Origin of the sequence: Streptomyces sp. NPDC005496, from assembly GCF_042872045.1 — a bacterium.
Classification (GTDB): Bacteria; Actinomycetota; Actinomycetes; order Streptomycetales; family Streptomycetaceae; genus Streptomyces.
The window spans coordinates 447662-559966 of record NZ_JBIAJQ010000004.1 but is presented as its reverse complement, the minus strand read 5'-3'; the positions used below and the strand labels follow the sequence as shown (position 1 = coordinate 559966).

The window sequence follows — 112305 nt, the reverse complement described above, 5'->3', positions numbered from 1 at the left end:
CGGACTCGGCCATGTGCCGGGCCGCCGCCCGCAGGATCTCCGCCGCCACCGGATCGGCGCCCGCGGCCGACGCCACCTCGGGAGCGAAGGAGGCCAGCACCGCGGGCCGGTCGGTTCGCGAGTACAGCCTGCCCGGCAGCTCCGGCACCGGCCCGAACCGTTCCTCGACGCGTGCCAGCAGCGTCGCCGAACCTCCGCGCCGACCGTCGAAGGCTCGCAGCGCGGCCTCCAGTCCGGCCCGCCCGATCCAGGCTCCGCCCCCGCAGTCGCCCAGCAGATGACCCCAGCCGTCCGCCCGGCGCCAGCTCTTCAGGTCCGTCCCGACGGCGATCATGCCCGTGCCGGCGGCGATCACCGCGCCCGGCCGTCGGCCGAGCGCTCCCGTGTACGCGGTGACGGCGTCGGCCGCCAACACCACGCGCCGCACGCCCAGTTCACGTTCCAGGGCGGACGGCAGCCGGGCCCGCAGATCGTCCCCCAGGGTGGCGAACCCCGCCGCGCCGAGGGCGACCGCCCCCAGCTCCGCGACGCCGGAGTCCGCCATCAGCCGCCGCGCCATCGGCAGCAGTTGCTCCAGCAGGTGATCCGCGTCGATGCCTCGCGGGCCGGTGCGCACCGGTTCCGCGGACGTCAGCGGTCCCGGCAAGCCGGTGCCGGCGTCGGCCGGGGCACCGAGCACGGCCCGCATCCCGGAGCCGCCCGAATCCACGGCCAGCACTCCGGACACGGGGCCGGGGCGGCTCACGGCAGTCGCCAGTCCACGGGCTGCGCGCCCTGCCGGCTCAGGAGGTCGTTGGCGCGGCTGAAGGGGCGCGAGCCGAAGAAGCCGCGGTCCGCGGACATGGGGGAGGGATGCGCGGACTCGATCGAGGGGAGGTCCCCTAGGAGCGGACGCAGATTGCGGGCGTCCCGGCCCCACAGGATCGACACCAGCGGCCGTCCACGGGCCGTCAGCGCGCGTATCGCCTGTTCGGTGACCTCCTCCCAGCCCTTGCCCCGGTGGGCCGCGGGACTCCGGGGCGCCGTGGTGAGCGCCCTGTTGAGGAGCAGGACTCCCTGCTGCGTCCAGGGCGTGAGGTCGCCGTTCGACGGCTGCGGGACCCCGAGGTCGGTGGTGAGTTCACGGAAGATGTTGATCAGACTGCCGGGCAGCGGCCGTACCTCCGGCGCGACCGAGAAGGACAGCCCCACCGCGTGTCCCGGAGTGGGATAGGGGTCCTGCCCGACGATGAGGACGCGGACCTCGCCGAAGGGCTGCTGGAAGGCGCGCAGGACGTTCGGTCCCGCCGGGAGGTAGGTGCGTCCCGAGGCGATCTCCGCGCGCAGGAAGTCACCCATCTCGGCGATCCGCCCGGCGACGGGTTCCAGGGCCTTCGCCCAGCCCGCTTCGACGATTTCATGCAACGGTCGTGGTGCCACGGGCGTCACCCTACTGCCGTACAGGCGGCGGCGATCAACCGGTCACCGTGGGACGGCCGCAGGACGACCGGAGACGACCGAAGCCGACCGCCGGACGGCGAGACGGGTCGCGAGACCGCACGACGAGCGCGCGGAACCGGTCCGCCCACCCGCCTCTTCATGACCCCGCCCGCATCCCGGCCGCCCCGCCGCGCCCCCCGCCCACATCCCGGCCTTCCCCCGTCTCTCCGTGCCCCCTGCCCAGGTCCTGACCGTCCCGCCTTCCGTGACCGCCGCCCACGTCCCGGCCCGCACATCCCTCCGCGACCCCGTCCACGTCCCGCCCCTCCCGTCTCCCCGCGCCCACGCCCACGTCCCCCCCGCCTCTCCGCGCCCGCGTGCCGACCATCCCGGCGCACCGGTACACCGCCGGACGGGATGCACAGCCGCGGGCACCGTCCGGGAGGGCGGGCCGGCGGCAGCTCAGTCCACCACCGCCGCCCGGACACACAGCACGTCCGGCAGATGCGCCGCCAACTGCTGCCAGCTGTCGCCGTCGTCGGAGGAGGCGAACACCTCGCCGTTGCGATTGCCGAAGTACACACCCGCCGGGTCCGCGTCGTCGGTGCACAGGGCGTCGCGCAGTACCGTGCCGTAGTGGTCCCCGTCGGGGAGGCCGGCCACCAGGGGCTCCCAGTTCTTGCCCGCGTCCGCCGTGCGGAAGACCCGGCAACGCCGGTCCGCAGGGACCCGGTCCGCGTCGGCGTTGATCGGGAAGACGTACGCCGTGTCCCCACGGTGCGGATGGGCGGCCACCGCGAACCCGAACGTCGACGGCAGCCCCGCGCCGATGTCCGCCCAGTGCGATCCCGCGTCGTCGCTTCTGTAAACACCCCAGTGGTTCTGCAGGTACAACCGGTCGGGATTCGCCGCGTCCCGCGCCACCTTGTGCACGCACTGGCCGAACTCCGGGTTCGGATCCGGCAGGAACACCGCCGAGACACCGGAGTTGGACGGCTCCCAGCTCGCGCGGCCGTCGGTCGTGCGGAACACCCCCGCCGTGGAGACGGCGACCGTCACGGCCTGCGGGTCGCGCGCGTCCGTGAGGATGGTGTGCAGTCCTTCACCGCCGCCTCCCGGCACCCACTTCGATCGGGTCGGGTGCTCCCACAGCGGACGTACGAGCTCGAAGGTCTCCCCCCGGTCCTCGGAGCGGTACAGCGCGGCCGGTTCCGTGCCCGCGTAGACCACGTCCGGCTCGGCGGCCGCGGGGTGCAGCTGCCAGACCCGCTCCAGCGAAGCCCCGGTGTCCTTGGGGAACTTGACGGCCGGCTGGGCGGGCTCGGTCCACGAGCGGCCGAGGTCGTCGGAGTGGAAGACGGACGGGCCCCAGTGCGCGCTGTCCCCTCCGGCCAGCAGCCTGGGCGTCGGCCCGCGGGTGTCGATGGCGATCGAGTAGACGGCCTGTGCGTTGAAGTAGGGACTCTCGTCGAACTCCCAGACGCCGCCCCGGCGGCGTCCGACGAAGAGACCCTTCCGTGTACCTACCGTGAGCAGTACGTCGGCCATGCCGACCACCTCCGCGACGTCGTTGTCCCAGCACCGGTCAGTCTGCACCCCGGCACTGACAGTCACCTCTGGACGGGCATCACCGCAGGTCGGAACGTGGTGTCGAGGGGCGCGAGGCACTCGTGGAGACGCCCGCCGGTCCGCTCGGGCCGACGTGTCCGCGATACAGGGGCGGAGGCAGGCATGAGGTCCGGGAGTTGGAGCATCTGTATGAGCATCGACGAGACGGCACCCGTATGGGACGGCGGTCCGTCATGTCCCTGACTCCATGAGGAGGATGCCCCGATGACGGCATTCCGTGGTCCGAAGGTGTGGTTGTGGCGCTGGCGGCGCAACCCGCTGCGCCGGCCCAGTGACACGCTGGAGGCCTGGATCCTGCTCGTCGCCTCGGTCGTCACGGTGCTGTGCGGGGTGTTCACGGGGCTGGCCGTGGCGCGGTCCGTCGAGAACGGCCTCGCCCGCGAGCGCGTGGAGTGGCGGCCCGTCACGGCGACGGTCACCGAGGACGCGCCGCGGATCAAGACCGCCGCGAGCTCCTCCGGCGCCGACCGGGTGTGGGCGGACGTCCGCTGGAGGGCGAACGGCTCGGCGCACGCCGGGCAGGCTCGGGTCGAGTCCGGCAGCGCGGCGGGCACCCCCGTCACGGTGTGGATCGACCGGGGTGGCCGCCTGGTCGCCCAGCCCGTCTCCGCGGCGCAGGCGCGGCTGCGCGCGTCGCTGGTCGGCACCCTGGCCGGGGTGGGCGCGGCGGCGGTGCCGTTCGCCTCCGGGCAGCTGGTCCGGGGCCGGCTGGAGCGGCGCCGGATGGCCCAGTGGGACGAGGAGTGGGCACGCTTCGGGCCGCTGTGGGGCCGCAAGACTAGCTGAGCACGACGGCCCCGGTCGGGACCCTCCCCGGCGAGTCCGTGCCCACCGGCAGCCTCAAGCGCCGCCGTCCTGGCGAGCTCCCTGTCGTCCGTCCTCCACCGCCTCCCGACAGGCCCGCAGCAGCTGTTCGTCCTCCAGGATGTCGTGGCTGCCGAAGCCCCCGGAGCGTGCCCTGTGCCGTCGCGGGTTGGTGAGTTCGGCGTGCGGGAGGTCGTGCAAGGGCGCTCCGGCCGAGCCCAGTTCGGCGAGGCAGCTCGCGATGGTGCCGCGTGTGTACGCGTTCTCCAGCCATGCCGCGCGGAACACCGGGAGGACTGCCTCCGCGTCTCCGGTGACCCGCCACAGCGCGCAGGCCGCGGTCGTCCGCTCCCACACGTCGTCGGAACCGAGCATGCGAAGCAGGGCGGACGAGGCGGAGCGGGCCGGCCTGCCCAGGCGGCCCAGCGCCTCGGCCGCCGCCCGTCGTCTGTGGGCCCGCTCACTGGTCAACTCCCCTGTCAGCACCGGGAGTACGGCATCGGGGTCCCGCTCCAGCGACCAGAGGGACGCCGCCGCGGTCACCGCGCAGTCGGTGTGCAGCAGCGTACGCAGCGCCGGTATCGCGTCCGGGTTCCCGAGCTCGCCCAGGGCGTGGGCGGCACCTGCCAGGAGCGGGTCCCTGTTGCGCAGGCCGCCCGGTGCCAGGTGCACCAGCCGCAGTACGTCCGGTGCGGCGGCGCCGTCTCCGAGGGCGGCCAGCGCCGTGAGCAGCGGCGCCGCGCGATCGTACGTCTCGGGGGAGTCGACGGGAACGTCGGCGAGCCGGGCCCGCAACAGGGGGGGCCAGGGCGGTGGCGGCCGGCCCCGCGTACGGGATCACGTATCCGATGTCCTTGGGTACCTCGGGCAGTTCCAGCACCTCGGCCAGGAGGGGGACGGCCCGTGGATCGCCCGTCCTGGCCAGGGCTTTGAGAGGTCCGCCGAGGGAGGGCGCGCCCCGCTCCCAGTGCCGCACCCGGGATTCGGGACGGGCCGCGGCGAGCTCCGCGAGGTGGTCGGCGGCCGGGACGGCCAGAATGAAGAGGTCCTCCAGGACGGACACCGCGGCGTCGCGCAACCGCTCGTCGTCCGCGCGGAGTTGTTCCCCGATGAGGGTGACCGGTTCGTCGAAGGACGCCCGCCATTCGCGGAACAGCCCGGCGGACATCCATACGGCGTTGCACCGGTCGGTGGCGTCCGGGCTCGTCAACTGGCCTTCCAGCAGGGCGATCCGGTCCCCGACGCGCCCGCCGAGCGCGGTGTGCAGCGTCCGCAGGAGCTGGGAGCCCTCCTCGTCGGCCGGACGCAGTCGCCGGAGGTGGCCGATGAGTGTGTCCGTCTCGGGCCGCTCGGGCTCGTCCGGCGCTCGGAGCTGCCGCGACCTCTCCCGCAGCAACTCGACGACCGTGGGCACCAGATCGGCGGGCAGGTGCTCGGGCGCGCAGCTCGCCAGCTGGCCGAGTGCGGCGAGTCGCAGCCCCGGTTCGCCGGCCGCCGCACCGATGCGCACGAGGCAGTCCACGGCGGGGGAGGCGGAGGCGGGATACAGCCGGGCGAACAACCCCAGCCCCTCGGCCAGCGCCAGGCGGACCCGGTCGTCCGTCTCCTCGGCGAGGCGCTCGCGCAACAGGTCGAGTACGCGCGCCGGTTCGCCGAGGAAGCGGACCAGGGCCGTCGGCGCCGCCCGCCGCACCTCCGGGTCCCGGTCCGTGACGAGCGAGGCGAACACGGCCGCGCCCGACCTGACAGCCGCGCGGGCCATCGCGCAGTTGTCGTCGGAGGCGGCGTACTCCTCGTCGCCGTCCTGCGGATCCACGGTTCCGCCGCCGATGCTGGCCAGCAGCTCGACGAGCCCGCCCCGGTCCGGGACGTCCTCGGAGGCGATCAGCGCGAAGAGGAAGGGGATGCAGGCGAGCGTCGAGTCGTACACGTCGCCCTGGTGGTGCACCGCCCCGTACATCCCGTCGAGCGACCTCTCGCGCTCCTCGGGCTGCGGGGAGGCCAGCCCGCGCAGCAGTGCGGGTACGTCCTCGGCGCTTCCGTACGCATGGTCCATCGAGGCCCAGTCGACCTCGTCGATCCCCCTGAACACGGCGTCCCTCCCGGACGGTCGGCGATTGATCGAGAGTGTGCACCACAGCACTGACAGTCACGTCCGGGAAGCCGAGTCGGTTGGCCGGTGCATCGGGATCGAGCCGTCGTCGCGCGGCGCCCCGCGGCCCGCCCGGCACCCCGACGCGCGTCGCGGCAGGCGGTGGACACGAGGCAGACACACCGAGGACGGCTTCACGACCCCGTCGCCACGGCGGGGAAGGAGGCCGCCAAGCCGCTGCACGAGGGTGTCGCAGGGCGGTGGCGAAGTGTGGACGTGCTGGTGAGGCGCCTATGCGGGAGGTCGCACGCCTGCCGGACGAGGTGCCGTCTGGGGGCGAGGGGGGTTCACGGCGCGGTGACGACCGGGCACGCGAAAGGAGCCGCACAGGACGGCGTGATGTTGGCCGATACACGCACGAGCGCACACCCGTGGGGCGGGTGCGGGACCGGGGCGCCGTCGGGACCGGCGGCACGGACGCGGCGGGTGACCTCGGCGGTCCGAGGTCACCCGCCGCGTCGGTCCGTCAGACGGAGCGGTGGTACTGGTCGGGCACGTGAACCTCGGCGCCGAGTTCGCGGGCCGCGAGCCGGGCGAAGGACGGGTTGCGCAGCAGCTCCCGGCCCAGCAGCACGGCGTCGGCCTCCTCGTTGGCGAGGATCTTCTCGGCCTGCTCGACGTCCGTGATCAGACCCACGGCCGCGACGGGCATCGGCGTCTCGGCCTTCACGCGGGCGGCGAAGGGCACCTGGTAGCCGGGACCGACCGGAATGCGGACTCCGGAGGCGTTGCCGCCCGTCGACACGTCGAGGAGGTCCACGCCGTGCTCGTGGAGCTGCGTGGCGAAGCGGACGGTGTCGTCCGCGGTCCAGCCGCCGTCATCGAGCCAGTCGGTGGCGGAGATGCGGAAGAACAGCGGCTTGTCGTCCGGCCACACCTCCCGCACGGCGTCCACGACCTCCAGGGCGAACCGGGTGCGGTTCTCGTACGAGCCGCCGTAGGCGTCGGTGCGGTGGTTGGAGTGCGGGGAGAGGAACCCGTTGATCAGGTAGCCGTGGGCGCCGTGGATCTCGGCGATCTCGAAGCCGGCCTCCAGGGCACGCCGGGCCGCGGCCACGAACTGGCCGGTGATGCCGTGGATCTCGTCGACGGTCAGCTCGGTGGGTACGGGGTGCCGCTCGTCGAAGGCGAGCGCGCTCGGCGCGAGCGGCTGCCAGCCGTGCCCGTCGGCACCGACCGGGGCCCCGCCCTTCCAGGGCCGTTCGGTGGAGGCCTTGCGCCCGCTGTGCGCGAGCTGGATGCCGGGCACCGTGCCCTGCGAGACGAGGAAACGCGTGATCCGGCGGAACGCCTCGACCTGCGTGTCGTTCCAGATGCCGAGGTCGTAGGGGCTGATGCGGCCCTCGGGGGAGACGGCGGTCGCCTCGACGATGATCAGGCCCGTGCCGCCGGCCGCGCGGGCGGAGTAGTGGGAGAAGTGCCAGTCGTTCGGTACGCCCGCGTCAGGTCCCGCGGGGGCCGCGGAGTACTGGCACATCGGGGGCATCCACACCCGGTTCGGGATGGTCAGATCGCGCAGGGTGTAGGGCTCGAAGAGCGCGCTCACGTCGGACTCCATTCGTCGCGGGGGGCCGCGGTACGTCTCGTACGATAGCCTTCGTAGTACGGAGGATGTCAAACTACGAGGCTTCTCGTATAATGGGAAGCGGCGGACCGGACTCCGCGTGCGTCGCCGGACGTGCGGCCCGCCCCGACGAACTGGAGCCGCCGTGACGACCGCCGCCCCCGCAGGCAGCAGCCGCGATCTTCCGCACCCCGCCAACGAGGAGATCCGGCTGGAGAGCGTGCTGCACGCCCTCTCCGACCCGATGCGGCTCCAGGTCGTGCGCGAGCTCGCCGCCGACGGAGGTGAGCTGTCCTGCTCGCGCTTCGACCTGCCGGTCACGAAGTCCACGACCACGCACCACTTCCGGGTGCTGCGCGAGAGCGGGGTGATCCGGCAGGTGTACCGAGGTACGGCGAAGATGAACGGGCTGCGCAAGGACGACCTGGACGCGCTGTTCCCCGGACTGCTCGACAGCGTCCTCGAAGCGGCGGCCCGACAGGCGGACCGGCTCCAAGGAGTCTGAGGAGCCCGTGCCTGCGATCCAACGGGGTGTGCCCGGCGGGTGGTTGGATCGCCGAGGCTCAGCACCTCGGTGAACTCCTGGTCGGTGAGCGGCGGTCGGTGAACTCCTGGTCAGTGAGCGGCAGTTCGCGCGCTCGCGGGCAGGTGGTCGACGTGGTCCCGGCCGACCGTCACGGTCGGGCCCCTGACCGTCCGCCCCGCCGAGGTGGCCGCGGGGAGCGCCGGGCGCGTTCGCCCGCCAGGGGAACGGCAGCCGCCGTCACGGCCCTTCCGTCCGGGCCGCCGCCAGCAGCGACGTCCAGTCGGGGAGCTTCACGACGCCCCGCCCGAGCGAGGCTCCCAGCTCCGCCTCCGCCCGCTCGATCGCCCGCCACCCGGCCCACTCCACCGGCGACACCCCGGCCGCCCGCAGGGCCGCGAGCGGATCACCGGGCACGTCCCGTCGTACGAGGGCGGGGGCGTCCTCGATCAGCGAGGTCACCGTCTCCTTGGCGCACGGCCGGTTGGTGCCGATGACGCCCGTCGGGCCGCGCTTGATCCAGCCCGCCACGTACTCGCCCGGAGCGACGGCGCCGTCCCGCAGGACGCGCCCCGCGAGATGCGGCACCGTGCCGCGTACGGCGTCGAACGGCAGCCCTTCGAGGGGTACGCCGCGATAGCCCACCGAGCGCAGCACCAACTGCGCCTCGATGGTCTCGTACCGCCCCGTGCCCGTGACTCCGCCGTGCCCGTCCGGCACCGTCCGCTCGAACCGCACCGCGCCCACGCGCCCGTCCACGGCGAGGAGTTCGACCGGGCGGAGGAAGAAGCGCAGCCCGATCCTGCGCCGTCCCGTCGCGGGCGGCGCCGCGGCCCAGGCCCGCATCACCTCGACGTTGCGGCGGCTCGCGGCGGGCAGGGCCGAGGGGTCGGTGTATCCGGGGTCGAGGGCCAGCTCCCGCGGATCGACCGTCACGTCGACGTCGGGCATCGCGCCCAGCTCGCGCAGTTCCTTGGTGGTGAAGCGGGCCTGCGAGGGGCCGCGGCGGCCCACCATGTGGATCTCGGTGATCTCGCTGGCGGCCAGGGCGGTGAGGGCCGCGTGCGGCATGTCCGTGGGGCTGAGTTCGGTGCTGCTGCGGGCTAGCATCCGCGTCACGTCGACGGCGACGTTCCCCACGCCGATGACGACGGCCCGGCGTGCGCCGGTCACGAAGCCGTCGGCGGTGGAGTCGGGGTGGGCGCTGTACCAGGACACGAACTCGGTCGCCGACCAGCTGCCGGGCAACTCCTCGCCGGGGATGCCGAGATGGCGGTCGGTGGCGGCGCCCACGCAGTACACGACCGCGTGGTACAGCTCGCGCAGGCGGGCCGCCGGCAGTCCACCGGGTCCCACCTGGACGCCGCCCAGGAACCGGACGCGCTCGTCCTCCAGGACCGTACGCAGATTGTTCTGGAGGGACTTGATCTTCTCGTGGTCGGGCGCCACCCCGTACCTCACCAGGCCGTACGGGCATGGCAGCCGGTCGAGCACGTCCACGCGCACCTCGGGCACCAGGCGCTGCTGGAGGAGGCTCTGGGCGGTGTAGACCCCGCTGGGCCCCGAGCCGACGACGGCGACATTCAGCACGGCGGAACTCCTTCCCGACGTCGAACGGCGAGGAGATCGCTGGTGCCTCCAGCATGGCACCGGGCGGCGCCGGGCGGGAGGGGTGCGGGGCTGCGCCGACGGGGTACGGTCCCGGCGGTCGGCATGCGAGCCTATTCGCATTGAATGTGATCATGCGGTTACGTTGCGTATGTGCTGGAAGCATCCTTTCTTAATCTTTCTGATCGAGAACGACCGGATGGCGCGGTGTCCGTGCGGCCCGCGTGGCAGGTGCGGGAGGACGGGCACCGGACGTCGTGGTTCGACGTCCGGCTCTGCTTCGGTGACGGCGCCGGGGTCGACGTCCTCGCGGTGGTCTCCCCGGAGGGCGTGTCCGTCGAGGACGTACGGGCCTGCCCGCCGCTCTCGCTCGACGACCTGACGGTGCTCGCCGAGTGGATCGAGGGCCCCCTCTTCGAGGCGTGCGGCGGCGGGTCCGCGGAGTCCCCGCAGACGCCGGCCCGCCGGGCCCGGCCCGCCTGGCCGCGCGGCACCGAGGGGCGGCGCCTGGTGGCGGAGGAGTACCGGGCGGCGCAGGAGGACGGCAAGGACCCCGTCCTCGCCGTCATGTGCGCGACCGGCCACAGCCGTCGGCGCTCGCTGCGCCTGATCGCGGGCGCCCGCGACGCGGGATTCCTCACCCCGCGCCACGCCCGCCGCTGAGCGGGCCCGTGGGCGCCACCCGCCGCGTCACATGTCGCGCATCCGGCTGATCTCGCTCGTCTGCTGGGCGATCACGTCGTCGGCCATCTCCTCGATCTGGACGTTGTTGCCCTGCGCCTTCACGTCGGTGGCCATCGTGATCGCCCCGTCGTGATGGGTGATCATCAGCTTCAGGAAGAGTTCGTCGAAGGACTTCCCGTGGGCCGCCCGCAGCTTCGCGAGCTGCGCCTCGGTCGCCATCCCGGGCATGGCCTCGTGGTGGTGGCCCGTACCCCCCTTCGAACCGCCGTGCTTTTTCAGCCAGCTCTTCATGACCGCGATCTCCGGCCCCTGGGCCGCCGTGATGCGCTCGGCGAGCAGCCGCACCTTGCCCGACGCCGCCCGCTTCGGGGCCAGTTCGGTCATCTCCAGGGCTTGGCTGTGGTGTTCGATCATCATCCGCGCGTAGGAGATGTCCGCGGAGTTGGGAGCGCCGTCGCCGGAGTTCTGCTTGCGGGCGTCCTCGGCGGAGAGCGTCTCGGCCGCCTCCCCGGGTTTTCCGGGCGCGATCACCGAAGGCCCGTTCGCCTTGGGGGACTTGGCGTCCGCGTCGGGGGAGCCGGAGTCGCAGCCGGCGAGGGCGAGTACGGCGGCGACCGTGAGCGACTCCGTGAGCAGGCACGCTCGGGACGTACGGCGAACGAGCACAACGACCTCCTGTGGCCCTGACATTGACGGACACCTCTCGGTGCTGAGGACCGTCCTAGCACGCATCGGGGTGCCGGTGATCAAAAACTTTTATTAAGGCTCCGTTGCCATCTGTTGATCTGTGCATGATGAAGACGATACTTCGGGGGTCCGTGCACCGTTCGAACCCGAACGGCGACTAGGGAGGGCACAGTGACCCTGTTGAACGATCCCCGAACCCGGCGCAGACGCCTGGGAGTTGCCGCAGCCGCGGCAGGACTCATGGCAGCGCTGCTCACGGCCGGTCCGGCGGCCGCCACCCCCGACCCCGGGGACGGCCCCGTCGCACAGGAGAAGATCTCCAAGAGCGAGGCCGCCGAGGTCAAGGCGGACATAGCGGCCGGTGAGATACCCGGACAGGACGAGGTCGTCCACTCCGACAACATCGAACACCTGGTCAACATCCCCAAGGAGACCCTCGCCGGAACCAACTCGGACCTGGCGTTCCAGGGCCACTACGCGTTCGCCGGCAACTACGACGGTTTCCGCATCTTCGACATCAGTGACCCGAAGGCGCCCAAGACGGTCGCGCAGGTGCTCTGCCCCGGTTCGCAGAACGACATCTCCGTCTCCGGGAACCTGCTCTTCCTGTCCACCGACTCCTCGCGCAGCGACAACTCCTGCAGCAGCACCACGCAGCCCGCGACCGAGAAGTCCTCGTGGGAGGGCATGAAGGTCTTCGACATCAGCGACAAGACGAACCCGAAGTACGTCGCCGCCGTCGAGACCGCCTGCGGCTCGCACACGCACACGCTGGTGCCCGAGCGCAGGAACGTCTACATCTACGTCTCCTCGTACTCGCCCAACGCGTCCTTCCCCGACTGCCAGCCGCCGCACGACGGCATCACGGTCATCAAGGTGCCGCGCAAGGCCCCCGAGAAGGCCGCGGTGGTGAACTTCCCCGTCCTGTTCCCCGGTGAGGGCCCCGACGGCGGCGGCAACCCCGGCGCGCCCACCAACCCGGGCGTCTCCAAGACCACCGGCTGCCACGACATCACCGTGCTGCCCTCCAAGGACCTCGCGGCGGGCGCCTGCATGGGCGACGGCATCCTCTTCTCCATCGAGGACCCGGAGAACCCGAAGGTCATCGACCAGGTCCAGGACAACGTGAACTTCGCGTTCTGGCACTCGGCGACCTTCAACCAGAAGGCCAACAAGGTCGTCTTCACCGACGAGCTCGGCGGCGGCGGCGCGCCCACCTGCAACGCGGCCATCGGCCCGAACCGCGGCGCCGACGGCATCTACGACATCGTCGGCCGGGGCGACCACCGCAAGCTCGTCTTCAAGGGCTACTACAAGATCCCGCGCCACCAGGCCGACACGGAGAACTGCGTGGCCCACAACGGCTCGCTCATCCCGGTCAAGGGCAAGGACCTGATGGTCCAGGCCTGGTACCAGGGCGGCGTCTCCGTCTGGGACTTCACGGACTCCACGAACCCGAAGGAGATCGCCTACTTCGAGCGCGGACCGCTGTCCACCACCACGCTCGCGACCGGCGGCGCATGGTCGGCGTACTACTACAACGGCTACATCTACTCGAACGACATCGCCAAGGGCTTCGACGTGCTGAAGCTCAGCGACAAGCGCACCGACGCCGCGAAGCGGATCCGGCTGGATGAGCTCAACGTCCAGACGCAGCCGGACTACTTCGACTGACCGGAGCGGCCCGGCCCCGACGAGTCGCGGCTCTCCGTCGCGAAGAACCGTGACAGGTCCTCGTCGTCCGTCCCGCCGGGTGCCCCGGCACCCGGCGGGATCCCCATCGTGCGGTCCAGGCCGTAGCGCTTGAACAGCTCGGCCCGCAGCACCGGCACCGGCATGGGGACACCCGGCACCAGCGCCGCGAACACGGCGCCCATCAGCAGCGCCCTGAGCATCGGATAGTCGGCGGCGGCGTCCGGTGAGCCGTGCCGGGCGACCGTCTCCCGCAGGAGCTCGGCGAGCCGCTGCTGCTCCGGGCACTGCACGAAGCCCTCGGCCTGAAGGATCCCCGCCATGTGCTGGCGCATGAGGACGGGGTGGTCCTGGGTGAGGCCCAGAATGGCGTCGATCGCCCGGGCCATCCGCTCCCGGCCGTCCTCGGTGCGCGGTTCCCGCTCCAGCGCCTCCTCCAGCGTGCGGTGCATCAGACGGTGCACGGCCGACTGCAGGAGCTGGCGCTTGCCGGGGAAGTAGTACGACACCAGACCCCGCGCTGAACCCGCGCGGTCCGCGATGTCGCCGAGCGTCGTCGCGTCGTAGCCGCGCTCGCGGACCAGTTCGACCGCCGCTTGCAGAAGCCGCTCCCGGGAACGCCGCCGCAACTCTTCATTGACCGAGGCGCTGCGCGGGGACATGCTGTAACTCCTGCGTTGACTGGCTGCCAGCCAACTATACTCAACGCGTCCGGCCAAGACCCTTCGCGGGTCCGTTCCGGGCTGCCGTCCGTCCTGGGCGACGCGGGGGATCGTCCAGGACGGACGTGCGAGGCCAGCTGTCGCACGGCCGGTGAACCGTCCCTACAGTGGGGCACGGGGGCCGAGGAGGCAGAAGGACATGGATCAAGAGCAGATCCTGGCCAGGATCACGGCCATGGTGGACGACGAGCGGCGCCTGCGGGACGCGCTCGCCTCCGGTCAGATCGACAGCGCCACGGAGAACGAACGGCTCGGCCAGCTGGAGCGCGAGCTCGACCGCTGCTGGGACCTGCTGCGCCAGCGCCGCGCCAAGACCGAGTTCGGGGAGAACCCCGACGAGGCGCAGGTCCGCCCCGCTTCGCAGGTCGAGGGCTACCAGAGCTGAGGCGGCGGCCCCGTCGGCACGGGGGCGCCGCCCCCGCCCGTCAGTCGATCAGGCCGAGCACGGGACGCAGTCCGGCGGGGCGGTGCGCGACCGGCAGATGGTCCACGAAGTGCACCGCGCAGCCCAGCGCCGCGGCGCCCCCGTCCGCGCGGCGGTCGTCCCCGACCATCAGGGTGTCCTGCGGGGCGACCCCGAGCGCGTCGCAGGCCGTCGCGAACAGCCGCACGTCCGGCTTCTGGATGCCGTGCTCGTACGACAGCACGTACGCGTCGACGTACGCGTCCAGGCCGTGCTCGCGGAAGACCGGCCGCAGATCCCAGCCGATGTTGCTGACCACGCCCACGGCGATCCCGCGCCCGCGCAGCCCCGCCAGCACCTCCCGAGCGTCGGGGTAGGCGGACCAGGCGGCCGGCGCGCGGTGCCGGTCGTACAGGGCGTCGTACAGCAGGGGGTCGGGCAGCGGCACCTGGCGGGCGACGCCGGTGTACGCGGCCCGGTGCAGGTCGGCGCCGCGGTCCCGGGCCGCCCACACCTCGGCAAGCTCGGCCGGTACCGGCCTGGTCGCCGGGGCCCCGCCGGGGAGCGCGCCCACCGACTCCAGCTCGCGTGCCAGGTCGGTCAACTCCGGCTCGGGGACGTGGACATCGGCGTCCGTCACCACGGCGCGGAGCCAGGACTCGGTCGATTCGATGCGGAAGAGGGTTCCGGAGAAGTCGAAGAGCGCACCTTTGATCGCCATGGACGACGATCCTTGATCGCTCCGCCGTACGGGTCAAGACCGCCCCGTCGTACGGGGTCCGGCCCGCGGCCGGATCAGTTGCCGCGGGGTTCGACCCAGCGGTGGTACGTCATCACCGCCAGCGCGACCACGAGCGCCCCGATGAGCCAGCCGCCCAGGACGTCCGAGGGCCAGTGGACGCCCAGCCACACGCGGGTGAGGCCGACACCCGCGACGGAGACGACCGCCAGGGCGCACGCGGACCACCACAGGGCGGGTCCGGCACCGTGGCGGCGCAGCAGCCAGAGCAGGAGTCCGCTCACCACCGTGGCCGTCAGCGCGTGCCCGGAGGGGAAGGCGGTGTAGTGGGCCGAGTCCACCGGGTCGGGCCACACGGGACGCGGCCGGTCGACGGCGGCCTTGAGGCTCTGCTGCAACAGCGTGCCCACCGCGCAGGTGACCGCCAGCCAGAGGGCGGTCCGCCACGCGGAGCGCCGGAGCACCAGCCACAGGACCACGACCGCGCACAGGATGCGCAGGGTCGTGGGGTCCCACACCCAGTCGGTCAGCACGCGGAAGGCGTGGGTGGTGCCCGGGTCCTCGACCGCCCAGCGGTGCGTGGTGCGTGAGACGTCGCCGTCGACGTCCATCAGCGGATGCCAGGAGGACGCGACCAGCACGAGGAGCACCACCGAGGCCACGGCGAGCGGGACCGCGAGGGCAGCCGCGGCCCGCGGAGCCGGTGTGCGGGCGGGTGAGCCGACGTGCGGGGGGTGCATATGACGATCCTCGCCGAACCCGGGCGTCCGATGCCAACACCGGGGGTGTCGGGCCCGCAGCTCGGGCGCCGGGGAGATCCCTGGCGACTGGCGGCGCAGGGCCCGGGCGCCCAATCCCAGGGACGCACACGCGCACCCGGAAGGCTTGCACGGCCTCCGGCACGCGCTCACGCCGTTCCGTGCCGAGGGGCCGGACGTGCGCCCTCCCGCAGGCCGGGACTCGGAGGCGTGCCCGCCGGTTCGTGGGGCTGCGGGAATGGCGGGTCCCGGTCGCCGGCAGTGCCCACAAGCGCACGTGTCCGGCCCTCGTGCTGTCAGGGACCGAGGAGGTGCCAGGGTGCGGGTCTGCCTGCCTCGGCTGGGTGCGCGGCCGTCGGGATTCAGCGGTGCCCCGGGACGCGGCCGGGGCGGAGGGTGGGTCCGTTGGTCGGCGCTCCCTGACCGGCCGGGGTCGCTAGCCGAGCGCCCGCAGGCCCGGTACGAACGCGATCAGCAGGGGGACCACCGGCACCAGCGCGCCGGCCGCCGTCAGGCGCAGCCGGCGCGCGGCCGTGAGCCGGTCCGGCGGGGTCAGGAGCCGGTGGACACGCTGCGGGACGTGCGCCTGCGGAGTCGGAGCGGGGCCGAACACGCCCCGGTCCTCGTTGAGTTCGACGAGGGCGAGCGCGATGGTCAGGCGGCCGAAGCGCCGGGACGCCATGTCGTCGGCGGCGAGTTCGACCAGGCGGTGCATCTCGTCGCGGAACGCGGCGAAGACCGGAACCTGCGGAAATCCGTTGGCCAGCGCGGCGGAACAGTGCAGCAGCCAGTCGTGGCGTGCCTGCGCGTGCCCCTGCTCGTGGGCCAGCACGGCGTCCAGCTGACGTCCGTGCAGCCGCCGCAACGCTGCTGTGGTGATGACGAGTTGGGGCGCCGTGCCGGGCAGCCACCAGGCGTCCGGACGTTCACCTTCCAGGACCACCAGGCGGTCGCTGCCGGGTTCCTCACCGGGCAACAGCGGCGCGCGGTCCAGGAGTTCGGAGCGGCTCCGGCGACGGCGCGCCCCGGCCCGCACGATCTCGCGGGTCAGCATCGCCGCGGTCCACAGGCCCCCGCCGGCGAGCACCACGGCGGTCGCCGCGGCCCAGGCGCCGCCCGTGCCCAGCGCGTAGGCGTCGACGACCGAGTGCGGTGCCGGGGCGAACACATGGCCCCGCACGGCCATCCAGGCGGCGGCAGCGCTCAGGGTCATCGACAGCACGCAGCACAGCAGGACGGCTGCCACCACGCACTGCCACACCCACAGGGCGACCACCGGTTCGCGATCCGGCCAGTCGGCCCGGGCGAGCAGCCTCGGGGCGACGACGGCGGCCAGCGCGCCGAGCAGCAGCAGTGCCGCGGGGACCATCATGGTCGAAGCCTATGAGCGGGGGCCGCCGGACGATACGGGCTGCCGCGGCAAGTGACGCACACCACGAGGGGCCCGGCGCGGCCGTGACCGGACCCGTGGACGGGGTTCAGAGCGTCAGCAGCATCGCGACCATGGCGATCCCCATCGACAGCCGGCACGCCCGCGCCAGCTCGGGCCGGTCGCCCCAGCCGACGGTGCCACCGGGGGGTCGCGCTCGCGCCGGGGAGGCGGGGCCGGTCCCGGCGATCCCGGGCACCGGCACCAGTCTGCTTCCGGACCACAGGACGTAGGCGGCGAAGTAGAGGAGGAGTGTTCCGGTCACCACGGGTATGCCGGACCCCGCGTGCCCGGCGTGCGCGGACGGGGACGCGGCCATGGCCCCGCCCATGTAGGCCATGGCGAAGGCGCCCACCAGGTGGTGGAGATGGTGTGCGCTGCCGCGGGCCGCCCAGAGCGCGCGCACCGCGGCGGTGCCGAAGACGGCCGCGTACATCAGCCACATCCAGCGCGGCGGCGCGGCCACGGCCGCCGGGACGGCCATCGCGGCCATGCCGAAACCCATGAGCGCCTCGCCGCCCGCGGCGCGGCGCTGCTCGTCGACCGGGCTGCGCATCCGCAGCAGGCAGTAGGCGCCGGTCGCCGCGCACAGCGCGACCAGCAGCCAGCCGGGCGAAGCCGGTCCGTGCACCGCGCACCTCCCCCTTCGACGGTGTCGGACGGTCGGTCTGGGCATGCCCGGCCCGCTCGGTGCGCAAGCGAGCGCAAGGGTGTACACGGGGGAGCGTGCGGGGGTACACCGCAGGCGGGGCGCCCGGGGGACTGGAGAGGGCGTGCGTACGACGGCTATGGGACGGGCCCCTTCCCGGCCTGGTCCCGGACGGGTCCTTCACGAGTAAAACACCTGTTAACGTTGTGGGTATGAGCAGTGCGCCCCCCACATCCCCCCTCGCCCGTGCCCGCCGCCTCCCGCTCGCCGGTGCACTGCGTCTCGGCAGGCCGTCCGACATCTGGTTCAAGCCCGCGCTGAGCGTCGTGGCCGCGGTCGCCCCGCCCAACCTCACGCTGCTCGCCCTGGGCCGCCTCGATCTCGCGATGTACACCATGGCCGGTTCCCTGTGCGCCCTCTACGCCCACAACCGCCCGTACGCCGCCCGGGCCCGGGTCCTCGCCTGGGTGGTGCTCGGCATGCTCGGCGGACTGGCCGTCGCCCTCGTCGCGGCGTCGCTCACCACGCACGCCGTCGTCCTGGTCACGGTCGGCGCCCTGCTGGCCGCCGTCCAGAAGGTGCTGTGCGACGCCACCCGTATCGGACCGCCCGGCCACGTCGTCCTCACCTTCATCAGCTCCGCGTCCCTGTTCGCCCCGCAGAGCCTCGGCCAGGTCCCCGGACACCTGGGGCTCGCCGTCGGCGCGGGCGCCTGGGCCTGGCTCGTCGGTATGGCGCCCGGCCTCGTACGGCCGCACGGGCCCGAGCGGCGGGCCACCGCCCAGGCGCTCGACGCCGCCGCCGCGTACGCCGCGACGCGGGGGACCAGCGACGGTGCCGCGAAGAGCCGCGCCGCCGGAGCCGCCGCCGTACACAACGCCTGGCAGACGCTGCTCTCCACCGGCGCCCGTTCCGCGTCCCGGCGCGCCCTCGGACGGCTCGTGGTCCGCGCGGAGATCGCCCTCGCAGCGCCCGCCGACGCCGAGGCAGAACGACTGCGCCACTGGGCCCGCCTGCTCCGCGGCACCGGGCCCGTCCCGCCGGCGGACGACCCGGACACCGGCGAGCTGCTGGGCGTCGAGGCCGAACTCGACACCCCCGCACCCTCGTGGCGGGCCCGGCTCGCCCCGCTGGGCCCCCTCGCCCTGCGCACCGCGCTCGGCTGCGCCCTGGCCGGATACGTCTCCCTGGCGCTCGGGATCGGCCGTCCCTACTGGGCGCTGGTCACCGCGGCCTCGCTCTACCAGGCCAACGTCACCCTGACCTGGAGCCGGGGCGTCCAGCGCGTCGTCGGCAACCTCGTCGGCGTACTGGCCTTCGCGGCGATCGTCCCCCTCGCGCACCTCGGCCCGGCGGCGCTCGTGCTGAGCTGCCTGGTGCTCAACTTCGGGGCCGAGGCGCTCATCGGCCGCAACTACTGGCTCGGCAGCGTCTGCGTCACCCCCATGGCGCTCCTCATCACCGAGTTCGCGCGCCCCCAGGAGGCCGGGCAGCTGATGACCGACCGGGTCGTGGACACCCTCGTCGGCGCGCTGGTCGGATTCGTCGCGGCGGTCGCGGTCACCAACCGGCGGGCCGGCGACCGCATCGAGGACGCCCTCGACTCCGTCGAACGCGCCCGGGGACAGGCGGCCCGCGTCCTGGCCGACCGGCAGCCCGCTCCGGGCGCCGTGGAGTCGGTGCGGCGCGCCCTCGCCGCGGCCGTCGTGGACCTGCGGGCCGCGGCCGACGCCGCGGCGGGCGAGTGGTGGCAGCGCGCCCTGCCGGAGGAGCGCGTGATGCGGGCGGAACAGGACGCACACCGTACTCTCGCGGCGACGGTACGACGTCGACCCCACTCCTTGGAGGACGCACAGGCATGACGGCAGCACACGGGCGGGCGGCGAAGGCGGCGGCCGGGCGGGACGCGGCCGGGCGGGCGCCCACCGGGGAGGCCCCGGACGCGGCGCCCGGGGGCGACCGGCCCGTGGCGGAGGCGGCGGGCCCGGTGGACACCATGTCCGTCGTCGTGCGGCAGTGGCAAGCCGTGCACCCCGGCCTCGACACCGGGCCCATGGAACTCATCGGCCGCATCAACCGCAGCGCGGCCCTCCTGCAGCAGGCGGAGGACGCCCCGCTGCGCCGTGCCGGACTCACCCGCCCCGAGTTCGACGTCCTCGGCACGCTGCGGCGCACCGGCCACGAGCTGACCCCGAGCGAGATCGCACGCGAGACCTTCTCCTCCGGCGCCGCCGTCACCAAACGGCTCAAGCAGCTCACCGAGCGCGGGCTGGTCGAGCGCCGCGGAGACACCCGGGACCGCCGGGTCGCGCACGTCCGGCTGACCGACGAGGGACGCGAACTCGTCGACGCCATCCTGCCCGATCAGCTCGCCTACGAGACGACGGTCCTCTCCGGGATCGACCTCGCCCGGCAGCGTGAACTCGCGCTGCTGCTGGGTGAGTTGCTCGGCCAGCTGGAAGGCGCGCTGGGGCGGCCCCGCGTCTGAGCCCGCCCCGGCATGCGACGACGCGAACGGTGGCGGGGGCACCGGCCGCCGCGGGCGGGGCCGACGGAGGCGCCGCCGGTCAGATCCCCGGGCGGTACCGCAGCGGATGGTCCCCGGGGATCTCCACGAGCACGATCTCGGTCCCGTCGGGATCGGCGACCCACATCTCGATCAGCCCCCAGGGCTCCTTCACCGGCGGACGCACGATGTCGACGCCCGCGGCCCTCAGCTCCTCGTGTGCCGCGTCCGCGTCCGCGACCTGGAGCCACAGCTTGAGCGCGGGGGAGGGCGGGACGTCGGAGCGGCCCGCGACCTCCAGGAAGCCGCCGCCGAGGAAGTACACCGTGCCCCGCTCGGGACCGGTCCCGAACTCACGGTGGACGGCGAGGCCCAGCTGCTCGCCGTAAAAGCGACGGGAACGCTCGGGATCGGTGGGACGCAGAAGGGTCCGGCTGCTCAGCACATGCACCATGCGTCCGGAGCCTAGGCCGTGTCCGCACAGTCCCGCCTGTTCCGCGACGCCGGGACTTTGCGGACCCGACCTGGAGACTGCCGTCCGGATCGGCCCGTCTTCGCCGGGGTCCGGCCGACCGCGTACGTACCGCCGCTGCCCGCCGGCCGGGTTCGGGCGGGGGTTACCCTCGTCGGTGCCCGAGCCGCGCCACCGATCGGAGAACCGCTCCATGGACACCCCTGCCGCCGGACTGACCTTCCGCGACGCCACCGACGCCGATGTCGACGCCCTGGTCGTGCTGATCGAGTCCGCCTACCGCGGGGAGAGCAGCAGGACCGGCTGGACCACCGAGGCGGACATCCTGGACGGGCAGCGGACCGACCCCGAGGGCGTGCTCGCGGTGATCAAGTCGCCCGACAGCCGGCTGCTGACCGTCGAGCGGGAGGGTGAGGTCGTCGCCTGCTGCCAGCTCGAACACCGCGGTGCGCACGCCTACTTCGGGATGTTCGCGGTGAGCCCGGCCCTTCAGGGCGCCGGCCTCGGCAAGGTGATCATCGCCGAGGCGGAGCGGCACGCGCGCGAGGTCTGGGGCGCGCAGGAGATGCACATGACCGTGATCTCGGTGCGGAACGACCTCATCGCCTGGTACGAGCGGCGCGGCTACCGCCGTACGGGAAAGATGACGCCCTTCCCGTACGGCGACGAGCGCTTCGGTGTCCCGCGCCGGGACGACCTGGAGTTCGAGCTGCTGGTCAAGCCGCTGGCGTGACGTTCATGCACGGTGGCGGCGGTGCGGGTCTGGACGCCGCTGTGACGTTCATGCGGTGAAGCGGCCGGTGCGCTTGATCTCCGGGTAGTCGGTCGTCGCGCCGTCCAGCCCCAGGGCCCGCACCAGCCGCAGGTGGTCCTGGGTGTTCACCACCCAGCCGATGATCCGCAGGTCCGCCTTGCGCGCGCGTTCGACGACCTCCAGGGTCAGCCGGCGGATGTTGAGCACCAGGGTGGTCGCGCCGACGGCGGTGGCGCGGTCCACGACGTCGACGCCGTACCGGCTGGCGACCAGGGCGGTGCGCACGCCCGGGACGAGCCGCGCGATCTCGGCGATCGCCTCGTCGTGGAACGACAGGACCTCCACGCGTCCGACGAGGTCCCGCCGGATCATGACCTCCGCCAGCGCCCGCGCGGCCGCCACGTCCTTGATCTCCGCCTGGAGGGGCGACCGTACGGCGTCCAGCACCTCCTCGAACACGGGGACGCGCTCGCCCCGGCCCGCGTCCAGCGCGCGCAGTTCCGCGAGCGTCTTCTCGGCGATCGGTCCGGTGCCGTCGGTCGTGCGGTCCACGTCGGCGTCGTGCATGACGACGAGTGCGCCGTCCTTGCTCAGATGCAGATCGAGCTCGATGAGGTCGAGGCCCGCTTGCTGGGCGGCGACGAAGGAACGCAGGGTGTTCTCGGGTTCGACGCCCATCACTCCGCGATGTCCGATGGTGAGGAAGTTCAAGATTCGACTCGCTTCCGTCGACGGCGGCTCGGCTCCGGCGTGGAGTCCGACGGGCGTCCACGCGGCAAGGCCGCAGCCTAACGGCCACGCCGTGCGATGTACCCGCTCCTACGCCGGGCAATGGGTGCCTTCGGCCAGGAGGGCCTGCGCGGGGGCGCCGGGGCGGGTCACCCTCGGGTGGGCGAGTCCCGCGCCGGTTGACCGCGCCGGCCGCTTTCGGTCCTGACGGCCGGTCACCCACCCGGCGCCGCCCCGCAGTCACGCGGGGAGCGAGGCGTCCCCGGGACGGACCGAGGCCGCCCGCGACGCCCGGTCGTGAGGAGCGGAAGTCGTCGCCCATCCCGTATCAGGCAGGAAAAAAAGCGGTGAAGGTAGGGATGGCGCAGGATAATTTGCCGAGACTCCACTTGTAAGAAGGAACGCCGGACGCATACGGTGTCCATACGCGAGGTTCTCCCGTGGAGGATGGGTCATGACGGAAATTCTTGTGCAGGTGGGTACGGAGGAAAAGATTCCTCCCCTGGTCAGGGTGGTGGAGCACCCGGCTTGGCCTGTGCTCAAGGATGCCGTGGAGGAGATACGGCCCTGGCAGGCCAAGGACGGCTCGATCGACTTCGAGGCCGAGAACGCCCCCGACGCGTCCGACGTCGAGCTGGCCGTGCGCCGTGTCATAGACGCCGTGGAGCAGCTCGCCCCGCTGCTGCCGCACGACGCGGCCTACCACGAGGCCCTCGTCAAGGACCTGCGGCGCTGGGCCGACGACGGCTTCAAGGTGCCCGACTTCCTCGACTCGCTGCTGGCCTTCCAGCCCGCCGCGCGCCGCGAGGACGGCCTCCAGCACCTCGTGCTCTTCCCCATGTACACGCAGAACGGCAACCCGGACCGCAACTTCGAGGCGGTCGTGCTGCGCATGGTCTGGCCCGACTGGCTGGCCGAGCTGGAGCGCACCCGTTACGACAACCCGCTGTTCTGCGGCATCACCTTCGAGGACTTCACCGCGGGGTACGACACCAACTCCGCCGTCCTCTTCCCCGAGACCATCGCCGTGCGCGAGGCCCCCGAGCGCTTCACCTGGGGTGGCATCTTCTGCGACCGCGAGGCGGCCCGCTTCCGTGCCGTGACCGACGCCGCGGTCGGCATCCTGGGCCTGGAGCTGCCCGAGGACATCGCCGCCATGGTCCACGACCAGAAGCGCTGCGAGGAGGCCTTCGTCCTGTGGGACATGGTCCACGACCGCACCCACAGCCACGGCGACCTGCCCTTCGACCCCTTCATGATCAAGCAGCGGCAGCCGTTCTGGATGTACGGCCTGGAGGAGCTGCGCTGCGACCTCACCGCCTTCAAGGAGGCCGTGAAGCTGGAGGCCGACGGCGTCCCGCAGGCCCGCGACGTGCAGTACGCGGTCCTCTTCGACCGCATGTTCCGCTTCCCGGTCACCGGTGAGCGCGTGCGCAACTACGACGGCCTCGGCGGTCAGCTGCTCTTCGCCTACCTGCACAAGCACGACGTCGTCCGCTGGACGGACAACAAGCTGCACATCGACTGGCAGCGCGCCCCGCAGGTCACCAACCAGCTCTGCGGCGAGATCGAGGACCTCTACCGGGCCGGCATCGACCGCCCGAAGCTGGTCCACTGGTTCGCCGCCTACGACCTGGTCTCCCAGTACCTCGCCCCGCACCCCGGCTCGCGCTGGGCCAAGGGCCCCGACGCGCTCGACCTGAGCCTGCCGCCGCGCAAGCTCGTCGACGACGTGCTTGCGGACGAGTTTCCGCTCAGCATGTTCTACGAGGCGCTTGCGAAGAAGCTGAAGAACGTGATCGCCTCCACCAAGGGCATCACCGCGGAGAACGCCGAGCGGATCGCCGCGTGAGCGCCCGCGCCGAGGACGCTCAGGAGGCGAAGACGATGGCTCAGGGGAACGGCAACGGAGCACTCGCGGGCGCGGTGATCGCGGTGGCGGGTGCCGCGGGACCGGCGGGCCGGGCGGCGCTGCTGCGGCTCGCCGAGGCCGGCGCGGTCGTGGTCGGCGCGGACGCGGACCCGCAGCGTCTCGCCGAAGCCGTCGACGCGGCCCGCTACGCCCACGGCGGTGCCACCGTCGTCGGCGACACGGTCGATCTGCTCGACCTCCAGGCGACCCGTGACTGGGCCGACCGCATCGAGAAGGACTTCGGCCGGGTCGACGGCCTGGTCCACCTGGTCGGCGGCTGGCGCGGCAGCGCCTCCTTCACCCAGACCGACCTCGCGGACTGGGACCTGTTGGAGAAGCTGCTGATCCGCACGGTCCAGCACACCTCGCTCGCCTTCCACGACGCTCTCCAGCGCAGCGAGCGCGGACGGTACCTGCTGATCAGTGCGGCCGGCGCCTCCAAGCCCACCGCGGGCAACGCGGCCTACTCCGCCTCCAAGGCCGCGGCCGAGGCGTGGACGCTGGCGATGGCCGACTCCTTCCGCAAGGCGGGGGGCGAGGACGGCCCGCGTTCCGCGGCTGCGATCCTGGTGGTGAAGGCACTGGTGCACGACGCGATGCGCGCCGAGCGCCCCAACGCGAAGTTCGCGGGCTTCACCGACGTCACCGACCTGGCCGAGGCCATCGCCGGCGTCTGGGAGCGGCCCGCCGGTGAAGTGAACGGAAACCGTCTGTGGCTGACCGAGAAGCCGTGAACCCTCCGAAGACCGACGCCCGGCGTCACCACGACCCGGCCGTCCGCGGCTTCGCCAGCGACAACTACGCGGGGGCCCACCCCGAGGTGCTCGCCGCCCTGGCCCTGGCCAACGGCGGGCACCAGGTCGCGTACGGCGAGGACGACTACACGGCCAACCTGCAGCAGATCATCCGCAGCCACTTCGGGGCCGGCGCCGAGGCGTTCCCGGTCTTCAACGGCACGGGCGCCAACGTGGTGGCGCTCCAGGCGCTCACCGACCGCTGGGGCGCGGTGATCTGCGCCGAGAGCGCGCACATCAACGTGGACGAGGGCGGCGCCCCCGAGCGCATGGGCGGCCTCAAGCTGCTCACCGTGCCCACGCCCGACGGCAAGCTCACGCCCGAGCTGATCGACCGGCAGGCGTACGGCTGGGACGACGAGCACCGCGCGATGCCGCAGGTCGTCTCGATCGCCCAGAACACCGAACTGGGCACCCTGTACACCCCCGACGAGATCCGCGCGATCTGCGAGCACGCCCACGCCCACGGGATGCGGGTCCACCTCGACGGCGCCCGGATAGCCAACGCGGCCGCCGCGCTGGACGTCCCGATGCGGACGTTCACCAACGCGGTCGGCGTCGACCTCCTCTCCCTGGGCGGGACGAAGAACGGCGCGCTGTTCGGCGAGGCCGTGGTCGTCCTGAACCACGACGCCGTCCGCCACATGAAGCACCTGCGCAAGCTGTCGATGCAGCTCGCCTCCAAGATGCGCTTCGTGTCTGTGCAGTTGGAGGCACTGCTCGCCAAGGACCTGTGGCTGCGCAACGCCCGGCACGCCAACGAGATGGCCCAGCGGCTCGCCGAGGGCGTCCGTGCCGTGCACGGCGTGGAGATCCTCCACCCGGTGCAGGCCAACGCCGTCTTCGCGCGGCTGCCGCACGACGTCAGTGAGCGGCTCCAGAAGCGCTACCGCTTCTACTTCTGGGACGAGACCGCGGGCGATGTCCGCTGGATGTGCGCCTTCGACACGACGGAGGACGACGTGGACGGCTTCGTCGCGGCGCTCAAGGAAGAGATGGCCCGCTAGCGGGGAGACGGCCACCTGACTGCATAGCTATACGGTCGACCGAAAAGTCATTGACTGCCGGTCGGCCGTATTCCTATGCTCTGCGGGCATGGAGCTGATCCAGGAAACCCCCGACCTGTCCGCGTACTTGGCCGCCGACGAGGTCATCGACCACCATCACCCGCTGGTGCGCGAGACGGCCTCCCGCCTCGCGCGCGCCGCGACGGACTCGTATGACTATGCGCGGTCCGCGTACGAATTCGTCCGTGACGGCATTCCGCACTCCCAGGACTCCGGCGACCCGCGTGTCACCTGGCGGGCCTCCGACGTGCTGGAACTGCGCACCGGCATCTGTCACGCCAAGGCGCACGCGCTGACCGCGCTGCTGCGCGCCGAGGACATCCCCGCGGCGCTCTGCTACCAGAAGCTGCTGCACGACAACGACGGCGGGCACGTGGTGCACGGCCTCGTCGCCGTCCGGTTCCGCGGGGCCTGGCACCGCCAGGACTGCCGGGGCAACAAGCCGGGGGTGGACGCGCGCTTCTCCCTCGACGGCGAGAGGCTCGCCTGGATTCCGGACCCGGAGTCCAATGAGATGGACTATCCAGTACTGTACGCTGGACCTCATCCGGCGGTACTGGCGGCGCTCAGGGGTGCTGCGGACCGCCCGCACCTGTGGAAGACGCTTCCCGCCGCACTCTGACGCAAGGCACACCATGACTCTCACGCTCACCGTGTCCGACGAGGTCCACGCGCTCGCGCCCGGTTTCACCCACGTGGCGATCGAGGCCGAGGGGCTCGTCAACGGCCCCAGTACGGAGGGGAGTTCGGCGCTGCTCGACGACGCGGCCCGCCGTCTCGCCGTACGCCTGGACGGCCGCGCCCCGCACGAGGATCCGCACATGGCGGCCTGGCGTGAGGCGTACACGGCGTTCGGCTCCAAGCCGTCCCGCACCCGCAACTCGGCCGAGGCGCTGGCGAAGAGGGCGCTGTCGGACGCGGGGCTGCCCCGGATCAACCTGCTCGTCGACGTCTACAACGCGATCAGCGTGGCCCATCTGATCCCGGTCGGCGGTGAGGACGCCGACCGGATCGAGGGCGGGATGCGGCTCGTACGCGCCACGGGCGACGAGGACTTCGTGACCGTCGCGGGAGGGGCGGAGGCGGTCGAGCACCCGGACGCGGGCGAGGTGGTCTGGTGCGACGACGCGGGCGTGACCTGCCGGCGCTGGAACTGGCGCCAGGGGCCCCGGACCCGGCTCACCGAACGGTCGGTCTCAGCGGTGTTCCTGCTGGAGAGCCTGGCGCCGATGCCGGTGCCCGACGTCGAGCGCGCGGGAGCCGAACTCGCCGGGCTGCTGGAGAAGTTCAGCCCCGGGGCGCGGATCACCGTCCACGCCCCGGCCTGACGGGGGTCAGCGCGACTCGGCCGCGCGCACCTCTTCGGGGGTCGGTGCCGTGCCGCCGAGGTGGGCGGGCATCCACCAGGTGTCGTCCGGCCCCTTGGGGCGTACGGGATAGGCGCGCTGCGCGGCTTCCAGGAGCTCCTGGACCCGGTCGCGCAGCCGGCGCGTGATCGCACCCGCGTACTGGTCGCTCGGAGCCTCGACCGGCTCACCGACGCGGATCGTGATCGGGATGTGGCTCCGCTTGAAGTTGCGCGGGTGGCCCTTGGTCCACAGGCGCTGGGTGCCCCACAGTGCCATCGGGATCAGCGGGACGCCGGCCTCCTGGGCCAGGCGCGCGGCACCCGACTTGAAGCTCTTCAGCGTGAACGAGGGGGAGATGGTGGCCTCGGGGAAGACGCCCACGATCTCGCCGGAACGCAGCGAGTCCAGTGCGTGCGAGTACGCCTGCTCGCCCTGCTTGCGGTCCACCGGGATGTGCTTCATGCCCCGCATGAGAGGACCGGAGACCTTGTGCCGGAACACCGACTCCTTCGCCATGAAGCGGACCAGGCGCTTCTGCGGGAGCGCGGCCATGCCGTCGAAGATGAAGTCGAGATAGCTGATGTGATTGCTCACCAGCACGGCGCCGCCCGAGCGCGGAATGTTCTCCGATCCCTTGCAGTCGATTTTGAGGTCCCAGGCCTTGAACAGCGTGAGGGCGAGACCGACGACGGGACGGTAGACAAGCTCTGCCATGGACGGGGTGGACCCTTCTCTCTGCCTGGGAAAGGGATCCCGGCGGGAAAGTTACGCAGCCGTAGGTTTACGGCATTGCGCAGATCGTGCCCCAAGAACGGACGGGGGGCCAGTCCTGTTGCCGGAGAAGGGCGAGATCCTCGTCACGTCGACCCTTGATCGACCTCGGTGTTTTCCCCGGCCTTTACTCCGCACGCACCGTCAGACGGCGTACGAGCAGGTACATCTCGCACCCCAGGCAGTACCCGAAAACGGCGTTGAGGAACGCCGCGGCGAGCGCGGCCGCGGTCGCCGCGATCCCCAGCCACTGCGGCCCCACCGCGTAACCGACCAGTCCCAGCACGGCGAAGGCGAGCCCGACCACCTGCGCGAAGCGCGGCGGCTCCGGCGGATCGAACTCCGTCGGCGGCCCGATCCGGGGGCGCACGGCCGTGCGGAACAGCCATCCGTACGGCGAGCGCCCGACACCGCCGGCCGCGCCCAGCGCGAACGCCAGCGTCTGCCAGGCCAGCAGCCAGGCGTTGCCGGTGATCAGCACGGCCGCCAGTACGACGGCCGTCAGGGCCGCCCCGAACCGGGGTCCCCTCACATCGATGTCCATGAATCAAGCATTCCGTATGGGGCACGATTCGTGGCGGCGGGAATCTTTGCGGTCTCGTGAACGCTGCTGCTGGGGATGACCGGATTTGTGGTGTGCGTGGCGGTGCTCGCGGCGGCGAGCGCCTACGGAGTGCTGCATCGGCGGCGGAGCGGGAGAGTCGGAGTGCGCGGGCGTGACGGCGGGAAGCGGCTCGGCGTGGCGGAGTTGGGGCAGGAGCTCGGCGAACGGGCCACCCTCGTCCAGTTCTCCAGCGCCTTCTGCGCCCCCTGCCGGGCGACCCGACGGGTGCTCGCCGAGGTGGCCGGACTCGTCCCCGGCGTGTCCCACGTCGAGATCGACGCCGAGGACCGCCTCGAACTCGTGCGGGAGCTGGACATCCTCAAGACGCCCACGGTCCTCGTGCTCGACGCGGACGGCCGTGTCGTGCGGCGGGCCACCGGTCAGCCCCGCAAGGCGGACGTCATCGCCGCGCTCGGCGAGGCGGTCTGACCCGCGGTGATCTTCGTGAGGGATCTCCCAGTCGGCGGGACCCGCTTGACTGCACCCGCCACCTATCGTCAGCCTGACCGTATGTTCCGGGAACTCCTTCTCTTCGCGCGTGTCCACGTGGACCTGGCCCGCACCGCGAGTGCGCGCTGTCCGGGCTGTTGAGCACCCACGGACCCGCCCCCGACCACGGCCTCGCCGCAGCGGGGGGACCGCCACGTCACCTCGCGAAGAAGGACAACTCGATGACGGCCACGCCCGGTCTCGGCACCGCCCAGCTCGCCTCTCCCGACCTCCTGCGCTCCGTCTTCCGGCAGCACGCGGCGGGAGTCGCCGTGATCACCGCCCGGGGCGACAGCGGCCCTGTCGGGTTCACGGCCACCTCGCTCACCTCCGTCTCCGCCGAGCCCCCGCTCGTCTCCTTCGGCATCGGCACCCGCGCCTCAAGCTGGCCGGCCGTGTCCGAGGCGGACCACGTCGGCGTCCACATACTCGGCGAGCACCAGCGGGACCTGGCGGGCACCTTCGCCCGCAGCGGCGCCGACCGCTTCGGGGCGCCCACCCGCTGGCGCGAGGGACCCGAGGGCGTGCCGCTGCTCGACGGCGTGCTGGCCTGGCTGGTCTGCCGGGTCGTCGCGCGCGTGCCGGCCGGGGACCACCGCATCGTCCTCGCCGAGGTCTCCCTCGGTGACCCCTCGGGAGCGGGCCGTCCCCTGCTCTACCACCAGGGGCGTTTCCACGGTCTGCGCGACTGACGGACGCCCGCCGGGACGGGATGTGTGGCCGATGCCACAGGCGCCGCGGTTGATTACGCAGCGTTGTCAAGGTCACAGTTCAAAGCGCTTGCTTAGTGGGCATGCGATAGGTGTACTGACGAGTAATATTTCGTTCGGAGCGCGGGTCGCCCCGACCGGGATCGGCCGCTTCAGGCGCCTATGCTGCCTGCAAGAAGGCAGCCCAGAAATGACGATGCAGTAGGAGAGCCGGCGTGAGCTTGAGGATCGTTGTCACTGTGAAGTACGTGCCCGACGCCACTGGCGACCGGCACTTCTCCGATGACCTGACGGTGGACCGCGACGACGTGGACGGTCTGCTCTCGGAGCTCGACGAGTACGCGGTGGAGCAGGCGCTGCAGATCGCCGAGAACGCCGACGACGCCGAGATCACCGTGCTGACCATCGGCCCCGAGGACGCCAAGGACGCGCTGCGCAAGGCGCTGTCGATGGGCGCCGACAAGGCCATCCACGTCGAGGACGACGACCTGCACGGCACCGACGCCATCGCCACCTCGCTGGTGCTGGCGAAGGCGATCGAGAAGGCCGGCTTCGACCTCGTGGTCTCCGGCATGGCCTCCACCGACGGCACGATGGGCGTGGTCCCCGCGCTGCTCGCCGAGCGCCTGGGCGTCCCGCAGGTCACGCTGCTGTCCGAGGTCTCCGTCGAGGACGGCGTCGTGAAGGGCCGCCGTGACGGCGACGCCGCCTCCGAGCAGCTGGAGGCCTCGCTCCCCGCGGTCGTGTCGGTCACCGACCAGTCGGGTGAGGCGCGCTACCCCTCCTTCAAGGGCATCATGGCCGCCAAGAAGAAGCCGGTGGAGTCCTGGGACCTGGAGGACCTGGAGATCGAGGCCGACGAGGTCGGTCTCGAGGGTTCCTGGACCAAGGTCGACTCCGCTGCCGAGCGTCCGGCGCGCACCGCCGGCACGATCGTCAAGGACGAGGGCGAGGGCGGCAAGCAGCTGGCCGAGTTCCTCGCGGGCCAGAAGTTCATCTAGCCCGCCAGATTCGCCCGGGGTCCGGTCCGCCGCACCCCACCGCCCCCTCACACTTCGTAAGCAGGAGAGAAGAAGTCCCATGGCTGAAGTTCTCGTCTACGTCGACCACGTGGACGGCGCCGTCCGCAAGCCCACCCTGGAGCTGCTGACGCTGGCCCGCCGCATCGGCGAGCCCGTCGCCGTCGCCCTCGGCACCGGTGCCGAAAACACCGCCGCCGCCCTCGCCGAGCACGGCGCGGTCAAGGTCCTCACCGCCGACGCCTCCGAGTTCGCCGACTACCTGGTCGTCCCGAAGGTGGACGCGCTGCAGGCCGCCTACGAGGCCGTCTCCCCGGCCGCCGTGCTGCTGCCCTCCTCCGCCGAGGCCAAGGAGATCGCGGCCCGTCTCGCGGTCCGCATCGGCTCCGGCATCATCACCGACGCCGTCGACCTCGAGGCCGGCGACGAGGGCCCGGTGGCCACGCAGTCCGCGTTCGCCGCCTCCTTCACCACCAAGTCCCGTGTCTCCAAGGGCACTCCGGTCATCACGGTCAAGCCGAACTCGGCTCCCGTGGAGGCCGCCCCGGCCGCGGGCACCGTCGAGGCCCTCACGGTCTCCTTCTCCGAGAAGGCCACCGGCACCAAGGTCACCTCGCGCACCCCGCGCGAGTCGACCGGCCGCCCCGAGCTGACCGAGGCCGCGATCGTGGTCTCCGGCGGCCGCGGCGTCAACGGCGCCGAGAACTTCTCGATCATCGAGACCCTCGCCGACTCCCTCGGCGCGGCCGTGGGCGCCTCCCGCGCCGCGGTCGACGCCGGCTGGTACCCGCACTCCAACCAGGTGGGCCAGACCGGCAAGTCCGTGTCGCCGCAGCTGTACATCGCCTCCGGCATCTCCGGCGCGATCCAGCACCGCGCCGGCATGCAGACCTCGAAGACCATCGTGGCCATCAACAAGGACGCCGAGGCCCCGATCTTCGACCTGGTCGACTACGGCGTGGTCGGCGACCTCTTCGACGTCGTCCCCCAGCTCACCGAGGAGATCAACACCCGCAAGGGCTGATCCTTCTCCGGGAGCCGGGCCCGCGAGGGCCGCGCCTCCCACCTTCCGCCGGGGCCGCGTGGTGATCTTCACCGCGCGGCCCCGACCGGTTCCGGGTGACCATTGACGCAGATCGAGGCCGCCTATTAACTTCGCTATACGGATTGTTGATTCCGTGTAGCGGAAAACAGGAGGGTGTGGGATGGGTCAGGGTCAGCAGGAGAAGGTGGCGACGAGCCTCGCGGGCGCCGTCAGCGAGGAGATCAGCGCCTCACTCGCCCCGGTCGACGCGGAGCTGGAGCGCCGCTACCCGGGAGACCCCGGCACCCGCCAGCCCGTCCACACCGTCTACGTCCCCGGTGACGCCTTCGCCGCCGACACCCTCCGCAGCTGGGGCGACCGCGCCCTCGCGGCCCTCGACGAACACGCCCCGGACGCCGCCTCCTTCGCGCGGGTCCTCGGCCTCTCCGACGACCTGGCCGAGCCCGTGTACGGCCGCGTACGGGCCAAGCTGGAGCGCGAACCCGTGGAGGACCTGCGCGTCGACTTCGAGGACGGCTACGGCCCGCGCCCCGACGCCGAGGAGGACGAGAGCGCCGCGCGCGCCGCCCGGCTGATCGCCGAGGCGTACGAGAACGGCACGGCCGCCCCGTACATGGGCATCCGCATGAAGTGCATGGAGGCCCAGGTCCGCGACCGAGGCATCCGCACGCTCGACATCTTCCTGACCGGCCTGATGGAGGCCGGCGGGCTGCCCGACGGGCTCGTCCTGACACTGCCCAAGGTGACCTACCCGGAACAGGTCACCGCGATGGTCCGGCTCCTGGAGGAGTTCGAGAAGGCGCGCGGCCTGGAGGCCGGACGGATCGGCTTCGAGATCCAGATCGAGACCAGCCAGTCCATCCTCGCCACCGACGGCACCGCCACCGTCGCGCGCATGATCCAGGCCGCCGAGGGCCGCGCCACGGGGCTGCACTACGGCACCTTCGACTACAGCGCCTGCCTCGGCGTCAGCGCCGCCTACCAGGCCAGCGACCACCCGGCCGCCGACCACGCCAAGGCGGTCATGCAGGTCGCCGCCGCGGGCACCGGCGTACGCGTCTCGGACGGCTCCACGAACGTCCTGCCCGTCGGACCGACCGCGAAGGTCCACGACGCCTGGCGCCTGCACTACGGCCTCACCCGCCGCGCCCTCGCCCGCGCCTACTACCAGGGCTGGGACATGCACCCCGGGCACATCCCGACCCGGTACGCGGCCGTGTTCGCCTTCTACCGCGAGGGCTTCGAGCAGGCCGCCGCCCGCCTCTCCCGCTACGCCAACCAGGCGGGCGGCGACGTCATGGACGAGCCCGCCACCGCGAAGGCGCTCAGCGGATACCTGCTGCGCGGCCTCGACTGCGGCGCCCTCGACGTCGCCGAGGTGGCCCGCCTCAGCGGTCTCACACGCGCCGACCTGGAGGCCTTCGCGACACCGCGCCGGGGCGACCTGACGGCCTCCGCCAAGTAGGCGGCCGTACGGCGCGAGTGCGGCCGGTGCGTCCGCGCGGCGGCAGCGGGCGCGCGGCCGCCTGCCGCGGAACCGCCCACGTCGGGCGGCTGAGCGCCGCGCGCCCTCGGGCGGGTGGACGGGTGGCTGGTCGTCGCCATCGGGGGGACGACAGCGGCGTGGACGTCGAGGCGGGACCGGCGCGCCGCTCCGGGGACTCCGGGGGCCGGCCCCGGCCGGGGTCTGCGGCGCTGCGCGCCCCCCAACCGTCAGGCGGACGGCGGCAGTTCGCCCGAGCCCCGGGTGATCAGCCGGGTGGGCAGCTCGATGCGCTCGGGAGTGACGAGGTTCCCGTCCAGCTGGCGGAAGAGGCGCTCGGCGGCGGTGCGGCCGAGGGCGGCGGCGTCCTGCGCGACGACCGTCACGCCGGGCTGGAGAAGGTCGGCGAGCTCGATGTCGTCGAAGCCGACGAGGGCGACGGGCCGGCCGCGTTCGGCGATGACACGCACGACGGTGACGGTCACGCGGTTGTTGCCCGCGAAGACCGCGGTGACGGGGGAGGAGCCGGACAGCATGTCCTCGGCCGCGCGCCGCACCCGCTCGGGGTCGGTGACGCCGAGGGACATCCAGGCGTCCTCCACCGGTATGCCGGCCTCCTCCATCGCGGTGCGGTAGCCGCGCAGTCGCTCGGCGGCGGTGTGGATGCGGGGCATGTCACCGATGAAGCCGATCCGCCGGTGGCCGTGGGCGATGAGGTGGGCGACGCCGTCACGCGCCCCGCCGAAGCTGTCCGACAGCACGACGTCGGCGTCGATCCGGCCCGCCGGCCGGTCCACGAAGACCGTGGCGACGCCCGCCTTGATCTCGGGCTCCAGATACCGGTGGTCGTCGCCGGCCGGGATGACGACCAGTCCGTCCACCCGGCGGGCGCACAGGGCGAGCACCAGCTCCTGCTCGCGCTCCGGGTCCTCCGCGCTCGACCCGTTGATGAGCAGGGCGCCGTGCGCACGGGCGACCTCCTCGACCGCGCGGCTCAGCGGGCCGTAGAACGGGTCGGCGAGGTCCTCCAGGACGAGACCGATGCTCGCGGTGCGCCCCTTACGCAGCACCCGCGCGCTGTCGTTGCGACGGAAGCCCAGCGCCTCGATGGCCTCCTGGACACGGCGCTCGGTGTCCGGGGTGACTCCCGGCTCGCCGTTGACCACGCGGGAGACCGTCTTGAGCCCCACACCGGCACGCGCCGCCACGTCCTTCATGGTGGGACGATTGCCGTAGCGGGTCTCGGAGCGGCGGGCGGTCTCGGCCACGATGTGCTGTCCTGTCCTGTCGTCCACGGGGATGCGTAGGTCCATGGGGTTGTATGAGGATGTGGCGTCGAGCATAGAGCCTGGACAACGTTGTCAGATGCGGGAGACACTGTCGACCGCAATCTCCGGTCCAGCTTCCCACCAGGGGAGCGTCGTCCTGCCAGCCTTCGGCCGGGGATCCGGGCCCGCCACGGCAGCCGCCGGGCACCGGGACCGGCACGACACAGCAGCGGGAGACCTGACTCAGATGCACACCGACCTCGTGGCCGCGCTCGACATCGGCGGCACCAAGATCGCCGGAGCGCTGGTGGACGGCGACGGCCGGATCCTCGTGCGCGCACAGCGCGCCACGCCCGCGCGGGAGGACGGCGACACCGTGATGCGGGCCGTCGAGGACGTCGTCGGCGAGCTGACGCTCTCCCCGCTGTGGAGCCGGGCCCGTGCGGTCGGCATCGGCAGCGCGGGCCCGGTGGACGCCTCCGCCGGCACGGTGAGTCCCGTGAACGTGCCGGGTTGGCGCGACTTCCCGCTGGTGGAGCGGGTCCGTACGGCCACGGCGGGCCTGCCCGTCGAGCTGATCGGCGACGGGGTGGCGATCACCGCGGCCGAGCACTGGCAGGGCGCCGCCCGCGGTCACGACAACGCGCTGTGCATGGTCGTGTCGACCGGCGTCGGCGGCGGCCTGGTCCTGAACGGCCGGCTGCACCCGGGCCCGACCGGCAACGCCGGTCACATCGGGCACATCAGCGTGGACCTCGACGGCGACCCCTGCCCGTGCGGCTCCCGGGGCTGCGTCGAGCGCATCGCGAGCGGTCCGAACATCGCCCGGCGCGCGATCGAGGGCGGCTGGCGGCCGGGGCCCGACGGCGACACCTCCGCGGCCGCGGTGGCCGCCGCGGCGCGAGCCGGGGACCCGGTGGCCGTGGCCTCCTTCGAGCGCGCCGCGCAGGCTCTCGCCGCCGGCATCGCGGCGACCGCGACCCTCGTGGAGATCGACGTCGCCGTCATCGGCGGGGGAGTGGGCAAGGCCGGGGACGTCCTCTTCACCCCGCTGCGCAAGGCACTCGGCACCTACGCGACGCTGTCGTTCGTGGAGCGCCTGACCGTGACCCCCGCGCTGATGGGGACGGACGCCGGCCTGGTCGGTGCGGCGGCGGCCGCGCTCGACGGGAAGCCGAGCACGACCGCCGGGGTGTGAGGGGCCCCGGGTCCAGGCAGGGCCAGGACCCGGAGCGCCGCTCTCAGCAGGTGAGTTCGGCGTCCGCCCAGTCCGCGTGGTCGGAGTCGATGCCGTCGCCGCCGTCGGTGACGACCAGCCGGACGACCTCGGCGCCGCTCACGTCGGCCGAGACCGACTGCGCGGGCATCGCCGTGGTCAGCACGCCGGTCGAGGCGACCTTCGTGCCGTCCGCCCAGATCTCGAAGGCGACCGAGCCGTTGCTGCTCTTCTCGTCGTCCACGCCCACGTCGGCGGTGACCCGCTCGCACGCCTTGCCGGTGTAGTACTCGACGGCGCTGTCCGCGTGCACGCCGAGCCCCTTGGCGTACACGACGCCGCCGATCGTGAGCGGATGCCCGTCGCCCGCGGCGCTCTCGCCGTTGCTCGTGTTGCGCTCGACCGGCCCCCACCCGTTGGCCGTCGACATCCAGGGCAGGTCGCCGAGTTGGGAGACCCCGGCCGGAGGGGCGACGACGACGGACGCCGTCAGCGGCACCACCGTCTCGGCGCGGGCCCCGGCCGGGGAGCGGTAGACGGCCTTGAGCGTCAGGCCGTACGAGCCCGTGGGCGTGCCGGCTGGCGCGGTGACCTCCCATGCCGTGCGCAGGGACCGGCCGGTGGAGACCGAGCCCGCGGTGGCCGGCGAGGTCGCCTTCACCCGCCAGCCGGTAGGCGCTGCGAGGGACACGGAGACCTGCCGGGCCGGTGTGCGGCCGAGGTCGGTGAACACCGAGGACAGGGTGGCGGTGCGGCCCGCCTGCACCAACGGGCTGCCGCTGAGGCCGAGTTCGGCGGCGGGCGGGTACGCGGACCAGTCGGCGTCGGCCGAGACCCGCACGAGCACCGTCCCGTGCGCGGGGACGGTGGCGGAGATCGTGCCCGCGGTGTTGTAGCTCCTGTGCTGCCACAGATCGCGCAGGGTGTAGGCGTCGGCCTCGGGCAGACCCACGGCCCGCGCGGTCGTGCTGATCCGCTGGGCGCTGCCGGTCTCGTTGAACAGCGCCACCGCGCGGCTGCCGTCCTTCATCTCCTTCCCGACGACCCAGCGTCCGCCGGTGGAGGACAGCACCGTGCCCTGCTTGCCCAGGGGGTCCTGGTCGACGGCGATGACCTCCTTGTTGCCGAGGATGCCGAAGGTCGCGTCGGACGCCGTGCGCAGGTCCGAACCGATGAGCAGCGGTGCGGCCATGACCGACCACATCGAGAAGTGCGAGCGGTACTCGGTGTCGGTCATGCCGCCGTTGCCGACCTCGAGCATGTCCGGGTCGTTCCAGTGCCCCGGTCCGGCGTGCGGGGCGAGGGGCAGGTTCTGCTTGAGGATCGACAGCATCGACCCCCAGTTGTCACTGATGTCCCCCGTAGTGCGCCACAGATGCCCGACATCGGAGGCCCACTCCCAGGGTTTGTTCTCACCCCATTCGCAGATGCTGTAGACGATGGGCCGCCCGGTCGCCTTGAGCGCGTCACGCATCGTCGTGTAGCGCGTCTTCGCGTCCACGCCCTGGTTGTTGCAGTTGTCGTACTTGAGGTAGTCGACACCCCAGTCCGCGAACTGCCGTGCGTCGCTGTACTCGTGGCCGAGCGCTCCGGGGAACCCGACGTTGCTGCATGTCCTCGTGCCCGCACTGGTGTAGATGCCGAGCTTGAGGCCCTTGGAGTGGACGTAGTCGGCAACTGCCTTGACCCCGTTGGGGAATCGCGCGGGATCCGGCACCAGCTTGCCGTCCGCGTCCCGCGTCGGCAGGGCCCAGCAGTCGTCCAGGTTGACGTACCGGTACCCCGCGTCCTTGAGGCCCTTGGCCACGAAGATGTCCGCGATCCCCTTGACCATGTCCTCGTTGAACTCCGAACGGCAGCCCGTGGAGTTCCAGTTGTTGAAGCCCATCGGAGGGGTGAGGGCGAGACCGTCGGCCAGGGCGGGTGCGCCCGGCTCGGGAGCGGGGGCTGGGGCGGCCAGGGCCGTCGGTGCCACGAGCCCGGTCGCGCACAGCAGGCCCGCTGCGACTGCTCCGACCATTCTTCTGCGGGTTGTGTGGGGGTGAAGGTGACGCATCGTTACGTCCTCCGAAACTCGCGAGAGATGGGGTGTCTGCATGCTCGCGTCAACCGTGCGCGTTTACGGTAGGACCTGTCGGACTCTGTTGGAAGGGGAGGGGCCGGACTTGTGCGATACCTCGTCAGTTCGCCTTCCGGCGCCGTCGCATGGCTGCGAGGCCCTCCCTCGGCGTTCGGTTGTGTTGGATGGGCCGAGGGGCGGCGCGTCGTCGCTCGTGCCTCAGGCGGGGTCCCGGTGCCCCTGTCGGCCGGAGCAGGACATCGGAGGTCCGGGCGCGGACCCCGATTGTCAGTGCCCGTCGCTACGCTGGCGGCACTGTAACTACGAACAAGTCGGGTTACTGCTGTGCCCCGCTCTTCCGCCCCGTCAGGGACAGCACCGGAAGAGCGGGGCATGCTGCCGTCGGCCGACCTGCGCGGTCCGGACCGCGCGAAGCCGGACGGCCGTGCGGTCGGCGTGAGCGCTACCCGTGACCAGAGGCGGGATTCGTAGTTGATCCGGGCATGAAGAAGCGAAGCATGCTCGCCGTTGCCTCCCTCGCCGCCGGATTCGTCGTCGCGGCGGTCACCCCGTCCCACGCTCTCGCGGGGGACCCGCTCGGCGACCTGAACCTCGACAGCACCGTCAGCGACCTGGACCACACGATCAGCAACGACAGCCTGGCGATGGAGGAGGGCGTCCTCGACCAGGACGGCTGACGAGAGACTTGCGCGGCGCCGGTACCCGTGGGACAGGGGGCCGGCGCCGCCGCATGTCGCCCTTCGGGGAGGCTCACCTCAACAGCACCTGGTTTCCGTGGCAGGGTGGAACGGGCAAGCCTCAGGGGGCCAACAGAAGAGGGGGAACCGTGATCGTCTGGATCAACGGTGCGTTCGGTGCGGGGAAGACGACGACCGCACGGGAACTGATCGACCTGATCCCGAACAGCACGCTCTTCGACCCCGAGGTCATCGGCGGCGCACTCACGCACCTGCTGCCGGCCAAGCGCCTCGCCGAGGTCGGCGACTTCCAGGACCTGCCGATCTGGCGACGCCTCGTGGTCGACACCGCGGCCGCCATGTTCGCCGAGCTCGGCGGCGTCCTGGTGGTCCCGATGACCCTGCTGCGCCAGGAGTACCGTGACGAGATCTTCGGTGGCCTCGCCTCGCGCCGGATCTCCGTACGGCATGTGCTCCTGGCCCCGGCGGAAACGATCCTGCGGGAGCGAATAGCCGGGCGCGAGGTGCCACCCGACCTCCCCGACGGCGAGTTGCGGGTGCGCCAGTGGGCCTACGACCACATCGAGCCCTACCGTGCCGCGCTCGCCTCGTGGCTCACCGCCGACGCGCATCCCGTGGACACCAGCGTCCTCAGCCCGCACGAGGCCGCGCTGCGCGTCGCCGAGGCCGTCCGCAGCGGGGACGCGGCCGTGAGCGACATCGTGCAGACGCCCGAGCCGACCGCCGAGACGCTCGCCGCCGGGGTGCTCCTCTTCGACGAACAGGACCGGGTCCTGCTCGTCGACCCGACGTACAAGCCCGGCTGGGAGTTCCCGGGAGGCGTCGTGGAACCCGGCGAGGCGCCCGCGCGCGCGGGCATGCGCGAGGTCACCGAGGAGACCGGCCTCACCCTCGACGAGGTGCCCCGGCTCCTCGTCGTCGACTGGGAGCCACCCGCACCGCCCGGCTACGGGGGCCTGCGCCTCCTCTTCGACGGCGGACGCCTGCCCGCCTCCGAGGCCGGCCGGCTCCTGCTCCCCGGCCCGGAGCTGCGCGACTGGCGCTTCGTCACCGAGAAGGAGGCCGCCACCCTGCTGCCACCGGTGCGCTACGAGCGCCTGCGCTGGGCGCTGCGGGCCCGTGAACGGCAGGCGGCGCTGTATCTGGAGGCCGGGGTTCCCGTGGGGTGACCGCGGGGCGAGGGGCGGTCGGACGTTCCCGGTCCGGCCGCCGTGGGCCGTAGCGGCGGTACTGGTCCGGCGTTCGGGGCCGTACGGGCGTGCCCTTGCCACCGTCCGTCCGAAGATGAACGAGAGCGTGACCTGTTCTTCGCCGTAGACGATGTACTCGTCGCCCTCTGCCCGGACGTCGGCGTGGCCGGGTGAGTCGGCAACAGACGCTGAGCTCGGCGGTCTGGGTCCCGCGTCCACCCCACCTCCTGGCTGGCAGGAACCGGTGAAGCGCGTCACCTTTGACACACCGCGTCCGGTGCCGAAGCGGCGCCCGCACCGTTCACGCCGACCGCTCCCTCAAACCGGCCGCCGTTCGACAGGAATCGACTTCTCAGGGCGAGCGAAGCGAGCTGCACTTGAGCCGCTGTCCAGGGGTGGGGCTGGGCTGCTGCCTCCCCCTCCCGGCTGTTGCAGGTGCCAGCAAGTCTGTGCGGTCGGGAAGACCTTGCGGTTCCGCCAGTCCAGCATCTCCAGCGAGGGGCGCCGTCAAGCGCGTTGCAGGCCAGGACGGTCGACTCTGCGCTTGCTTGCGCGATGCCTTGTCCGTCGCAGGCAGACCCAGGGTCTCGGATCCAACTCGCTCGGCAGGCTCAGAGCTTGGCGCATCGGGGTCTTCGCCCTGACGCACAGCTGACCCGCCAGCGGTGGGAGCTCAGCGCTGAGGTGCAAGACCGGCACTGCCAGCGCCGTCAAAGCGCAAGGTGCCTCGGGTTCCCGGTCGAACCCCCTACCCCTGATGGGGCGGGACAGCCGACGGTCCGAGATCCGAGGTGCCTACTCGTGATATTTGTTCTTTCTGCTGCGCACAGCCAGAACCATGGCCAGGATGATGAAGATGGCAAGCATCACAGCAGTGAAGGCGGTGCCTTTAAACGGGCTGCCGCCCGGGAAATTTCTGGCACAGGCCAACCGGACGAGAGGCCAGGCCTTCTCGCGTTCCCTGAATGCTGCTATCGCTTGCGGGCCTTGCCCACCAAGAACGCCACACCGACGATAGCGACTAGAGCGACAGCGATGATCCAGAAGGGCGGAGTACCCTCCCCGGCACCCTTGGCCAGAAGCTGAACGTGTGGCATGTGGCTCTCCTGTCTGCTGGCTGCTGCTTAGCGGTGTCTAGTTCAGGACGCTGGTTGCGGCCTTCTCGCCCAGTTCGCCGGCGCCGTATCCGACCCCAGAACGATCACAGCGAGTGCAAGCGGTACAGCATCGTCAGTAACTTTCTCATAATGAATGCTTATATCCCTCCCGCGGTCGAAACTGCGTAAAGGTCCGCACTTTTCTTATTGTTTCACTCTGCGAACCTTTTCGGATGCATTCCGTAGGAAAAGCTGGTTGGGTCGAGAATGAATTCTCGACCCAACTGTGAGCTAGAGCCCTAGACTCCCGAGTGAGCTGCTCTTCACGCGTTACCCATAGGTGAGGATTCCCCTTCGTAGTAGCCTGCGGCACCTCACAGCCTTTACGTATAGGCGCTCAGTCACCTCGGTTCCCCGAGCGGAGCCATGGAGAAAAGTGTCGACGTAACCGGAGACGGTATCGGGCAGAACCCCGTAAGGATCCAGCTGCTGCTACTTCCTCTTGCGAGCCTGGGCGACGGCCAAGGCGATGAAGGCAAGGATGGCGATTCCGAATACCAGCCAGAGAGGGACGCCATCAAGTCCCTTGTAGGCGATTACAGTCGATTCTGCTGTTGATTGCATGATGTCTCCTTCGTCGCAGGCAGAGCGTGTCGTTGTACGCCGCTTCGGTAGCCTTCCCTACTGCCATCCCACCGACTGCGCAGGGGATTGCTCCAGCCCCGCCGGTCAGGTACGTGCATCCGGCGGCGAATGCCTTGTCGGCCGCGAAGCTGATCGCCGTTCCAGTCGCTGCCTTGTAGTCACCGGTTATCAACTGTCCGACGAACGGGCCGGCAGCGATGGCATCTCCGCCCTTGCCGACAGCGTCGAGCACCGTGCCGAGGCTGACGGTGCTGTTGGGGTCGGTGCGGTTGACGGGGTCGCCTTTGAGGGCTGAGCAACCGGTTCGCTGTACTGGGCCAGGATGCGTACACCGCCGGGGGGGCTCTATGTCGTGGTCGCCGTCGACAATCTGCTCGAGCCTGAACAGGCCGCCTGCGTGCGGCAGCCGTGCGGACTGCGACGACGTGGTGCGGCTGGGCTGGGTCCGCTCCCCGCCATCGATGCAGTCCACTTCAACACGGAACCGGGCCGGCGCCGTCGACGCGATCGTCCCCGCCCACGCAGCGGGCGACTGGGAGCGACTGCACGCGGCGGGCAAAGGTCGGCGCTCTCCACTCGCGACGCCCCAGCCGTCCAGGAAGGCGGCGTAGGTCACTTCCGTACGCGAAGAGATCCATTGACCCACATGGCGAGTGTGGTACCGGCGCAGGTACACCAGACGGACCAGGCCTCGCCGACTCACTCCGGTTTCAGCGATTGCTTACGTTTGGCCAGTACGGCCATGACGGCCAAGATTATTCCGCCCGCAATCGCAACCGCCCCGAAGAAAATGGGCGGTTTGTCGCCAGTTGCGGTACCAGCGATACATCCGCACACGCCCGCCACTATCGCAATAGCAGAGAAGATCAGCGTTTTCCGAATCGCTTCCGTAATCATGAGTCTCCTCTTACCCCGACTGTGCATTCTTCCGATTCCGGTGCTTGCTGCCTTCCGAAACGTCTGGGCCGGGGGACCGGCCCAGACGTCGAGTCACGCCAACGGCTCTACCCGTATGTGAGGAGGTCAGAGTTGTAGTAGCCGGCTACCGCTCCGACCGCGCAGCCTGTCGCCACGGCGACTCCGGCACCCACAGCACTGCCGACGCCGGCACCGACCACGCCGCCGACTGCTGAGGCGTAACTTATAGTCCCGGTTTCTGCCGCTGCCTCGATACCGGCGACACATCCGACTGCGGCTCCCACCCAGTCATTAGAGCTGTCCAACCAGTCGGCGACATCGCCGAAGCTGAGCAGTCCATTGGGGTCGATGCGGTTGACCGGGTCGCCTTCGGCGTACAGGTACGGGTTCTGTTCCTGGCCGGAGGGGTCGGGTTGGGTGAAGCGGCCGATGTTGGCGTCGTAGTAGCGGGCCTTGAGGTGGTAGAGGCCGGTGGGGTCCTGGTAGCCGCCGGCGAAGCGGTAGGGCTGGGCGACCGGTTCGGTGGACTGGGCCAGGATGCGTACGCCGCGGGGGCTGTAGGTGTAGGAGTCGACCTTGTTGCCGTCCTCGTCGGTGAGGGCGATGACGCTGCCGATCGCGTCGGTGAGGTAGTAGTACGCCTTGCCCCCGGTCGTCATGGAGTTCAAGGTGCCCCCGGGTTCCCGGTTGAATCCCATGTCCACGCCCGCGGTGGTCTTGGCGGACAGCCCGAGCGGGCCGTTGTGGAAGAACGTGTCGCCGAGCTTGATGCGCTCGCTCTGGTCGGTGGAGCCGTACTGGCCCGCGTAGGTCTTGGAGTTGACGGTGATCGACGTCATCTGCGAGTAGTCCGACCACTTCTCGCCGGTGCGGATGTAGTCGTCGGTGGAGGCGGCTGCGGTCTCGTTGCCGATGGCGTCGTAGGACCAAGTCCCGGTCGTAGAAGACTTGTTCGTCAACTGCTGGGCGTCGTTGTAGGTGTAGGTGGTGCCGCGCGGGCAGCCCGGGTCGGCGCCCTGGCTGGTGAGGTTGCCGGCCAGGTCGTAGCAGTACTGCCAGGAGTCGGCGATCGCGCCCGCCTTCTCTTCCTTGGCGTAGGAGAAGCGGCCCGCGCCGTCGTAGCTGTAGGTCCGCTTCAGCCCGGAGACGCTGTCCGTGCTGGTGCGGATCTTGCTGCCGTCCGTCGAGGCGTTCGTGCCGTAGCCGTAGGTGTAGGAGAGGTTGACCAACGTGCCCTGGGGCGAGGTGGCCTTGATGGACTCGGGGCGGCTGCTCTTGTCTGGCTTGACCTCCTGCACCGTGCCACCTGGATAGGTGGTGGTGGTGCGGAAGTCGTTGCTGTTGTACTTGTACGTCGTGATCCGGCCCTGGGGGTCCTTCAGCTGCTCAAGCTTGTTGACCTTGTTCCAGGTGTAGTCGGTCGTGCCGACGGGGTCCTTGTAGTAGTCGACGTTGCCCGCCGGCGTGTAGGCCAGCAAGGTCTGCGAGCCGTCCTGAAGGGTGCGGATCGTCTCGCGCTGCAGCGGGTCGAACTTGTAGGTGATGGTGCCCGTGCCGTCGCTGCGCTGGCTGAGGTTGCCGTCGCCGTCGTACCAGTAGCGGACGGTGTCGTTGGTGGAGGACACCGTCTTGATGCGGTCGCGCTCGTCGTACTCGTACACGGTCTTGATGCCACGGCCGTCCGTCATCGTCTCGGTGCGGCCCAGCGCGTCGTAGGTGTACGTGGTCTTGGCAAGCGGTGCGGGCGGGGTGACGGTGTCGAGGTTGCCCTTGGTGTCGTAGTGGAAGGCGGTGGTGACCGTCTTCGTCGAGGTCATCTTCGTCTTCTCGGTGCAGCGCTGGCCCTCGAAGCCGCCGCACGTCGGACTGGAAGAGTTGTAGGTGTAGGAGACGTTGCCGCCGCCGGTCCCGGTCTGCGCCACCGACATGGTGTTGCCGGCGGTGTCGTACTTGAACTCGGTCTTCTCACCGTCGGGGTTGGTGGAGTCGGACGGTACATCACCGGCGCCGGCGATGGTCTGCCAGTGGTTGACCGTGGCCCCGCCGGTGGGCAGGCTCACCGTCTCGAGGTTGTTGCGGGTGTTGAAGCCGTACTCGGTGACGTTGCCCGGCGTGGTGCCCGAACCCATCGCGTCGGTGCTGGAGTCGATGTTGTGGTTCGCGTCGAACTTCGTGGACCGCTTGTGCGTCAGAGCGTCGATCACCTCGCTGACCTGGCCGTCACCGTCGTGCTGGTACTTCGTCGCGTGCGACTCGGGGTCGGTCACCGTGGTGATGCCCGCGGCCGTCGGCGAGGAGGTGTCGTAGCCGTAGGTCCAGGTCGGGCCGGTGTGGCCGTCGCTGTTGAAGCCGGTGCCACGCAGCATCGAGGTGACACGGTTGGCGTCGTCGTAGGCGAAGACGGTGACACGGCCCTCGGCGGTGGTGATCTTGTTGATGCGACGCGAGGAGTCGTAGCCGAAGACGGTGGACTTGCCTTCGGTGTCGGTGGTCTTGGCGAGGTTGCCGGCCGGGTCGAGGTCGAAGACGGCGGTGCGGCCGGTGTGGTCTTTGGCCTGCCACTGCGAGGCGTCCGTCTTCAGCAGGTCGACCCAGCGCCCGGAACGGGTCTCGGTGAGCTTGAAGCCCTTGTGCTCGCTGCCCTCGTCGTGCTGGGTGACGGTGATGGTCCCCTTGTTGCGGTCGGTGACCTTCGTCAGGGTTCCGTTCGCGTCGTAGGTGTCCTTGGAATGGGACTTCCAGTTGGACAGGGTGTAGGTGCCGTCGCTGTTCTTCTTCAGCTCCTGCGAGTACCCCTTGGGCGTGGCGAACGTGCCGTCGGTGTTCTTCTTGAACCGCAGCGTCGCACCGCTGGCGTCGTAGAAGACGGCCTCGGTGCTCGAGGAGAGCGACAGGTAACGCTCGTACTGCTGCCACCACCGCTGGGACACCTTGCCCCAGGGGGCGTCCAGCGAGTTGTAGGTCCGCGCCAGCGTCAGTTTCCGGCCCACGCCGGCGACCTGGAAGTCGGTCGCGGCGAGCATCAGGTTGCCCGTCGAGTAGTCGATCCGCGCGGCGAGCGCGTCGGTGATCGCGAACTCCGTGATGCGGTGCCAGGGCACATCCCCCTGGCCCTCCGGCACCAGGCTCAGAGCGCCGGCATCCCGCGCCGCGGAACGGGAGCCCTTCTGACCCGGTGCGGTGGGCTTGGTGGCATGTTCCTTCTGCGCCGCACGCCAGGCCTGAAGCTCCTCCGAAGGCGTCTTCTCCGGCTTCGAGGGGACCGGTTCGTTGGAACCGACCTTCACCTCCGGCATGGTGAAACGGGGCGCGTCCTTGCCCCAGGCGGAGACCGGCTCAGGGTCGTCCGCCGAAGCGGTGGCGGCCGGCAGCATCGACAGCGCGAGCACACCGGACACCACAACGGACGCGATGGACAAGCGAGTTGCTCTCTTGCGGGCACGCCGAGCGGGCGCGCCAAAGGCACGTGAGTGCACGATTTCCCCCCACAGGAGAATGAGCCCCGGCAACCCCGGTAGTCACCAGGAACACACAACCTGTCACAGGACTCGTGCAAATTTTCGAGCCATACCCCCGATCGCTTTCCTCATTCACCCTGGAATCAGCCCCACCTCTTCCTCGCCGCAAGCCCGGTAAAAGCCCGCAAAACGGCACTCGGGAGTCACGGCCCCAGAAGGTTTAGACCTGTCGGCGTGTTCGGAAGCGACCGAAATCCGTCGCCCCTTCCGGTCGGACCGCCTGCTTCCACATCAACCCGGAACTGAACACCCCGCCACGCGGCTGGAAACTGGCCGAGCCGGGCGGTCCGGCGCAACGGTGTCCGATGACCGCAAGCAGGATCCGCCGGCAGGAAACACCATCCTCCAGCCCAGCCGGAAGCTGACCCCGCCGTCCGTTTCAGGTGCCGCCACGGCAACGCGGCGACAACCTCCCCTCTCCGCACGGGGATCGCCTCCGGCCGACGTCCGACCGTCAGTAACCGTCGCTACCGGAGCGGCACGGTCCCGATCACGGGCAGGAACTGGAACTCTGGCCGATGACGTGGGCGTCCGCGTTGTCCGCGGCCTTCACGTACGCGGCCGTCGTGCCGCGACGGTCGTAGGTCCGGGTGAAGTCCGAGCCCAGGTCGACGATGAACTTCACCTTGTAGCAGTACCCGGCGTCCACGCGCAGCGTGTCCCAGTCCTCGCGGTAGGGCGTGTGGCCACCGTTCACGGAGAGGTAGTAGGTCGTCTGCGCCACGTCGTCGCTCTTGCAGGTCGGCTGGGTCGCCGTCCACGCCCCTGTGCTGTCGCCGGCCCGGCACCAGTTCTTGAGCGCCGTCGCCCCCAAGTTGGTGTCGTTGACTGACGACGAACACCCGGCCACGCTGCAACTCGCACCCGCGCTGGCTGTGGTGGCTGAGCCCAGCACGGCGACGAACGCCATGGCCGTGACCGTGACGGCAGCTCTGCTCAGCCCCACCGGGACCTTCGTGAACCTCACGAGTTCCTCCCCTTCCGGCCATGCATTGGCATAGACCTAGCAGGGAACGTAGTGCCTGCACCGCCCTGTGTCATGCCTCCGCCACAAGGAAGTTGACAGCAACTCGCTTGCTTTGCCGCCCAGTTGCGTAGCCAGGGTCGGATGCCGCCTCGGCCGGGCTAACTCCTCTGCGTTGTCCGTCTGGCAGCACTACGGGAGGTCACCCCCTGCGGGGCGACCTCCCGTGTCTGGCCGTCCCGCACCGGTACGGGCACTTGCCAGGGATGCTTGACCTTCATGACTCGGCTGTGCCGACGGGCTGTTGATACTCAGGAGCCGGCCGGCAGCACAGCTGTGCCGGCCTCAGGCGTCGATGATGACCGGGATGATGAGGGGCTTGCGGCGGTAGGTGCGGAACGCCCAGTTCGCCACGGCCCGGCCGACGAGCTGTTCGAGTTGGTGCGCGTCCCCGACGCCTTCCTCGGCCGCGGTCGCGAGGGTCTTCTCGATGACGGGGATGACCGGCTCGAAGGTCGCGTCGTCGTGGACGAAGCCACGCGCCAGGAAGTCGGGGGCCTCGGCGAGGGCGCCGGTGTCCGCGTCGACGATCGCGACCACCGTGACCACGCCCTCGGAGGCGAGGGTGAGGCGGTCCTTGAGGGAAGCCTCGGTGGCGCCGCCGACCTCCATGCCGTCCACGTAGACGTTGCCGGCCGGAACCTTGCCGGTGATGGACGCGCGCCCGTCGACGAGGTCGACCACGACGCCGTCCTCGGCGATGACGACCCGGTCGGGGTCGACACCGGTACGGATCGCGAGGTCGCCGTTGGCCCGCAGGTGACGCCACTCGCCGTGCACGGGCATGACGTTGCGGGGCTTGACGATGTTGTAGCAGTACACGAGTTCGCCGGCGCTGGCGTGCCCGGAGACGTGCACCTTGGCGTTGCCCTTGTGGACCACATGGGCACCCCACCGGGTGAGGCCGTTGATCACCCGGTAGATGGCGTTCTCGTTGCCGGGGATGAGGGAGCTGGCGAGCAGGACGGTGTCGCCCTTGCCGATGCGGATCATGTGGTCGCGGTTGGCGATCCGTGACAGCGCCGCCATCGGTTCACCCTGCGAGCCGGTGCACACCAGAGTGATCTTGTGGTCCGGGAGCTTCTCCAGCTCCTTCGTGCTCACGACCAGTCCGGAGGGGACCTTCAGATAGCCCAGGTCGCGGGCGATGCCCATGTTGCGGACCATGGAGCGGCCGACGAAGGCGACCTTGCGGCCGTTCTGGTGGGCGGCGTCCAGGACCTGCTGGATCCGGTGCACATGGCTGGCGAAGCTGGAGACGATGACCCGGCGCGGCGCGGTGCGCATCACCTGCTCGATCGCCGGGTTCAGCTCACGCTCGGAGGTGGTGAAGCCCGGTACCTCGGCGTTGGTGGAGTCGGTGAGGAAGAGGTCCACGCCCTCCTCGCCGAGGCGGGCGAAGGCGCGCAGATCGGTGATGCGCTCGTCGAGAGGGAACTGGTCCATCTTGAAGTCGCCGGTGTGCAGCACCATCCCGGCGCTGGTGCGGATCGCGACCGCGAGGCTGTCCGGGATGGAGTGGTTGACCGCGACGAACTCGCAGTCGAAGGGCCCGAAGCGGCGCCGGTCGCTCTCCCGCACCCGCACCGTGCGCGGCCGGATGCCGTGTTCCTTGAGCTTGGCCTCCAGGAACGCCAGCGTCAGCTTGGAGCCGACGACGGGAATGTCGGACCGCTCGCGCAGCAGGTACGGCACGCCGCCGATGTGGTCTTCATGGCCATGGGTGAGAACGATGGCCACGATGTCGTCCAGCCGGTCCCGGATCGAGGTGAAGTCCGGCAGGATCACATCCACGCCGGGCTGGGTCTCCTCGGGGAACAGCACACCGCAGTCGACGATGAGTAGCTTGCCGGCGTGCTCGAAGACGGTCATGTTGCGGCCGATCTCACCCAGGCCGCCCAGGGCGATGACCCGCAGCCCTCCTTCGGCAAGGGGCGGGGCGGCTTTGAGGTCTGGATGCGGATGACTCATGTCTCGAAACTACCGGAGAGCGGGAATGGATGATCCATTGCCCATGCGATCTGCGCGCCTGTCGGCGCACGGAGGCTGTTCGCGTGCCCCCTCCCTTCCCGGGGCGGGCTCGCGCCGTCCGCCCCGGGAAGGGAGGGTGAGGGCGGTATCTCCTGCCGAGCGTACGGCGAACGCCGGCCAAGGCGCATGATCGGCTCGACGTGCTTCAGGCCGCTGCTCGCCCCCACCGCACGGTCGTTCCGACGGCGGAATCGGTCTGAGCACAGCCGTCACCAGCGCACCTTTCCGCTGGTGCGCTGGTGCGCTGGTGCGGGCAGACGCCCGAGCTGCCGGAAGCCCAGGCGGCGACCGACGGGCCTAGCCCGGCAGGCTTGCCTTGAAAGGCGACTCAGCCGTGCCGGGGGTACGGCGCCGTCATGCCCGATCGGGCTTTGCGGGATTCCGCCGCACGGGTGGCGGCACTGGCGGCTATGGCCAGCAGAGCGGCTATCGCTCCGGTGATGACGTTGTTGACGACGGTCTTCGTGGTGCTGACGTCACCGGCGACCACCCACGGCGCGACGATCGTCCACAGGCCCAGGGCGCAGGCGCCCCACGCCATGCTGTGCGTACGTTCGTACGCCCGTCCGAACCCTCCGCTCATCAGCAGCGCGTAGGCGATACCCACGAGCAGGTTGGTCACGGCGAGCGTCGACAGTCCGTTGAAGCCCGTGATCCACGGGGAGGCCGCCAGGTAGATCCCGGTGAGGAAGGCAAGCGTTCCGACCGCCTGCCCCTGCGGCGTGCTGGTGGCACGCTCGGCCATTTCGTGGCGCTCACGCATTTCGATGATGTCCGGGTGCATCTCCATGGATGGCCGGGAAGCGGATGTGGACATGGCTTTCACCTCTTGTTTTGCAATGCGGTCGGCGTCTAGCTGCTCGCTCCACCGCACTCCGTGCACTAGATGGCTCTCTTTGGGCCCCGAGTGGCTGTTTATGGAGCCTTTACACGCCTTTGTGGCGAATATCTGTCGGGCTTCGCCACGGGCGGGGCCGCCCTGCCGGTAGACCATCGACAGACGGGAACCGGCGAACGTAGCCCTTCCGGTAACCGCCGCTCCTACGGCGCCACGTCAGCCCCGGGTACCGTCGGCCGCCGCCTCACCGGGATGCGTCACCCGCGTACCTTCCAGCAGGTTTCGCCGCGCCGACCCGGCGGGGCCGCACCCGGATCCGTCCGACGGACGCAGCGGCACGCCGTTGCTGCGCAGCACGTCGCGGACGTCCAGAATCAGCGGGAACACCTCGTGGTTGCGGTCCTCGCCCTGCTCGTCCCAGGCGCGCTGCTCGGCCTCGACCGCCATGCGGTCCTGGGCGAAGACGCGCTCGGTGAAGCGGCGGATGAGGGGCCACGCGAGGTGGATCGCCCCGGGCACCGACGGCTTCGCGATCGTGAGCAGACCGTAGGCGTGGTTCACCCGCTGCTCGGCGTCCTCGGGAACGTAGGCGGCCCACAGCGAGAACGCGGGCTTGTCCGTGCCTTCGGGAACGCCCCGCAGCGTCTGGTACGGGTACTGCGTGCGGATGGTGATCACATCGGGCGTGTCCTTGCCGCCGATCCCCTCCGCTGACAACAGGCCCGCACCCCGGTCCTTACGGCCTCCCGCCGGTACGAACAGGTACCGGGCCTCGACGTGCCGCGGGCCCCTCTCGTAGCCGAGCAACTCGGGCTGGATCCTGCCGAGCACGCCCCGGTGCAGGAACTGGTGGTTCATGTCGAGCAGGTTCTCGTGCATGAACGAGTAATGGCACCGCACGGTCCGGGAGAACGTCATGGTCCGGTGGGCGGGGGAGTGGTACTCGGGCAGGGACGGGAACGGCGCGGCCGCGGCCAGAGCCGCCTCTCCGGGAAACACGAACACCAGGCCGTACGCCTCGCGGACCGGATACGAGCGCACACCGCGAGGCGGCCGCTCGCACCCCTTGGGCAGGTAGGGAATCTGCGAGATGCGCCCATCGCCGCGATAGGCCCAGGCGTGGTAGCAGCAGCGCAGGGTGTCGCCCTCCACCACGCCCATGCTCAGCGGTACCTGGCGGTGCGCGCAGCGGTCCTCCAGCGCGTGGACGGTGCCACTGCTCCCGCGGTAGAGAGCGATGCGTTCGCCGGCGAAGGCGGTCGCGTAAGTGCGGTTGCGCCTCACGTTCCGGGAGGTCGCCACCGGATACCAGTGGTCGGGGGAGATGCCGACCCGCCGCAGGTCGATGCCCGCGCCGGGGCGAGCCGCCGGGGTGGAGTCCGCGAGGGGACGCGCCGGCATCGTCGGGTTGCCGGCGACGTGCCGGTCCGCTCCGGGGCTGCCGGGCCGGGCCTCGGTCATGGGCTGTGCTCCCTTGCGCTAGCGACAGGGCCACGTACGGCCGTGGGGCCGCGGTCGGCTCACGCCGTCCCGTGGCGCTGCCGCACACCGGTCCTCGGTCATGGACGTTCGGCGCGCCGCGGGGGGCTTCAGCTCCCCACGTTCGCCGGGCGAGCCCCGGGCGGCAACCGCGGTGGTGCGTGGGTGGGATGTCCGTCGTGGCGACGGTCCGGAAGCCGACGGGCAGCCGGTGGGTGGAATCTGCGGAGGGTGGTCGCCCGGCGCGGCGGCACTCGGCACCGGAACGAGCCGGTGCCCGCGACACCGGAACGGCTGCGAGCCGCGTGGGCCCCCGCCGGCTCGGCGGGGGCCCACCCACGGCCGTGAACCGCGGCAGAGCCCCGGGATGCGCTCTCGGTGAGCAGCATCCTGGCCGTTCGGGGCTGACGGTCCGCTGAAGGCTTGGCGGCCCGGACCTACTTCAGGTGCCGGGTGAAGAACTGGGCCGCGGCGTCCCCGGCGGACTGCGGGACGCCGGTGTGTCCGCCCATGTTGGCGTGCAGGGACTTCTCCTTGGAGCCGAAGGCGTCGAACAGGTCCAGGGCCGCCTGCCGGTCGTTCCTCTCGTCGTCCCACTGGAGCAGGACGTGCAGCGGGATGGTGACCTGGCGCGCCTCCTCGAATGTGGCGCGCGGTACGAAACTCCCGGCGAAGAGGCCGGCGGCCACGATGCGCGGCTCGACCGCTGCGAGGCGGACGCCGATGGAGATCACCCCGCCCGAGTACCCGACCGGGCCGCCGATCTCGGGCAGCGACAGGAGAGCGTCCAGGGTGGACTGCCATTCCGGGACCGCCGCGTCGACGAGCGGGATGGTGAGGGCGTCGATGATCTCGTCGCTGACCGGCTCGCCGGCTTCCAGGGTGCGGCGCAGGTCGGCGCGGGCCTGTTCGGCGGCGGCCCATCGGGGACGCTTCCCGCTTCCGGGGAGTTCGATGGTGGCGGCGGCGAAACCGTCCGCCGCGGCTTGCCGGGCCCGCGCCGCCAGCCGCGGGTACATCTTGTCCAGCCCCAGCGGGGGGTGGCCGAGCAGGATCAGCGGCGTCGGTGCGGGAGCGGACGCGGGCGTCCACAGGATGCCGGGGATGTCGCCGAGGGTGAACTCACGTTCGAGGACGCCGTCGTCGAGGCGCTGCTCGGAAGTGAAGTGAAGGGCCATGGTCGTGCCTTTCGGGAGTGCTGCTGAACGGCGCTCCCGGGCGACCTATTGCCCGACCGTGACCCTGGAGGAGAGCACCCATGTCGATTCGTTCACGGGTACCACCTCCTTGTTCTCTCGCACGGCCTTGGCGAAAGTAGCAGGGGTGCGTGTGGCTCGCCAAACGGTTTTCGCGCTGGGCTCCATGACTGGATGTTGAGGAGTCGAAACTGCTCGACGCCCGCAACGCGGGGACCAGCGACCGTCACGTGTCACGCATCGACCTGCCGGCAAGAACCCGCCACCCTGTATGTGGGAACCAGGCTGCGCAGCAGGGAAGTTGACCGGCGGGAGTGGGCCGGCCGCCCCGGCGAGGTGTGTCCGGCGAGAGCGCCCGAACCGATTGTGACCCAGCGCACGTCGTCGGGAGCGATGACTTTCCCGGCCCGGATCGGTCGGACAAACGACAACACCACGCCACCGAGCACCACCGGCGCACCGGGACCGCTGACAGAGGAGAGGGCACCCATGACCGACGCAGTGAAAGGCCCCGCCAGTTACTTCCCTTCCATCGAGAAGAAGTACGGCCGCCCGATCGCCGAGTGGAAGGAGCTCATCCGCGCCTCCCCGCTCACCAGGCACATGGAGCTCGTCAACTGGCTCAAGTCCGAGCACGGCCTGGGCCACGGCCACGCCAACGCCCTTGTCGCCCACACCCTCGCCGAGGACGCCGGCGCCTAGTCAGGCGGGAGCGCGGGGCCAGGCGTTTCTCGGCCTGGCGGTCCGGCAGGCTGAAGTCTGCAGGTGGCGCCCGGTGTCACGGAAGACCGTGACGTCGGGGAGCGGTTCGCAGTGGTCGGGATCAGACGCGAGCCGAGGTGGTCGTTGAAGGTCCGCATCGTCGGACTCCTGCAGGCCGAACGCGTGAAACCCCACATACGCGCTCACGCTCTGCCGCCGTACCAGCTCTTCCATGCCTGCTCCTTCGCCGCTTTGGACCAGCTCGTCAGCGGCGTGCCAGGTTCAGGCCGAGCCGGGCCTCGCTCCGGCGGGCCCGCTCACGACCGTGAGCAGGTCCACGATGAAGATCAGCGTCGAGTCCGCGGGGATCAGCGGAGAGGGTGACTGCCTGCCGTAACCGAGCCGCGGGGGAACGATGATCTCGCGTCGGCCGCCGACCTTCATCCCCCGCACTCCCCGGTCCCAGCCCTTGATGACCTTGCCGCCCCCTACGGCGAACTTGAACGGCTGGTCCCGGTCCCAGGAGGAGTCGAACTCCCTTCCCGACGCGAACGTGACCCCCACGTAGTGAACTTGGACGACATTGCCCGGCCGCGCCTCGGCTCCGTCCCCGACCACGAGGTCTCTGATCGTCAGCTCGGAGGGTGCGTCATCCTCCGGAACCTCGATGCTCGGCTTGGTCGGTTCGCTCATCACGGTCCCATCGCTCGTCACCGGGGCCCCTCGCACGGGCCGGCCGGACACATGGACGATCCATGCGGCAGGCGATCACGCTACCGGCGATGCCCATGCTCCAGGAGGAGGCCTGGCTGCGGCGGTACGCGGTAGCGAGGTTGACCGCCTCCCAGGAAAGGACTGGCCGGAGCCGGTTTCCCTGCCTCCGCGGGCACGGGCAACGGGAAACCGGTCGCCCGGGCGAGGATGCCGCGACCACATTGGGATCCGAGAGACCAAGCAGCACCATCGACCACGGGGAGACAACCATGCGTTTGAAGAAGTTCGCCGCGGCCGGGGCCGTCCTGGCGGCCACGGTGGCCGGAACGGTCGCCACGTCGGGTTCGGCACAGGCAGCCGGACACAACGGGGTCTGCGAGTCGGCCGAGATGTGCCTGTACTGGGGCGGCAACCTCAGCGGCTCCTTCCACGACTACTTCTACTCCACCAGCGACTTCGGCGGCGACGTCTTCCTGTCCGCCGGCTCCGGCAAGGGCGAACGGGTGAAGAACAACTCGGCGTCGGCGTACAACCGCTGGAGCCTGCTCGGCCGCGTCTACTACAACGAGAACTTCAGCGGCCCCTACGACGACGTGCCGGCCTACGGCTCGGTCAACCTCGTGAGGGCCTGGAACGACAACGCGTCGTTCAACTGGGTGTGACCACGGCACGTGGAAGCCGGCGGGGCTCGTCCGTTCCGGGCGGGCCCCGCGGTTCGCTCGCCCCCCCATGTGTGAGGCGGGGCGCCCATCCGAGTGCGGCACAAGTGAGGAGGGGGAGAGTCATGAACGCGAGGACGCTCGCCGCGGTTGCCGTGGTGATGGTCTGCGCCGTCGGCTGCTCCACCGCGGCGAACGGCGACGGAGGCCCCGGCCGCCCCGCAGTTGAGACGACGCCGACGGTTCTCGACCCGGCCCGGTTGCAACTGCCTCTGGAGCGCTATCAGTTCGACGACAAGGAGTGGGTCCGGCTGAACCGGGCGCAGAACCTCCTGGCCGTGGCGTGCATGAAGCGGTACGGCATCGAGTACCGGCCCCCGGCCGAAAGGCGGGCCACCGTGGTCCGTTCACGCACCGAGCGGCGCTACGGTCTCGCCGACGCGCGGCTCGCCCGTGCCAGCGGCTACCACCTGCCCGATGCCACACGGACCGCGCCCCCGAGCCCGCCCCGGCTGAGCGCGACTCAGTTGACCGTCCTGGCCGGACCGGCACCCGGCAGTGCTCAGGCGCGCGACCGGGAGCGACTCACCTACCGCGGTGCCGCAGTGCCGGACGGGGGCTGCATGGGCGAGGCCCGGCGCACCCTCGCGGGCAAGGGGCAGCTCGGCGATCCCGACGTCGTGCGGCGCATCGACAGTGACAGCGTGCTCAAGGCGTCCAAGGATCCGAGGGTGAGGCGGGCGTTCCGCTCCTGGGCGGCGTGCATGAGAGACAAGGGCCACGACTACCGGGATCCCTGGCAGGCCATCAACGACAAGGCGTTCAGCGGCACCCGTGTCTCCGACCGGGAGAAGACCGTGGCGAGGGACGACGTGTCATGCAAGCGGCGTACGAATGTGGTGGGCGTCTGGTATGCCGTCGATGCCGCCTATCAGAAGCAAATCCTGAAGGCGGGCGGTGACCGGGTCGCCCGGCTGGCCGCACGCAAGCACGATCAACTCGTCGCAGCAGACGGGGTGATCCGCGCGTCTGCCGACTGATCGGCGCCTCTCTCTCCTCACCGAACCCGCAGAAGCGGGCGTTGGCCTTCCTCCGGCCCCTCCGCCCCCTCCGCTCCAGAGCTGACCGGAAGGATTGCAGGGTCGCCCGCTTCCTCCGTCGTCCCCGTGCCTTCTGCAAGATCCCGCGGGGTCGGTTGACCTACGATGACGCGGTGAAGTTCGTGATGGTGCCCGGGGGTTGGCAGGGCGGATGGGTCTTCGACCCGGTGGCCGCCGAGCTGCGCCGCGACGGTCACCACGTCGAGGCGGTCACCTTGGCGGGGCTGGAGCCCGACGGCCCGCCCGACGTGGACCGTCCGCCGAACCTCGACACCCATATCGACCAGGTGGCCGAGCTCGTCGGCGGTGGTGACGGGACGCCCGTCGCGCTGTGCGGGCACAGCTACGCAGGCATGGTGATCACGGGTGTCGCGGACCGGCTCGGCGACCGCATCGATCAGCTCGTCTACATCGACGCCTACGTCCCGGACGACGGTGACTCGTGCTGGTCGCTGACCAGTGATCGCTTCCGCGAGATGTTCATGGCCGGTGCCCGCGCCGACGGTCGATGGGTGGCCGTTCCCGACGGGCTCGCCCCCCGCGCGCGACCACACCCGCTGGCGAGCCTCGTGCAGTCGATCAGGCTGACAGGCACCCCCGGCCCCGCGCCACGCCGCACCTTCATCAGTGGTGGTCCGTGGCAGGGGAGCCCGTTCACGACACTGACCGAACGGCTTCGGGACGACGAAGGATGGCGATACCTCGAGATCCCCGTCGGCCACAACATCGCCCGCCGGGACCCGCACCGCCTGGCGGTCGCTCTGGGCTCGTTGTCGACCAACTCGGCCTGATCAAACGCGCGTTCGCGCTCGCCGCAGCGGTGGGTCACCAGGTCGGGCACGGACGCGAGCCGTCTCGCATGCGGGCCCGGATGACGGAGCTCAGCGTCGGGGTGCCTCAGCCGCGGCGAGAAGGCGGTACAGGACGGGGACCGGGATCGCGGGGTTGGCGCTCGCCGAGGAGGCCGTGTCGCGGTCGTGCAACAGCCCCGCCAGGACGCGGGCCGGCAGCCGCGGGTTGCGCACCACAATGCCGCATACGTGGGAATCCGGGTCGTTCAGCAGCCGCACCGCGTCGGCCGGAGACAGCCGGGAGTCCTCAGCCGCGCGACGGCGCACTTCGGCTTCGGGATCCCGGGCCAGGCGGGCGACGTCGGCCGGTGTCGCCTCAGGGTCGTCCAGGACCAGCCGGCGCATGCGCCCGCTGCTGTCGGCGCTGTAGCGCAGCAGGCCCGCGCGGGGGAAGTTCGGGTGACTCCGGGGCCGGTCGGGGTGGCTGAAGCTGCCGTCCCACCATCGCCAGACCTCCAGCAGCAGGTCGGCCGGCGCGTCCTCGCACGACTCGGCGAGGAACAGGCGCACAGCTCGGTCCTCGTCCCGCGCCAGGCGCGCCACGACCTCCGGCGGGAGGTGCCGGGCTCGCGCCACGCTGCGGCGGACCAGCGGATGGCACGACGCGGCGAGACGGCGCATCGCGTCGGCGTCCCCGTGCAGGTCCTCCACCCAGGACAGGGTGTGCGACATCGACGTCGGGTCGAAGTCGTGGCGGACCGCGGCACGTTGCTCCTCGGTGAGGTCGGGGCGCAGCGCCACGGCGGAGCGGACCTCGTCCCGCGGGTCCTCGGCCAGTACGGCGACGCCGTGCGCGCTGAGGCCAGGGTTGGCGGCCAGTGCCCGACGTACCTCCGTGTCCCCGTCCCGGATCAGTTCCGCCTCCAACTCGGCTGCAAAGCAGCACCGTTCGAGCGCCGGCCGCGGGTCGGGCAGGGCGGCGAAGACCTCGTGAGGCATGGGTACGCCGGTGTGGTGGGCGAGCAGTGCGGCCGTTCGCACCGCGTGGTCGGCGTCCGTCGACAGCCGCTCCCGCAAGGGGGCGTCGAGGTCCTCCCACCGGGCACAGGCCGCCACCCGCACCCGGGTGTCCGCGTCGGTCGCGAGGCTCCGCAGGTACCGCGCGGGAAGTCGCGGGAGTTCGGCGGCTCGTGCGCGGGCCGGGCCCGCGAGGAGGTCGTCGTACAGGTCCTGGGGGAGTACGGCGTCCCAGGCCAGGGCATGCTCCGCCCACAGCACGCGTCGCTCGGGCGACGGCTCGGCGCGGATCAGGCGTACCCACTGCTCGGAAGTCAGCTTGGGCCGGAAGGTGTCGGCGGGCCTTGACCGCACCCGCGGGTCGGGGTGGTCCACGGCGGCGTCGAGGACTGCGGGGCGGTCGCATCCGTGCAGGAAGCCGTCTGTCACGTCCAGCAGCCGGATCAGCAGTTCGTCCGTCGCGGCCGGATTGGACCCGATGCCCTCCGCCCAGTGCAGAGGCCACGCACGTGAGCCGGGCACCGCCGTCCACACCTCGGCGCGCTCGCCCTGCGTCTCGCGCCCGGCGGCCTCGGCGACCTCGTCCAACTGCTCGGGCAGCCGGTCGAGGGCCGTTACCCGGGGCCCACCCGCACCGGGCAGTACCGCCAGCAGCACCTGACCGTCGAGGGAGAGCGCCACGAAGCCGGGATCGCCGGTCAGCTCCGGCACGCCGCCGACGTGCCGCACCCGCGTCCACCAGGAGTCGTTGCCGCCGATCCGGTGCCCGAGCACCGCCACCAGGAACTCGCCGTCGGCATCGCGGAGTCGGTCCCACCACGCGGCATCCAGGACCTCCCGTTCCGCGCCGTCCGGCGCCGCGATCCCCCGCGCGATCCGCCAGCCGGCCTCCGGAGGGAACAGGCCGCCCGGGCGTACGTCCTCCACGACCTCAACGCCGGCGCGGGTGAGTAGTGCGTGGAGTTTCTCGTGGTGCTGCATGTGGTCATGATCCGAGTCGCTCCGCGGTCGGACAAGATCCGTGGCCGGGGCCGAACCGGCCTTTGCCCGCCTCCGCTCCGTTCACTGCCGAGGAGTGCAGGACGGCCACCCGCCGTGCCGACTCCTCCCGACCGGTGGTCCATGGCTCCCGTCATCTCACCGCCACCCCTCCGGAGTACGTTCTTCCGGCGCCCCGCGGTATGTCGGTGCCGGGCTGTAGCGTGATGAGTTCGCCGGTCTTGACCGGGCCGGCGGCTCAGCACGGACTGCCATGGGGGTTGGCATGGACGAGCGATCGGACACGCGGGGAAGCGCTTTCGGAGCAGGGAGACCGGGCTCCGATGCGGCCGGGTTCGCCGTGCGGCTGCGGCAGTTGCGCCACGAGCGGGGCCTCTCACTGGCGGCTCTGTCACGCCAGGTGCACTACAGCAAGGGCTACCTGAGCAAGATCGAGAACGGCGCGAAACCGCCCACGGAGGACGTGGCACGCCGGTGTGACGACGTGCTGTCCGCCGGGGGAGAGCTGCTGCGGCTGTTACCGAGGGCCATAGGCGAAGGCGCCGCGGAGCGAGTCGTGACGGGAGAGGCCGAACGAAGCCCGTACCGGGGGCTGTCGGCTTTCACCGCCCAGGACACGGAGTGGTTCTTCGGCCGGGAACAGGCGACTGCCGCCCTGCTGGACCGGGTCTTCGAGCGCGTCGACCGCGGGCCGCTGATGCTGGTCGCGCCCTCGGGCTCCGGCAAGTCCTCGCTCCTCAACGCCGGTCTGATGCCCCGGATGCGTGGTGGGGCGCTGCCCATGGCCGGCTCCGCCCGGTGGCCGGTCGTCGTGCTGACACCCACCGCGCACCCTCTGCAGGAACTGCTGTACAGCGTGGCCAAAGTCCTCGGTACCGATCTCGGCGTCACCGCCGACGACGTGGCCCGCGACCCGCGCCTGCTGCTGCGGGCCGTGGACGCGGTCACCGGTGACGGGCCGGAGACAGCGCGGGGGGAGCGGTCGCCGCGCCACCGTCTGGTGCTGCTGGTCGACCAGTTCGAGGAGGTCTTCACCCTGTGCGCCGACGAGTCCGAACGGCGAGCGTTCATCCGGGTGTTGTCGGAGTCGGCAGCCGCGGAGCCGGCCGGGAGGCGGGCCACGGGGCCGGAGCCGCCGGCGGCCGTCGTGGTGCTGGGCGTGCGCGCCGACTTCTGCGGCCGCTGCCTCGAACACCCGGAGCTGACCGCGGCCTTCGCCGACGGCCTGTTCGTGCTCGGCCCCATGACGGTGGGGGAGTTGCGCACCGCGATCACCCGCCCGGCGGAGCGGGCCGGTCTGACGATGGAGAACGGCCTGGTCCAGCTCATCCTGCGTGACCTCCAGCCGTTCTCCGACCCCCGCACCGGTCCGGCCGACTCCACGCCGGCCCCGCGTGGCGCGCTCCCCCTGCTCTCCCACGCGCTGCTGGCCACCTGGCAGCACCGTGAGGGCCGCGTCCTGACCCTCGCCGGATACGAGCGCACCGCGGGCATCCGGGGAGCGGTCGCCCGGACCGCGGAGGACGTCTTCGCGCGGCTCCATCCGGGCGAACACAAGATGATCCGCCGCATGCTGGTGCGGCTGGTGCACGTCGACGAGGACGGCGGACAGACTCGGCGCCGGGTGGACCGGGCCGCACTGCTGGAGCAGCCGGACGAGGGGGAGGACGCCGCCCGGGCACTGGACGCGTTCGTCCGCGCGCGCCTGATCACCCTGGACAGCGACACCGTGGAGATCACCCACGAGGCGCTGCTGCACGCCTGGCCGCGCCTGCGCGGATGGATCGAGGCGGGCCGCGCCGGGATGCTCGTCCAGCAGCAACTCGCCGACGCCGCCGCGGAATGGGAGCGCGAGGCGCGGGATCCGTCGGTCCTCTACCGCGGCGGCCGGCTGGCCACCGTCCGGCTGTGGGCGGCCGAGGACGTGGACGGCGCGGCGGCACTCAGTCCCCAGGAGACGCGGTTCCTCGCGGCGAGCGAGGCGGAGGAGCGCCGTGGTCTGGAGCAGGCCCGGCGGCAGGGCCGTCAGCAGCGGCGGCTCCTGGCGATGCTGACCGTGCTGCTGGCCCTGGCCGTGACCGCCGGCGCCCTGGCGGTGCAGCAGCGCTCCAGCGCGCTGGAGAAGGGGCGCGTCGCCCGTTCGCAGGCCCTCGCCGTGGCCTCCACGTCACTGGCGGCCGGCCGGCCCGAGGAGTCCATGCTCATGGCCGCGCGGGCCTACCGCACGTCGCCGACCACGGAGGCCCGCGGTGCGCTGCTCAGCACGCAGGCCCAGTACTTCGCCGGCCGGTTGACCGGTCAGCACGGGCCGGTCAACGACGTGGCCTTCGACCCCGCGGGCAGGCGCCTTGCGACGGCCAGTTCGGACGGCACCGTGGCGGTGTGGCGGACCTCGGACCGCCGGCGGATCGCGACCGTCGACGGGTCCGGCCGGGTGCGGTCGGTCGCCTTCAGCGCCGACGGGCACCTGCTGGCGGCGGGCCGCACGGACGGCACGGTGCAGATGTGGGACACGGTACGCGGACGGACCGTGGCGACCGTGCGGGCGCACGCCGGGCGGCTGGGAGACGTCGTGTTCGAGTCCCGCGGCCGGCGCTGGGCCTCGGCGGGCGCCGACGGCCGGATCCGGCTGTGGAACGGCCTTTCGCCGCGGCCGGTCACCACCCTGACCGGCCACAGCGGAGGCGTCGACGCGTTGTCCTGGTCGCCCGACGGCCGATCCCTTGCCTCCGGGGGCGCCGACGGGACCGTACGTCTGTGGGACGTGGCCGGACACCGCGAGCCGGTGGTGCTCACCGGCCACACCGACGAAGTGCTGGGTACCGCGTTCAGCCCGGACGGCCGCACCCTGGCCACGGGCGGCGCCGACCGGACCGTACGCCTGTGGGACGTGAAGGGGCACAAGCCGGTCGCCACGCTCACCGGTCACGGCGACGACGTGAACGCCGTGGCGTTCACGCCCGACGGCACCACGGTGGTGAGTGCGTGCGGCGACGGAGCCGTGCGGCTGTGGGACGTGTCCGGCCGCCGTCTCACCACCACGCTGGCCGGACACACGGACTACGTGATGGGCGTGGCGGTCAGTCCGTCCGGCGCCCTGCTGGCCAGCGCCGGGTTCGACCAGTCCACCGTGATCTGGGACCTGGACCGCTCCGTGCTCACCGCGAGACCCTTCACCGAGGTGTGGAAGGCGGCCTACAGCCCGGACGGGACGCTTTTGGCGAGCGCCGACGCGGACCACACCGTCCGCTTGTGGGACGTGGCCGAACACCGGCAGCTGGCGGTGCTCAAAGGGCACCGGGGCTCCGTGTTCGCGGTGGCGTTCAGCCCCGACGGCCGCACCCTCGCCTCGGCCGACTCCGACGCGACCGTCCGCCTGTGGAACGTGGCGGAACGCAGACAACTGGGCGTGCTGAGAGGGCATTCGGGATCCGTGTTCGCGGTGACGTTCGCGCCGGACGGCCGCACCCTGGCGTCGGCCGGGTCCGACCACACCGTGCGGCTGTGGGACACGGCGACCCGTCGACGGCTGGCAACGCTGCGCGGCCACACGGACTTTGCCAACGATGTCACGTTCAGCGCGGACGGCCGGACCCTCGCCAGCGCCGGGGACGACTTGACGGTACGCCTGTGGGACGCGGCACGACAGCGCCCGCTGGGAGTACTGCGAGGACACTCCGGCGCGGTACGGGGGGTCGCCTTCAGTCCGGACGGCCGGACCCTGGCCAGCAGCGGAAACGACGGCACCGTACGGCTGTGGCGCACCGCGAACCGGCGCCTTGTGGCAACCCTCTCCGGCCACACCGGCGCCGTGCGGGGGGTCGCCTTCAGCCCGGACGGCCGCACCCTGGCCAGCAGCGGCAACGACCGTTCCGTACGGCTGTGGGACGTGACGGGACATCGGCAGCTCGCCGCGCTGACGGGCCACATCAACGCGGTGTGGGGCGTCGCCTTCGCCCCGGACGGCCGGACCCTGGCCAGCGCCGGCAACGACGGCACGGTGCGGCTGTGGGACCTCGACCTCGACGCCCGACTCGCCGCCGTGTGCCGGCTCGGCGGCACAGCCGACAGACGCGGACGAGGCGCCGCCGCCCGGCCGGGCGCCGACGCGTCCTGCGACGCCTGACGGCGCCGTGCCGCTGAAGGCGGTGGCGGGCAGGGGGTTTCCCGGAAGGGTTTCCTGTTTCCCGCCCCTATGGTCGACCCCGCGTCCCTGGACACGGCCGTCCAGGCCGAACCAGCCTTACGGCGAAGGCATCGCCACCGGGTACGGCACCGCACCGGACGACGAGTCCCGAAAACCGACCGACGGGGGAGACCACATGCGCACGCGCATCCGCGGCAAACTCATCACGATCCTCACCTTCCTCATGGCTCTGCCGGCCATGGTTCTGCTGGGCCCTCTCAGCGGGACCGCGTCAGCCGCCACACCACCCGCCCAGCGGGCCGCCGACACCTGCGGCGTGCTGGCACCGGGCGCCTCCGACGCCGCGGCCAGAGCGGTGGCGGCGGCCTGCACGCAGGTCGCCGCCGGCACCTGGTACAGCTGGGGCGGCGGCCACGGTGCCCAACCCGGCGCCACCTACGGCCAGATCGACCCCACCGATCCCGCCAGCGAACACGACCCCGAGCGCAAAGGCTTCGACTGCTCCGGCCTGGTCCGCTACGCCTACGCGCAGGCGGTCGGCTCCGACATCCTCAACGGCAGCGCGGACACCCAGTACTACAGCGTCCGCGCCGCCGCACGCTTCACCGCCGCCCAGGGCCAAGCGCCCTTGCTCCCTGGCGACCTGCTGGCCTACGGCACCTCCGACAACATCCATCACATCGCCATCTACCTCGGTGCGGGCAAGATGGTCGAGGCCAAGCAGTCCGGCACCCGCATCATGGTCAGCGAAGTGCGTCTGGGCGGTGACTACTTCGGCGCCCTGCGCGTCAACACCGGCCCCGTGACCGGCCATGTGCACCGCACCTGGGGCACCGGGGTGTGGACCCACGCCGAGGCTTCGACCCCCAGCCGGCGTGTGTACGCCTTCCCCGACGCGACCACGATCCGCGTCGAGTGCCAGAAGCACGCGGAGACGGTCACCGCCGAGGGCTACACGAACGACGTCTGGTCCTACCTGCCCGACTACCGGGCCTGGGTCACCAACATCTACATCCAGGGGCCGGCCTGGCTGGACGGGGTGCCCACCTGCTCCTAGCGCGGTCGGTCAGGGACACCGCTCCTGACCCCGGGGCACGGCACGTCCTGTGCCGGGCCCTGTGGCGTGAGCGGCCTCAGTGGTGCCGTGCCGCCCTCGCGTACCGGCGGGCCAGCGCGTGGAACGCCTCCTTCGGTTCCCAGTGCCGACCCGACTCCGGGTCGCCGGGGCGGTCCTCGATCGTCTTCACGATGCTGTAGCTCGCCATGTCGAGGTCCAGGCGCGGCTCCCGGCGGTGCGGGGCGTCGGGAGTGACGAAGGTGTACGCGTGCGCCGCGTACAGACCCATCGACTCGAACACCGACAGCACGTCGGTCAGATACGCCGCCTGGGTGCGCTCACTGCGCACCAGCCCGTCCTTGACCCGCGGGGGCTGCTGGTCGTAGTCGACGACGTCCCAGCCCATGCCGCCCAGCTCGGGTGCGCCCCTGTAGGTGCAGCAACCGAACTCCATGATGGCGAGCGGTTTGCCGAACCGGGTGTACCGGGACAGTTCCCGGACGTGGTCGCGGCGCTGCCGGAAGTAGCCGTAGTAGTCGATGCCGACGATGTCGAAGAGGCTCCAGTCGACGTCCTCGTCCTGCGCGGCGGCGTACGTCAGCCGCCCGTTGAAGACGGACCGGCCCACGGAGGCGGCGCGCGCGGTGAAGCGCCGCAGCAGGCGCGCCGTGCGCACCGGGTCGTAGTTGCCGGTGAGCAGGTTCTCGACGCGTTCGCGGACATCGGCCCCGGGGACGATGCCGGGCACGAACAGGATGAACTCGCAGCCGACGCTGAGGTGCACGCCGGCGCCCTGACGCCGCAACCGTTCGGCGTACCTGCCCGTCTCCGCCAGCTGGTCGAGGATCTCCCGCTGCGGGATGTCGGCCGGTGTCGGCTCCAGCCAGACGTGCAGTCCGCGCTCGGCGGCCTCGGCGGCCGTCGTGGTGAGTCGTCCGACGCCGTCGCCGGTGACCTTGACGGCACCGGCGTGCAGGTCCTGCCGGACGGCCCGGATGTCCCGGCGCATCCGCGCGGCGCTCCACGCGGTGCCGGGCGTCTCACCTTCTCCGACCTCGTAGACCACACCCCGGTGGGTCAGCCCTCGGCCGCCCCTGTCTCCTGCCCGCGGACCGCCTGCCGTGGCGACCGCCGAACCCGCCGGCAGTGCTGCCGCGGCGCCCGCCCCCGCCGCCATCGCCAGAAACCGGCCTCGAGTGATGTCCCGCATCGCGCCTCCCCGTCCCGTCGTGCCACCAGTGTGGGAAACGGCCCCGCCGCGGGGCGTCCGCCGATGGTCTACGGACGGCAGACGAAGGGAGGCGACCGCGCGACTTCCGGCACCACTGCTCGTCGAAGCCGGCAGCGCGGCGACATTCAGTGCGTGCGTCCCCCATGGGCCGATCGGTGCCTGTGAGGCGAGGGTGTCGAGGTCTTCGCCCGTGCCAGCGGTGCCCTCGGCGCGGGTCGGGCATCCATGGCCCCGCGAGGTCGGAATCCGGGGTTCGAGGGCTGTTTCTGCTCTCGCTCGCGCAGGAAAGGCAACCGGCCCGGTGCCGTCACGTCCTCGCTCACTGCTGCTGGTAGGCGAGGTCGGCCGCGGTGAGACCCTCCAGCGCCATGCCGAGCTGAAGGCCTTCGGCCATGCGGCGGCTGATGCGCTGGCGCAGGGTGACGGCAAGGTAGCGGGTGAGCAGCTGCGGCTTGGCGGCCAGATCCTCGGCGAGCTGCTGGGCGCGGGCCACGACCTCCTCCAGCGGGAGTACTTCGGCCACCGCGCCCCAGCGCTCGGCCTGTTCGGCGGTGAAGGAGCCCTGGGTCAGGGTCAGATGGCGGGCGCGGTTGACGCCGAGGGCCTCCTCCCAGGCGATCTGGATGCCGTCCCCGGGGACGATGCCGAAGGTCAGGTGGGGGAAGTCGGAGAAGACGGTGGTGTCGGCGGCGATGACGACGTCCGCCAGCAAGACGTACTCGCTGTGGACGGACACCGGGCCGTTGACCGCGGCGATGACGGGCATCTCCAGGTCGACCAGGCGCTGCAGCACACGCCGTCCCTCGGCCAGGGTACGGTCCCATTGGGCCGGCTTGGTGATGTCGCCCAGGCTGGCACCGTCGATGTCGGTCATGAACCGGTCACCGGTGCCGGTCAGCACCAGGACCCGGTTGTCGCGGTCCTCACCGATCTCGAACAGGGCACGGGGGAAGTCGGTGTGCGTCTGGCCGGTGAACGTGGCCGGACCGTCGTCGGAGTGGAAACGCAGCGTGAGTACACCCGACTCCGTACGGCTCATCGCCAGGTTCTTGAACGCCGTGAAGTAGGACGGGATCTGCTGGGACACGAGGGGCTCCTTGAAGGATCTCGGGCGGTCCTTCCGCCCTGTGCCCCTACTCAACTCCCGACACCGCTGCATGCATAGCGCCTGGCCAGAGGCCTTGCCGAGGGCTGCCATAAGAACCGGTGATGGCGCCGTGCGGAGCCTTGCCCCCGTACACCGGCGGGCACCAGGCGGCTTCATGCGGACCGCCCCGGAGAGGGCCGCACCACCAGGGACCCGCTCCGAGGCCGTGAGCACCACGCCTCACGGACAGCTACACCGCCGTGATCGTGCACGCGGCGCGAGGGACCGGCCGCGCCTGGCTCGTGATGCGATAGGAGCATGGAAATCCGAGCGATGCGCGCGTTCGTCACGGTGGTGGAAGAAGGGGGCCTGTCGGCGGCCGCCCGACGGCTGCACATCAGCCAGCCCGCCCTGTCCCAGACCGTGAGCGCCCTGGAACGCGAATTCGGTCAGCAGCTCCTGATCCGCTCCTCCACCGGCGTACGGGCCACGGAAACCGGTCTGGCGCTGCTCGCGGAGGTCCGTGCCGTTCTCGCCCGCTACGACCAGGCACTCGCGGTCATGGCTGCTCGCACCGGAGAGAGCTCGGCCACGCTCCGGATCGGCATCCCCCTGGAACTGCCGGCCGACCTGCTGTCCAAGGCACTGCTCGAACTCTCCACCGCCCACCCCGACATTAGGGTCCAGGCCCGGCACCTCTCCACCTCCGCGCAGATCACGGAACTGCACAAGGGCAGCCTCGATCTGGGCTTGCTGCGAGAGCGCCCTCAAGGTCAGGAGCTTGACGCGACACTGGTGGTCGAGGAGCGTCTGGGCGTACTGCTCGCTACCGAGCGTGCCGTCGAGCTCGCCGGACCCGACGGCATCCGCCTGGACGCGCTGAACGCACTTGCGTGGGTCGGCTTCCCCCGCTCCGGCAGCCCCGCCTGGTACGACGAGCTCACCGCCATCCTGCGCAGCCACGGCATCGACCCGGGCTCGCAGGTCCCCGACGGACAGCCGTTGATCGCCGAGGTCAAGCTCGCCTCCGTGAGCGCCGGACGCGCCTTCACCCTGGCGCCGCCGGGTTGGTCCCAACCTCTGCCGGACACCGTCACCTGGTTCCCGCTGGTCGGTCACCCCGTCGTCCGGCGCACCTGGGCCGTGTGGAACGCGGGCTCCCACCGCCGGGATCTCGGCCACTTGGTCGCCGCCTTGGACCAGCCGGCAACGAAAACGCCTATGAGCGGGACGAGTTGAGAGGCGGATCTCGCAACCGTCCTTGCCGTGCGGAGTCCGGAGCAACGGGGCTGACGTGTCGTAACTGCACCGTGCGGCCTGGACGGAAGACGCTGGTGACCCCGGTCCCCGGTCGGTCCCCGGTCGAGGGCAGGTGGCGGGGGCGTATGTCCTTCTCCCTGCGAGGATGAGGAAGGCAGACAGCGAACGGCAGGAAGGGACCGCGTGAACGAGGTACAGGAAGGACTCTGCTTCATGGGTCCCGCCGTGGTGAGCGTGTTCGTCATCGGCGCGGGCGACGAACCGCTGCCCCCGGAGGCCTTCCACCTCGCCGGACTCGTGCCGGACGAGGTGCGCCCCTTCGTGCTGGGTGAGCAGCCGGAGGTGATCGCGGCACACGGGCTCCTGTCGTACGACCTCACCTTCCATGACACCTCTCTCACCCTTTCCAGGTACACCTGCGAGGCCCTGCGGCGCCTGTGCGCGGATGGCTCAGCGGTGGCCTGGGCCTTCGAGGGGTCGTTCCACTACGACCACCTCCTCACCGAGGACATCGCGTCCTCGGTGTACGGACACTGCGCGAGCGGCACCGAACCGGTGGTCGCCTGGGACTTCGCCACGCTGCGCGGCACGGCCTGGAAGGGGCGGGTGGCGGAAACCCGCGCGGCCCTGGAAGAACTGCTGCGTCGGCCTTGAGCACTCATCCCGGCGCCACGAAGTCCCAGACCGGGCGTCCAATGTTTGATGGCATGCCGGGCACCGCTACGGGGCGCCAGTCCGGTCCCGCGTCACCGGATCGGCCACCCCCTTTCGTCTCGGCGTAATCCTGAATCCTGTGGCGGGTAGGGCGACAGGACCCCTTCCTCTAGAGTCCTGCGCATGGACATGCGCAGGATCATCGCGGTGCTGACCGAGGAAGCGGAACGGCAGGTCCAGGACCAGGTGTGGAGAATGGCGCCGGGCGAGCGCGCACTCGCCCACGAGGCCGAGGCCGGCCTGCGCGACGCTGTCGGCCCACCTGAGGTCCAGGAGGCCTTACCGGACATCGAGCGGCTCGAACACCTGCGGGAAACGCTCGCGGTGCTGGCCATCTCCCTCGCGCGCACGCACGGGCGTCTGGCCTGGTTCCTCTCCGGCGCCCTCAACGCACTCGAGCCGGTTCTGCGCTGGCGCGCCCTGCCCGCTGACGGCGGTGGCACCTTCGGCACCGTCCTGCCGAGTCCTGAGGAATACACGGAAGCGGAGGATGCCGTCCGCCGGCTCCAAGAGGCTCTCGCGCGGATCGCCGCCGAAGAGATCGACCTCGGGAGGGTGCGCCCGGATCGGCAGGCAGACGGGAACTGAGCGCCCTCTCCTGTCTCGGTGGCCGGGGGATCGGTGCATTCCGAACAGCGCGATGCCCAAGCCTGCCCGGCCTCGTCGCCGCGCTGGGCGGCGACCGCACGAGATCGCCCCGAACCGGTCCGGCACGCCACCAGCGGTGCTGAAGCATGAACAAAGCCGGACGGGGTAAGTGAACGCGGTTGGCCGAGGGAGGACCGCGACCTGGGGAGGTCGAACGCGTCCTTCCTCGGCCTCTTGCCTTCGTGACCTGCTGTTCGCCTGTGGCTCTGTGCGCCACGCCCCGCACGAGCAGGCGCCCGGCCCGATGAAGATGATCTCCGTCGAGCCGGGCGTGCCCGCCCTTCGCCCGGGACCCTCCTTACCGCAGTCGGGTCAGCCGCCTGCCTACTGGACGGCGCAAGGGCCCTCGTCCGAGCGGTCGGTCCTGTCTTGCCGGTAGGCCCCGCACGCCAACGCCACCTTGGGCCCCTGGTCCGACTGGCGCAGCAGGACCAGGGTCTTGTCCCGCGGAGGCATGTTGCTGCCCTGGCCGTAGGAGACGTAGCCGGTGGCACCGTCGAAGGTGATGCCGCTGCGCAGCGCGGTGAGCATGGCGTTGGGGTCCACGTCGCCCTGGCCGGATAGGGCCATGTCAGCCGCGCGGGACAGGACGTGGAAGGCGTCGTACGACACGGCGGAGTGGCCGTCGTCGCGCCAAGGGTCGTCCTTGGCGGCTCCCGGGACGAAATCGTCGTAGATGCTCACGAACTGCTTGGTCTTGTCGTCGGCGGCACTGTCGCCGGCCGGCATCCGATGCGCCGAGTAGTACAGCCGCAGCCAGGTCTTGTCGTTGAATTCGCCGGTGAGCGCGACGTTCGTCAGCTCATTGCCGCCCAGCATGGTGATGTCGCGGCGTGTGCATGTCCCCTGCGTGTCAAGGGCGTTGACGAAGGCGATGAAGTCGCGGGCACGTGCGGACCAGTAGACGATCGCCGGGTCGGAACCGCCCAGCGCGTCACAGACGGTCTCGGCGAGATCGTGGGCGCTCTTCATCTTCGGCGTGCCGGGGGGCGCCCCCGAGAAGTCGCTCGTCTGGGAGAAGTTGATGAGGTGAGTGGTGCCGCGGAAGTCACTGCGGAACTTGTCCGCGAGGCTCTTGCTGTACAGGTCCGCCGGGCTCTGGATCACGACGGCCCGTTCGGCCGGCTCGCACCCGCCCGAGGGGCGAGCGATGACGGGGGAGCGGGTGGCGAAGTTCGCCGCGATGCGCGCTTCGGCGCTGTTGAGCGGCGTGAACGGCCAGTAGTTGGCGCTGACCAGCATCTCGTCGGCGGTGGCGGTCGTGCCGATGACCGGAAGGCCGGCCTGCTCCAGGATCCTCAGAGCGTTGCGGGTGGCCTCCTTGCTCTGGGCGAAACCGAGTACGCCGACCACCTCCTCGTACGTCCTGCCGTCGGTGCCCAGGCTGCCTTCCCTGATCTGGCCGACGAGTTTCCGTGCCTGCTTTTCGGCGTCCGCGAAACCCTCGCCGCTCGGGCGTACGTCGACCCGCAGCGGTACCCGGGAATCGTCGGAGATCGCGTCGTCGTTGAGCTTGCGCTGCCACATGGCGATGCCGCGCAGCTCCGGAATGGTCCCGTCGAACAACGTGTCCGTTTTCGAGGTCGGACCGTTCGACGTGAACGCCACGACCGTACGCACCGTCTTGCCCTGCGCCGCGAAGTTCTCGGCCCTTCGGTTCTGGGCGCGGATCTCCGCCAGCGTCTGGTCGTACCACTGCTTGGGATGCAGTGGGATGGGCCGGCTGTACTTGCTTCCCGCGACCGGCATGTCGCCGGCGACGCACTCACTGTTCTGCGGCTTCTCCGGGATGAGGAGACGGGCCGCGCCGACTCCCACCAGCCCCACGGCCAGTGCGGTGCCGCCGGCCACACCGGCACTCATCACGCGCCCGCTGATGCGATAGGAGGCCGGTGACGTCGGGCGGATGAACAGCCCCTCCCGCGTGAAGGGCTCTTCCTTCAGCCGCACCCAGACGACGTCCGGGCCGGACTGGTGCAGCAGGCGTCCCGCCGAAGTGAGGCCGGACACGGCCGGACTGCCGAGGTCCGCCAGCAGTTGCTGCGAGGGCCTCCCGACCGCGATGACCAGGGGCCCCGGTGACTGGCCGGTGTTCCTGCGCTCGCGGTGAAAAGCCCGCAGGAAGCGCTCCACGGCCACGGCGCTCGGTCTCTCCGGCCGGGGCAGCGGCAGCAGTAACACGGGACGCGCGGTGCGGCGGCGTTGCAAAGGCCGCCACCTGCCGACCGCGGGTGCCTTCAGGTCCTCCAGCAGTGCCCGCGTCAGCAGCGCCTCCAGGGCGGCCAGAGATTCCTGGTGCCGGGGATGGTCCAGCGGCAGCACGAGCCGCGACATCTGCCGGTCGGCCACCTCGTCCATCACCGCGAACAGTGTCTCGGCGTCCCCGGTCATGCCCAGCATCCCGCCCAGCCACCGCTGACGGGCAGGGCGCAACAGGCGCGGCGCACGCACCATCCGCCGGGTCTTGCGCCGCTCCCACCACCAGCGCGGGAAGGTCCTGGTGACGCCGTGCCACAGGGAGCCGAGCAGCCAGCCACGCAGCCCGCCGACCGGTGGCGATTCACCACCGCCCAGCGCCCAGAGGAAGGCCTGCAAGCGCCCCTCGCGCCGCTGATGACGGTTGATGCGCAGCTGCTCGTGCGCGTGATCGCGCAGCGCGGCCGCCCCCGGAGCCTGCCGTTCCTCGGCGTGTGCGCGGATGTAGGCGACCGAGTCCCACAGTGGCCAGAAGCCCGGCAGCCGGTCGGGCGTCATGTGCCGGGGCATGCCGCGGCCCAGTCCGCGGGCCGCCGCGCCGGACAGGAGTGCGGAGCCGTCGTCGGCCGTCGGAAGGGCGTACGGCACGAGTTTCGCGTCCTGCTGACCGCGCAGCGCCCGCTCCAGCGCCTCTACGAGCCGCCGCACCCGGCGGTCGTACTCGGCGTCGTCCCCGGCGACGTCCAGGATCATCAGCGGAGGTGTGTGGGCGAGCATGTCGCGGTCGGCTGGTGACACCGCCTGACGGAACTCGCGGACGAAGTCGTCGGCACCCTCGTCGTCGGGAAACCCGCTCAAGTCATGGTGAGGCCCGGCCATGGAAGATCCCCCTCAAATCCCCCTGGGCAGGCCCCTTCTACCGGCCTGCCGTGACTGTACTGAGGTGCAGAGGTTACTTGCAGTACTCGCTCTCTCACGCTGCTTCACCGGAAGTGCTTCCGCGCAGGAGACAAGTCGACTGCTCGCGTCGAGCTCGGTTGACGCGCCATCACAGCCCTCTACTTGAAGGGCGTTTGCCTGCCCGCGGCCTCGACGAAGTCACGGATGAGAGGGGAGCGGCGGGACTCCACCCACGCCAAGGCCACCTCGGTGGGGCCGATGTCCTCCACCGGAAGCGCGATGACATCGGGCCGGGTGTAGAAGGTGGCGGTGGACAAGGGCAGGACGCAGATACCCGCTCCGGAGGCCACCAGCTCCAGCTTCTCCTCCACTTGGTGGATCACAGGAACGTCGGGACGTCTCCCGTCACGCAACTCCAGTGCCACGGTGCGCCACTCGGGTACGGCGTCGGGGTCCTGGAGCAGATGCTCATGAGCCAGGTCGCCGACGGTCACCGACGCACGGCCCGCCAGGCGGTGCCCGGCCGGGAGCATGACGACCCGGGGTTCCTCGAACAAGGGCCGCACCTGAAGGCCGCGTTGGTCGATGGGCAGTCGTACGACGCCGATGTCCGCCCTGCCGTCCAGGAGCACCGCCACCTGGTCGTCCCAACTGGTGCGCAACAGGCGCACGTTGACGCCGGGCCGGACAGCGGAGAAGGCGGCCAGGGCGGCGGTGACCGTGATGCCGGGCATGAAGCCGACAGTCAGCGTCGGGGTGCCCTGCGCCGCCGCCTCCACCCGCCGGAGCAGACCTTGCGCCGAGGCGAGCAGCGGGACGGCGTCCTCCAGCAACTGCCTCCCGGCCGCGGTCAGCAGCGTCCCGCGCCGGTCACGGTCGAAGACCTCGACACCCAGATCGTCCTCAAGGCTTCGGATCTGCCCGGGACAGCACCGGCTGCGCGATGTGCAGGCGCTCCGCCGCTCGTCCGAAGTGGAGCTCCTCGGCCACGGCCACGAAGTACCGGAGCTTGCGCAGATCAAGATCCACCCGGACTCACCGCTCACTTTCTCCGACTCCCCAAGACGACGGCCATGGGCGCCCGGTGTCCCGGAACGACTCCCCGATCGCCCCAGACCAGTAAGGGAGGCGAGCAGGACAGTTAGTGGCAAACCTACTGCTTGGCCACCATGAACCGCCGCCGTCGACACCGCCTCTGCCCGGCCAGGTCACGCGCCGCCGGCGAGGACGGCCAGCGGGTCGGTGTGCGCGGGCACCCATCCCAGCTCGGCCTCGGCGCGCGCCGGGGTGAACCGCTGGTCCAGGGCGAAGGCGTCCGCGACCGGGCCCATCTGCTCGCGAGCCTGCTCCAGCGTGATGGAGGCGACCTTGCCGTCGATACCGGCGGCCCGTGCGACGGCCAGCGAGCACTCCTTGGCGGTCGGGTTCACCCCGCCCACGCCCACGTACACGGAACCGGGCTTCGCCCGGAGCGCGGCGACGTACAGCTCCGCGACGTCGTCGACGTGCACCAGCGCCCACCGGTTGGCGCCGTCACCGATGCAGGGGACCGCGCCTGCCTTCTTGCCCGGAGCGCTGTAGAAGATGTCGATCAGGCGGTTCTCGCCCCCGTACAGCAGGCCGGGCTGCACCACGACGGGCCGGCCGCCCTGCTGTGCGCGCCGCAGGACGGCCTCCTCCACGGGCTTGCGCCAGGCGACCACGGCCGGCGGGTTCCAGGGCGCGGTCTCGTCCGCGACCCCGTCGGTGTCGCCGTAGACCCACGTGCCGCCGGTGTGGACGTACGTCCCGGTGCCGATGCCGTCCTGCATGGCGGTGGCGGCCGCGAGGTCCTCATCGCCGGTCCGGGCCTGTGCCAGGTGGATGACGGCCTCCGCGCGGGCCGCGGCCGTGTTCAGCACGCCGAGACCTCCCAGCCCTCCGCGTACCGGCGCCGCCCCGAGTGAGGCGACGGTCTCGGCGGCCCGGTCGTTGCGGGCCAGCGCCTCCACCGTGTGCCCATGCTGGATGAGCGTGCTGATCGTGATCTTGCCGAGGTATCCGGATCCGCCGGTGATGAAGACCTTCATGGTCTTGGCTCCTGTCTTCGTAGGCCGCTGACTACGCTGACCAGCCTGCGTCCAGGGGCGGATCCCCGTCCAAGACCTCTTTCGACGTCTTTGATACCCGTCGGGCATCAGGGTCTGTCTCCCTGTGGCATCAGTCCGGCCGAACGGTCACCACCAGGTTCCTGTCGTCTTCACCGCTGCTGCGAGCGCGCGTCGGGTCACGGATGGAAACGCCACCGCCCTTCAGAGATGACATCCACCTTGCCGTCCCTGACGCGAAGGGCCGTCTCGTCGTCGATGAAGTAGATCGGGAAGTCCGCCCGCGCGACGATGCGGTCAGCCCAGGCGTCGTCCCGCTCGGGGAAGTCCGGCGAGTACAGGTGGGGCTTGAGATACCAGTCGAAGAGCCCGAACGGCGGCTCGACGGCCGTAGCGCCGAGCACGTGGAGGTCCGCGGTGTCCCCGATGATGTCGGCGGAGTGGGCGGTGAGATTACGGCTGAAGATCATGGAGCCGGCGCTGACCCCCACGTAGACCCGGTTCTCCAGCGCCTCGAGGAAGCCGTCGGCCAGTCCGTTGCCGGTGATGCTGCGCGCGAGGTGGTAGTGGTTGCCGCCCTCGACGTAGATGACGTCGGCGTGGAGCAGCCGGTCGAGCACCATCTGCCGGGGCAGGCCGTTCAGCTCCAAAACGTCGAACTCGCGCCAGCCGAGGCCGCGCAGGCGGTTCATGTCCTCGACGAACCACCCGTGGTCCCCGGGCTCGGCGAGTGATGCCGTGGGAACGAATACGACGTTCGACGATCCGAACGGCTTTCCCAGCATGTCCCGCAACGCATCCCGCAGTGTCTCGTTGCGCAGGCCACTCGCAGTCAACAGAAAGTTCATCGGGCGAGCCAAGCACGGCCGTCGGACCCGCGCAACGAACCGTGGGTCCAACGACACGGATATGGGATGCCGGCATCAGGAGCAGGCACCGAACGCCTCCTTGTCCCGCAGGCGTTCCATGTTCCCGCACCCCTACCTGGAGGGACATCCGTCGAATGCCGCGTATCCCGTGGACAGCTGCACTCGTTTCCTGATCATGAAGAAGATCATGAGCATCGCCGCCGTCGTGCTCGCGGCAACAGGTGTGGCCACCCCCGCCGTCGTCGGCGATGACACCGACTCCAGCTCGGGCGGCAACGCGAGCAGCGACTGGAACTTCTCCGTCGAGGACGTGTGCAAGCAGGAGTTGGCCGTCATCCCGACGCTGGCCAGCCTGAGCGGCGCCGCTCCTGGCCGCCACTGTTCTGACCGCAACATCATCAATCCCTCGGGCCTGTAAAGCAGCGCCTCGCTCTCATGGCACGGCTACCAGGCGGCCCCGAACGGAAGTTGGGCCCACCGCCCGTCTCCTCGAAGGGGCGGTGACTCCGTGTTCAGCAACCGCGACGAGCTCACCCGCGAGCGGCAGCAGGTCCTCTTGCGGCGTCGGGTGGGCGTCATCGGGCTGTCCGTGGGCAGCAGCGCGGCACTGGCCTGCGCCATGGAAGGGGTCGGCGGAGCATTCAGGCTGGCGGACTTCGGCCCGCTCGGCCTGTCGAACCTGAACCGGCTGTCGGCGGGTGTCCACGACCTGGGAGTGGAGAAGAGCGTGCTGTGCGCCCGCCGTATGTACGAGCTCGATCCCTACCTGGACATCGAGGTGTTCCGGAGTGGTGTCACCGAGGACACCATCGAGGACCGCTTCAGCGCCCCTGCCGACGGTGACGGACTGGACCTGCTGGTCGAGGAGTGCGACACCCCGTGGGTGAAGGTCGCCGCCCGTGAGCACGCCCGCCGACGTCTGACGGGCCGGCTGCTGCCCCGCAGCGTGGATGGTGAAGGTCGAGAGGGGTATGTCGAGACGTGCTTGGAGCGCAACCGGCTTCGTGGGCGCCTGGACGCTCTGGACCTTCGAGCGTGCCGAGGTCGCAGGGTGAGGGTGGGATGATCCCTTTCTCTCCGGTACGCCTGGCGACGCCACGTGTACCGGTTCGCCGGTGTCCGACGAGGAAGACGAAGGATCGATGACGTTGAACGTGGGCCAACGGGTGCGGTTGGCGGCGGAACTGCGGCTGGCCGGGTCGGTGACCCCCGCCGGTGAGCCGTCGCAGGAGACGGGTGCCTTCGTCGCCTCTATGGCTCTGGCGGCAGGCATCGAGGGCACCGTTGAGCGGGTGGACGAGCATCACCGGCAGCAGAGCCACGAGGTCCGTGAATATCTGCGTCTGAAGTCTCTTCTCGACGACTTCGGCCACCAGATGCCGTCGGCGAGCAGGCAGCAACTGGAGGATCAGGTGGGGGCTTTGGAAGGGGAGTGGGTCGCCTTCCAACAACGAATGCTCCGCGTCACGGTCCGCGTCCGGCTCGACAACGGCTTCATCCTCGACGATGTGCCTGAGGAAGCTTTTACCTCCGCCTGACCAGACGCCGTCATCCGACGCCCGTGTTCGTCGCGTGAGGTCGGCCCGGTTGGCTCGGTCGACGTGACCGTGCCGCGTTCACGTGTGGGCCGGCAACGTGCGCTCAAAGGTCCGCATCGGGCAGGCGTCCTCGTGGGTACTGGTCCTGTTCGGAGTCAGCGTGGAGGCCGTCGAGGAGCCGGTCGCGCCGGCCGAGAGGAGGCGCGAGTCCACCGAACCCCGAGCCGACCTCGCGATAGCGTTCAAGCTTGTTCGAGTCCGCTCATTCACACAGCAGCCGGTCACCGGGGCGCACCTGCGCGCTGGTCCGCGCCGGCACCCAGACCGAGAACGACATCCTAATCAAGAGGCAGGAGCAGGCCGCGTGAGTCATCGCAACGCTCCGCAGGAGGAGCCCGCCGAGCACGTTCGCTTCGCGGTCTACCCCGCGGATGGGAGTGTCATGCCGGACCCGAACCACGAACCCTCAGCTGGGGAACGCCTCACGTGCCCTGACTGCGGCGCCACGGCACGCCCGGACAGCGTCAGCTCTCGGGACGACGGCCTGACGGGGATCTGGCACACCGCCGAATGCCCTGAGTTCGCGGTGCGGCGCATCCTCGCGGAAGAAAGTGCGCGCCGCAGCGCAGAACTCCGGGCGCAGGAGGTCGCGGCCTTCTCCGGAGCCGTGCAGCGTCTGCACGCCGCTGTGATCAGTTTCGACGCCGATCCCGCTGCCCTACCGTTCATCTCGGCCTTGCTGAAGCTGGTCGAAGCCCAGACGCGGAACACCAACCGAACCGTCCCCATGGCCCGTTGGGCGGAGATCCTGAACGAGTCCTTCCCGGAAGGATGAATGGCGGCGGCCTGCCTCTGTCGGGCAGGCCGACGACAAGGCGCAGGATGGCGACAGCGAATCCGATCGATGAGCCCGCCGTGGCAGCGGCAGTCAGAACCCGTGCAGCACGAATTGCCGAGGCGGCTGAGACCGGACTCGGGTCACCGCACTCGGTCCCTGCCCGCATCCTTCCCGCCGGTCCGGAGGGCCGGGAAAGCGTCGCCCCTTACACGGTCGCGTCACCTCCAGTTGCGGACAAAGCCGCTGTCGTGGCGCACCTCGGGCGACCGGGAAGTCGACGGATCGACAAGAAGGAGCCGATGTCCGCGCGCGTGAGCGGGCACCGGCCGGTGGGCAGAACGTCGACGGCCAGGACATCGACCTGGGCCTGCTCGTCCCGGACGCCCTCGACTCCATCCCATATCTGGCCCAAACGGGGGAAAGCGCCTATATTTTTACTACCCCTGCCGGGTCACGCGGTGCCTTCGGGGTGCCGCGAGACAGAGCGCTGCCCCGAAGCGGGCTGCGACATGACCGGCGGAGGTCCCCATGGTTTCGAAGTCCCCTTTCCTCCCGGGCTGCTGCCCACCGCCCCGCCACGCCTCCGGCCCGAGGAGGGAGGCACGGTGAACTGGCGCGACGCGGCGGCCTGCCGCTCCGAGGATCCGGAACTATTCTTCCCGATCGGCGAGGACGGCCTCTCCCGGCAGCAGATCGAACAGGCACGGGCGGTCTGCCACCGGTGCCCCGTCCTGACGGACTGCGGCTCCTGGGCCCTGCGCAACGGGGAACGCGACGGCGTGTGGGGGGCGATGACGGCGGACGAGCGGCGGCGACGACGGCGACGGCTCGGACGTCTGAGCGGGAGCAACCCCTGAGCGCCCGCCCGAGCCCGCCCGAGTGCGCCCGAGTGCGCCGGCCGGCGACGTTCCGGACCGCCCTGCATCCGACATGTGGGCGGCGGCCGTATAGGCGGTGGGCGAAGCCCTGACGGACGGCCCGGTCAGCCGTGACCGGGAGCGGACGCCGGTTCGGGCCGGGGTGGGGTGGACGGTCGTCCACGCCGCCGGCGCGTCGTCCGTCCGCCTCGGCGTGGCCGAAGGGCAGGGGCTGACCCGGGCGCGGGAACGCTCGCCCCCGGGCACGTCGATGAAGGCCAGCACGTTGACGAAGGCCGAGGAGCGTCATGCACCACACCCCACGGACCCACCAGGGCCCTGCAGGGTCCCGCCGGGCGGAGGACATCACCGCGCTCGCACCGAGACCCTTGCGGCACGTCCTGTTCCGCCAGCAGTGGCGGGACCTGGTCTTCCTGCACTGGCCGGCGGATCCGTTCGAGGTCGCCCGGCTGCTGCCGCCCGGCACCGTTCCGGACCTGTACAACGGGCGCGCATACGTGGGGCTGGTCTTCTTCCGCATGCGGGACCTGGCCCTGGGCCGGGCACGGGCGCTGCCGTACCTGGGCAGCTTCGGCGAGGTCAACGTGCGCCTGTACAGCAGGGACGCCCGGGGCCGGCGCGGCGTGGTGTTCCGGTCCCTGGACTGTGACCGGCTGCTGCCGGTGCTCGCCGCGGAGGCGGCTTTCCGGCTCCCGTACCGGTGGTCCCGTATCCGCTCCCAGTGGTTCGACAGCCGGCTCGTGTACCGGACGCACCGCCGTGGCAGTCCCGGCGCCGCGGCGTCGGTGTGGCTCGACGTTCAGGACACCCCGGTGACACCGACCCCGCTGGAGGAGTTCCTCACCTACCGCTGGGGACTGCACGGGCGCGCGTTCGGTCGCTCGTACTACCTGCCGAACGCGCATCCCACGTGGACGTTCCGCGCGTGCACGCTGCTGGACCGGCACGATTCGCTCGTCGGGGCGGCCGGCCTGAGCGAGCCCGCGCAGGAACCCGTGAGCGTGCTGTACTCCCCAGGCCTCCCGGTGCACTTCGGTACGCCGGAGGTCCTTCCCGTGCCCGGTACCACTCGGCGCCGCTGAGGTCTCCGAAGGCCGTCACACACTCACCGGGGGCGCAGGAGGGTGACCGCACCTGTCGCCGCGGGCCGGCCACTCGCCGTGACCAGGAAGCGGACACCTCCCGGCTCCGGGGCCACCTCGATCTCGGCGCCGCGTCCCGGCACGGGGGCTTGCAGGTCGCCGCGCAGCCCTACGACCGCGGCCGCCGTGTACCCGCTCTGCAGCAGCGCCGCCTGCCGTCCCGCCTCCATCACGGCGGGCGCGGGCATAGTGCCGTTCCGGCCGCCGAGCAGGAGCGGGTGACCGAGATCGCGCGGCGCGATCACCAGCCTGCCCCGCGGCGCACGGGCGACCATCACGTCGGCGTCGGTGGCCGCCCCGACCGCGGGCGCGGCGGGGTACAGCAGCGCGGGTGAGCCGTTCGTGCCGTCGAGCCGTTCCGGGTCGGGACCGGGCCGGACGAGGTGCATGCGGCACGATCCGAACGGTGTGCCCTCGTGCAGGAACTCCGCGGTGACGCGGTACGCGGAGAGCGCCCCGTCCTCCGACGCGAGATCGCTCACGACCAGCCGGGCCGAGACGTCCGTGGCACAGCCCTCCTCGGTCGGCCGCAGCCGCGGGTCGAGCCCGAGGCTCACCGAGACGGGCCGGAGGGGCGTACGGAGGGTTCCCGTGAAGTAGGCGCCGGCCAGTGCCACGGCGAGCTGACGGGTGGACTCGACCATGATCAGCGGATGGTGGGTCACAGCGGTCAGGGAACGCTCGTTGAGCGGGTGAAGGCGCGGCCACTGGCACTCGGCGGCGAAGCACCGGCTGCCCAGCCGTCGCAGCGATACGATCAGCAAGGACGCCATGGTTTCCAGGTGGAGTGTGCGCCAAGTGAGCGGCGCATGTCGCGTCGCGGGCGCGTCGCCGGGCAACGCGTCCGCCGGATGTCCGGGGCGGGGCCGGTCGACTGCCACAGGGTGCATCTGTGTCTCCCGCACGTGAGGGACAGCGGCCGTCGGCCGTGTCGTCGCCCCCCTGCGACCACTTCGGGCGGTCGGCTGCCCACGGATGCGCACTCCGGACGAAAGCACCCGTTCCGCCGCGATCGGCCCTGAGCCCCGCACCGTGCCGGTACTCGCGCTCCGGCCGTACGACGGACGGCGACCCCAGGCCGGTCAGCGGACGCGGCGGGTACGGATCGGGCGACCGACGGACCGAGAGACAGATCGTCGAGGTCGGGGCACGGTGTTCCAGCAGGCCCGGGATGGTGCGATACAGGCGCCGGTCCACCTCTCGTTCGTTGTCCGTCACTCGCCTGGAGCAGCCACCCGCGACGGGGTCGAACGCCGATGACCGTTGGCCACCGGTCAACGAGGCGGCTTCCGGCAGCTCCGCCGTGGACGGCACGAGGCGCCGCCCTCGGAGCGGACGTATCACCGTCCGGGCATCAGCCGTTCAGGACGCCGGTGGCACTGCGCATCGGGAACGTATCGCCGGCCTTCGGGACCTTCACGCGGACCGGCTCCCCGAAGCCGGACAGCCGCATCGTGACGCTCACGTCGGCGCCCGACATGTGGACGGTCGTCCGGGCCTGGACCAGGCGGCCGCCACCGTCGACCCAGGCGTCGGCGAAGGCGGGCAGGTCACTGCCGAGCATGTCCCGGGCCTGGTCCGTCTTCTTCCGGACGTCCTCGGCCATACGTTTCGTGAGCGCGTCGTGGTCGAGGATGCCGCGGTAGTGGGTCGCGTGCTCGCCTTGGACGCTCTCCGTGCCTTCCTTGGAGACCTTTCGCATCGCCGAGATCTGGCCCAGGAAGTGTTCGGGATCGTTGAGCGGTGCCCGCAGCAGGTAGTGCGCCTCGGCCTGGCCGCGGGGCATGACACCCCAGGTCCCCTCTTCTGTGGCCGACTGGCTGACGTAGATCCGGCCGTCCGCGAACACCTCGTCGCTGTGACTGATGGCGCCACCCGGGAAGTCCACAGCGAGCTTCCCGCGGTCATTCGCGAGATCGAAGCCGCCTCCGACGGTGAGAACGTACTCGGTCTTCCCGTCGGAGATCTTGATCTCCTCGTCGATGCGGGCCGTGCCTGTGCCGACGGCCGTGACCGCGGACCGGACCGCGGTGCGGTGCTCGGCGGCAGAGGCGGCTGGCGCGCCGCCATGACCGTTGTCGGCACCGGCGGACGAGCAGCCGGCACACACCAGCACGACGGCGACAGGCATCAGTGAACGGCGCATCGGAGTCTCCAGGAGTCAGGGAAGGACGGCTCGGTGGGACCGCCCCTGACCTGACGCGCCCTGCGTGTCCCGAAAAGACGCAGGCCGCGCACTCGAAGCCTGGCCCGTCTCGCAAATGGATCATATAAGCCGCCGGCGCGGCGGTTGGAGCGAGATTGCGGGGGACACGTCCTCCGGCGGGTGAGTGCCCGCAGAGCGTTGATGTCTTACCGGCTGTACGTGCCCGCCGACGCCCGTAGTGCCGCCGACGCGTGCCCGACCACCGGATCACCGTGCCCGAAGCAAGCCACGTCAACGTCGAGGGTCGCCAGCCGTTGGAAGGAGGCGACGGCCCGGGATCGGTCCAGGTTGAACACGCCTAGCATCACGCTGCCGTCCAGCGGGGACGCCGCGACCGCGTCCCCGGTGAACAGCACCCCGTGTTCGGGGAGATGGAGCGCGATGCTGCCGTCGGTGTGGCCGGGCGCGTGTACGACGTGGGCGCCGCCGCCGAAGTCGAGGACGCCGCCGTCCGTCACCTCGGTGACGCTCGGGGGACGGGCCGGGTTCGCGGGCCGCGGCGGCAGCAGTTCGCTCGCTCGCGCGTGGATCGGACGCTCCCAGTCCTCGAACACCGGTGACGGTTCCGGGACTTCGCCGCGTACGACACGGGCGTCCAGCGGATGAGCCAGCACGGCGGCACCGCTCAGCGCGGCGAACTCGCCCGCCCCGTCCGCGTGATCCTCGTGGAAATGGGTCAGGACGATGCGCCGTACGTCACGGACACTGCGTCCGGTGCCGGTGACCGCCTCGGCGATCCGGGCGGCCGAACCCGACGGCCCGGCGTCGATCAGCGTCAACTCGTCCCCGTCGCACCACAGATAGGCCTGACCGACGGGAAACCGGAGCATGAGGAGCCGGGGAAGGATCTCCACGACATCCATGTCCCTAGCCATATCCAAGTCCCTGTACCTGTACCTGTCCCTGTCCCTGTCCCTGTCCCTGGAGAGACCGTAGAGAGCGTGAAGTGCATGGCGAAGCCCCTCTGCTCAGAGCAGAGGGGCTTCGCAAGAGCTGTCTGCCGGGGGCGCCCGATGCTCACGACCGCTCAACTTGCTGGCGTCGGCGTGGCTCCCGCGCGATCGGCTCGGCTCAGCTCGCCGCGTAGTTCCGCAGGAACAGCGCCTCCGCCACGGACAGTCGCTCCAGCTCCTCGGGGGACACGCTCTCGTTCACGGCGTGGATCTGCGCCTCCGGCTCGCTGAGCCCGATGAGCAGGATCTCCGCCTCCGGGTACAGCGACGCCAGGGTGTTGCACAGCGGGATGGAGCCGCCCTGACCGGCGTACTGCATCTCCTCGCCCGGGTAGGCGACCGCCATGGCCTCGGCCATCGCGGCGTACGCCGGGCTGGCGGTGTCCGCCTGGAACGCCTGGCCCTGGCCGATCTGCTCCGTCCGCAGGCGGGCACCCCACGGCGTGTGGGCCTCCAGATGGGCCTGCAGCAGCTTGGTGGCCTCGGCCGCGTCGACGCCCGGCGGCACTCGCAGGCTCACCAGCGCACGGGCGCCGGCCTGCACGGACGGCGTCGCGCCGACCACCGGCGGACAGTCGATGCCGAGAACGGTGACGGCCGGACGCGCCCAGATGCGGTCCGCGACCGTACCGGACCCGATCAGGTGAACCCCGTCGAGCACCTTCGCGTCCTTGCGGAAATTCTCCTCGTCGTACTGGAGCCCGTCCCACCGCGCGTCACCCGCGAGCCCGTCGACGGTGGTCGAACCGTCCTCCGCGCGCAGCGAGTCCAGCGCCCGGATCAGCGCCCCGAGCGCGTCCGGGGCCGCGCCGCCGAACTGTCCGGAGTGCAGGTTCCCCTCCAGCGTGTCGACCTGGACGCGTACGAGGGTCATGCCGCGGAGCGTCGAGGTGACCGTCGGCAGCCCCACCCGGAAGTTTCCGGAGTCGCCGATGACGATGGTGTCGGCCGTCAGCAGCTCCGGGTGCTCCTCGGCGTACCGCTCCAGACCCCCCGTGCCCTGCTCCTCGGACCCTTCGGCGATCACCTTGACGTGCACGGGGACACCCCCGTTCGCCTTCAGCGCGCGCAGGGCGAGCAGGTGCATGATCACGCCCCCCTTGCAGTCGGCGCTCCCTCGTCCGTACCAGCGGCCGTCGCGCTCCGTCAGCTCGAACGGCGGCGTCGCCCAGGCGGCCTCGTCCAGCGGCGGCTGCACGTCGTAGTGCGCGTACAGCAGGACCGTCTTCGCGCCCTCGGGACCGGGCAGGAAGCCGTACACCGACTGCGTGCCGTCGGGGGTGTCGAGCAGGGCCACGTCCTGGAAACCCTCGGCGCGCAGCGCGTCCGCGACCCAGTTGGCGGCACTCTCGCTCTCACTCCTCGGGTACTGGTCGAAGTCCGCCACCGACTTGAAGGCCACCAGCTCGGTGAGCTCCGCCTTCGCCCTGGGCATCAGCGAGGCGACGGTCTCGGCGACCGGATTCGACGACATGGGCACGCTCCTTGTGGGTGCGACGTCGTACTTCGGCGTACGGGGTGTACGCGACGTACGGTGTACGAGTTGTGGACCTTGTGCGGGTTGTTCTGCGGTGTCCCCCGGGGTGTACGCGCGTAACTGGTGTGCAGGGCGCATACGCTGCCGATCCTCCCACAGTGGCCTGCGGCGATGCCCGCCGTAGGATGCGGGGGAAAGGTGCGGCAGGCGGCTGGATCGGGAGCAGTAGACCATCGTGAGCAGCGAGAACTCTTCGGCGGCGGACGACGCGCAGCAGGTATGGGACGTCGTCGTGGTGGGCGCGGGACCCGCGGGGGCCTCGGCCGCCTACGCGGCAGCGGTCGCGGGACGCAGCGTCCTGGTGCTGGAGAAGGCGGAACTTCCCCGCTACAAAACGTGCGGGGGCGGCATCATCGGCCCCTCCCGCGACTCGCTGCCGCCCGGCTTCGAGCTGCCGTTCCAGGACCGGGTGCACGCGGTCACGTTCTCGATGGACGGGAAGTTCGCGCGCACCCGCCGCTCCAAGCACATGCTCTTCGGCCTCATCAACCGGCCGGAGTTCGACCAGCAACTGGTCGAGCACGCGCAGAAGGCCGGCGCCGAACTCCGTACGGGCGTCACGGTCTCGCGCGTCGAACAGCACGGGTCGGCCGTACCGGACCGGCGCACCGTCGCGGTCGTGCTCCAGGGCGGCGAGTCGGTGCTCGCCCGCGCCGTCGTCGGAGCGGACGGCAGCGCCAGCCGGATAGGAGCGCACGTCGGTGTGAAGCTCGACCAGGTCGACCTCGGCCTGGAGGTGGAGATCCCGGTGCCCGAGACCGTCGCCGAGGACTGGAAGGGCCGGGTACTCATCGACTGGGGCCCCATGCCCGGCAGTTACGGCTGGGTCTTCCCCAAGGGGGACACCCTCACCGTCGGCGTGATCTCCGCCCGCGGCGAAGGCGCCGCGACCAAGCGGTACTTGGAGGACTTCGTCGCCCGGCTCGGGCTCGCCGGCTTCGAACCGAGCATCTCCTCCGGGCACTTGACGCGCTGCCGCGCCGACGACTCTCCGCTGTCCCGCGGCCGGGTGCTGGTGTGCGGGGACGCGGCGGGGCTCCTCGAACCGTGGACCCGCGAGGGCATCTCCTTCGCGCTGCGCTCGGGACGGCTCGCGGGGGAGTGGGCGGTACGAATCGCCGAGGCGCACGACGCCGTCGACACCCGGCGCCAGGCCCTGAACTACGCCTTCGCCATCAAGGCGGGGCTGGGCGTCGAGATGAGTGTCGGCAAGCGGATGCTCGCGGCCTTCGAGCGGCGCCCCGGGGTGTTCCACGCGGCGCTCACCGGCTTCCGCCCCGCCTGGAAGGCGTTCACCGGCATCACCCGCGGCTCCACGTCGCTCGGCGAGATGGTCCGCAGCCACCCCATGGCCGGACGCGCCCTGACCATGCTGGACCGGCAGACCGGGGAGTGATCCGGGAGGGTCGCGACTGAGTCAGGAGCGTCGGGACTGATTCGGGAGGGCCGGGGCTGATCAGGGAGAGTCGGTAGTTATCCGGGAGGGGCACCCATTCGGGAGGGTAGGGCTGGGGCGCCTTGACGGACTCCGGCGGGGGCTCCTTGAAGGCCAGCGGTTGCTTGCCAGGCTCAGGCCAGGGGCCTGGCCTCTCGCCGGGCCCTGACCCCGGACCCTGGGGCTTTGACTAGAGGGTTGGGCGCCCTGCCGAATCGCTTATGTGCGGGGCGGGGACGTCCAACTGAACCCGAGGCAAGGTGCACCGACCCCACAGCCGACGCGTTGAGGCCACCGGGCTCGCCCGCGTATGTGTCAGGGTTTGACCGTGATCCGGAACACCGGGTGCTTGTGAGCGGCGGCGAGAAGTTCCTCGTCGCTGCTCTTCACGTTGACGTCGCCGAAGAAGCGGCCGACCTCCCAGCCCCACTTCTTGAGGTAGGTGCGCAGGACGACCGGCTTCTCCTCGTCGGGCAGCTCCACGGCGGTGAACTCCTGTGTCCTGCGGCCGACCTGAAGCTTTCCGCCGCCGGCGGCCCGGAGATTGCGGACCCACTCGGAGTGGCCGCGGGCCGAGATGAGGTAGGGGCCACCCTCGTACGGGAGCGGGTTGACGGGGACCTTGCGCCACTCGCCGCTCTTGCGCCCCCGGACGGAGAGTTCGGCGCTGCCGAGGAGGCTGACGCCGTGGCGTGCGAGCCATCCGATGAAGCCGTTCATCGCCTTGTCGAAGGCCTTCGGCTTGAGGTAGTGGGTCGACGACGACATCGGTTCCTCCTGGATAGGGGAGAGCGCTGGGAGAGCAGTGCTCTCGCTTGGCATCAGTGTGTACGAGATCGGTGATCCAAAGCAAGAGCGGTGCTCTCTAATGTGGTCGGTGCTCTTGTTTTGGTGCGGGTGCTCGCGGTTCGGAGCGGATGCTCGCCGTTCGGAGCAGGCGTTCACGGGGCGGGGTGGGGCGGTGCGCTGGGGGCTTGTGGGGGCTTCTGTGGCTGGAGTGTGGAGTGGGGAGGGTCTGGCCTGTCGGGATGGCGGTGGTGTGGGGAGCCCAAGTCGCCCGCCACCGTCGGCTCTGCCAGTCCGTGCCCCGGGCCCTGCGCCTCTGAGCCCCAATGGGCGCGGATCGCTGGGGTGTGGGGTGTGCGCTGTTGGGCGGTGCGGCGCCCGTCGTCGTACGAATGGTCGGACTGCCCCGGTGGTCGCTGCTCACATAAGAGAGCGGGGCTCGCCCTGGGGGACGGTGCTCGCCGTGCGGAGCAGTGCTCGCTCTGGAGGGCGGTGCTCGCCGTGCGGAGCAGCGCTCACCTGAAGGGCGGGCGGCGCTTGCCGTACGGGTCGGCGCTCGCCGCGGCAGGGTGTCCGTCGCTATCTGCTGCTCACGGGCGTGGGTGCCGCTCGCCACCGCTGGTCGGCTCCCTCCGGAGGACGGTGCGTCCCGCCGCAGGGTTCGCCTCAGGGCACCGCTCGCCATGGTGGGCGGTGCTCGCTTCGCAGAGCGGCACCCACTCTGAAGAGCAGCGCTCACTTTTGAGATCGCCGCTCGCACCCTCAGTCGCACAGCCGTCGCGATAGCACTGCTCACCGCGAAGAGCGGTGCCCACGACAAAGAGCGCTGCTCCAGTGGTCCGCCCGCGCGCGCTCCCGAGACCCCCTCCAGCGGGCCCCGAAAAGCAAAACCCATCCTCGAGAGCACTGATCTCGTTTGTGTGCACTGCTCTGAAAACGTGGAATACTGCCCGCATGAGTACCGCACGAGGCGCCAGGGCCCGGGCCAGGATCGAGGTCACCGCAGCCATCAAGGACGAGGCGCGCAGACAGCTCGCGTCCGAGGGTGCCGCCCGGCTCTCGCTGCGCGCCGTCGCCCGAGAGCTCGGCATGGTGTCCTCCGCCCTCTACCGCTACTTCCCCAGCCGCGACGACCTGCTGACCGCCCTGATCATCGACGCCTACGACTCCCTCGGCGAGGCCGCGGAGACGGCGCACTCCGCAGTCGCCGACGCAGCACCGCAGGCCCGTTGGGTCGCGGTGTGCGTAGCCGTACGCGACTGGGCGCTGGCGCATCCGCACGAGTACGCGCTGATCTACGGTTCGCCCGTGCCCGGTTACGCCGCCCCGGATACGACCGTGCGACCCGCCTCCCGAGTGGCGCTGCTCCTCGTCGGCATCGTCCGTGACGCCCATCGAGGCAAGGGCGTGGCCCGGCCTCCGCTGGCCGCGGAGCTGAAGACGGAGGCGCAGCGGATGGCCGCCGACCTCGCGCCCGACCTGCCGCCCGAGGTGGCCGTGGCGCTTGTCGCCGCTTGGGCGCAGTTGTTCGGGCTGATCGGATTCGAGCTGTTCGGGCAGTTCCATCGTGTCGTCGAGGACCGGGACCCCTTCTTCCGGCATGCGGCGGCGCAACTCGCGCACGGGGTCGGGTTGGTGTACCCCCAGCCCTCTTGACCGCGCTCAGTCGGGCGCCCCGAGGCCCCCGAACCCGTCACATCCCCCACCCGTCGAAGCCCCCGACCCCGTACAAGCCCATCGCCATCGAAAATCAAAGCCCCGCAGCGCACGCCCGCCTCCGTACTCCGCCGGGAGTACGGCTGGTCACCACGCCTGGCTGACGCTCGGAGGGCCCTGCGGCGTCTAGCGTGACCGTCATGGAAGAGCAGCGCACCCGCAGGTCCCGGACGTGGGGCGGGCCAGCCCGGTGGTGGCGGCACGGGCCGCCCGGGTGGGGCCGCCGGGACGACGAGGACCGCGGTGCCCGCTGGCCGTGGCGTTCCACGCTCCTGCTCACCGTCTTCGTGCTCGCAGGCAGCACCTTCGCGTCCCACGCCCAGGCGGACGAGCGGGCGCCGCTGGACGCATTCGCGCGTGTGCTGCTCCTCGTGGGCTGCGGCGTACTGCTGTGGCGGCAGCGTTACCCGGCGTTCGCGGCCTTCGCCACGGCCGCCGCGGCGACGGTCTATCTGGGCGCCGGGTACGCGTACGGGCCGGTGTTCCTCACGGTGGCGGTGGGCTGCTTCGGCGCGATCGTCGCCGGGCACCGCCGGGCGGCCTGGGCGGCGGTCGGGATGCTGTGGGTCGGGCACGTGCTGGTCGCGCACTGGCTCTACGTCTGGCTGCCGCCGGCGGGGGGCGAGCCCGCCGCGTGGAGTCAGGAGATCGTCACCGCGACCTGGGTCATCGCCATCGTGGCGGTGTCGGAACTGGCCCGCGTACGCCGTGAGCAGTGGGCGCGTGACCGGGCCGAGCGTGCGCTGGCCGCCCGGCGGCGGGCCGACGAGGAGCGCCTGCGGATCGCTCGCGAGCTGCACGACGTCCTCGCGCACAGCATCTCCGTGATCAACGTCCAGGCCGGCGTGGGTCTCGCGCTTCTCGACTCCGACCCCGAACAGGCGCGTACGGCGCTCACCACCATCAAGACCGCCAGCAAGGAGGCGCTGGGCGAGGTCCGGCAGGTCCTCGACACGCTGCGGGCGCCCGGTGAGGCTCCGCGCGCGCCGGCTCCGGGGCTCGACCGGCTGCCCGAACTCGTGGAGCAGGCGGCGAGCGCCGGACTGACGGTCGAGGTGCTGGGCAGGGTCCCGGCGCTGGCACCCGGTACCGACCTCGCGGCGTTCCGCATCGTGCAGGAGGCGCTCACCAACGTCGTACGGCACTCGGGGTCGCGGAGTGCGCGCGTGCGGATCGACCGGGCGGAGGGGGCGTTGCGGTTGCGGATCGACGACGACGGGCCCGCGACCGGTGCGGACGCCTGGGGCAGCGGTAACGGGCTCGCCGGGATGCGCGAGCGGGCGGCGGCGCTGGGTGGCACGATCGAGGCCGGCCCGCTCGCCGGAGGCGGATTCCGTGTACTGGCGGTACTGCCGCTCAAATCCGAGGAGGCCAGGTGATCCGCGTACTGCTCGCCGACGACCAGTCGCTGGTCAGGGCGGGATTCAAGGCGCTCCTGGACGCGCAACCCGACATCGAGGTGGCCGGTGAGGCGGCCGACGGTGAGGAGGCGCTGGAGAAGGTGCGCGAACTGCGCCCGGACGTCGTGCTGATGGACATCCGGATGCCCCGGCTCGACGGGCTCGCCGCCACGCGCCGGATCACCGACGCCCCGGACCTGGAGGGCGTCAAGGTGGTCATGCTCACCACCTTCGAACTGGACGAGTACGTCTTCGAGGCGATCCGCTGCGGAGCCTCCGGCTTCCTGGTGAAGGACACCGAGCCGGACGAACTGCTGCGTGCCGTGAGGGCGGTGGTCGAGGGCGACGCGTTGCTGTCGCCGGGTGTGACCCGTCGGCTGATCGCGGAGTTCGCCGCCCGCTCCAAGGAGCCCGCGGCGGCGGGGGCGTTGAGTGAACTCACCGAGCGGGAAAGGGAGGTGATGGCTCTGGTCGGGATCGGTCTGTCGAACGACGAGATCGCCCGCCGCCTGGTCGTCAGTCCGTTGACCGCGAAGACGCATGTCAGCCGGACCATGGTGAAGCTGGGTGCGCGCGACCGCGCCCAACTGGTCGTTCTGGCCTACGAGTCGGGGTTGGTGCGGCCGGGCTGGTTGGGCTGACCGATCCGCGGGAAGCGGGTCAGGACCGTCACTACGGTCGCGAAGAAGACGCCGGCCGCGAGGCCCGCCGCCGTCTGCCTCAGCGGTCCACCGGAAATCCCGAAGACCGCCGGGAGCGCGTGCGCGACTGCCATGAAGGCGGCGCCGGCCAGCACGGCACCGGCGAACAGCGCGTACCCGATCTCGACCGTCATCGCGTCCCGCTCCGCCTGCGTGCGTTTCCCCATACATCCAGTCAAACAGGCGTACGCCCGACAGACAAGAACTGTCCGTCGGGCGCGCCGAGTTGAGGGAAGGCATCGGTCGGTGCCGAGTCGCCGGTCGGCACCGAGTCGAGGGAGGGCATCGCATGGCACCGAGTCGCCGGTCGGCACCGAGTCGAGGAAGGCATCGCCTGGCACCCGGTCGAGGGTGCGGGTGCGGACTCAGTCGACGACCGCCACCCGCGCCTCCTCCGTCTGCTTGGCTGCCTCCGCGGGCTCCTCGTGCGGGGAGCGGGCGACCAGGATCGTCTCCCGCGAACGCGGGGCCCGCAGGCCGGTGAGCGTGACGATCAAGCCCGCGAGAGCGATACCCGTGACGACGACCAGCCCCGAGCGGTAGCTGTCGAGGACCGCCTCGGGGGAGGAACCCTCGGACGAACTCGCGGTCACCACCGCCGTCACCACGGCCAGGAAGATGGCGCCGCCCACCTGGACCGAGGTGTTCAGCAGGCCGGAGACCATGCCCTGCTCGTGGTCCTCCACGCCGTTCGTCGCCTGGATGTTGAGCGACGGGAAGACGAGGGCGCAGGCCGCGCCGATCAGCAGCATCGTCGGCAGGATGACGGCCGCGTAGACGGGGTCGAGGTCGACGCGGAGGAACAGGGCGTAGCCGACGACCATCAGGGCGAAGCCGACCGCGATGAGGCGCGGGGTGCCGAACCGGTCGACGACGGAACCGACCTTCGTCGAGGACAGGGCGACCAGCGCGCCGGCGGGCAGGAAGGCGAGTGCGGTGTGCAGCGCCGACCAGCCGAGCAGCGACTGCATGTACAGCGTCACCATGAACTGGAAGCCGACGTACGAGCCGAAGAACGCCATCGCGCCGAGCTGGGCGCGGATCTGGCTGCCCGAGCGGAGGACGCCGAGCCGGATGAGCGGGCTGGGGCTGCGGCGTTCGACGGCGACGAACACGGAGAGCAGCACGGCGACGGCGGCGAAGGAGAGCAGCGTGCGGGCAGTGCCCCAGCCCACCTCGGGCGCCTGGACGACGGTGAAGACGAGCAGCAGCATCGCGGCGGTGCCGAGGACGGCGCCCGGGATGTCGTAGCCGCGGTGGTCCCTCTCGCGTTCGCTGCGCGGGATGAGCCGCAGGCCCGCGATCAGTGCGACGACGGCGATCGGGGCGGGCAGCAGCATGGTCAGCCGCCAGCTCGCCTCGGTGAGGAGACCGGAGAGCACGAGCCCCATGGAGAAGCCGGTGGCCGCGCAGGTGGTGTAGATCGAGAGCGCGCGGTTGCGCAGCGGGCCCTCGGCGAAGGTCGTGGTGATGATGGACAGTCCCGCCGGCGCGGTGAACGCGGCGCTCAGCCCCTTGATGAAGCGGCTGGCGATGAGCAGCGGGCCCGAGTCGACGAGTCCGCCGAGCAGCGACGCGAGCGCGAAGACGCCGAGGGCGACCAGGAAGACCTGGCGGCGGCCCAGGAGGTCGGCGGTGCGTCCGCCGAGGAGGAGGAGTCCGCCGTATCCCAGGATGTAGCCGCTGACGATCCATTGCAGCGTCGACGTGGAGAGGTCGAGTTCGGAACCGATGGACGGCAGGGCGACGCCGACCATCGACACGTCCAGCGCGTCCAGGAACATCGCGGCGCAGAGCACCAGCAGGGTGCCCCACAGCCGGGGCGTCCAGCTTCCCTGGGACGCGGGGGTGGTGAGCGGAGAGGTCATGCCGACGACACTACATGCACGCGCATCCAATGCAAGTGCATTTAATTCCGATGCAACAAAGTCGGTTCTTTGCTACGGTGCGGCCATGGCGGCGAAGAAGGCCGAGCACGTGCTCGTGGACCGGTGGCGGGACATCCTCGCGGTGCATGCGCGCACCCTGTGCGAACTCGACCGCGAGCTCCATCCGTACGGCTTGGGCGCCAGCGACTTCGAGGTGCTCGACGTACTGGCCGCGGGCACGGCGTCGGGCGGCGGCCCTTCGTATCGCGTGCAGGAGATCTCCGAGCGGGTGCACCTGAGTCAGAGTGCGCTGTCCCGGCTGATCGGCCGCCTGGAGAAGGACGGACATGTCACGCGGTGCGTGTGTCCGGAGGACCGCCGGGGGGTCAGTGTGGCGCTCACACCGCGGGGCCGCGCACTGCACGACGAGGTGCTGCCGGTGCAGCGCGCGGTGCTGCACCGGATGCTCGCGGGCGGCGCCACCGACTGCTCCTGAACCTGCCGCCCCTTCGAGCCCGTAGCTTCCGCATACAGGTCGCAGGGGGCAATTCAGGGGATCAGTTCCAGGTGACCGCCGACGTCTCCCGCCACAGCGCCGCCACCTCGGCGTCGCCCGTCACTTCGGGGAACGGCCGACGGTTCCACAGTGAGAGGTACAACTGGTCGGCGGGACCTACGAGTTCGCAGTCGACGTGTCCGTCCGCTCCCCGTTCGATCACGGGCGGCTCCGGCGACAGCCGTACGGTCCACGCGGCGTCCTCGGCGTCGGTCGCCCGCACTCTCAGCGTGCGGGGCTCCTCCGAACGCACCTTGCTCTTGCCGCGGTTGTGGAATCCGCCCAGCAACTCGTCGATGCCGTCCAGTGCGAAGTCCGTTGCGACCGGCGAGGAGTTCGTGCCGATCGCCCCTGGATTCGTGCCGACCGCGCTCGATCCGGTGCCCAGCGCCGACTCGGCGTCGACCCGGTGCACGGTGGTCTCGTGGGCCTGGCGCCGCGCCCAGAACGCCAGTGGCGAAGGGGCCGGCATGAAACTCCAGCACTCGGTGTCGGGCGGAGCGGCGGCGAGTGTGTCGACGAGCCGCCGATGGCCCTCGCGGAACCAGGTCAGGAGCTCGTCGCCGTCCAGGTCGGGCAGGCCGGCGTCGGGCTGGTAGCTCGTGTGCCGTTCGGCGACGAATGCCGTCGCCCAGCGGTGCACCATGCCGGTGTGCCGAAGGAGGTCGCGTACCTGCCAGTCCGGGCAGGTCGGGACCTTGGCCTTGGAACCGGCCCGCCCGGCGGCGGCCGCCAGCAACTGCCCCTCGCGGTCGAGGGTTTCCAAGAACTGCGCAATCTCCATGCGGTGAGTGTGCCGGATGGAGTGCCGTTGAGGGGAAGCGAGTGGTGGGCGCCCGCAGGGAGCGGCAAGAACATGAACTTTCCGCGGCGGCCCGGCCGAGCCCTGCCGCCGTTCCGTATGACGTCGGTTACGGGGAAGGCGCTGACGCACCCGTTCGCCTGAGGCGCGTCAGTCGACTCACCAACGGTCTGCCCTCCGGTCCACCCCGTCGAAGACCGGGCCGGCCGCGGTCGAGCGCCGCCGCCGCCGAGAGGCGGGCCGGACCTGCGCTCCTGGGCTGCGGCAGCGCCGGCCGTCAGGCGACCGTCACCCGGCGTGTGGCGAATCCGATCAGCGCCGCGATTCCCGCCAGTACCGCCACGCTCGTGAGCGCCGCGGGCAGCGAGTACCAGTCGGCCATGAAACCGATCGCGGGCGGCCCGAGCAGCATGCCCCCGTAGCCCAGCGTGGACGCGGCGGCGACGCCGGTCGGGCCCGCGAGCGCGCCGGCGCGGTCGACGGCCACCGGGAAGATGTTGGCGAGCCCGAGGCCGGTGACCGCGAAGCCGAGCAGCGCCGCCCACACCGACGGGGCGAGCGAGCCGACCAGCATGCCCAGCATGGCCGTCGTGCCGCCCGCCATCAGGGTCCGGGTCCGGCCGAGCCGTTCGAGGAGCGTCGTACCGCTCAGCCGCCCGATGGTCATGGCCAGTGCGAAGCAGGAGTAGCCGGCCGCCGCCACACCGGGGTGCGCGTCGAGGTCCTGCTCCAGGTGGAGCGCGCCCCAGTCGGCGAGTGCTCCCTCGCCGTACGCGGTGCAGAGCGCGATGAGGCCGAAGATCGCGACGAGTCCGCGGGTACGTCCGTCGAGGCGGCGGGGCGCCTTCTGCTCGGCGTCCGTGCGGTCGGGGGGTACCGGCGGTTCCTGGCGCAGCAGCGTACGCCCGGCGACCGCCGTGACGAGGAGTCCGATCGCGGTGAGGCCGAGCAGATGGCGGGTGGGGGACAGGTGGGCGGCCACCAGCCCGCCGAGACCGGCTCCGAGCATCCCGCCCAGGCTGAAGGCCGCGTGGAAGCCGGGCATCACCGGCCGCCGGAGCGCGGCCACCAGGTCGACGGCCGCGCTGTTCATCGCGACGTTGATGCAGCCGTAAGCGGCGCCGAAGACGAGCAGGACGGCACCGAGGGTCAGGGCGGAATGGGTGAGCGGTGGCAGGGCGACGCTGAGTGCGAGGAGGACACCGCAGACCACCGTCACCGGATGGCTGCCGAAGCGGCGGCACAGTCGGCCGGTGAGCATCATCGTGATCACCGCCCCGGCGGAAACCCCCAGCAGCGCGAGCCCGAGTGAGCTGGCCGAGGCGCCGGTCTGCTCCTTGATGGCCGGGATGCGCACGACCCAGCCGGCGAAGACGAAACCGTCGAGGGCGAAGAAGGCGGTGATGGCGAGGCGGAGCCGGGTCAGGTCGTTGCCCGGCACGACGCTGTGCGAGGACAGTTTGTTTATTAGCGGCACAAAGTCAGGGTAGGTGCCTGCCTGCCACACGTACAGGGGGAAGTGGCCGGATTCAGACCACGAGGACCTCGAGGCCCACGTCCTGGAACCGCCGTACCGTCGCCTCGTCGGCCCCGGCGTCGGTGACGAGCGTGCCCACCGCGTCGGCCGCGCAGATCCGGGCGAACGCCCGCTGTCCCAGCTTGCTGGAGTCCGCGGCGACGATGACGCGCTCGGCGCGCTCGCACAGCAGGCGGTTGATCGCGGCCTCCGCCTCGTCGTGCGCCGCCGCCCCGTGCGTGGCGTCGAAGGCGACCACGCCGAGCACCGCGACGTCGACGGTGATCTGGCCGAGCACGCCGTCCGCGAGCGGGCCGACGAGCTCGTACGAGGAGGGGCGGGCGACCCCGCCCGTCACCACGATCTTGAACTGGGGCCGTACGGCGAGCTCGTTGGCGATGTTGAGCGCGTTCGTCACCACGGTCAGCGCGGGGGACCCGGACGCGAGGTCGGGGCGCACGGCCAGCGCGCGGGCCACCTCCGTGGTGGTCGTGCCGCCGGTCAGGCCCACCGCCTCGCCGGGTGCCACGAGGTCGGCGACCGCCCTCGCGATCCGCTGCTTCTCCGAGGCGCGCCGGGCGGTCTTGTAGCGCAGCGGCAGTTCGTAGGAGACCCCGTGCACGACCGCCCCGCCACGGGTGCGGACGAGCATCTGCTGTTCCGCGAGCTGGTCGAAGTCGCGCCGGATCGTCGCCGCCGACACCTCCAGCTCCGCCGCGGCCTCCTCGACGTCCAGCCGGCCCCGCTCCACGAGCAGTTCCAGCAGCGTCTTCCAGCGGGCGTCGCGCGACATCCGCACTCTCCGTTCCTCGTTCCTCCGCGACCCTAACGCACCTATGCGGCGCTTGAATGCTTGATGTTGCTCGAAAAGGCGCGCTATCTTGCACGAAACTGCATCTGCGGGAGGGGTACGGCATGACCCATGTCGAGAACGAGCTGACCAGCCAGCCCGAGTGCTGGGCCCGGGCCGCCGAGCAGGCCCCCGGGCACGGCGCCGCGCTGCCCGCGCCGGGGGAGCGGGTCGCGATCGTCGGGTGCGGCACCTCCCTCTTCATGGCCCAGGCCGCCGCCGCGCTGCGTGAGCGGTCCGGGCAGGGTGAGACCGACGCGTTCGCCGCGTCGGAGTTCCCGTACGGCCGCGCGTACGACCGCGTCGTCGCGCTCACCAGGTCCGGAACCACCACCGAGGTGCTCGAACTCCTCGGCCGCCTCAAGGGCGCGACGCGCACCACGGCTGTCACGGCCGACCCCGGGACACCCGTCATGGAGGCGGCCGACGACGTCGTGGTGCTCGCCTTCGCGGACGAGCGGTCGGTCGTGCAGACCCGGTTCGCCACCACCGCGCTCACCCTGCTCCGCGCCCACCTCGGACTGCACACGGACGCCGTCGTGGCCGACGCGGCCACCGCGCTCGACACCCCGCTGCCCGAAGGGCTGGTCGACTGCGCGCAGTTCACCTTCCTCGGCCGCGGCTGGACCGTCGGGCTGGCCAGCGAGGCCGGACTGAAGATGCGTGAGGCCTCACTGGCCTGGACGGAGGCCTACCCGGCGATGGAGTACCGGCACGGCCCCATCAGCGTCTCCACCCACGGCACGGCCACCTGGATGCTCGGCGAGGCCCCCGAGGGTCTGGCCGAGCAGGTGCGGGGGACCGGCGCCCGGTGGGTGGCCGGCCGTCTCGACCCGCTGGCCGAACTCGTCCGCGCCCAGCGTCTCGCCGTCGCGGTCGCCGCCGCCCGCGGGCTCGACCCGGACCGGCCCCGCCACCTCACCCGCTCGGTGATCCTCCAGCCGGACGCCCGCTGAACCGGCACGACCGCCCGCGCAGAAGGAGGAGTTGTGCCACTCGCAGCCACCGGTGACCTGATCACCGCCGCCGTCCGGGAGCGGACCGCCGTCGCCGCGTTCAACATCATCACGCTGGAACACGTCGAAGCCGTCATCGCGGGCGCCGAGTCCGTGGACGCACCCGTCGTCCTTCAAGTCAGCGAGAACGCCGTGAAGTTCCGGTACGGACGGGTGCTCCCGCTCGCCCGTGCCGCGACCGCGGCGGCCGAGCGCGCCGCGGTGCCCGTCGCGCTCCACCTGGACCACGTGCAGGGTGACGCGCTCCTGCGTCAGGCCGCCGACGCAGGGTTCAGCTCCGTGATGTACGACGCCGCCCGGCTGCCGTACGAGGAGAATCTCGCCGCCACCCGCGCCGCCGCCGACTGGGCACACGCCCAAGGGCTGTGGATCGAGGCGGAGTTGGGCAAGGTCGGGGGCAAGGGAGGCGAACCGGCCCTCGACGCGCACGCACCCGGTGCCCGCACCGACCCCGCCGAGGCGCGGGCCTTCGTGGCGGACTCCGGCGTGGACGCGCTGGCCGTCGCGGTCGGCAGTTCGCACGCGATGACCACCCGCACCGCGGCCCTCGACCACGAACTGCTCAAACGCCTCGCCGCGGCCCTCGACGTGCCCCTCGTGCTGCACGGCTCCTCCGGGGTCCCGGACGACGAACTCGCTTCGGCCGTCGCCGGAGGCATCGCCAAGGTCAACATCGGAACGGCGCTGAACCTCGCCATGACCGGCGCCATCAGGGAGTTCCTCACCGCCCGCCCCGAGGCGGTGGACTCGCGCGCGTACCTCGGCGCGGGGCGGGAGGCCATGGCGCGGACGGTGGCGCACCTCATCGGCGTGCTGCGGACGTGAGCGTCCCGTGTGCGTGCCGGCCGCGCCCCGGGGTCGCCGCGGTCCGGGCCGAGCTGCCCGGTTTCCGCCCTCTGGAGGGCTGACACGCACCGGTGCCCCCGGACAGGACCGCCCGGACGTCGCACCCGCTCGGCAGCCCCCGCGGCGGGAGCCGGGAGCCTCGCCCCGGGCCCGCGGAGCGCTACTTCCTGACCGCTTTGAGCACCACGAACTTCGCGTCGCTCGCGACGAGTTCGCTGTTGCCGAACAGCCGCCGCAGCTTGAGGTGGTACCCGAGGTGGCGGTTGCCGATCACCCACAGCTCACCGCCGGGACGCAGCGCGCGCCGTGCTCCGGTGAACATCCGCCAGGCGATGGCGTCGGTCGTCGCCTGGTGGGAGTGGAAGGGCGGGTTGGTGAGGACGACGTCGACGCTCCCGTTCGGTACGTCGGTCAGGCCGTCCCCGACGAGGAACTCCGCCGAGCCCGAGGGCGCCGGTGAGCTCTCCGGCTGTCCGGGGCCCCGCGTGTTCTCCCGGTAGGTCGCCTCGGCGGACGCCACCGCCTGGTACGACTCGTCGACGAACAGCACATGCGCGCGCGGGTTGGCCAGCGCGACCGCCGTCCCCACGACCCCGTTGCCGCAGCCGAGGTCGACGACGCGCTCGGCGTCGCGGGTGCGCGGAAGGTGCTGGAGGAAGAAGCGGGTGCCGATGTCGAGCCGGTCGGCGCAGAACACTCCCGCGTGGTTCACGACGGTCCGACCGGACACCACGCCGACGCCGTCCGGGAGTTCGTAGCGGTAGGGCCACGGATTGGCGGTCCGTACCAGCCCCGGCGCCGGGGTGCTGAGGACGAGCCGGGCCTTCTGCTCCGCGAGCGACGTACGCGTCGGGCCGATGATCCGCTCGAACAGGCGCAGCGTCGAGGTGTGGATCTCCTTGACCATGCCGGTGCCGACGACGACCGTCCCCTCGTGCAGGGCGGGCGCCAGCCGGTGCAGCTGGTCCTCCAGCAGCGCCAGGCTCTTGGGCACGTGGACGAGCAGGACGTCGATGCGGTCGGGGGGCGTGTCCCGGGTGGTCAGGAGGCGCACGGCGTCCTCGTCGACGCCGTTGCGCCGCAGGTTCGCCCGGGTCGCCTCCCGTGCCAGGTAGGAGTCGGTGATCTGCACCGGCCGGTGTGACGCGAGCGCCGTGACCAGCGCGCCCCACCGGTCGCCGACCACGACCACCGACCCGGACAGGGAGGTGCCGCTCGCCGCGAGGTGCCGCAGGAGATAGGCGTCGGACGCGTCCCAGGCACGCAGCCTGTCGCGGGGGTCCTCGGGGAAGCGGGCCAGCGTGAGCTCGCCCCAGGGTGTGGCCATCCGGTCGTTCATCGTGCCCCAGGCTATCCGAGCCGCAGCTCAGAGCCGGTCCCGGTGGCCCGGCGGCGGCCGGGGAGGCACGCCGGCCCGGGCGGCGGGCCACGGGAACGGGCCGGACACCACGTCGTCGCCGGTCCGCGTGACGGCTGCGTGATGATGGAAGGTATGGAGAGTGAGCTGTTTCCGCGCGGGCGGACGGAGGTGGCGCCGGGCGCCGTGCACCTGCCGGACTGGCTGGACCTCGAGGGTCAGCTGGGGCTGCTGACCGCCTGCCGGGAGTGGGCCAGGCCGCCGGCCGGCCTGCGCACGGTGCGCACCCCCGGCGGCGGCACCATGACCTCGCGGCAGGTCTGCCTGGGCCTGCACTGGTACCCCTACGGGTACGCGCCCACCGTGGTCGACGGCGACGGCTCCCCGGTGAAGCCGTTCCCGCCGTGGCTGGCGGACCTCGGCCGCAGGGCGGTGGAGGACGCCCTCGGCCCGCAGCCGGCCGGTTCCGAGGCGCACGACATCGCACTGATCAACTTCTACGACGCCGACGCCCGCATGGGCATGCACCGGGACAGCGACGAGAGGTCGGACGCGCCGGTGGTGTCCCTGAGCCTCGGCGACAGCTGCGTCTTCCGGTTCGGGAACACCGAGTCGCGGACCCGGCCGTACACGGACGTCGAGCTGCGCAGCGGGGACCTCTTCGTCTTCGGCGGCCCGTCCCGGTCGGCCTACCACGGGGTTCCCCGGGTGCACGCGGGCACCGGGCCGAGCGAGTTGGGACTCACGGGCCGGCTGAACGTCACCCTGCGGGTCGGCGGCTTCCAGGATCCGCCCGTCGCACGCACGTGAGCGAGTCGCAGGACGCGGAGACGGCCGCGGCCCCTCCGGTACGGGTATCGAGGCCGGCGCCGCGCCGGGAGTGCGGGGACGCCTCCCGGCGCACCCCGGACGGGCCACCGGTCGTCCGGATCATGGGAGACTCGCCCTCATGAACGGCAAGGCGGGCCCCCGGGCGGCGGGGGAAGGGAACACGCGGACGCGGCTGGACCGGGGGCGTGGAGCCCTCGGACCCGCGCTGGAGCTCGTGCACACCGGGCGTGCGCCGACCCGTGCCGTCCTCACCGCCGAACTGGGCGTCACCCGGGCGACGGCCGGCGCCGTGGCCGCCGAGCTGGAGGCGCTCGGCCTGATCCGCGTGGACGCCCGTCCCGGAGCGGCCGCCGGTTCGCAGGGACGCCCCTCGCACCGCCTGGAGGTCGCCGAGGACGGTCCCGTCGCGCTCGCCGCGCAGGTCCACGCCGACGGGTTCCGCGCCGCGCTGGTCGGTCTCGGCGGCCGGATCGTCGCGACCGCGCCCGGCTGCGAGACCGTCGACGCCGACCCGGCGAAGGTCCTCGGCTCGGTCGTCGAGGCCGGCGCCGAACTGCTGGCGCAGACCGGTCGGCGCTGCGTCGGCGCCGGTCTCGCGGTGCCCTCGGCGGTCGCCGAACCGGACGGTCTCGCCCTCAACCCCCTGCACCTCGCCTGGCCCGCCGGTTCGCCGGTCCGCCAGATCTTCGCCGAGCGTGTGCGCGCCGCCGGGATCCACGGGCCCGCCTTCGCGGCCAACGACGTCAACCTCGCCGCCCTCGCCGAGCACCGGCACGGCGCCGGCCGCGGCGCCCGCGACCTGCTGTGCGTGGCGACCGGGCACCGGGGCGTCGGCGGTGCGCTGGTGCTGGACGGGCGCCTGCACACGGGCAGTTCGGGCCTCGCGCTGGAGGTCGGCCACCTCACCGTCAACCCCGAGGGACGCCCCTGCCACTGCGGAAGCCGGGGCTGCCTCGACGTGGAGGCGGACCCGCTGGCGTTCCTGGACGCCGCCGGCCGCGACCCAGGTCCCGAGGTCTCGCTGCTCCAGCAGTCCAACGACCTGATCCGCGGGCAGTACGCGGACCCGGCGGTGCGCACCGCCACCGAGGCGCTGATCGACCGGCTCGGGCTCGGCCTGGCGGGGCTGGTCAACATCCTCAACCCCGACCGCATCATCCTCGGCGGGCTGCACCGCACCCTGCTCGACGCCGACCCCGACCGGCTGCGTGCCGTCGTCGCGGACCGCAGCCTGTGGGGGCAGAGCGGCGGCGTGCCGATCCTCGCCTGCACGCTGGACCACAACAGCCTGGTGGGCGCCGCCGAGCTGGCCTGGCAGCCGGTCCTCGACGACCCGCTGACGGCCCTCGCCGAGGCCTGATCCACCGGCGGGACGACGCCGTCAGGTCCATTCCACCGAGAACGCGCGCGCGGGATTCTCGGTGAACACCCGCTCCACCAGCTCCCTGCCGAGGGCGAGTTCGAGACGCGGCCGGACGCGCCGCAGCAGATACGGCATGCCCGGACCGCCGTCGACGGAGCGGGCGGCCGCGGTCGTCGTGTCGCCGCCCAGGAGCAGGCGATTGCCGAACCCGGCCTCGGCGAGGGCCCGTACGGCCTCCGGCATGCGCCAGTCCGTGGCGTGGTGGGCGCGCGAGGGGCCGTCGAAGGCCAGATAGGCGCCCGCCTCGGCGGCCTGGCGGTGCACCACCGGATCCGGTGCCCGGTTGAGATGGCCGAGGATCACCCGGTGCGGCGGCACCCCCGACTCGCCGCACAGCAGGTCGAGTACGTCGAGCGCGCCCGTGCCCAGCTCGAGGTGGACGGCGATGGGGGCACCCGTGGCGTGGTGGGCCTCGGCCGCCGCGGTCATCGTCCAGCGGGCGTGCGCGTCCAGGGCGTGGAAGCCCCCGGCGACCTTGATCAGGCCGGCCCGGACCCCCGTCGTGCCGATGCCCCGGGTCAGTTCCGTGACGAACAGCTCCGCCAGTCTGCCGCGCAGTGCGGTGAGCATCTCGGGCGCGTAGTGCGCCGCCTGGTGCAGTCCGGTCGCCGCGACGACGTGAACTCCCGTGTCCCGGGAGACGATCGGCAGATCCGCCACCCGCCGGCCGAGCCCGTACGGCGTCCACTGGACGACACTCGCGCCGCCCTGCGCCCGGAACGCGGTGAGTTCGTCCCGCGCGGAGGCGGCGTCGCGCAACTCCTGGCCGGGGAGCTGGGGGCTGCCGAAGAAGACGTGGTCGTGCGCGTCGCACACGCCCAGCCGCTCCGGAGGCAGGTCGCCCAGGACGGTGCGGACCGTGCTCACCACCGCGGCCCCCGGGGGAGCAGGCCCCGCCCGGGCTGCGACATGTGCAGCACCTGGAACACCTCGCCGACGGCCTCGGGGGTGTCATGGGCCCAGACGGAGAAGTGCACCGTCTCCCAGTTCCGGGTGTCGACGGCGGCGGCCGCGCAGACGGCGCCGTCCAGCGAGGCCAGCCGCTCCGTCTCCCGCACCGCGTCCTTCGCCGCCTCCGACAGCGGGACGCCCTCGGGCAGGGGCCGGGCGGACCGCACCGCGACGGCGGCGGGGGAGCCGCCGGCGACTCCCTCCTCGTACGAGAGGCCCGTCCACTGCTGCACCACGGGCCGTCCGAAGTCGTCGACTATGCCCTGGAAGGGGCCCGTCCAGAGGAAGGCGTTCATGCCCTCCACGGTGTTCCAGAGGTAGAAGGGCGCGTACTGGTTGACCGGCGAGCCGTGCACACCCCGCTCGCGGATCAGATAGGTCTTGAATCCGAGGCCGTCCCAGTCGTCGAGCCGGTGGCCGAGCCGCGAGACGCGGTCGCGGACGACGCCCATGTCGTAGTCGGCGGGCAGTGTCAGTTCGTACTGCATGGCGTGCACGGTGCCTCCAAGTGGCTTTGCGGGGGCGGGTGTCGGAGCGACCGGCCGTGGCTCAGCGGGCGGGGTCGAGGAGGGCCAGCAGTCCCCGGACGCCGGTGTCGAACGCGGCGGGTGAGCCGGACGCGCGGGCCAGGACGTACCCGCCCTGGACCGTGGCGACGATCGTCGCGGCGACCTCCTCCGCGTCGAGGGAGGGCGCGAACTGGCCCTGCTCCTTGCCCTCTTCGACGATCCCGGCGAGCGTCTCGCGCAGCCAGTCGATCGTCGCGTCGACGGGCGCGCGCAGCTCCTCGCTCGCCATGACGTCCGGGTCCATCGTGAGCCGCCCGACGGGGCAGCCGCGCAGCACGTCGCGTTCGCGCCGCAGGTACGCCGCCATGCGCTCGTACGGCGTCCCGGGCGTGCTCAGTACGTCCTCGGCGGTGGCCCGCAGTTCCTCGGCGGTCCGGAGGATGGCGGCCAGGGCGAGATCGGGCTTGCCCTTGAAGTGGTGGTACATGCTGCCCTGTCCGGCGCCCGCGTGCTGCTGGATCGCCTTGGGGCTGGTGCCCACGTAGCCGCGCTCCCACAGCAGCTCGCGAGTGGACTCGATCAGTCGCTCCGGGGTGCTCATGACCGTACTGTACATACTAGTAGGTACAGCCGTCGACGGGGCAGCCGCGGCCGCCGGGAGCAGACGGCCGACCGTCGCGTACTCCCGTGGAGGTACGCGCACTGCCGCTGGCCGTACGACGACTCGGACCCCCTCCCGGAGCCAGGCTCGGAACATCACGAGGACACCCACCGAGGAGATGAACCGAGATGCAGACCCTGGCGAACTGGGACGGCGGCCCCGGCCCGTGGATCCTGTTCTTCCCGCTGATCTGGGCGGCCGTCGTCGTCGGCGCGGTGACCGTCCTGCGCCGCACCGCCCGGCTGGGCCGCGGCGGTCCCTGGCGTCCGGCGGACGGCGGGCGCCCGGCCGGTGACTCGCCGATCGCCGTGCTCGGCCGCCGCTTCGCGGCCGGCGAGATCGACGAGGACGAGTACTGGCGCCGGCTGTCCGTCCTGGACGAGCAGTTCGGGCGCACGGGCAAGGGCGGCGCGGTATGAGCGGCGCACCCGCGGCCACCGAGGCGACCACCACCCGCCACGCCGCGCGAGTCACCGGAGCCGTCAAGGTGTACGGCTCCGGTGACACCGCGGTACGGGCCCTGGACGGGGTGAGCGTCGGGTTCCCGGCCGGCCGCTTCACCGCGATCATGGGGCCCTCCGGTTCCGGCAAGTCCACCCTCATGCACTGCGCGGCGGGCCTGGACACGCTCACCTCGGGAGCGGCCTTCATCGGCGGCACCGAACTCGGCGCACTCGACGACCGCCGGCTCACCCTCCTGCGGCGCGAGCGCGTCGGCTTCGTCTTCCAGTCCTTCAACCTGGTCCCGACGCTGACCGTCGCGGAGAACATCACGCTGCCCGTCGACCTCGCGGGGCAGCGGGGCGACACCGCGTGGATCGACGCGCTCGTCGACGTCGTCGGCCTGCGCGACCGGCTCCACCACCGACCCTCCGAACTGTCCGGCGGGCAGCAGCAACGGGTCGCCGTGGCACGGGCGTTCGCGGGACGGCCGGACGTCGTCTTCGCCGACGAACCCACCGGCAACCTGGACTCCCGCTCCGGCGAGGAGGTGCTGGGCCTGCTCGGCCGGGCCGTGCGCACGATGGACCGCACCGTCGTCATGGTCACCCACGACCCGGTCGCCGCCGCCCACGCCGACGAGGTGATCTTCCTCGCCGACGGCCGCCTGGTCGACCGCATGGAGGCACCGACCGCCGACAAGGTCCTCGACCGCATGAAGGCCTTCGACAGCAAGGGGGCGCCGTCGTGAACGCCTCCGTCCGCATCGGCGCGGCCTCCCTGAGAGCCCACAAGCGGCGCTTCGCGGGTACGTTCCTCGCGGTCTTCCTCGGCGTCGCCTTCCTGACCGGCACGCTCGTCATGGGTGACACCCTGCGCGCCGGGTTCGACACGATGTTCGGCAACGCGACGAGCGGCACGGACGCCGTCGTCCGCAACGCCGCGACGATCACCACACCCGGCGACAGCCAGGGCGAACGCCGGCCCATCGACACCGCACTGACGGCGGCGATCGAGCGGACGCCCGGAGTCGCGGCCGCCGTACCCGACATCCAGGGCGCCGGCCAGCTCGTCGGCGCCGACGGCGAACCCGTCGGCGGCCAGGGCCCGCCCACCGTGGCCGGCAACTGGATCACGGACCCCGGACTCAACCCGTACCGTCTCGCCGAGGGCCGCGCACCCGCCAGGAGCGGCGAAGTCGTGATCAACCGGGGAGCCGCGAAGAAGGGCGGCCTGGAGATCGGCGACACCACGACGCTGCGCACCCCGGACCCCGTGAAGGTGACGATCGTCGGCCTCGCGACCTTCGGCGGCGAGGACGGCATGGCCCAGGTGACCTTCACCGGCATGACACGGGCCGACGCCGAGACCTACCTGACCGCCCGGCCGGGCCAGGCCGCGGCCATCCAGGTGCGGGCCGCGCCCGGCACCGGCCAGCGGGAACTCGTCGAGAGGCTGACCCCGGTGCTGCCGAAGGGAGTCGAGGCGATCACCGGCCAGGAATCGGCCGAGGAGAACACCGACATGATCTCCAGCCAGTTCCTGACCCTCTTCACCACCTTCCTGCTGGTCTTCTCGGGCGTCGCGTTGCTCGTCGCGACCTTCTCCATCCACAACACGTTCGCCATCGTCGTCGCCCAACGCACCCGCGAAAACGCCCTGTTGCGCGCACTGGGCGCATCCCGCCGCCAGGTCACCGCCGCGACGCTGCTCGAAGCGAGCGCGGTCGCCGTCACGGCTTCCGCCGCCGGCCTCGCGGGCGGCGTCGGCATCGCCGCCGGACTGCAGGCGCTGTTCCCCGCCATCGGATTCCCGTTCCCGGACGGCGCGTTGGTCGTCGGCGGGCTCTCGCTCCTGCTGCCCCTGGCCGTCGGCGTGCTCGTCTGCCTGGGGTCGGCCGTGCTGCCCGCCGTCCGGGCGGGCCGGACCGCACCGCTGGCCGCACTGCGCGAGACGGCGGTGGACCGGTCCGGGGCCTCACGCGGACGTGCCGCCGTCGGCGGCTCCCTGGCCGCGCTCGCCCTCGCGGCGACCCTCGTCGGCGTCCTCGCCGCGCCGTCGCTGTGGCTCGCCGGCTCCGGCGCCGTCCTGGCCCTCGCTGCCTTCGTGGTCCTCGGGCCCGTCGCGGCCGGCACGGCCGTACGGGTCATCGGCATCCCCCTCGACCGGCTGCGCGGCGTCACCGGCGCTCTCGCCCGGCGCAACGCGCTGCGCACCCCCAAGCGCACCGCGGCCACCGCGAGCGCGCTGATGATCGGGATCGCCGTCGTCTCGCTGTTCACGGTGTTCGGCGCCTCGCTGAAGGCGACCATGGACCAGACGGTCTCGCGTTCCTTCGCGGGCGACGTCGTCGTCAGCACCCCGTCCTTCGGCGCGGGCGGCAGCGGGCTCAGCCCGAAGCTGGCCCCCGCGATCGCACGGCAGCCCGGCGTCGAGAACGCCGTGGGACTCGGCCGCGGGGTCGCCGAGGTCGACGGCGAGGGAAGGGCCCTCACCGTCACCGATCCCGTCACCCTCGGCAAGGTCTTCGACCTCGGCCGGGTGGACGGATCACTGGACCGCCTCGGTACCGACGGGATCGCCGTCACCCGGGAGGAGGCCGGCCGGCAGGGCCTCACGACGGGCGACACCACCCGCCTCACCTTCACCGACGGCGACCGGAAGACCTTCACCGTCCGCGCGGTCTACGGCCGTTCGGAACTCGCCGGTGACTACGTCATCACCCGTGCCGCCTGGGCCCCGCACCGCACGCAGGACTCCGACACGCTCGTCGCCGTCTCCTTCGCGGACGGCGTGAGCACGGCCGAGGGCACGGCGGCGGTGGAGCGGACCGCGGCGGCGTACGGCAACCCCGACGTGCAGACCCGCGACGAGTACGCGCGGTCCTCGGCGGCCGGCATCGACATGATGCTGACCCTCGTCTACGCGCTGCTCGCCCTCGCGGTACTCATCGCGCTGCTCGGCATCGCCAACACGCTGACGCTCGCGATCCACGAACGGACCCGTGAACTCGGCCTGTTGAGGGCCGTGGGACAGACCAGGGCGCAACTGCGCGCCATGGTCCGCTGGGAGTCGGTCCTGGTCGCAGCGTTCGGCACGGCGGGCGGGCTCGCGCTGGGAGGCTTCCTCGGCTGGGTCCTCGTGAAGGCCTCGGACGGAGCCTCCGACAGCGACTTCGCCTTCGCGGTGCCGCCCGTGCAGCTCGTGGTGGTGGCGCTGGTGGGCCTCGCGGCCGGAGCGCTCGCGGGTCTGCGCCCGGCCCGGCGGGCGGCACGCCTCGACGTGCTGCGCGCCATCGCCACCGAGTGACCCGTCCCCGCGACGCGGAGGTCACCGCCCGGTCAGCCGACAACGGCGGACCGGGCGGGAGCGTGTTCGGGCCTGCGCGCTTCCGAACCGAACCTGCGCACAGGCGCCTCGAGAGCGGTGGCGTACGCCGGCCGCACCGGAGTCGCCGCGGCGGAGTGAGCCGGCAGGGTGAACCACACGACCTTGCCGGATTCTCCGTTCGGCCGCACACCCCAGCTCTCGCTCATGGCGGCGACCATGGCGAGGCCGCGACCACAGGTGGCGAAGAGTTCCGGGTCCTCCACGACGGGCAGACGCGGGTCGTTGTCGTGCACCGAGACCGTGAGCCGGTCGAGCAGGAACTCGATCTCCACGGTGCACATCTTGTCGGGCTCGGCGTGCCGGTGAACGTTGGTCAGAAGTTCGGTGACGCCGAGCGCTGCGCGGTCTATCAACTGGTCCAGATGCCAGTAGCGCAACTGCGCAGATACGATTCTGCGGACCTGGCCGATCCGCGAGGGCAGGGCTTGGAGCCCCACCGTGCAATGCCTGCTTGGCTGGCTGATCACGGCTGCGACTCCCCGAATTGAGGTCCGGAAGAAGACGGAGATCGAATCCAGCAGATGGCTGCGTGGAACGACCGCCTGCTGTGATGGCCGGCGGGCTGGTTCGCAGCGTTATCGCCGGTAAACCCAGAGTGACGTGACATCAGCGTGACCCAGGGAATGCCGTCCCGCAACTCGCGCCCCGTTCAACTGCTGCGTCCCGCCGCCCTGCGGACCGCCTCGATGAACCGGCGGGCGGAGGGCGGGCCGGGCTTTCCCGGCGCCGGATCGTGTTCCCCGAGGGTGAGCTGGTAGCGCGTGCCGTTGAGGTCGGCCGACGCCCGGTCGTCATGGGCGAACCACGGCTTCGAGGCGCGCACCGCCTGGACCGGCGCGCTGTCGATCTCGCTGCCGTAGCTGGTGAGCAACTCGAGCCTGCCGTCGTTGATCCGGACCTGTCCGGCCCGGGTGAGCGAGCGCAGCCTCTTCCCGATCCGCACGCCCGTGGCCGTGAACTCCGGATCCGCCATGATGCTCCGCCCCCTCGCGTGTTCGGCCGCCGCTCCGTCGTGCTCGGCGTGGTTCTTGATCCAGTGAAGCATCCCCGTGCCTGCAGTCTGCCCGCCACCGGCGTCGAGCACCAGTACGTACGACGACGTCCTGCCGGTCGGTGGGAGCACTCACGAGCATGCGCCCCCGGCGCCGCGCGCCCCGCCCCCCAGGCCCTCCTTTGAGCTGCCCAAAGATGCGTTTATGCAGGTGAGAAGCGTGAGGAAGGTGCCTATGATCGAGGTGTCCGACCATGTGAACCGGCGTCGGCGCAACGCGTAAGGAGCCTCGCCGTGAGCATCACTCCCTCGACCCGGACCGGACAGACCCTCGACGTCGACCACAGCGACCTCGCGTATCGAGCCTGGCTCAAAGAAGCGGTCCGCAAGGTCCAGGCGGACGCCAACCGTTCGGCCGACACGCACCTGCTGCGCTTCCCGCTGCCCGAGCGGTGGGGCATCGACCTGTATCTGAAGGACGAGTCCACCCACCCGACCGGGAGCCTCAAACACCGGCTAGCCCGCTCGCTCTTCCTCTACGGCCTCTGCAATGGCTGGATCCGGCCCGGACGCCCAGTCATCGAGGCGTCCAGCGGGTCGACGGCCGTCTCCGAGGCGTACTTCGCGAAGCTGATCGGCGTGCCCTTCGTCGCGGTGATGCCGCGTACGACGAGTGCCGAGAAGTGCCGGCTCATCGAGTTCCACGGCGGGCAGTGCCACTTCGTGGACGACCCGCGCCGGATGTACGAGGAGTCCGCCGCCCTCGCGGTCGAGACCGGCGGCCACTACATGGACCAGTTCACCTACGCCGAGCGGGCCACGGACTGGCGCGGGAACAACAACATCGCCGAGTCCATCTTCCGCCAGCTGGAACTGGAACGCTTCCCCGAACCGGCGTGGGTGGTCGCCACGGCCGGGACCGGCGGCACCTCGGCGACCATCGCGCGCTATGTGCACTACATGCAGCACGACACCCGCATCTGTGTCGCCGATCCGGAGAACTCGTGCTTCTTCGAGGGATGGACGACCGGCGATCCGGCCGTCACGACCGACTGCGGTTCACGCATCGAGGGGATCGGCCGGCCGCGGATGGAGCCCAGCTTCGTGCCCGGCGCCATCGACCGGATGATGAAGGTGCCCGACGCGGCCAGCGTGGCGGCCGTCCGCGCCCTGGAGCGAGCCATCGGGCGCAAGGCGGGGGGCTCGACCGGCACCGGTCTGTGGAGCGCGCTGAAGATCGTCGCCGAGATGGTGGCCGAGGGCCGTACGGGAAGCGTGGTGACCCTGATCTGCGATCCGGGTGACCGCTACCTGGACAAGTACTACTCGGACGCGTGGCTGGCCCAGCAGGGGCTGGACATCACGCCGTACACCGAGGCGATCGAGACGCTGCTGCTCACGGGCGTCTGGGCGGACTAGCGGGCAGGGTCCCGACGGTCCCGTCCGGGACGTCGGTTGCCGATGCCGTGAGGTTCTTCAGCGGGCGCCGGTGGGGGTACGGGCGGGGCCTGACAGCACCCGCTTGCCCCGAGGGAAGGCAGCCGCGAGCCCGCCGCGAAAAGCGAACGCGGGCCGCCCCGCCGCCCACCCCGACGAACGGCCGGCGGCCGCCGCGCGCGGCGCCGGCCTCGCCGAGGACATGCCGCCGCTGGTCACCGATGTGCCGTGTCCTCGGGCGCCCCGGCGTTCGGCGAGTCGCCCGCGCGGGCGACCGCCCGCGCTCAAGCCGCCGTGGTGGTCAGTCGTCGGTCCAGTGCCACGACCGCGTCCTTGAAGGCGCGGCCCAGGCCCGCCCGTCCCAGTCCGAGTGCCAGCCGGAAGGGCGCGGCCCCGTCGGCTGCGAAGGTCCAGCGCACCCGGGTGCCCGACCCCGCGGGCGTGAGCCGCCATTCCTCGGCGAGCGCACGGGGTCCCGGCGCGTTCGTCACGTCCACGCGGTACGCGTACACCCGCGGTGCCTCGGCCGCGAGCACGGTCTCCTCGAAGCGGGTGCCGCCCTTCAGCCGGACCTCGCGCCCCGCCCCGTCCGGCGTCGGCCGGGCGAGCGTCACGGCCGAGAACCACTCCGGCCAGCCCGACACGTCCTCGGCGAGCGCGCGGAAGACGGCGTCGGGAGGCGCGGTGACCTCGCGTGCGAAGACCAGGCGGAGCGGAGCCAGCTCGACGAAGTCGAGTCCGACCGGGCGCAGACGGCGTGCCATGGATGCGCAACCCCCCTGGCGGGAACGGAATCCCGGGCGGTATCGAGCGTGCCCAGGCATGCCCGGGGCGGCCGTGCCCCGGGCGGCGCCACCTTAGCTGGCGGCCCGTCAGATGTCTGTATCGTCCGCGGGTTCGCCCGCCACCATCAGGCGGGTGGGATGCTCCGCCATCTCCTCGCGCGCCTCGGCCGGCAGCCCGGCGTCGGTGACCCAGGTGTCCACCTGGTCCAGCGTGGCGAAGGAACTCAGGCCCACCGTGCCCCACTTGGTGTGATCGGCGATCACCACGACACGCCGCGCGGACTGCACGAGCCGCCGGTTCGTCTCGGCCTCGGCCAGGTTCGGCGTCGACAGGCCGGCCTCGACCGATATGCCGTGCACGCCGAGGAAGAGCACGTCGAAGTGGAGCGCCGCGATCGCCTGGTCGGCCACGGGTCCGACGAGGGAGTCGGAGGGCGTGCGCACCCCGCCGGTCAGCACCACCGTGGCCGCGCCCTGCCGCTGGCCCGAGACGCGCTGCGCCGAGTGGAACACGTCGGCCACACGGACCGAGTTGGTGACCACCGTCAGGTCGGGCACGTCGGTGAGCTGATGGGCGAGCGCGTACGTCGTCGTGCCACCGGAGAGCGCGATGGCGGTGCCGGGGGCGACCAGCCCGGCGGCGGTCCGCGCGATGTCCTCCTTGGCCGTCAGCTCCAGACCGGACTTGGCCTCGAAACCCGGCTCGTGCGTGCTCGCCTCGACCACCGGGACCGCGCCGCCGTGCACCTTCTCCACCACACCCTGGCGGGCGAGCGCGTCGAGATCGCGGCGGACCGTCATGTCCGAGACGCCGAGCTTGCGGGTCAGTTCGTTGACGCGGACTCCGCCGCGACGGCGTACCTCGTCGAGGATGAGGTTGCGCCGCTGCTCCGCGAGGAGGTTCTGATTCTCGCTCACGTCCGCTCCGGTTCCTTTCGCCTCAAGCCGCCCGACACGCCGTCCGAACCCGCTCCGACGAGGACATTCGCCTCGCCCGGGCTCCGCAGGACGTCCCATACTCGCACGGGTCACCGACAGTCGCGCCACTGCCTGTGCACGCGTCACCACGGTCACCGTCACACGTACCGGGGAGATTCCGTGACGAGAGGTGTGAGCCGGTCCCGGAACGGAGATCCTGTGCCTGCACATGACACGCCAGACGGGCAGCACGGGGGAAGTGCGGAACAGTGGAGCGTGCACGACATCACGGCCCGGCCGGGGAGCACGGCGACTCCCTCCAGGACTCGACGAGGGAACACGCCGTCCCTCCGCAGCCGCCCGGACGGGCCGAGCCCGCCCTCGAACTCCTGGTCCACGGAGTCGGCGGCGCCACACCCCAGGACATGCTCGGTGATCCGCGCACGGTGCGGATCACGGGCGACGAGACGGCCGCGGTCTACCGGCGCGCCGACGACGCCGACGCCGAACGGCGCCCCGACGGCCCGCACGCGAAGCCGGTGCCGGAGGCGTACGTCTGGTGCAACCTCACCTCCGGCAACGGCTCCCGCGCCCTGTGGCTGTTGCTGCTGCCGTTCATGGTGGTCAACCTCGCGCACTGGATGCGCCCCACCGCGCAGGACCGGACGCGCACGGTACGGCTGTACGGCCTGCTCGTCCGGCTCGTCGGCCTCAGCCTGACCGTGCTCCTGGTCGCCGCCGCCTGCGAGGTGGCACTCGACCTCACCGCCTGGCAGTGCGCGGGCACGCGCGCGTGCGCCGAGAAGCACTCCTGGCTCGGCTTCCTCGCGCCGACGACGTCCGGTGACGGCTGGTGGAGCACGCCGGGGCGCAGACTCGCCCTGGCCTCGGTGGTGCCGGCCGCGCTCACCGGACTGCTCTGGTACCTCTCCCACCGCACCTGGAGCGCCTACGAGTCGCAACAGCCCCTCTCCCGCCGGGCCGAGCCCGACGAGGAGACCGGCCGCACCGGACTCGGCCGCCCTGGATTCTGGTACGGGCGACGCCTGGTGGCCCGGCTGCGCGCCGCGCACACCGCGGCGGGCTTCCTGACCGTCGCCGCGGCCGTCGGCACGTCGGCCGCGCGTCACGACCGCGGGTCCGACGGGCCGGCCCTGCTGGACGCCCTGGGACGGCTCCTCGACGTGACCCTCCTCCTGGGGGCGGGTGTCGTGGTGTGGGTGGTGTGCAGCAGGGGCCGCAGCGAGAACCGCCTCGACCGGGAACTGGACGGGACGCTCACCCGATGGCTGCCCGGCGGCGCCCTCGTCCTGCTCGCGCTCACCGTCCTGTACGCCGGCTGGTCGCGTCCCGGCTGGGAGTCGGCCGGGCGGCTCCCCGGCGACATGACGTTCGGGGCCGTCGCCCTCGGACAGGGACTGCTCGTCGTCGTCCTCGGCGTCGTCGCGCACGTCCTGTACCGCACCCGTCCCGACGCGCGTACCG

General features: G+C 71.4%; 100 protein-coding genes and 2 pseudogenes (2 of these 102 only partly in view). 50 read left to right on the top strand and 52 right to left on the bottom strand.

Features of this window, described 5'->3' with window-relative positions; all coding sequences use genetic code 11:
- From ACFYQQ_RS14990 to ACFYQQ_RS14980, 3 genes are all read right to left on the bottom strand, one after another.
- On the bottom strand, window positions 1–688 hold the 5' portion of the coding sequence (locus tag ACFYQQ_RS14990; RefSeq protein ID WP_355790874.1) for a BadF/BadG/BcrA/BcrD ATPase family protein. Its footprint begins 251 nt before the window's first position; the window shows 688 of its 939 coding nt (coding positions 1–688); it begins with the start codon at window positions 686–688; its stop codon lies off the left edge, out of view.
- A gap of 53 nt (window positions 689–741) precedes the next feature.
- Window positions 742–1419 (bottom strand): uracil-DNA glycosylase, encoded by a 678-nt coding sequence (locus ACFYQQ_RS14985; RefSeq protein ID WP_355790871.1) that lies wholly within the window; start codon window positions 1417–1419, stop codon window positions 742–744.
- Between the two features lie 462 nt (window positions 1420–1881).
- Window positions 1882–2967, bottom strand: a complete 1086-nt coding sequence (locus ACFYQQ_RS14980) for an exo-alpha-sialidase (protein ID WP_355790878.1) — start codon at window positions 2965–2967, stop codon at window positions 1882–1884.
- Between the two features lie 285 nt (window positions 2968–3252).
- On the opposite strand from ACFYQQ_RS14980, the gene ACFYQQ_RS14975 reads away from it, so the two are divergent.
- Complete coding sequence (locus ACFYQQ_RS14975) at window positions 3253–3834, top strand: hypothetical protein (protein ID WP_356165874.1); 582 nt, start codon at window positions 3253–3255, stop codon at window positions 3832–3834.
- 54 nt (window positions 3835–3888) lie between these two features.
- Here ACFYQQ_RS14975 and ACFYQQ_RS14970 read toward each other — a convergent pair.
- Window positions 3889–5944 (bottom strand): annotated as a pseudogene (locus ACFYQQ_RS14970) (HEAT repeat domain-containing protein).
- 526 nt (window positions 5945–6470) lie between these two features.
- A complete protein-coding gene (locus ACFYQQ_RS14965; RefSeq protein ID WP_388904708.1) occupies window positions 6471–7550 on the bottom strand; it encodes an NADH:flavin oxidoreductase/NADH oxidase in 1080 nt (359 codons plus the stop codon).
- Between the two features lie 163 nt (window positions 7551–7713).
- Between ACFYQQ_RS14965 and ACFYQQ_RS14960 the strand changes: the two genes are divergently transcribed.
- Window positions 7714–8073 (top strand): helix-turn-helix transcriptional regulator, encoded by a 360-nt coding sequence (locus ACFYQQ_RS14960; RefSeq protein WP_355796058.1) that lies wholly within the window; start codon window positions 7714–7716, stop codon window positions 8071–8073.
- A 258-nt stretch (window positions 8074–8331) separates the two neighbouring features.
- Here ACFYQQ_RS14960 and ACFYQQ_RS14955 read toward each other — a convergent pair whose 3' ends face one another.
- Window positions 8332–9681 carry an FAD-dependent oxidoreductase gene (locus ACFYQQ_RS14955; protein ID WP_356238498.1) on the bottom strand — a complete coding sequence of 450 codons (1350 nt, stop codon included), beginning with the start codon at window positions 9679–9681 and terminating at the stop codon, window positions 8332–8334.
- Window positions 9682–9906: 225 nt separating this feature from the next.
- Here ACFYQQ_RS14955 and ACFYQQ_RS14950 point away from each other — a divergent pair, with 225 nt between their 5' ends.
- Window positions 9907–10362, top strand: coding sequence for a DUF6214 family protein (locus ACFYQQ_RS14950; RefSeq protein WP_355792734.1), 456 nt, complete (start codon window positions 9907–9909; stop codon window positions 10360–10362).
- Window positions 10363–10389: 27 nt separating this feature from the next.
- Here ACFYQQ_RS14950 and ACFYQQ_RS14945 read toward each other — a convergent pair whose 3' ends face one another.
- Window positions 10390–11073, bottom strand: coding sequence for a DUF305 domain-containing protein (locus ACFYQQ_RS14945; RefSeq protein WP_355792731.1), 684 nt, complete (start codon window positions 11071–11073; stop codon window positions 10390–10392).
- 168 nt (window positions 11074–11241) lie between these two features.
- Between ACFYQQ_RS14945 and ACFYQQ_RS14940 the strand changes: the two genes are divergently transcribed.
- Entirely contained in the window at window positions 11242–12744 is a 1503-nt protein-coding gene (locus tag ACFYQQ_RS14940; RefSeq protein ID WP_356165859.1) for a hypothetical protein, read from the top strand.
- Here the strand turns inward: ACFYQQ_RS14940 and ACFYQQ_RS14935 are convergent.
- The gene (locus ACFYQQ_RS14935) at window positions 12732–13424 is read right to left on the bottom strand and encodes a helix-turn-helix domain-containing protein (protein WP_355791394.1); all 693 of its coding nucleotides are present in this window, start codon (window positions 13422–13424) and stop codon (window positions 12732–12734) included. The genes ACFYQQ_RS14940 and ACFYQQ_RS14935 overlap by 13 nt on opposite strands.
- A 199-nt stretch (window positions 13425–13623) precedes the next feature.
- On the opposite strand from ACFYQQ_RS14935, the gene ACFYQQ_RS14930 reads away from it, so the two are divergent.
- A complete protein-coding gene (locus ACFYQQ_RS14930) occupies window positions 13624–13869 on the top strand; it encodes a DUF2630 family protein (RefSeq protein ID WP_356165856.1) in 246 nt (81 codons plus the stop codon).
- 40 nt (window positions 13870–13909) lie between these two features.
- Here ACFYQQ_RS14930 and ACFYQQ_RS14925 read toward each other — a convergent pair whose 3' ends face one another.
- The 4 genes from ACFYQQ_RS14925 to ACFYQQ_RS14910 all read right to left on the bottom strand — a co-directional run bounded on the left by ACFYQQ_RS14925 (window position 13910) and on the right by ACFYQQ_RS14910 (window position 17444).
- Window positions 13910–14602 (bottom strand): HAD-IA family hydrolase, encoded by a 693-nt coding sequence (locus tag ACFYQQ_RS14925; RefSeq protein WP_356165952.1) that lies wholly within the window; start codon window positions 14600–14602, stop codon window positions 13910–13912.
- 80 nt (window positions 14603–14682) lie between these two features.
- The gene (locus tag ACFYQQ_RS14920; RefSeq protein ID WP_388904704.1) at window positions 14683–15366 is read right to left on the bottom strand and encodes a phosphatase PAP2 family protein; all 684 of its coding nucleotides are present in this window, start codon (window positions 15364–15366) and stop codon (window positions 14683–14685) included.
- Window positions 15367–15820: 454 nt separating this feature from the next.
- Window positions 15821–16756, bottom strand: coding sequence for a M56 family metallopeptidase (locus ACFYQQ_RS14915; RefSeq protein ID WP_356165850.1), 936 nt, complete (start codon window positions 16754–16756; stop codon window positions 15821–15823).
- A gap of 106 nt (window positions 16757–16862) precedes the next feature.
- The gene (locus ACFYQQ_RS14910) at window positions 16863–17444 is read right to left on the bottom strand and encodes a DUF5134 domain-containing protein (RefSeq protein ID WP_355794483.1); all 582 of its coding nucleotides are present in this window, start codon (window positions 17442–17444) and stop codon (window positions 16863–16865) included.
- 230 nt (window positions 17445–17674) lie between these two features.
- Between ACFYQQ_RS14910 and ACFYQQ_RS14905 the strand changes: the two genes are divergently transcribed.
- Together ACFYQQ_RS14905 and ACFYQQ_RS14900 are read left to right on the top strand one after the other, a co-directional pair.
- Window positions 17675–19324 carry an FUSC family protein gene (locus ACFYQQ_RS14905; protein WP_388904701.1) on the top strand — a complete coding sequence of 550 codons (1650 nt, stop codon included), beginning with the start codon at window positions 17675–17677 and terminating at the stop codon, window positions 19322–19324.
- Window positions 19321–19950: a MarR family winged helix-turn-helix transcriptional regulator gene (locus ACFYQQ_RS14900; RefSeq protein ID WP_388904699.1), complete on the top strand. Its 630-nt coding sequence runs from the start codon at window positions 19321–19323 to the stop codon at window positions 19948–19950. The genes ACFYQQ_RS14905 and ACFYQQ_RS14900 overlap by 4 nt, the downstream gene beginning before the upstream one ends.
- 79 nt (window positions 19951–20029) lie before the next feature.
- Here ACFYQQ_RS14900 and ACFYQQ_RS14895 read toward each other — a convergent pair whose 3' ends face one another.
- On the bottom strand, window positions 20030–20422 hold the full coding sequence (locus ACFYQQ_RS14895) for a VOC family protein (protein ID WP_356165842.1): 393 nt from the start codon (window positions 20420–20422) through the stop codon (window positions 20030–20032).
- Window positions 20423–20633: 211 nt separating this feature from the next.
- Between ACFYQQ_RS14895 and ACFYQQ_RS14890 the strand changes: the two genes are divergently transcribed.
- On the top strand, window positions 20634–21173 hold the full coding sequence (locus ACFYQQ_RS14890; protein WP_355781878.1) for a GNAT family N-acetyltransferase: 540 nt from the start codon (window positions 20634–20636) through the stop codon (window positions 21171–21173).
- 48 nt (window positions 21174–21221) lie between these two features.
- On the opposite strand, the gene ACFYQQ_RS14885 is transcribed toward ACFYQQ_RS14890, so the two are convergent.
- Window positions 21222–21905 (bottom strand): glycerophosphodiester phosphodiesterase family protein, encoded by a 684-nt coding sequence (locus ACFYQQ_RS14885; protein WP_355781876.1) that lies wholly within the window; start codon window positions 21903–21905, stop codon window positions 21222–21224.
- A 472-nt stretch (window positions 21906–22377) separates the two neighbouring features.
- On the opposite strand from ACFYQQ_RS14885, the gene ACFYQQ_RS14880 reads away from it, so the two are divergent.
- The 5 genes from ACFYQQ_RS14880 (at window position 22378) to ACFYQQ_RS14860 (ending at window position 27024) form a co-directional block, all read left to right on the top strand.
- Window positions 22378–23775, top strand: coding sequence for a DUF6421 family protein (locus ACFYQQ_RS14880; protein ID WP_355781874.1), 1398 nt, complete (start codon window positions 22378–22380; stop codon window positions 23773–23775).
- Between the two features lie 35 nt (window positions 23776–23810).
- On the top strand, window positions 23811–24569 hold the full coding sequence (locus tag ACFYQQ_RS14875) for an SDR family oxidoreductase (protein WP_355781884.1): 759 nt from the start codon (window positions 23811–23813) through the stop codon (window positions 24567–24569).
- Complete coding sequence (locus tag ACFYQQ_RS14870) at window positions 24566–25636, top strand: low specificity L-threonine aldolase (RefSeq protein WP_355781871.1); 1071 nt, start codon at window positions 24566–24568, stop codon at window positions 25634–25636. The genes ACFYQQ_RS14875 and ACFYQQ_RS14870 overlap by 4 nt, the downstream gene beginning before the upstream one ends.
- An 88-nt stretch (window positions 25637–25724) precedes the next feature.
- Window positions 25725–26318 carry a transglutaminase family protein gene (locus ACFYQQ_RS14865; RefSeq protein WP_355781868.1) on the top strand — a complete coding sequence of 198 codons (594 nt, stop codon included), beginning with the start codon at window positions 25725–25727 and terminating at the stop codon, window positions 26316–26318.
- 13 nt (window positions 26319–26331) lie between these two features.
- Window positions 26332–27024 carry a phenylalanine--tRNA ligase beta subunit-related protein gene (locus tag ACFYQQ_RS14860; RefSeq protein ID WP_355781865.1) on the top strand — a complete coding sequence of 231 codons (693 nt, stop codon included), beginning with the start codon at window positions 26332–26334 and terminating at the stop codon, window positions 27022–27024.
- A 6-nt stretch (window positions 27025–27030) separates the two neighbouring features.
- On the opposite strand, the gene ACFYQQ_RS14855 is transcribed toward ACFYQQ_RS14860, so the two are convergent.
- Both ACFYQQ_RS14855 and ACFYQQ_RS14850 read right to left on the bottom strand, forming a co-directional pair.
- On the bottom strand, window positions 27031–27759 hold the full coding sequence (locus tag ACFYQQ_RS14855; RefSeq protein WP_355781862.1) for a lysophospholipid acyltransferase family protein: 729 nt from the start codon (window positions 27757–27759) through the stop codon (window positions 27031–27033).
- Window positions 27760–27943: 184 nt separating this feature from the next.
- The gene (locus tag ACFYQQ_RS14850) at window positions 27944–28360 is read right to left on the bottom strand and encodes a DUF4395 domain-containing protein (RefSeq protein WP_355781859.1); all 417 of its coding nucleotides are present in this window, start codon (window positions 28358–28360) and stop codon (window positions 27944–27946) included.
- A gap of 75 nt (window positions 28361–28435) precedes the next feature.
- Between ACFYQQ_RS14850 and ACFYQQ_RS14845 the strand changes: the two genes are divergently transcribed.
- The 5 genes from ACFYQQ_RS14845 to ACFYQQ_RS14825 all read left to right on the top strand — a co-directional run bounded on the left by ACFYQQ_RS14845 (window position 28436) and on the right by ACFYQQ_RS14825 (window position 33148).
- A complete protein-coding gene (locus tag ACFYQQ_RS14845; RefSeq protein WP_355781856.1) occupies window positions 28436–28849 on the top strand; it encodes a thioredoxin family protein in 414 nt (137 codons plus the stop codon).
- A 242-nt stretch (window positions 28850–29091) separates the two neighbouring features.
- Entirely contained in the window at window positions 29092–29601 is a 510-nt protein-coding gene (locus ACFYQQ_RS14840; protein WP_355781853.1) for a flavin reductase family protein, read from the top strand.
- A 233-nt stretch (window positions 29602–29834) separates the two neighbouring features.
- Window positions 29835–30620, top strand: coding sequence for an electron transfer flavoprotein subunit beta/FixA family protein (locus ACFYQQ_RS14835; protein WP_355781851.1), 786 nt, complete (start codon window positions 29835–29837; stop codon window positions 30618–30620).
- A gap of 79 nt (window positions 30621–30699) precedes the next feature.
- Window positions 30700–31662 carry an electron transfer flavoprotein subunit alpha/FixB family protein gene (locus ACFYQQ_RS14830; RefSeq protein ID WP_355781848.1) on the top strand — a complete coding sequence of 321 codons (963 nt, stop codon included), beginning with the start codon at window positions 30700–30702 and terminating at the stop codon, window positions 31660–31662.
- 181 nt (window positions 31663–31843) lie between these two features.
- The gene (locus ACFYQQ_RS14825) at window positions 31844–33148 is read left to right on the top strand and encodes a DUF6986 family protein (RefSeq protein WP_355790323.1); all 1305 of its coding nucleotides are present in this window, start codon (window positions 31844–31846) and stop codon (window positions 33146–33148) included.
- A 248-nt stretch (window positions 33149–33396) separates the two neighbouring features.
- On the opposite strand, the gene ACFYQQ_RS14820 is transcribed toward ACFYQQ_RS14825, so the two are convergent.
- Window positions 33397–34479: a LacI family DNA-binding transcriptional regulator gene (locus tag ACFYQQ_RS14820; protein ID WP_355790319.1), complete on the bottom strand. Its 1083-nt coding sequence runs from the start codon at window positions 34477–34479 to the stop codon at window positions 33397–33399.
- A gap of 202 nt (window positions 34480–34681) precedes the next feature.
- Here ACFYQQ_RS14820 and ACFYQQ_RS14815 point away from each other — a divergent pair, with 202 nt between their 5' ends.
- A complete protein-coding gene (locus tag ACFYQQ_RS14815) occupies window positions 34682–35632 on the top strand; it encodes an ROK family protein (RefSeq protein WP_355790316.1) in 951 nt (316 codons plus the stop codon).
- A gap of 43 nt (window positions 35633–35675) precedes the next feature.
- Here the strand turns inward: ACFYQQ_RS14815 and ACFYQQ_RS14810 are convergent, their stop codons facing one another.
- A complete protein-coding gene (locus tag ACFYQQ_RS14810; RefSeq protein WP_388904692.1) occupies window positions 35676–37670 on the bottom strand; it encodes an NPCBM/NEW2 domain-containing protein in 1995 nt (664 codons plus the stop codon).
- Window positions 37671–38212: 542 nt separating this feature from the next.
- Here ACFYQQ_RS14810 and ACFYQQ_RS14805 point away from each other — a divergent pair.
- Both ACFYQQ_RS14805 and ACFYQQ_RS14800 read left to right on the top strand, forming a co-directional pair.
- Window positions 38213–38407: a hypothetical protein gene (locus ACFYQQ_RS14805; protein WP_355785937.1), complete on the top strand. Its 195-nt coding sequence runs from the start codon at window positions 38213–38215 to the stop codon at window positions 38405–38407.
- A gap of 149 nt (window positions 38408–38556) precedes the next feature.
- On the top strand, window positions 38557–39597 hold the full coding sequence (locus tag ACFYQQ_RS14800) for an NUDIX domain-containing protein (protein ID WP_356238468.1): 1041 nt from the start codon (window positions 38557–38559) through the stop codon (window positions 39595–39597).
- 1695 nt (window positions 39598–41292) lie between these two features.
- Here the strand turns inward: ACFYQQ_RS14800 and ACFYQQ_RS14795 are convergent.
- From ACFYQQ_RS14795 to ACFYQQ_RS14760, 8 genes are all read right to left on the bottom strand, one after another.
- Window positions 41293–41832: a hypothetical protein gene (locus tag ACFYQQ_RS14795; RefSeq protein WP_355792904.1), complete on the bottom strand. Its 540-nt coding sequence runs from the start codon at window positions 41830–41832 to the stop codon at window positions 41293–41295.
- A 227-nt stretch (window positions 41833–42059) separates the two neighbouring features.
- A complete protein-coding gene (locus tag ACFYQQ_RS14790) occupies window positions 42060–42257 on the bottom strand; it encodes a hypothetical protein (RefSeq protein ID WP_355792902.1) in 198 nt (65 codons plus the stop codon).
- 107 nt (window positions 42258–42364) lie between these two features.
- Window positions 42365–45652 (bottom strand): RHS repeat-associated core domain-containing protein, encoded by a 3288-nt coding sequence (locus ACFYQQ_RS14785; protein ID WP_388904785.1) that lies wholly within the window; start codon window positions 45650–45652, stop codon window positions 42365–42367.
- Window positions 45653–46286: 634 nt separating this feature from the next.
- A complete protein-coding gene (locus tag ACFYQQ_RS14780; RefSeq protein ID WP_355793705.1) occupies window positions 46287–46763 on the bottom strand; it encodes a hypothetical protein in 477 nt (158 codons plus the stop codon).
- Between the two features lie 342 nt (window positions 46764–47105).
- Entirely contained in the window at window positions 47106–48791 is a 1686-nt protein-coding gene (locus ACFYQQ_RS14775) for a ribonuclease J (RefSeq protein WP_355794100.1), read from the bottom strand.
- Window positions 48792–49179: 388 nt separating this feature from the next.
- Window positions 49180–49641, bottom strand: coding sequence for an SPW repeat protein (locus tag ACFYQQ_RS14770; protein ID WP_355794101.1), 462 nt, complete (start codon window positions 49639–49641; stop codon window positions 49180–49182).
- 264 nt (window positions 49642–49905) lie between these two features.
- A complete protein-coding gene (locus ACFYQQ_RS14765; protein WP_356165941.1) occupies window positions 49906–51090 on the bottom strand; it encodes an aromatic ring-hydroxylating dioxygenase subunit alpha in 1185 nt (394 codons plus the stop codon).
- Window positions 51091–51605: 515 nt separating this feature from the next.
- Window positions 51606–52346: an alpha/beta hydrolase gene (locus ACFYQQ_RS14760; RefSeq protein WP_355788809.1), complete on the bottom strand. Its 741-nt coding sequence runs from the start codon at window positions 52344–52346 to the stop codon at window positions 51606–51608.
- Between the two features lie 507 nt (window positions 52347–52853).
- On the opposite strand from ACFYQQ_RS14760, the gene ACFYQQ_RS14755 reads away from it, so the two are divergent.
- The gene (locus tag ACFYQQ_RS14755) at window positions 52854–53066 is read left to right on the top strand and encodes a DUF4287 domain-containing protein (RefSeq protein ID WP_355788806.1); all 213 of its coding nucleotides are present in this window, start codon (window positions 52854–52856) and stop codon (window positions 53064–53066) included.
- Between the two features lie 282 nt (window positions 53067–53348).
- Here the strand turns inward: ACFYQQ_RS14755 and ACFYQQ_RS14750 are convergent, their stop codons facing one another.
- Window positions 53349–53759 (bottom strand): FKBP-type peptidyl-prolyl cis-trans isomerase, encoded by a 411-nt coding sequence (locus ACFYQQ_RS14750; protein WP_355788803.1) that lies wholly within the window; start codon window positions 53757–53759, stop codon window positions 53349–53351.
- 290 nt (window positions 53760–54049) lie between these two features.
- Between ACFYQQ_RS14750 and ACFYQQ_RS14745 the strand changes: the two genes are divergently transcribed.
- The 3 genes from ACFYQQ_RS14745 to ACFYQQ_RS14735 all read left to right on the top strand — a co-directional run bounded on the left by ACFYQQ_RS14745 (window position 54050) and on the right by ACFYQQ_RS14735 (window position 56330).
- Window positions 54050–54442: a peptidase inhibitor family I36 protein gene (locus ACFYQQ_RS14745; RefSeq protein WP_355788800.1), complete on the top strand. Its 393-nt coding sequence runs from the start codon at window positions 54050–54052 to the stop codon at window positions 54440–54442.
- Window positions 54443–54564: 122 nt separating this feature from the next.
- Window positions 54565–55479, top strand: coding sequence for a hypothetical protein (locus ACFYQQ_RS14740; protein WP_355788797.1), 915 nt, complete (start codon window positions 54565–54567; stop codon window positions 55477–55479).
- A gap of 173 nt (window positions 55480–55652) precedes the next feature.
- A complete protein-coding gene (locus ACFYQQ_RS14735) occupies window positions 55653–56330 on the top strand; it encodes an alpha/beta hydrolase (RefSeq protein ID WP_355788794.1) in 678 nt (225 codons plus the stop codon).
- 90 nt (window positions 56331–56420) lie between these two features.
- Here the strand turns inward: ACFYQQ_RS14735 and ACFYQQ_RS14730 are convergent, their stop codons facing one another.
- Window positions 56421–58328, bottom strand: coding sequence for a hypothetical protein (locus ACFYQQ_RS14730; RefSeq protein WP_388904686.1), 1908 nt, complete (start codon window positions 58326–58328; stop codon window positions 56421–56423).
- Window positions 58329–58611: 283 nt separating this feature from the next.
- On the opposite strand from ACFYQQ_RS14730, the gene ACFYQQ_RS14725 reads away from it, so the two are divergent.
- Both ACFYQQ_RS14725 and ACFYQQ_RS14720 read left to right on the top strand, forming a co-directional pair.
- Entirely contained in the window at window positions 58612–62472 is a 3861-nt protein-coding gene (locus ACFYQQ_RS14725) for a helix-turn-helix domain-containing protein (protein ID WP_388904684.1), read from the top strand.
- Window positions 62473–62668: 196 nt separating this feature from the next.
- Window positions 62669–63550, top strand: coding sequence for an NlpC/P60 family protein (locus ACFYQQ_RS14720; protein ID WP_355791141.1), 882 nt, complete (start codon window positions 62669–62671; stop codon window positions 63548–63550).
- A gap of 76 nt (window positions 63551–63626) precedes the next feature.
- Here ACFYQQ_RS14720 and ACFYQQ_RS14715 read toward each other — a convergent pair whose 3' ends face one another.
- Both ACFYQQ_RS14715 and ACFYQQ_RS14710 read right to left on the bottom strand, forming a co-directional pair.
- Entirely contained in the window at window positions 63627–64760 is a 1134-nt protein-coding gene (locus ACFYQQ_RS14715) for an abortive phage infection protein (RefSeq protein ID WP_356165782.1), read from the bottom strand.
- A 340-nt stretch (window positions 64761–65100) separates the two neighbouring features.
- Entirely contained in the window at window positions 65101–65868 is a 768-nt protein-coding gene (locus ACFYQQ_RS14710; protein WP_355793755.1) for an enoyl-CoA hydratase/isomerase family protein, read from the bottom strand.
- Between the two features lie 318 nt (window positions 65869–66186).
- On the opposite strand from ACFYQQ_RS14710, the gene ACFYQQ_RS14705 reads away from it, so the two are divergent.
- The 3 genes from ACFYQQ_RS14705 (at window position 66187) to ACFYQQ_RS14695 (ending at window position 68430) form a co-directional block, all read left to right on the top strand.
- The gene (locus ACFYQQ_RS14705; RefSeq protein ID WP_355793753.1) at window positions 66187–67107 is read left to right on the top strand and encodes a LysR family transcriptional regulator; all 921 of its coding nucleotides are present in this window, start codon (window positions 66187–66189) and stop codon (window positions 67105–67107) included.
- A gap of 204 nt (window positions 67108–67311) precedes the next feature.
- Entirely contained in the window at window positions 67312–67782 is a 471-nt protein-coding gene (locus tag ACFYQQ_RS14700) for a hypothetical protein (RefSeq protein ID WP_388904680.1), read from the top strand.
- A gap of 183 nt (window positions 67783–67965) precedes the next feature.
- On the top strand, window positions 67966–68430 hold the full coding sequence (locus ACFYQQ_RS14695; RefSeq protein WP_356165771.1) for a hypothetical protein: 465 nt from the start codon (window positions 67966–67968) through the stop codon (window positions 68428–68430).
- Between the two features lie 384 nt (window positions 68431–68814).
- Here ACFYQQ_RS14695 and ACFYQQ_RS14690 read toward each other — a convergent pair whose 3' ends face one another.
- The 4 genes and pseudogenes from ACFYQQ_RS14690 to ACFYQQ_RS14675 all read right to left on the bottom strand — a co-directional run bounded on the left by ACFYQQ_RS14690 (window position 68815) and on the right by ACFYQQ_RS14675 (window position 74521).
- Entirely contained in the window at window positions 68815–71544 is a 2730-nt protein-coding gene (locus ACFYQQ_RS14690) for an ABC transporter substrate-binding protein (RefSeq protein ID WP_388904677.1), read from the bottom strand.
- Window positions 71545–71744: 200 nt separating this feature from the next.
- Window positions 71745–72615, bottom strand: a pseudogene (locus ACFYQQ_RS14685) (LysR family transcriptional regulator).
- A gap of 179 nt (window positions 72616–72794) precedes the next feature.
- On the bottom strand, window positions 72795–73655 hold the full coding sequence (locus ACFYQQ_RS14680; protein ID WP_355783212.1) for an NAD-dependent epimerase/dehydratase family protein: 861 nt from the start codon (window positions 73653–73655) through the stop codon (window positions 72795–72797).
- A 197-nt stretch (window positions 73656–73852) separates the two neighbouring features.
- Window positions 73853–74521 carry a peptidase E gene (locus ACFYQQ_RS14675; RefSeq protein ID WP_355783209.1) on the bottom strand — a complete coding sequence of 223 codons (669 nt, stop codon included), beginning with the start codon at window positions 74519–74521 and terminating at the stop codon, window positions 73853–73855.
- A gap of 118 nt (window positions 74522–74639) precedes the next feature.
- On the opposite strand from ACFYQQ_RS14675, the gene ACFYQQ_RS14670 reads away from it, so the two are divergent.
- From ACFYQQ_RS14670 to ACFYQQ_RS14645, 6 genes are all read left to right on the top strand, one after another.
- Window positions 74640–74960: a hypothetical protein gene (locus ACFYQQ_RS14670; RefSeq protein WP_388904674.1), complete on the top strand. Its 321-nt coding sequence runs from the start codon at window positions 74640–74642 to the stop codon at window positions 74958–74960.
- A 90-nt stretch (window positions 74961–75050) separates the two neighbouring features.
- Entirely contained in the window at window positions 75051–75608 is a 558-nt protein-coding gene (locus tag ACFYQQ_RS14665; RefSeq protein WP_355783205.1) for a ThiF family adenylyltransferase, read from the top strand.
- Window positions 75609–75657: 49 nt separating this feature from the next.
- Entirely contained in the window at window positions 75658–76080 is a 423-nt protein-coding gene (locus ACFYQQ_RS14660) for a hypothetical protein (protein ID WP_355783203.1), read from the top strand.
- A 364-nt stretch (window positions 76081–76444) separates the two neighbouring features.
- Entirely contained in the window at window positions 76445–76915 is a 471-nt protein-coding gene (locus ACFYQQ_RS14655) for a hypothetical protein (RefSeq protein WP_388904672.1), read from the top strand.
- A 608-nt stretch (window positions 76916–77523) separates the two neighbouring features.
- A complete protein-coding gene (locus ACFYQQ_RS14650) occupies window positions 77524–77775 on the top strand; it encodes a WhiB family transcriptional regulator (protein WP_355783197.1) in 252 nt (83 codons plus the stop codon).
- Window positions 77776–78083: 308 nt separating this feature from the next.
- A complete protein-coding gene (locus ACFYQQ_RS14645; protein ID WP_355783194.1) occupies window positions 78084–78878 on the top strand; it encodes a DUF2071 domain-containing protein in 795 nt (264 codons plus the stop codon).
- 23 nt (window positions 78879–78901) lie between these two features.
- Here ACFYQQ_RS14645 and ACFYQQ_RS14640 read toward each other — a convergent pair whose 3' ends face one another.
- The 4 genes from ACFYQQ_RS14640 to ACFYQQ_RS14625 all read right to left on the bottom strand — a co-directional run bounded on the left by ACFYQQ_RS14640 (window position 78902) and on the right by ACFYQQ_RS14625 (window position 83571).
- Window positions 78902–79711 (bottom strand): hypothetical protein, encoded by an 810-nt coding sequence (locus tag ACFYQQ_RS14640; RefSeq protein ID WP_355783192.1) that lies wholly within the window; start codon window positions 79709–79711, stop codon window positions 78902–78904.
- A gap of 581 nt (window positions 79712–80292) precedes the next feature.
- Window positions 80293–81084, bottom strand: coding sequence for an LppX_LprAFG lipoprotein (locus ACFYQQ_RS14635; RefSeq protein ID WP_355783190.1), 792 nt, complete (start codon window positions 81082–81084; stop codon window positions 80293–80295).
- Between the two features lie 206 nt (window positions 81085–81290).
- On the bottom strand, window positions 81291–82007 hold the full coding sequence (locus ACFYQQ_RS14630; RefSeq protein WP_355783215.1) for an MBL fold metallo-hydrolase: 717 nt from the start codon (window positions 82005–82007) through the stop codon (window positions 81291–81293).
- Between the two features lie 208 nt (window positions 82008–82215).
- Window positions 82216–83571: a dipeptidase gene (locus tag ACFYQQ_RS14625; protein WP_355782282.1), complete on the bottom strand. Its 1356-nt coding sequence runs from the start codon at window positions 83569–83571 to the stop codon at window positions 82216–82218.
- Between the two features lie 238 nt (window positions 83572–83809).
- Between ACFYQQ_RS14625 and ACFYQQ_RS14620 the strand changes: the two genes are divergently transcribed.
- Window positions 83810–85030, top strand: a complete 1221-nt coding sequence (locus ACFYQQ_RS14620) for a geranylgeranyl reductase family protein (protein ID WP_355782280.1) — start codon at window positions 83810–83812, stop codon at window positions 85028–85030.
- A 354-nt stretch (window positions 85031–85384) separates the two neighbouring features.
- Here ACFYQQ_RS14620 and ACFYQQ_RS14615 read toward each other — a convergent pair whose 3' ends face one another.
- Window positions 85385–85837, bottom strand: a complete 453-nt coding sequence (locus ACFYQQ_RS14615) for a nitroreductase family deazaflavin-dependent oxidoreductase (protein ID WP_355782277.1) — start codon at window positions 85835–85837, stop codon at window positions 85385–85387.
- 972 nt (window positions 85838–86809) lie between these two features.
- Here ACFYQQ_RS14615 and ACFYQQ_RS14610 point away from each other — a divergent pair.
- From ACFYQQ_RS14610 to ACFYQQ_RS14600, 3 genes are all read left to right on the top strand, one after another.
- Window positions 86810–87511, top strand: coding sequence for a TetR/AcrR family transcriptional regulator (locus ACFYQQ_RS14610; protein WP_355782274.1), 702 nt, complete (start codon window positions 86810–86812; stop codon window positions 87509–87511).
- Window positions 87512–87711: 200 nt separating this feature from the next.
- Entirely contained in the window at window positions 87712–88950 is a 1239-nt protein-coding gene (locus ACFYQQ_RS14605) for a sensor histidine kinase (protein ID WP_355782271.1), read from the top strand.
- Window positions 88947–89612, top strand: a complete 666-nt coding sequence (locus tag ACFYQQ_RS14600; RefSeq protein ID WP_355782267.1) for a response regulator transcription factor — start codon at window positions 88947–88949, stop codon at window positions 89610–89612. Before ACFYQQ_RS14605 ends, ACFYQQ_RS14600 begins: the two co-directional genes overlap by 4 nt.
- On the opposite strand, the gene ACFYQQ_RS14595 is transcribed toward ACFYQQ_RS14600, so the two are convergent.
- Together ACFYQQ_RS14595 and ACFYQQ_RS14590 are read right to left on the bottom strand one after the other, a co-directional pair.
- On the bottom strand, window positions 89573–89839 hold the full coding sequence (locus tag ACFYQQ_RS14595) for a DUF6332 family protein (protein ID WP_355782265.1): 267 nt from the start codon (window positions 89837–89839) through the stop codon (window positions 89573–89575). The two genes, ACFYQQ_RS14600 and ACFYQQ_RS14595, sit on opposite strands and share 40 nt — an antisense overlap.
- Before the next feature lie 198 nt (window positions 89840–90037).
- The gene (locus ACFYQQ_RS14590) at window positions 90038–91540 is read right to left on the bottom strand and encodes an MFS transporter (RefSeq protein WP_355782262.1); all 1503 of its coding nucleotides are present in this window, start codon (window positions 91538–91540) and stop codon (window positions 90038–90040) included.
- An 85-nt stretch (window positions 91541–91625) separates the two neighbouring features.
- Here ACFYQQ_RS14590 and ACFYQQ_RS14585 point away from each other — a divergent pair, with 85 nt between their 5' ends.
- Window positions 91626–92036, top strand: a complete 411-nt coding sequence (locus ACFYQQ_RS14585; protein WP_355782259.1) for a MarR family transcriptional regulator — start codon at window positions 91626–91628, stop codon at window positions 92034–92036.
- A gap of 61 nt (window positions 92037–92097) precedes the next feature.
- On the opposite strand, the gene ACFYQQ_RS14580 is transcribed toward ACFYQQ_RS14585, so the two are convergent.
- From ACFYQQ_RS14580 to ACFYQQ_RS14570, 3 genes are all read right to left on the bottom strand, one after another.
- The gene (locus ACFYQQ_RS14580; RefSeq protein ID WP_355782257.1) at window positions 92098–92880 is read right to left on the bottom strand and encodes a maleylpyruvate isomerase family mycothiol-dependent enzyme; all 783 of its coding nucleotides are present in this window, start codon (window positions 92878–92880) and stop codon (window positions 92098–92100) included.
- Window positions 92881–93175: 295 nt separating this feature from the next.
- Complete coding sequence (locus tag ACFYQQ_RS14575; protein ID WP_388904784.1) at window positions 93176–94339, bottom strand: MFS transporter; 1164 nt, start codon at window positions 94337–94339, stop codon at window positions 93176–93178.
- An 88-nt stretch (window positions 94340–94427) separates the two neighbouring features.
- Entirely contained in the window at window positions 94428–95207 is a 780-nt protein-coding gene (locus ACFYQQ_RS14570) for a DeoR/GlpR family DNA-binding transcription regulator (protein WP_356238430.1), read from the bottom strand.
- A gap of 122 nt (window positions 95208–95329) precedes the next feature.
- On the opposite strand from ACFYQQ_RS14570, the gene ACFYQQ_RS14565 reads away from it, so the two are divergent.
- Entirely contained in the window at window positions 95330–96220 is an 891-nt protein-coding gene (locus tag ACFYQQ_RS14565) for a sugar isomerase (protein ID WP_356165724.1), read from the top strand.
- A gap of 33 nt (window positions 96221–96253) precedes the next feature.
- On the top strand, window positions 96254–97105 hold the full coding sequence (locus ACFYQQ_RS14560; RefSeq protein ID WP_355793411.1) for a class II fructose-bisphosphate aldolase: 852 nt from the start codon (window positions 96254–96256) through the stop codon (window positions 97103–97105).
- 181 nt (window positions 97106–97286) lie between these two features.
- On the opposite strand, the gene ACFYQQ_RS14555 is transcribed toward ACFYQQ_RS14560, so the two are convergent.
- Window positions 97287–98465, bottom strand: coding sequence for a methyltransferase (locus ACFYQQ_RS14555; protein WP_355793413.1), 1179 nt, complete (start codon window positions 98463–98465; stop codon window positions 97287–97289).
- 153 nt (window positions 98466–98618) lie between these two features.
- Here ACFYQQ_RS14555 and ACFYQQ_RS14550 point away from each other — a divergent pair, with 153 nt between their 5' ends.
- The gene (locus ACFYQQ_RS14550; protein WP_355795841.1) at window positions 98619–99293 is read left to right on the top strand and encodes an alpha-ketoglutarate-dependent dioxygenase AlkB; all 675 of its coding nucleotides are present in this window, start codon (window positions 98619–98621) and stop codon (window positions 99291–99293) included.
- 139 nt (window positions 99294–99432) lie between these two features.
- Window positions 99433–100674, top strand: coding sequence for an ROK family protein (locus tag ACFYQQ_RS14545; protein ID WP_356165719.1), 1242 nt, complete (start codon window positions 99433–99435; stop codon window positions 100672–100674).
- Between the two features lie 21 nt (window positions 100675–100695).
- On the opposite strand, the gene ACFYQQ_RS14540 is transcribed toward ACFYQQ_RS14545, so the two are convergent.
- The 3 genes from ACFYQQ_RS14540 to ACFYQQ_RS14530 are packed head-to-tail and all read right to left on the bottom strand — an operon-like array spanning window position 100696 to window position 102798.
- Window positions 100696–101604 (bottom strand): phosphotriesterase, encoded by a 909-nt coding sequence (locus ACFYQQ_RS14540; RefSeq protein WP_355793945.1) that lies wholly within the window; start codon window positions 101602–101604, stop codon window positions 100696–100698.
- On the bottom strand, window positions 101601–102185 hold the full coding sequence (locus tag ACFYQQ_RS14535) for a DUF4865 family protein (RefSeq protein ID WP_355793943.1): 585 nt from the start codon (window positions 102183–102185) through the stop codon (window positions 101601–101603). Before ACFYQQ_RS14535 ends, ACFYQQ_RS14540 begins: the two co-directional genes overlap by 4 nt.
- 52 nt (window positions 102186–102237) lie before the next feature.
- Window positions 102238–102798, bottom strand: a complete 561-nt coding sequence (locus ACFYQQ_RS14530; RefSeq protein ID WP_388904663.1) for a TetR/AcrR family transcriptional regulator — start codon at window positions 102796–102798, stop codon at window positions 102238–102240.
- Window positions 102799–102986: 188 nt separating this feature from the next.
- Here ACFYQQ_RS14530 and ACFYQQ_RS14525 point away from each other — a divergent pair, with 188 nt between their 5' ends.
- Genes ACFYQQ_RS14525 through ACFYQQ_RS14515 form a run of 3 tightly spaced genes read left to right on the top strand, consistent with a single transcriptional unit; the run spans window position 102987 to window position 106608 of the window.
- The gene (locus ACFYQQ_RS14525) at window positions 102987–103277 is read left to right on the top strand and encodes an SHOCT domain-containing protein (protein ID WP_355794788.1); all 291 of its coding nucleotides are present in this window, start codon (window positions 102987–102989) and stop codon (window positions 103275–103277) included.
- Window positions 103274–104050, top strand: a complete 777-nt coding sequence (locus ACFYQQ_RS14520) for an ABC transporter ATP-binding protein (protein ID WP_355794790.1) — start codon at window positions 103274–103276, stop codon at window positions 104048–104050. Before ACFYQQ_RS14525 ends, ACFYQQ_RS14520 begins: the two co-directional genes overlap by 4 nt.
- Window positions 104047–106608, top strand: coding sequence for an ABC transporter permease (locus ACFYQQ_RS14515; protein WP_388904660.1), 2562 nt, complete (start codon window positions 104047–104049; stop codon window positions 106606–106608). The genes ACFYQQ_RS14520 and ACFYQQ_RS14515 overlap by 4 nt, the downstream gene beginning before the upstream one ends.
- Window positions 106609–106640: 32 nt before the next feature.
- On the opposite strand, the gene ACFYQQ_RS14510 is transcribed toward ACFYQQ_RS14515, so the two are convergent.
- Window positions 106641–107156, bottom strand: a complete 516-nt coding sequence (locus ACFYQQ_RS14510; protein ID WP_356165709.1) for an ATP-binding protein — start codon at window positions 107154–107156, stop codon at window positions 106641–106643.
- Between the two features lie 182 nt (window positions 107157–107338).
- Complete coding sequence (locus tag ACFYQQ_RS14505; protein ID WP_355794171.1) at window positions 107339–107662, bottom strand: hypothetical protein; 324 nt, start codon at window positions 107660–107662, stop codon at window positions 107339–107341.
- Window positions 107663–107974: 312 nt separating this feature from the next.
- Here ACFYQQ_RS14505 and ACFYQQ_RS14500 point away from each other — a divergent pair, with 312 nt between their 5' ends.
- Window positions 107975–109099, top strand: a complete 1125-nt coding sequence (locus ACFYQQ_RS14500) for a PLP-dependent cysteine synthase family protein (RefSeq protein WP_356238417.1) — start codon at window positions 107975–107977, stop codon at window positions 109097–109099.
- A 302-nt stretch (window positions 109100–109401) separates the two neighbouring features.
- Here the strand turns inward: ACFYQQ_RS14500 and ACFYQQ_RS14495 are convergent, their stop codons facing one another.
- Window positions 109402–109881, bottom strand: a complete 480-nt coding sequence (locus ACFYQQ_RS14495) for an SRPBCC family protein (RefSeq protein ID WP_355794305.1) — start codon at window positions 109879–109881, stop codon at window positions 109402–109404.
- 108 nt (window positions 109882–109989) lie between these two features.
- The gene (locus ACFYQQ_RS14490; protein WP_355794304.1) at window positions 109990–110820 is read right to left on the bottom strand and encodes a DeoR/GlpR family DNA-binding transcription regulator; all 831 of its coding nucleotides are present in this window, start codon (window positions 110818–110820) and stop codon (window positions 109990–109992) included.
- Window positions 110821–111089: 269 nt separating this feature from the next.
- On the opposite strand from ACFYQQ_RS14490, the gene ACFYQQ_RS14485 reads away from it, so the two are divergent.
- On the top strand, window positions 111090–112305 hold the 5' portion of the coding sequence (locus ACFYQQ_RS14485; protein WP_388904657.1) for a hypothetical protein. It continues 1214 nt past the right edge of the window; the window shows 1216 of its 2430 coding nt (coding positions 1–1216); the start codon lies at window positions 111090–111092; the stop codon falls past the right edge of the window.

Bases quoted from the DNA above. Each gene is read 5' to 3' on its own strand.
- ACFYQQ_RS14980 (WP_355790878.1), bottom strand. From the start codon at position 2,967: ATGGCCGACGTACTGCTCACGGTAGGTACACGGAAGGGTCTCTTCGTC.
- ACFYQQ_RS14975 (WP_356165874.1), top strand. From the start codon at position 3,253: ATGACGGCATTCCGTGGTCCGAAGGTGTGGTTGTGGCGCTGGCGGCGC.
- ACFYQQ_RS14945 (WP_355792731.1), bottom strand. From the start codon at position 11,073: ATGTCAGGGCCACAGGAGGTCGTTGTGCTCGTTCGCCGTACGTCCCGA.
- ACFYQQ_RS14935 (WP_355791394.1), bottom strand. From the start codon at position 13,424: ATGTCCCCGCGCAGCGCCTCGGTCAATGAAGAGTTGCGGCGGCGTTCC.
- ACFYQQ_RS14930 (WP_356165856.1), top strand. From the start codon at position 13,624: ATGGATCAAGAGCAGATCCTGGCCAGGATCACGGCCATGGTGGACGAC.
- ACFYQQ_RS14920 (WP_388904704.1), bottom strand. From the start codon at position 15,366: ATGCACCCCCCGCACGTCGGCTCACCCGCCCGCACACCGGCTCCGCGG.
- ACFYQQ_RS14915 (WP_356165850.1), bottom strand. From the start codon at position 16,756: ATGATGGTCCCCGCGGCACTGCTGCTGCTCGGCGCGCTGGCCGCCGTC.
- ACFYQQ_RS14905 (WP_388904701.1), top strand. From the start codon at position 17,675: ATGAGCAGTGCGCCCCCCACATCCCCCCTCGCCCGTGCCCGCCGCCTC.
- ACFYQQ_RS14900 (WP_388904699.1), top strand. From the start codon at position 19,321: ATGACGGCAGCACACGGGCGGGCGGCGAAGGCGGCGGCCGGGCGGGAC.
- ACFYQQ_RS14895 (WP_356165842.1), bottom strand. From the start codon at position 20,422: ATGGTGCATGTGCTGAGCAGCCGGACCCTTCTGCGTCCCACCGATCCC.
- ACFYQQ_RS14890 (WP_355781878.1), top strand. From the start codon at position 20,634: ATGGACACCCCTGCCGCCGGACTGACCTTCCGCGACGCCACCGACGCC.
- ACFYQQ_RS14880 (WP_355781874.1), top strand. From the start codon at position 22,378: ATGACGGAAATTCTTGTGCAGGTGGGTACGGAGGAAAAGATTCCTCCC.
- ACFYQQ_RS14875 (WP_355781884.1), top strand. From the start codon at position 23,811: ATGGCTCAGGGGAACGGCAACGGAGCACTCGCGGGCGCGGTGATCGCG.
- ACFYQQ_RS14865 (WP_355781868.1), top strand. From the start codon at position 25,725: ATGGAGCTGATCCAGGAAACCCCCGACCTGTCCGCGTACTTGGCCGCC.
- ACFYQQ_RS14860 (WP_355781865.1), top strand. From the start codon at position 26,332: ATGACTCTCACGCTCACCGTGTCCGACGAGGTCCACGCGCTCGCGCCC.
- ACFYQQ_RS14855 (WP_355781862.1), bottom strand. From the start codon at position 27,759: ATGGCAGAGCTTGTCTACCGTCCCGTCGTCGGTCTCGCCCTCACGCTG.
- ACFYQQ_RS14850 (WP_355781859.1), bottom strand. From the start codon at position 28,360: ATGGACATCGATGTGAGGGGACCCCGGTTCGGGGCGGCCCTGACGGCC.
- ACFYQQ_RS14845 (WP_355781856.1), top strand. From the start codon at position 28,436: ATGACCGGATTTGTGGTGTGCGTGGCGGTGCTCGCGGCGGCGAGCGCC.
- ACFYQQ_RS14840 (WP_355781853.1), top strand. From the start codon at position 29,092: ATGACGGCCACGCCCGGTCTCGGCACCGCCCAGCTCGCCTCTCCCGAC.
- ACFYQQ_RS14830 (WP_355781848.1), top strand. From the start codon at position 30,700: ATGGCTGAAGTTCTCGTCTACGTCGACCACGTGGACGGCGCCGTCCGC.
- ACFYQQ_RS14825 (WP_355790323.1), top strand. From the start codon at position 31,844: ATGGGTCAGGGTCAGCAGGAGAAGGTGGCGACGAGCCTCGCGGGCGCC.
- ACFYQQ_RS14820 (WP_355790319.1), bottom strand. From the start codon at position 34,479: ATGGACCTACGCATCCCCGTGGACGACAGGACAGGACAGCACATCGTG.
- ACFYQQ_RS14815 (WP_355790316.1), top strand. From the start codon at position 34,682: ATGCACACCGACCTCGTGGCCGCGCTCGACATCGGCGGCACCAAGATC.
- ACFYQQ_RS14810 (WP_388904692.1), bottom strand. From the start codon at position 37,670: ATGGTCGGAGCAGTCGCAGCGGGCCTGCTGTGCGCGACCGGGCTCGTG.
- ACFYQQ_RS14805 (WP_355785937.1), top strand. From the start codon at position 38,213: ATGAAGAAGCGAAGCATGCTCGCCGTTGCCTCCCTCGCCGCCGGATTC.
- ACFYQQ_RS14790 (WP_355792902.1), bottom strand. From the start codon at position 42,257: ATGATTACGGAAGCGATTCGGAAAACGCTGATCTTCTCTGCTATTGCG.
- ACFYQQ_RS14785 (WP_388904785.1), bottom strand. From the start codon at position 45,652: ATGCTGCCGGCCGCCACCGCTTCGGCGGACGACCCTGAGCCGGTCTCC.
- ACFYQQ_RS14775 (WP_355794100.1), bottom strand. From the start codon at position 48,791: ATGAGTCATCCGCATCCAGACCTCAAAGCCGCCCCGCCCCTTGCCGAA.
- ACFYQQ_RS14770 (WP_355794101.1), bottom strand. From the start codon at position 49,641: ATGGAGATGCACCCGGACATCATCGAAATGCGTGAGCGCCACGAAATG.
- ACFYQQ_RS14765 (WP_356165941.1), bottom strand. From the start codon at position 51,090: ATGCCGGCGCGTCCCCTCGCGGACTCCACCCCGGCGGCTCGCCCCGGC.
- ACFYQQ_RS14760 (WP_355788809.1), bottom strand. From the start codon at position 52,346: ATGGCCCTTCACTTCACTTCCGAGCAGCGCCTCGACGACGGCGTCCTC.
- ACFYQQ_RS14755 (WP_355788806.1), top strand. From the start codon at position 52,854: ATGACCGACGCAGTGAAAGGCCCCGCCAGTTACTTCCCTTCCATCGAG.
- ACFYQQ_RS14750 (WP_355788803.1), bottom strand. From the start codon at position 53,759: ATGAGCGAACCGACCAAGCCGAGCATCGAGGTTCCGGAGGATGACGCA.
- ACFYQQ_RS14745 (WP_355788800.1), top strand. From the start codon at position 54,050: ATGCGTTTGAAGAAGTTCGCCGCGGCCGGGGCCGTCCTGGCGGCCACG.
- ACFYQQ_RS14740 (WP_355788797.1), top strand. From the start codon at position 54,565: ATGAACGCGAGGACGCTCGCCGCGGTTGCCGTGGTGATGGTCTGCGCC.
- ACFYQQ_RS14730 (WP_388904686.1), bottom strand. From the start codon at position 58,328: ATGCAGCACCACGAGAAACTCCACGCACTACTCACCCGCGCCGGCGTT.
- ACFYQQ_RS14725 (WP_388904684.1), top strand. From the start codon at position 58,612: ATGGACGAGCGATCGGACACGCGGGGAAGCGCTTTCGGAGCAGGGAGA.
- ACFYQQ_RS14720 (WP_355791141.1), top strand. From the start codon at position 62,669: ATGCGCACGCGCATCCGCGGCAAACTCATCACGATCCTCACCTTCCTC.
- ACFYQQ_RS14715 (WP_356165782.1), bottom strand. From the start codon at position 64,760: ATGCGGGACATCACTCGAGGCCGGTTTCTGGCGATGGCGGCGGGGGCG.
- ACFYQQ_RS14705 (WP_355793753.1), top strand. From the start codon at position 66,187: ATGGAAATCCGAGCGATGCGCGCGTTCGTCACGGTGGTGGAAGAAGGG.
- ACFYQQ_RS14695 (WP_356165771.1), top strand. From the start codon at position 67,966: ATGGACATGCGCAGGATCATCGCGGTGCTGACCGAGGAAGCGGAACGG.
- ACFYQQ_RS14680 (WP_355783212.1), bottom strand. From the start codon at position 73,655: ATGAAGGTCTTCATCACCGGCGGATCCGGATACCTCGGCAAGATCACG.
- ACFYQQ_RS14675 (WP_355783209.1), bottom strand. From the start codon at position 74,521: ATGAACTTTCTGTTGACTGCGAGTGGCCTGCGCAACGAGACACTGCGG.
- ACFYQQ_RS14670 (WP_388904674.1), top strand. From the start codon at position 74,640: ATGTTCCCGCACCCCTACCTGGAGGGACATCCGTCGAATGCCGCGTAT.
- ACFYQQ_RS14645 (WP_355783194.1), top strand. From the start codon at position 78,084: ATGCACCACACCCCACGGACCCACCAGGGCCCTGCAGGGTCCCGCCGG.
- ACFYQQ_RS14640 (WP_355783192.1), bottom strand. From the start codon at position 79,711: ATGGCGTCCTTGCTGATCGTATCGCTGCGACGGCTGGGCAGCCGGTGC.
- ACFYQQ_RS14635 (WP_355783190.1), bottom strand. From the start codon at position 81,084: ATGCGCCGTTCACTGATGCCTGTCGCCGTCGTGCTGGTGTGTGCCGGC.
- ACFYQQ_RS14630 (WP_355783215.1), bottom strand. From the start codon at position 82,007: ATGGATGTCGTGGAGATCCTTCCCCGGCTCCTCATGCTCCGGTTTCCC.
- ACFYQQ_RS14625 (WP_355782282.1), bottom strand. From the start codon at position 83,571: ATGTCGTCGAATCCGGTCGCCGAGACCGTCGCCTCGCTGATGCCCAGG.
- ACFYQQ_RS14615 (WP_355782277.1), bottom strand. From the start codon at position 85,837: ATGTCGTCGTCGACCCACTACCTCAAGCCGAAGGCCTTCGACAAGGCG.
- ACFYQQ_RS14610 (WP_355782274.1), top strand. From the start codon at position 86,810: ATGAGTACCGCACGAGGCGCCAGGGCCCGGGCCAGGATCGAGGTCACC.
- ACFYQQ_RS14605 (WP_355782271.1), top strand. From the start codon at position 87,712: ATGGAAGAGCAGCGCACCCGCAGGTCCCGGACGTGGGGCGGGCCAGCC.
- ACFYQQ_RS14595 (WP_355782265.1), bottom strand. From the start codon at position 89,839: ATGGGGAAACGCACGCAGGCGGAGCGGGACGCGATGACGGTCGAGATC.
- ACFYQQ_RS14590 (WP_355782262.1), bottom strand. From the start codon at position 91,540: ATGACCTCTCCGCTCACCACCCCCGCGTCCCAGGGAAGCTGGACGCCC.
- ACFYQQ_RS14585 (WP_355782259.1), top strand. From the start codon at position 91,626: ATGGCGGCGAAGAAGGCCGAGCACGTGCTCGTGGACCGGTGGCGGGAC.
- ACFYQQ_RS14580 (WP_355782257.1), bottom strand. From the start codon at position 92,880: ATGGAGATTGCGCAGTTCTTGGAAACCCTCGACCGCGAGGGGCAGTTG.
- ACFYQQ_RS14570 (WP_356238430.1), bottom strand. From the start codon at position 95,207: ATGTCGCGCGACGCCCGCTGGAAGACGCTGCTGGAACTGCTCGTGGAG.
- ACFYQQ_RS14565 (WP_356165724.1), top strand. From the start codon at position 95,330: ATGACCCATGTCGAGAACGAGCTGACCAGCCAGCCCGAGTGCTGGGCC.
- ACFYQQ_RS14555 (WP_355793413.1), bottom strand. From the start codon at position 98,465: ATGAACGACCGGATGGCCACACCCTGGGGCGAGCTCACGCTGGCCCGC.
- ACFYQQ_RS14550 (WP_355795841.1), top strand. From the start codon at position 98,619: ATGGAGAGTGAGCTGTTTCCGCGCGGGCGGACGGAGGTGGCGCCGGGC.
- ACFYQQ_RS14545 (WP_356165719.1), top strand. From the start codon at position 99,433: ATGAACGGCAAGGCGGGCCCCCGGGCGGCGGGGGAAGGGAACACGCGG.
- ACFYQQ_RS14530 (WP_388904663.1), bottom strand. From the start codon at position 102,798: ATGAGCACCCCGGAGCGACTGATCGAGTCCACTCGCGAGCTGCTGTGG.
- ACFYQQ_RS14525 (WP_355794788.1), top strand. From the start codon at position 102,987: ATGCAGACCCTGGCGAACTGGGACGGCGGCCCCGGCCCGTGGATCCTG.
- ACFYQQ_RS14520 (WP_355794790.1), top strand. From the start codon at position 103,274: ATGAGCGGCGCACCCGCGGCCACCGAGGCGACCACCACCCGCCACGCC.
- ACFYQQ_RS14505 (WP_355794171.1), bottom strand. From the start codon at position 107,662: ATGGCGGATCCGGAGTTCACGGCCACGGGCGTGCGGATCGGGAAGAGG.
- ACFYQQ_RS14495 (WP_355794305.1), bottom strand. From the start codon at position 109,881: ATGGCACGCCGTCTGCGCCCGGTCGGACTCGACTTCGTCGAGCTGGCT.